Source organism: Aquimarina rhabdastrellae, from assembly GCA_947387485.1.
Taxonomy (GTDB): Bacteria; Bacteroidota; Bacteroidia; order Flavobacteriales; family Flavobacteriaceae; genus Aquimarina.
In genome coordinates, this window is record CANDNT010000001.1 from 346030 (window position 1) to 461372 (window position 115343).

Below are 115343 nucleotides of genomic sequence, written 5' to 3' on the forward strand. Positions count from 1 at the left end.
GCTGCTGATACGCAAATACAATTTAGATTAGCAACTATTGATCCAGATGGAAATGCAACTACTGGTGTTACAAGAAAACGAGTAACTAGAACTAACTGGATTGCTAGTTCTAGATATGACAGAATGAAAAAAGATACTGAAGGAGGAGTTAATCCATGGAATACATCTGAGTATTTAAATATGTGGATTGTTCCTAACTTAGTTAGAGAAAATGGTCAAGACGGTGTATTAGGTTATGCCCAATTTCCAGGTGAAAATGCAGACACGGACGGTTTAGTAATGGTTCATGAGTATTTTGGTACAACAGGTTCTGCTGTATCTCCATTTGATGGAGGTAGAACAACTACTCATGAGATTGGTCACTTCTTAAACTTACGCCACATGTGGGGGAATGTTCCTGTAGGAGCTGATGGTTGTACTTATGATGATTTAGTAAGTGATACTCCTAATTCTGATGGTCCAAATTATGGATGTACTCCTACTCATAGATCATGTGGTTCTACAGATATGGTACAAAACTATATGGATTATTCTGATGATTCTTGTATGAACTTATTTACTCAAGGTCAAAAAAATCGTATGCGTGCCGTTCTTGAAGCTGGAGGAGAAAGAAGAAGTTTAGCTCTTTCTAATAAATTTGGTACTGCTACAGATTCTCAAGCTCCTACTACTCCAACTAATTTGGCTACAACTACAATTACAGAAACTACTGTAGGTCTTTCTTGGACTGCATCTACTGATAATGTAGGTGTAACAGGTTATGATGTTTATCAAGGTGCTACATTAATAGGTACTGTTACTGGAACTAGTGCTAATGTTAATGAATTAGCAGAAAATACTTCTTACACTTTTAGAATTAAAGCTAAAGATGCTGCTGGAAATACTTCTGCTTTCAGTAATACTGTAAGCGCTACTACTCAGGGTGGTACAACTACTCCTCCTAATGATGCTTGTAATGGTGGTGTAACTTTAACTGCTAATACTGGTTCGTTTGATGATGGTAGTGGTTCTAGTAATTATACAAATAATCAAGATTGTAGCTGGTTAATTCAACCTGAAAATGGTGGAACGGTAACTTTAACTTTTGATAACTTTAATACTGAATCTGGATATGATAAAGTATTTGTTTATGATGGAACTAGTGCTTCTGCTTCTCTTCTAGGAGAGTTTTCTGGAGCTACTACGCCAGATGATATTACTTCTACTGGAAATGCATTATTTGTAAAATTTGAATCTGATGTTTCTATAACAGAAGCTGGATGGGATGCTAGTTATACTTCTAGTACTTCAACTACTACTCCTGTAGAAGATACTGTATTACATGAAGGTTCTTTCGAGTCAGGTTTAGATGGATGGATTGATGGTGGTGGAGATTGTGCCCGTTATTCTGGAAACTTCTCTTATCAAGGAAACTATTCTATCCGTTTAAGAGATAACTCTGGTACTGCTTCAGCAATGACTTCTAGCTCCTTTGATATTAGAGATTATAATCAAGTTGAAGTTAAATTCTTCTTCTATGCGAATAGTATGGAAACTGGTGAAGATTTCTGGTTACGTTACTATAATGGTTCTTCATGGAGTACTGTAGATTCATGGGCTAGTGGAACTAATTTTGATAATAATACATTCTACACAGCTACTGTAGTATTAGATGCTTCTGAAGTTACTTTTGCTAATAACAGTAGATTCAGATTCCAATGTGATGCTTCTACAAACTCTGACCAAGTATATATAGATCAAGTAACTATTACTGGACTTGCTGGTTCTTCAAACAGAGAATCTAATTTAAGATCTTTAGGAACTCCTAATGTAGATACTACTAGAGAAATTGAAGAGTTAGAAGAAGATTTATCTATTTATCCTAACCCTGTTAACGGTAACACATTATTTGTAAAATCATCTGCTAATGTTGAAGCTTCTTATAGAATTTTCAATGTTGTAGGACAAAATATCCAAAGTGGATCATTAACTAAAGAATTAAACGTTTCGGATTTAACATCAGGAATTTATTTCTTAGAAGTTAATGATGGTGATGAAATCATAACTAAGAAATTCATCAAAAAATAATTCTAAAAATTATTTCCACTTATAAGCTTATTGTTGTTTTAAAGCCCTTAGAAATTTCTAAGGGCTTTTTTATTTCTTTGTATTACTTAATTATTCAAAGTTTTCCTCATCCTAAAATTTAGGATTTGGTTTACCTTACATTTTATACATTTCTTAGCATATCCTTAACTATACTCTATTTGTTTACATATTATATAGAATAGTCATTCCTTAATAATTTTTCTATAGTATTTCTCATATATACTTATTTTTTTAACAAATACTTTTTATTCTTTATTTGTAACTTATTTAATTATCATGTGCTATTTTATAAAGTAATTATTGAAAGATCCGCTTTTTAAAAACCTTATATAACTTTTTAAAACAAGAAAGCAGATCATAATATGATCTGCTTTCTTATATATTCAATCCTTTTAATAGAACGTTATTTTTATACTTCAATCTTATAATTAATCATAAATCCCTTATCAATAAGCTATCTAATTTTATTGTTTAATTATTTTTTTATAAAAAGTTTTATTATTTGTTGTAATTGCTACATGATAAACTCCTGGAGAAAGATTTCCTGTAGCGATTTCTTTTGTATTATGGAACTCACTTATAGTTTTTCCGTGAATATCTAATAATTTTATATTCTCATAGGTATCTCCAGATTGTATTCTTAGTTTATCAGTAAAAGGATTAGGATATACTATAAAGGTATTGTTTATAGAGTTTTCTGTAATGGATAATGTATTCTCAAATTCATAAGCTTTGATAAATCCAAGTTGAAAACCTGTTCCAGAAGCTCCATTATAAAGAGGAGCTCCAACAGCTATTATATTACCATCATTACTCATTGACACACTTCTCCCAAATCCACTTTCTCTAACATTATCATTAAATGAAGAACCTCTTTGCTCCCATTGAGAATTATTATATTCGTAAGTTCCTATTTCTCCAGAATTAACACCATTTATATCTGAATCTCCTATTCCGAAAATTATATTATTTCCATCAGCACTAATATCTACTTTTTCGGCAAATCGTCTAACACCATTGTCATTACCTATTATATTTGGTCCTTTTTGATTCCAAGTTGATCCTGAAAGCTCAAACACTCGAACTCTTCTTAATTCGGGTTCTCCTACGATAACGGTATTTCCATTTTCGTCCAAACTAATTTCTTCTCCAAATAATCCTCTATCTGTTGTTCCATAAATAGTATCTCCTTTTTGTACCCAATTAGATCCGTCATAAGTATATAATTTTACAGCTCCAAAACCCGTACCGATATCGCTATTTCCAGGAATCCCTACTGCAATTGTAGTTCCATCACCACTAATACTTACAGCAGTTCCTAATCTATCAAAATCATCAACTCCTGTAAGAGTATTACCTACTTGTACCCAATTACCCGATACTAAATCATACACCTGAGCAGAACCAATAGTTCCTGCTAAATCTTCACTTCTAAATATAATTCGATCTCCTGCATCATTAATATCAACTGATAATCCATATTCATCAGCTGATTCAGAAAATCTATCCCCCAATAAATTCCAATCGCTACCGTCAAATCTATAAATGGAAACTCCCCTAGAATTTCCGATAACTACAGTATCTCCATCTTCATCACTATTCATATCAACCGAGAAAAAATCACCTACAAAAGGACCTTCAATCGTACTTCCGATTTTTTCCCAATTCGCCCCATTTAATTGATATGCTTCAACACTTCCTCTAATAGATCCTCCGGTAGCTTGAAATTTTCCTGAAAATATCCTATTACCATCACCACTTAAACTTAATGATTGTCCCTTTACATCTCCATCATTAACACCTACAATTGTATTTCCTTTTCCACTCCATTGTGAAAAAACACTTATTGAAATAAATAATAATCCGTAAAGTATTTTTTTTCCTTTCATATTTTTAATCTAAAAAAACTATTAAACTATAAATGCTTCTTTTAAAAATTAAGCCTTCAAAAATCTTACAATGTTATTTCAAAAGCAATAAAGCAGATCACATTGTGATCTGCTTTATTGCTTTTGAAATATTTTATTATATAGAAGCTTACTTTCTTTAATTACTAATAAAATAAACTCCAGAAGAAATATTTTCTTGAGTTATTTCTTTCGTGTTACAAAATTGATCATTCAAAAATTTATGTTAGCTACAGAAGCATAGTTCTTATAAGTTTAATACTGCTATCGTATTCATTATGAAATCTTATTTATTCTCCATAGTCTCCAGTTAAACATAAAACACTAAAAACAAGATTCTTAAAACGAATTTCATGCTTTTATTTTAACATGTAATGTAGTACGTCATACACGCTTTGGAGCTTCAGAAATTGTAGATATATCACAAAACACTTAGAATTCATGAATATAACAAAAAGTCAATTTTTGTTATATTCATAATAAAACAGTTATATATCTACTATAATTTACGAATATATCAACAAAAACATCTTTTAAGATAAAAATAAATCAATGTTTACCAATTAACGCATTACGGTTATCCCATAATGAAACCACCAAAACCATTGAATTAATAACAAAAAATTAACATATAATTAATATTTTATTAAATTCGGCGGCTCAAACTCAATTATTAATTCAATTTTATGAAAAAACAATTATCTACCATTGTTTGTTTAACAATGATGGGGTTAGGATTTTCTCAGAGCAATTATTGGAGCAAATCTAATGCTGAGCAAAAAAACGCTATACTACCGCATAGTATGGAATTACCCCAGTCAAACACATTTAATTTAAATCTTGAAGCATTTAAAAATGCTTTAGAAAAAGCTCCTCAAAGAGGCGATTTGAGCAAAACATCTTCTACTACTGTAGAATTTCCTAAAGCGGATGGTTCTATGGAGACTTTCGTTATTCAAGAGCTCGCTACTTTACATCCAGATTTAGCAGCTAGGTACCCTGAAATTAAATCTTATATCGGAAAAAGTGTTCAAGATCCTACAGCTACAATTCGTTTTAGTATTTCTCCTGAAAAAGGACTACAGACAATGCGATTATCTGGTAAGGACAAAGCCTTATTTATCGAGCCTTTAACAAGTGATCGTCAATCTTATACGCTTTATAGTAGAGATCAACGTTCTGCTTCTTCTGAGACTTTCCGTTGTTTAGTAGAAGATCAAAATCCTAGTATCTTAAATTCATCTTCTTCTCAAAAAAATGCGGATGATGGAACGTTAAGAAGATACCGTATTGCTGTTTCTACAACAGGAGAATATGCACAATATCACGGAGGTACTAAAACATCAGCTTTGGCTGCTATTAATGCTACCATGACACGTGTTAATGGTGTATTTGAAAATGATTTTGCGGTAACTATGCAAGTAATAGCAAATAACGATCGTGTTATTTATACTAATCCTAGCACTGATCCATATTCTAGAGAATACCAAAATAAATTACAATCTACGTTAACAAGTCGAATAGGAGAATCAAACTATGATATCGGCCATGTTTTTGTAAGAGAAAGAGATAATGGTAATGCTGGTTGTATCGGTTGTGTATGTGTTGATAACAGGAAAGGTAGAGGTTTTACTTCATCTCAAATTCCTGAAGGTGATCGCTTTGACATTGATTTTGTAGCTCATGAGATTGGACACCAATTTGGAGCCAACCATACTTATTCAACTGTTAATGAAGGTACTAATGCTCATTTTGAACCAGGAAGTGGTACTACAATCATGGGATATGCAGGTATTACTGATAATGATGTACAACAAGTTAGTGATCCTTATTTTCATGCATTCTCTATTGAGCAAGTTACAGATTATGTAAAAGGTACTTCTTGTCAAACAAATGTAACTACTAATAATACTACTCCAACTGTAGATGCAGGTAGTAATTATACTATCCCAAAAGGAACTCCTTTTGTATTAAACGGTACTGGTACTGATGCTAACAATGATTCTTTGACATACTGCTGGGAACAAATGGATGAAAATGATGCTAGACATATTGAACCTGGACCTAATAACACTTCTGGTGTTGCTTTTAGATCTTTCTCTCCTTCTTCGTCTTCTAAGCGTTATTTCCCTAGATTAGAAACTATTAAAGCAGGAGCTACTTCTTGGCGTTGGGAAGTTATTCCTCAAGTTGCTAGAACATTAAACTTTAGGTTAACGGTAAGAGATAATAGAGCTAGTGGTCCTGCTAATAATAGCGATGATATGCGGGTAACTGTAAGGTCTGCTGCTGGTCCTTTTGTTGTAAATTCTCCTAACACTAATGTTGAATGGAGTGTTGGAGATACAAAAGCAGTAACTTGGGATGTTGCTGGTACAACAGCTAATGGAATTAATGCTAGTGAGGTAGATATTTATTTATCTACAGATGGTGGAAATACATATCCTATCTTACTTGCTGATAATGCACCTAATGATGGTTCTCACGACATAACTGTTCCTGATAACGTTGGTGTTCAAAACCGTATTATGGTTAAAGCCGCAAATAATATCTTCTTTGATATTTCTAATGTTAACTTTAGCATTATTGAAGCTACCACAGGAAATGATACTGAAGCGCCATCTACTATAACTGATTTAGCTACAACTACTATTACAGAAACAACTGTAGGACTTTCTTGGACAGCTGCTACAGATAATGTTGGTGTAACTGGTTATGATATTTATCAAGGTAATACTTTAATAGGTACTGTTACTGGGACTGGTGTTACTGTCACAGATTTATCAGAAAATACATCTTACACTTTTAGAGTTAAAGCTAAAGATGCCGCTGAAAATACATCTGATTTTAGTAATACGGTAAGCGCTACTACCGAAGGTGGTGCTACAGTTTCTGATGCTTGTAATGGTGGTGCAACTTTAACTGCTAATACTGGTTCGTTTGATGATGGTAGTGGTTCTAGTAATTATACAAATAATCAAGATTGTAGCTGGTTAATTCAACCTGAAAATGGTGGAACGGTAACTTTAACTTTTGATAACTTTAATACTGAATCTGGATATGATAAAGTATTTGTTTATGATGGAACTAGTGCTTCTGCTTCTCTTCTAGGAGAGTTTTCTGGAGCTACTACACCTGATGATATTACTTCTACTGGAAATGCATTATTTGTAAAATTTGAATCTGATGTTTCTATAACAGAAGCTGGATGGGATGCTAGTTATACTTCTAGTACTGAACCTCAATGCTCTGATGTTACCATCTCTATTAAATTGGATGATTATCCAGAAGAAACTAGTTGGGATATTAAGGATTCATCTGATAATGTAGTTGCCTCTGGTGGTACTTATGGTGATAGAGCAGATGGTTCTACAGTAACTGTAACAGAATGTTTAGAAGTTGGTGATTATGTATTTACTATCTATGATAGCGCACGCGATGGACTTTGTTGTGACTTTGGAAATGGTTCTTACACTATTACTTTAGGAAATGACTCCGCTAGCGGTGCAAGTTTTGGAGCTTCAGAATCTGTTGATATATCTATTACTAGAAATAATTCTAGGTCTAATTCTGCACCTAATGGTGTAATAGGTAATATTGAAACTACTGAGCCTTTTATGATCAATATTTATCCTAACCCAACTCCAAATGGAAGTTTATTAAATGTTGCTGTTTCTAAGAAAAACACAACTTATAAAGTTTTAGATATGTTAGGTAAATCCATTTTAACTGGTTCTTTATCTAACCAATCTATTGATATTTCTGAATTAAAAGCTGGTATTTACATTTTACAATTAGATATTGATGGGAAACCTTATATCGAACGTATCGTAAAGCAGTAAAAATTATTTAGCTTATTGTTGTTTTAAAGCCCTTAGAAATTTCTAAGGGCTTTTTTATTTCATCTATATTTATTAATAACTACTCTATTGTATTTCTTTAACCTGACGAATCATCTGGTTTGTAAATCCCCATTCATTATCATACCAGATCATCACTTTTACTAAATCTCCATCTACTACTCTTGTCATTGCTGCATCTACAGTTGAAGCATACGGATTTTTAATAATATCTGAAGAAACTATCGGTTCGTATGTCAATTTAACCACATCTTTATAGCGATCAGTTTTTATTTCTTCTTCAAGAATATTGTGTATCTCTTCTACCGTGGTATTCCTTTCTGTAATAAAAGTAACATCACTTAATGACCCTACGGGTACAGGAGTTCGAACAGCTACTCCATCAAATTTACCCTCATATTGAGGTAAGACCTTTGTTGTTGCTTTTGCTGCTCCAGTAGACGTTGGTGTTAAATTCACAGCTCCTGCTCTACCCATTCTAGGATTCTTTTTGGAATATCCATCTATCAAACTTTGTGATGCTGTATAAGCATGTATTGTATTTAAAATTGCTTTTTTAATACCTATTCTTCTTCCTAATATTTCAACTATAGGGCTTATATTATTAGTAGTACAACTAGCGCAAGAAAAAATAGCAGTATCTCCATCTTTGGTATTTACTCCATGTACAATCATTGGAGTATCTTCACTTTTGGTAGGCCCAGAAATTACTACATTTTTTGCTCCTGCTACTATATGTCTTTTGGCATCTTCTGTTTTAGTAAAAAAACCTGTGCTTTCTATAACAATGTCAATTTCGTCTTCTTTCCATGGTAAATCTTCTGGGTTTCTTTCTGTATAATATGCTATTTCATTTCCGTCAACCACTAATTTATTATCCTTTATGACTACATCTTTTTCATAAATGCCATAGTTACTATCATATTGTAATAAATATTGTGCACTCTCTACAGGCATCAAATCATTAACTGCTACTATTTGTAAATTAGGTTCTTCGATAATCAATTTTAAAGAAGCTCTCCCTATCCTTCCAAAACCATTTATAGCTATTCTTTTCATATTTTTTTATGTGTTTTAATCTTCTAGTAAAGATTCTCCATTTAAATTGGTTGTTAATACATCACTCATATAATCAAAAAACGGTCTTAATAGTCGATAATGCTTCAAAACCTGTTCTGAAAAATCTTTTGCTTGTGTTTCTTTATCAGTAAAAGGATGCGTTACGAAGAAACTTTTATTCTTTATTAAGTCGATTGCAGGATGTTCTTTACTAAATCCTTTGGGTGCTGTTTTGACTTGATTACTTGTATTAAAACCTCCATACGCTTCTTTAAAATCTGGAGCATTTAATATTGTTCTAATCTCTTCGTCATCCATTTCAAACTCCTTACGAATACGTAATAAATCTGTTGCATTAGGACTAAAAAAACCTCCAGCTACATACGAATTACCGGGCTCTAATCTTAAATAATAGCCACCTCTTAACTTAGCCCCCAAACGGCTAAAACTAACACTTCTATGAATATTATATGGAGTTTTATCTTTACTAAAACGAACATCCTTGTAAATTCTAAAGATCTTCATTTTCTCTATTTCATCTTCTTGGTTTAATCCTTCTAGAATTTCGTTATACACATTTTTAAGGAGAGCTTCTTGCTCTTTAAATTTATCTTTTTGTTCTGTAAACCACTCTCTATCATTGTTTAATTTTAATTCATTGAGAAAGGAGAATACAGATTTTGGTATACCGCTCATATATAATTGTAATTTTCTTAAAATTACAAAAACTAAATACATTTTAAGCAAACATTTTCATTTTAAACAAAACACTAAAAATCAATCCATTAAAAAAACACAATCTTAAAAAAGTAAGTTATTTTGTTAAAATCTGACTATACTAGAATATTTATTCTATATATTTACTAGGGTTTTATAAAAAACTGTGATGAACACAAAGAAAGAAATCATTATTGCTAAAATCAAACAGCAAAAAAAACATCTTAATTTAAAATTAAGATTAAAAAAACATACTGAATATTTTACAGATTTGTTGTTTTATACCCTGTTTGATACTGAAACTGAGCTTACAGAAAATATAGAAAAGTTAGAAGCTACGTTTAAAGAACTTATCGAATTGTCATGCTGGAAACACGAAACTCCATGTGCTGAAATATGGGATGCTTATATAACTTCTTTACCAATAATTTTAGAAAAGTTAAATAAAGATGCTATTGCTTTTATAGAAAGTGATCCTGCAGCAAATTCTCTTGAAGAAATTTATCTAGCTTACCCTGGTTTTTATGCGATTACTATCTATAGGTTGAGTCACGAATTGTATAAATTTGGTTTCCCTTTGGTACCTAGATTAATGACGGAATATGCACATCGCCTTACCGGAACTGATATTAATCCAGCAGCTCAAATAGGAGAATCTTTCTTTATAGATCATGCTACAGGAATTGTTATTGGTGAAACTGTTATCATTAAAAACAATGTTAAAATATATCAAGGAGTCACACTAGGTGGTTTATATGTAAATCGTAAACTACGTAATGTAAAACGTCATCCTACTGTAGAAGATAATGTGACTATTTATGCTAATGCAACAATTCTAGGCGGAGAAACTGTCATTGGTGCAAATAGTATTATCGGAGGAAATGTTTGGGTGACCTCCTCTATTCCAGAAAACTCAGTAATCACACATACTGCTCAAAGTAAAATTAAAACACTAATATAAATGTCGTATAGTTTATTAGATCAAATAGGAAATACACCTCTAATTAAAGCTTCTACTTTAATTCAAAATCCTAATATTACATTATATCTAAAATTAGAAGGTAATAATCCTGGAGGTAGTGTTAAAGATCGTGCTGCTTATAATATGATTAAATCAGCTCTTGATCGTGGTGATATCACCCCTGATAGTAAACTTATAGAGGCTACTAGTGGTAATACAGGTATTGCACTGGCTATGATTGCTGGCTTTTTTAATTTGGACATTGAATTAGCTCTGCCTGCTACAGCTACAAAAGAGCGAGTACAAACTATGCGAGCATATGGTGCAAAAGTTACGCTTATAGAAGATGGTATTGAAGCTGCAAGAGATTATGCTGATAAAAAAGTAAATGACCATAATTATATTATGCTTAATCAATTTGCTAATAATGATAATTGGAAAGCTCATTATAAAACTACTGGTCCAGAAATATGGAGAGATACTCAAGGTAACATTACTCATTTTATTTCTGCTATGGGTACTACAGGAACTATTATGGGAACTTCGACATTTTTAAAAGAACAATCTCAAAATGTACAAATTGTAGGTGTTCAACCTACAGATGATTCAAAAATTCCTGGTATAAGAAAATGGCCAAAAGCTTATCTTCCTAAGATTTTTAATCCTGAAAAAGTAGATCAGGTAATAGAAGTTAGCCAAACTGAGGCTCAAGAAATGTCTAGACGTCTCGCAAAAGAAGAAGGAATTTTTGCAGGAATGAGTAGCGGTGGTGCTGTAGCTGCTGCATTAAAACTTGCAAAAACATTAGATCATGGCACTCTGGTTGCTATTATATGTGATAGAGGTGATCGTTATTTAAGTTCGGATTTATTTGATATTTGATTTCTATATAAGTTTAAGATTAGATTAAATTAACTTGGTTGAAGAAGTAAGGATTTGATTGCTCCTTACTTCTTCTTTTTATTTAAAAAGTAATTTCTGAAGTAGGTAATAACTTATCTTCAAAATTTTTCTCCCATGTATTATTTACTAATTTTTCTCCGTATTCATTGAAGAATCCTTCTTTTGTTCGCTGAAAAATTAATCTATACGAATCTCCAATCGTACAAATAAGTTTTCCGTCTACTATATTTCCTTTAAAAGGCCTCACTCCTTTTTCTGTAAATGGATAATAGTAATATACTTTCTCTTTTTTATTGTAATATATAATAGTGTGTAAACTCAATACAGGTTGCTCTTCTCTGGTGGATCTATGCTTAAGTACTAATAAAGTTCCATCTAGATCATATCGCACTTTACTTAAAACATCGTATTTTTTGTTTTCAGCTTTGGGATATGAAGTTCCTTCTCCTTTCCAATCACCAATCATAAATGATAATTTGGCCATAGCTAATTGTTCTTCACTTTGAGCATATACAGTATTTATAGATAAATATATTCCTATAAAAACCAATATCCATTTCAATTGTTTTTTCATCTTTTTTATTGGAAAGATACTATTATTCTTTATACTCCAAACTTCTTCTTTATATTTCAAGATATTTAATATCATTATAAAACACTATATATCGATAATTTGAATTAATTTTAACTTTTCTACTTTAAATTTTCATTTATGAAAGCTCAATATCATATTCTTAATGGTGATGCGTTAAAACATCAATTTCCTACTACCATAGATGGAACTTTGATTGTTGCACGAGAATGTATGGTTGATGGTAATGTTTCTGGTGATACAAGTGAAGCTATTTTTGAATCACGAATAGCTTTTATGAATGCTAATTACAGCTCAACTACACAGATGTATCATGAAAAAGTAGTGAGCGAATTTTTTAAACTTAAATCAATCCCTGTTGATGCCGAAATCAATTTATGGTTTGAAGATGATCTATTTTGTCAATGCAATTTCTGGTTTGTTCTTTTTTTAATTGAAGAATATCAACTTCAAAATCAATTATATCTTATACGTCCTCAAGTACATACTCGCTATGGCTTTGCTGGTCTAGATCAAGAAGCTTTATTGGGCATTTATGCAACTAGAATTAAACTACCACAAGCAACTCGCTTAACTCCTTTCTGGAAAGCTTACCAAAAGCAAGACAGTGCTTTCTTACTTACTTTGGCAAAACAGTTTTATGATACCTATCCATTCTTTTTACCTGCCATAGAAGCTTATTCAAGAAGTTTAGCTTCAAATGATTCACCTGGAGAACCTTTACAAGCTTTAATAACGATTAAAAAAGAATTAAACACTACAAATTTTGGTATTGTATTTAATGAATTTTCTAAACGTTTTCCTATTTATGGTTTTGGAGATTTACAGGTAAAACGATTATGGGATCAAATCAATTGATCATTATACGTATTAACCTCATTTTTTTGGCAATTTACCCTTCATTTTTATTCATCGATAAACATTAGGTTTGTGCTAGCCCTTTATAATACCCTATATCTTGTATCATTTTTGTAATAAACTATAGCTTCTTGTTCAAAAATGCTTTTAAAGTTTTTTTACTCATAAAACGAGGGTTTTTACCTATGTCATCTTAATTTTTTTACATGATTTTTGTAATAAACTCTCGGTATGATTCTAAGCACTACTACAATACTTGCTATGGGTATTAAGTAGGCTATATCATCAAGGTTAATATATCAGTGATATTTCTTTTTTGGGAAGGGAGAGATATCTTAATAATATATGGTTAAATCGTAATCTGGAATACACTATGTAAATGCGTTAATTTCAAATTGTATTCTTATTAATCCTCTAATAACTCTTTTGGTTATGACTACTATGATAAGTCTTTGCTGCTGTTGCAAACTATTGCTACAGAACAAAGTCTTGTCTAGAAAAAATAAAGAGTTAACTAGAAATATTGATCAAAAAAGGTTATTACTTTCCATTATTGCACATGATTTAAGATCTCCTGTCTATCAATTAGAACGTATGTGGCAACAAGCGCTATTTTATACTCAACAAAAACATTATGACAAACTTATAGATACTTTGCATAATGGAATTACAATGAGTAATTCTACTTATAATTTACTAAACAATCTATTAAATTGGGTAATGCTTCAAAGCAATCAATTATTGTACAAAAAAGAATCCCTACACCTCAACTCTATTATAGATCAAGTTGTTCATAATTTCCAAATTAAAGCTAAAACCAAACAAATCAATATTTCCAAAAACATCCCTAAAAATATCTACATCGACGGAGATTTACATACTTATAAAATCATTTTCCAAAATTTTATTGATAATGCCATCAAGTATTCTTTTCACAACGGTATTATTTCTCTTACAGCATCTTATATCAATACTATGGAATACTGTAAATTTACTATACGAGACTATGGAGAAGGTATAGCTCCACATATTATTCATCAATTACTACATACCAATGAAAGGACCCAAGAGTCTTCTTCAAAAAAAAATAGCATGGGAATTGGATTCCAATTATGTAAAGAATTAATACAAAAAAATGGAGCTACTCTTGCTATTGAAAGTAAAAAACAAAACGGAACAATTATTACATTAACGATACCTGTATCAAAAATCAATTAATCATGTCAAACATAAATATCCTTATCGTTGAAGACGATGCTTTTGAAGCTCAATTACTAACCTCATTTTTAGAACAATTTAATTACAATATCATTGCCATTGCATCTACTCTAGACGAAGCGCTAAAACATTATTCTACTTATGAAATAGACCTAGTAATTATTGATATTTTCCTCGATAATGAACCTCACGGAATCACATTTGCTGAGACTATTCTTAAAGACAAAGAACAATTAAAACCTTTTATGTTTCTAACTAGTTCGACTTCTCAAAATGTATTTAAAAATGCAAAAATCACTCATCCTTTTAGTTATTTATTAAAACCTTTTAATGAACTAGAACTGCAATATGCTTTAGAATTAGCGATAGAAAATTTTGCTCAAAGTCCTAATTCTTTTTCTATGCATAATCATCCTGCGGTTATGATTAATAAAGCCTTTTTTATAAAAAAGAATAATGCACTGGTAAAAGTATTGTTATCTGATATTTATTGTATTGAGGTTGAAGGTAGGTATAGTAATATCAAAACAGAAAAAGATCAATTTATAGTACAATTATCTTTAAAACAATTTTTAGAAAAAATTCAATCTCCAAATTTTATACGAGTTCATCGCAACTATATTATTAATACAGATAAGATAGATCGCGTTTTCTTATCTGATAATCTTATTATTTTACAAAACAATATCAATGTTACCTTAGGAAGGTTATATCGTTCAGATTTTATAAAACAATATGAAATATTAACTTAATTCATTTAATAAAGTATCGAGAATCATAATATGACTCTCGATACTTTTCATTCATCTTATATAAAAACTAACTATATATTTTCTCTTGAATCAACACTTTTATCTTTAAACTCGTACAATCCTCATTACTCATGATTTTGTTAAGCATAAAACTTAATCTATTAATATACTGAATCATAGAAACTGTACTTATATCCTTTTAAACTTACTCAACTCTGTCTTACTACTATTTCAATAAACTTAAAATTATTACAACTTAGTTGCATTAATAAAATTCTATACTATATTTGCAACTAAGTCGCGTTAATAAATAACTATTATGATTCAATTAAGAAACGTTGTCAAATCTTTTAAAGGTATAACAGCTGTACATAACTTAAATTTAGAAGTTAACGAAGGGGAAATTCTTGGACTTTTAGGTGCCAATGGAGCAGGAAAATCTACAACAATTAATATGTTATTAGGTTTCCTTTTACCAGATTCTGGAACAGTACAAATTAATGACTATGACACAGTAAAAAATACAGTAGCTGTACGTAAAATGATTGGTTACATTCCAGAAAATGTGAACCTATACTCCTATTTATCAGGTATTGAAAATTTGGACTATTTCTGTAAACTAGCAGGATTAAAATATACTAAAAAAGAGCTTGAAGATTTTCTTAACACTTGTGGATTACAACATGAAGCTCATCATAAAAAAATTGCTCATTATTCTAAGGGTATGCGACAAAAAGTTGGTATTGCTATAGCTTATGCAAAAAAAGCAAAAGTGTATCTCTTAGATGAACCTGCTAGTGGTTTAGATCCTTTGGCTAGCAATGAACTTTCAGATTTATTAAAGAAAATAGCTTCAGAAGGAGCTGCAGTTTTAATGGCATCGCACGATATTTTTAGGGTAAGAGAAGTTTGTCATCGAATTGGTATTTTAAAACAAGGTTCACTTATTAAAGAATTAAATAGTGAAGATGTAAGTCCCAACGAATTAGAAAAATTGTATTTAGAATATATGAAAAACTAGACAATCCAATGTGGCAAATTATTAAAAACGAATGGCATCTCTTAATCCGGAGTCGTGCTTTATTAACGGTTAGTTTAGGCTTCGTCTTAACATTTTTGGTTTCGGTATTTCTAGGTGACTTACAATCGCAAAAACAAAACAAAAAGTATAAAACTGCTAAAGAACATTTACGAGAAAAATGGGAAAGCATTGAAGAAATGAATCCTCATGGTGCAGCTCATTATGGAACATATGTATTTAAACCTTCAAATTTATTAAGCGGTTTAGACGAAGGTGTAAATAGTATTACAGGTAATGTGTTACGTGTTGAAGGTCATGTACAAAACGAAATTGTACATTCTGAAGCATCACAAATGCAATCAATTTCTAAATTTGGTAAACTTAAAAGCTCACTTTTATTGCAGTACATCGTTCCGCTTTTATTGATTTTTTTAGCATTTCAATCTATCAATAGTGAAAAACAAAGTGGACGATTAAAATTAATGCTTATGCAAGGACAAAATCCCGCTAACATTGTATTTGCCAAGACGCTTTCTATTTGGCTATACGGAATTGCATTATTAATACTAAGCATTTTAGTATATACGTTACTCAATCTTAATCATATATATAGTGATTTGATAAGCAGAATGTTATTCTTTTTTATCTCTTACGGTTTATATTACTATGCTTTATGCGGGTTAACAATATATTTTTCAATACGATGGAAACATACTAGTCTTGCATTAACATCAATGTTAGGTATCTGGATTATATGGACTATTTTTTTTCCAAATATATTAATGAGTAGCGTTGAAAAATGGCATAAATTACCCAGTAGAGCCACTTTTAATACAGCAATGAAAAATGATCGTTCAAAAGGACTAGATGGACACAATCCTGCAGACGAACGAAGAAAACACCTAGAAGAACAAGTTCTAAAACAATATAAAGTAGATAGTCTCTCACAATTGCCCATTAATTTCGATGGAATTTTAATGCAAGAAGATGAAACATATGGAAATAAAGTTTGGGATAAGCATTTTGGAGAATTGCGAAATGTTTTAAAACAACAGAAACAATCCTATCAATTAGGAGGTGTCTTAAATCCATTTATTTCACTTCAAAATGCAAGTATGGGGTTTGCTGGTAATGATAATTTACATCACCAAGAATTTTTGGTGCAAGTAGAAACCTTTCGTCGTGGATTTATCAAATCGCTAAACGATAAACATGCTTACGGCGGTTCCAAAACAGGTGATTGGGGTTGGAAAGCCAATAAATCGTTTTATAAATCTATTGAAGATTTTCAATATCAACCTACTGCAATTTCATCTGTATTTTCTCACTATATAGTTGATCTTGTATTCTTACTTTTTTGGGGATTCATAGTAAGTATTCTTCTGATTTTAGGAACTAAAAAAATGCAAATTCTATGAAAAATATAAACCTATTTTTATACGAATGGAAGCATTTTATTCGCAATCCATTCAAAGTAATAGCTGTATTACTTCTTACATTTGCTGCCATTTATGGATTACATAATGGTGCTAGTTTATACCATAAACAAAAACAAGAAATTGAACGAATACAAGAAAAGGTAAAAGAAGATCGAAAAGAATACCGTCTAAATTATACTAAAGAAGATCCTAAACCTAGTGCTCAAGAACCTATAATGGCAATTTGGTTTAATCATATTTACCAATTTAAAAAACCTGCTTCAGCGATAGTGTATAGCATAGGACAAGCCGAACAATATGGATTCTATAAATGGGTAAATGTACGTTCAAGTCCTTATGATAATGATATGACTCAGGAAATTGCCAATCCAGAACGTTTAAATGGAGGTACCATTGATTTTTCTTTTGCTTTGCTATTTTTATTACCTCTAGTATTACTTGTTTTACTTTATAATATTAGAAGTTTAGAAACCGAACAAGGTTTTATCACTCTTGTAGAAGTTCAGCATCCTAAAAATACTACATGGCTTTTATCAAGAATCACATTCTATCTGGTTCTCATGATTATAATTATTAGTGGTTTAATCTTTTATGGTGCATTACTTACTAATTTGTTCAAAACAATGAGTAGCGCCTTTTTTCTAATGTTGCTTTATAGTTTAAGTTATTTATTGTTTTGGTTTATTTTATACTATTATATTTTAAGGAAAGGAAAAAGCATTATACATAACTCTTTAGTAATGATAGGTGTTTATGTACTTATTGCATTTATTATTCCAGCTACCGTAAGTCAATATTTGAGTATAAAACACCCTGCTAATCTTATGACAGATTTAATAGATGTAAGAGATGACAGATGGGAACTTTATGAGCAGCCCGATAGTCTTATTTTAAAAAACCTCTATATTTTAATACCTAAAATAAAGGACATTTCTGTGTCAACTGATCGTGCAAAAACAATGGCCAAAAATATTGGTTATTATGCTTTGGCAAATGAATTTATGAAAAAAAGTGCTCTAGCTATTGAAGAAGATAGTAAAGCTAAAAATCAATTTATACGTGCTACATTTTGGTTTAACCCTATTTCATTTTATCAAAATAGATTAAATAAAATTGCAAAAACTCATTTCTTGGATTATAAAGCTTATCGAGATAAAATTCAGGAAACCATAGATAAACAAAATCATACAATGATTATAGACACTTGGAACGATGTTAAGGTTGATCAAAAGAAATACAATGAGTATTATACTATATTTTCAGAATGATGTTAATGAACAATATCACTTTAAATCCTGATACTTTTGGTCATTAGCAGATATTATGTCTATCATTAATTACTTGATTATACCACTACTCTTCCCTACACAGATTAGTATTATAAGATGGTGGTTATATTAATTATAAATAATTTTATTATGAGAAGAATATACTTCATACTTACAACTTTTTTAATTTCTTTTTCGGGCACATTGTTTGCCAATGAAGGAATGTGGTTTTTAATGCATATAGAGCGACTTAACCAGCGTGATATGGAAAAAATGGGACTACAGCTCACGGCAGAAGAAATTTATAGCATCAATAATCAAAGCTTAAAAGATGCCATTGTACAATTTGATGGCGGATGTACTGCAAGTATTATTTCTAATAGCGGATTGGTAATAACAAATCACCACTGTGGATATAATGCAATTGCAGAATTATCAACCGAAGAATCCAATTATTTAAAAAATGGTTTTTGGGCAAATTCAATAAACGACGAATTAAAACCTAAAAGCTTATCGGTAAGATTTTTTGTAAGAATGGACGATGTATCTGATCGCATTCTATCAAAAGTTAACGATACCATGTCTGAAAAAGAACGTGAAGCTTTTATCAACAAAGAAATCGCAAAAATCGAACAAGAAAATAATGAAGGAGGAAAATATACCGTTTCTGTTCGTTCGTTCTATCAGGGTAATGAATATTACTATTTTGTATATCAAGATTATAAAGATGTAAGATTAGTAGGAACACCACCAGAAAGCATCGGAAAATATGGAGGTGATACAGATAACTGGGAATGGCCACGACACACTGGTGATTTTTCGCTATTCAGAGTTTATGCAGATGCAGATGGTAATCCTGCACCCTATTCAAAAGAGAATGTACCTTTAAAAGCAAAATATCATTTGCCCGTAAACATAAATGGTGTAAAAGAAAATGATTTTGCAATGATTTTAGGGTATCCTGGAAGAACCAATCGCTGGATGCCTGCAGAAGGAATTGAACAAAATGTAAATTATGCTTACCCTGCTTGGGTCGAAGCTTCTAAATTAAGTATGGATGTGATGAAGAAGTATATGAACAAAGATGAGTCTGTAAATTTAATGTACGCTTCTAAGTATGCTGGAATAGCTAATTACTGGAAAAATCGTCAAGGAATGATTGATGCTTTGACCAAACATAAAACGGCTAAAACTAAACGTAAATTAGAAAAGAAGTTTAATAAATGGGCTAACAAAAAAGAGCATAAAGCAATTTATGGAAATGTAGTAACAAACATTAACAATTATTACAACTTAACAAATGAAAAGGCTAAGCATGATAATTATTTGATATCTCTTTTACGTTCCAGTAAGTTTTCTGTTTTACCATACAGTCTAGGGCGAATTTTAACAAATTATACCAATTCTAATGAAGCTAAGCGAAAAGAAATCTTACCACAACTAACTGCCTTTATTGAAAGTTCTTATAAAGAATATCACTTACCACTAGAAAAAGAGATATTAGCTACACAATTAAAACTATACAATTCAAAATCAAACTATAAATTACCTCGAGAAATTATTACAGTTCAAAAAATAGGCTTTAATACTTATGTAACCAACAGCTTTAAAAATAGTATTTTCAAATCCAAAGAGAGTTTAGAAACTTTTATAAAAAATCCAGATGTAGATCAATTAAAAAATGATCCTTTATATAAATTATCCTCAGATCTACTCGCTAAATATAGAGAACAACCAGAACAATTGGTTCAACCTATAAACGATTATCAAACTTCTTTTAGACTTTTAGTAGACGGTCTACGAAAATCTGGATTAAGCAGTATTTTATATCCTGATGCCAATTCCACACTTAGATTGACTTATGGTAAGGTTAGAGCATTACCCAAAGATGCTAGAAACGATGCTAATATAAACAATTACACTACACTTAAAGGAATGATTAAGAAGTATAAACCCAATGATGCTGAGTTTGATTTACCAAGTGATATGCTTAATATCTATGAGAAAAAAGATTATGGGCGATATGCAGATGACAAAGGGTATTTACCTGTAAACTTCTTAACAGACAATGATATAACTGGAGGAAATTCAGGTTCACCAGTTCTTAATGGTAAAGGCGAATTAATCGGTTTGGCTTTTGATGGAAATATTGAAGCCATTGCAGGTGATGTCATTTTTGATCACAACTTACAACGCACTATAAATGTAGATATTAGATATGTTCTTTGGCTTATTGACAAATACTCTAATGCAAAACATATTGTAGACGAATTAACCATAGTAAAAAAAGGAAATCCTTAGAAAAATCAACAAATTAGTACGGCTATTCAAATGAACAACAAAAAACTTCCAGTAACAGTATTAAGTGGTTTTCTTGGAGCAGGAAAAACAACTTTACTCAATCACATTTTGCATAACAAAGAAGGTTTAAAAGTTGCTGTAATTGTAAATGATATGAGCGAAGTTAATGTAGATGCTCAATTAGTTAAAAATGAAAATACTATTTCTCGTACCGAAGAAAAATTAGTTGAAATGAGTAATGGTTGTATTTGTTGTACACTTAGAGAGGATCTAATGATTGAAGTGGAGCGATTAGCAGAAGAAAATCGATTTGACTATCTACTCATAGAAAGCACAGGAATTAGTGAACCCATTCCCGTAGCGCAAACTTTCTCTTTTGTAGATGAAGAAAACGGGATTGATTTATCGCGTTTTAGCTATGTAGACACTATGGTTACTGTTGTAGATGCATTTAATTTCTATAAAGATTTTGGTAGTCATGAAACCTTAATGGATAGAGATTTAACTAACATAGACGGCGATTACCGTACTATTGTAAATCTATTAACCGATCAAATCGAGTTTGCCAATGTAATTATTTTGAATAAAACCGATTTGGTCTCAGAAGTAGCACTTAAAACGTTAAAAGCAACGATACAAAAACTCAATCCATCAGCAAAAATTATAGCGTCATCATTTAGTAAAATAAACCCTAAAGACATATTACATACTGGTTTATTCAACTTTGAAGAAGCAGAACAAAGTGCTGGTTGGATAGCTGAACTCAATAAAGAAGAGCACACACCTGAAACCGAAGAATATGGTATTTCATCCTTTGTATATCGTAGTAAAAAACCTTTTGATCCACAGCGTTTTTGGCAATATGTTCAACATAAATTCCCTAATACCATAATACGAAGTAAAGGTCTATTTTGGATAGCCTCGCGCCCAGAACAAGCACTGATTTGGGGACAAGCTGGTGGTTCTTTACGAGCAGATAACGCTGGTGTTTGGTGGGCGTCTATGCCATTTAAAGAACGTATTAAATATGCTGCTTTTATTAATAATCAAGAAGAAATTGAAAACGATTGGAACACTTTTTTTGGTGATCGAAAGAATGAAATTGTTTTTATAGGACAACATATGGATGAAATTCTTATTAAATCACAATTGGACAACTGTCTTGCTACAGATGTAGAGTTGACTACCGAAAAATGGAAAAAAGGTTATCACGATGATTGGCCCGTTCAACGTGCATAAACTCTCAACTAAGCTTTAATTAAAATAACCCGTAGTACGTTTATAAAAATTGTGCAACTTATAAGATGATTTTGAAAACATTAATCCTAGTTAGGATTAAAATCAATTAATTATAAATACGCTACGGGTTATAATTTTGTTATAGATCGTTTAGTTATGAATATTAAATACATAGTAGAAGCAATAACTATAGTATACGTTAGTCCTTCACTACCTATAAAATCCATACTTGTTCCTATAATACATAATCCTAAAAAACCTCCTAAAGCATCCATAAAAACAAAGGATGTATTTGCAGAAATCTGATCTTCTTTTCTAAAAACTCTACCTATATATCCTAATCCTGTAGCATATATTCCGCCCATACATCCTCCCCAAATCACCAACATAATCAAAGCGATACCTTGACTTGCATATACAGCCAGTGCCAAAAACACTGCACAAATAACCGAAATACATACACAAGCATAAATTATGCGAATATTGTCTACAAAAGCGGATAAAGAACTTACCAAAGTACCTATACTTACACTCCCCAACATAAACATTGTTACTAATAGTGAAGCTTGATAAGGTGATAAACCATTTGCTATACCATAGATAGTTAAAAAAGAGGGTAACCCAAAAAAACATATCCCTCCTACCAATGCAGAAAGCATTACAATCTTGGCTTGCTTAAAAACATATTTCAATCGTATTTCTGAGCTTGCCTGTATACTTGGTCGTTGTTTAATCCCTATAAAAAGAAGAGCTATAGGTATAACCGGGATTATTGTATTAGTAATAAATTGAAATTCTTTGGTTGTTATAAATTGCAGCATAATAGGTCCTGATGCAATTCCTAAAGATAAAGATGCCGAATATAACCCTAATAATAAACCTTTTATTTTTCCTTTAGCGATGAGATTTAGCCATGTTTGTATGACTACCAATAGCATACTTGTAGCCAAACCATAAATAAAAACACCGCTCAACCAACCATAAAAACTTTCGTTAAAACTTAAACTATAAATACAGATGCTACGAATCAAAGAAGCTCCTACAATCGTTTGTACTACACCTAGTTTCAATACTATCAAAGAAATATGTTTAAACAACATTATAGTAGCTAATATCTCAAACGACATAACTATACCGATCCACATTGTACTATACCCCTGCTCTTGCATCGTAAGTGGGAATATGATATAATTAATTCCAGAGCTCAGTTGTACACTAAATGTAACCACGATGATCAATAAGGGGATAATTTTCTTCAAAAGACTACTATTATTCATGTTATTTTATTCCTTATATTTTTCTAGATCCATTATCATATAAATTCCAGCAGTAGTCGATGACGTAAAACTATCAATAGTGATCTCATATCGTCTCAATTGATTAATACCTGTAACAAAATCAAATTCATGATAGTCCATTAGATTATTCTCTACTCTTGGGTTACTATGTTTATAAAACTGTCTTTCAAAATCATAGTTAAAACCTCCTTCTATAATGCATTTCAATTTAAAATGAGTTAACTGTTCTTCTTCCATTTTCACTGTCATTTTTACATTATCTACATTTGTTTTTTCTGCTACAAAAACAATCAATTTTGCGATCATTTCTTTATAAAAGACTATAGGTTTCCCATAAACTTTACTCGGTATTTTTGTTTCTTGATCAATAAATAACATTATTCGTGCTTCTTGAGCTTGTAAAATCAAACTATAAAACAAGTCATCTAGATCCCAATTTTGATACACTTTTACTATATTCTTCTCCTTATTTATACTTTCTCTGTAGTGTATAATATGAGTAATCCAGTCATATAATTGTTTATGACTATAATCTCTTACCTTTAGTTTATATAAGATAGCTCTGTTTATTTTCTCTAAAATGGCTATTCGCTCTATGTTGGTTTCTTCTATATGTTGTTTAAGTTTTATAACTTGTTCTACTCTTGTACTATTATTTTTAATTACACTTTGTGTATGTTTTCTTATATATAAAATCAATAAACCCATTACCAATCCTATAAATAGAATTATTACAGCTGTTTTTTCAAAAGCTATTTTAATAGGTGCTAATCGCGTATAAAAATTACTTAATTCTAGATCCATACCTAACACACCTACAAAATCTCCTTTATTGTCATAAAAGGGAGCATAACCACTAATAAAAACACCCCATTCATCTTGGTATGGGTTAGACACTATCGTTTCTTGTTTAGTTAATGCACTAAGTAACTCTGGAGCTGGATTATTATATTCATCCATCAAAGCAGGTGCTTCATCTGGAAATCCATCTTTGTCATTATCATTTTGTGGACTAGGGTTTAAAACGAAATAAACCTTCTCCTCTTTTAAAATTGTCGTATAGATATAACGTATATTTCTAGCTGCTTTTCTTATTCTTTCTAGAGGTTCGTTATGTGCTATAAATAAGCTATCACTTCTTTCTGTATTTCTTGTAAACTGTCTATGTATTCTTCCATCTATTGTAGTAGCTGCAGCTGCGACATTAGATTTTAGTCCTATTTTTATCTCTTCTTTTAATGCTTCTATTGATTTAAGGTACAATAGATATGTTGAAAAAAAGATCAATACAATAACGATAAAAGCTGTAGTTATAGCTTCTATTTTAGGTCTAATTTTTGTTATTGTTTTATGGGTACCCATTTGATGTTATTTTTAGTAGAGAAAAACTATAACTTGTATCGTGGTCAAAATCAGAAATGCCATAGGAAAGATATATCTACAATAGGTCATCAATCGTGTATATGTTTCTTTGGATTTTTTCTTTAATATAGCACTACCAAAAACTATAATCACCAAATTAATGAAGATACTCAAATACCCTACTGTAATCAGCGCTTCTATAAATGTTCTATAGGGTAAATTAGGTAGCATACTTGATGTATTAAAATTAAATGCTACCAGTGTAAGCATCAATGTAAAACTTGTTGTTAATTGATCAGAGATATTTTTTATCCAAAAAACCGACCAAGATATGCTTATAATTAAAAACAAAGGAACTATTAATTGCCAAAAATAATATGCCACAAGTCGCTCTGCCGTTACTTCAATATTATATCTAGAAAAAGTCGTTCCATTTTCGTCAAGATGAGAATATTCATACGAATTAATATATGCTCTCTTAGATGTGATTTCCCATTCTTCGGTAATTTCATTAGGATCAAATGGTAATGGCGAATTTACCTCATCAAAATATAATGTTCTTGTATCATATGAGAACCCTTCTAATTGTATTACAAATTTTTGTGTATCAAAAGGAAATTTCCTAAAATCCATCTCGGTAGTAAATAAGGCGTCAAATCGTTCATTATAAGTAACTTTCCCATTAGGTCTTATAATCACTTGTTTATTTTGTACATTTCTATTACCTATTATATTAATAAACTCAAAGGCTGGAATCCATATGGATTTTCCGATCATTTCATCTGCAATATCATTTTCGTAAATACGTACTTCTTCTACCGTATTGTCGTAGGTTTCATTATACCAAGTAGCAACAAAATACCCATCAACCCCATAAGTCTCATCCACTGTGTTGATTCCGTATATTTTATTAATATGAATCATCACATCCATGGCTATAGGCTTTTCTGGCAATACCATTTTCTCTTGAGTGCCACTATCTTCTACTATCAATGGTATAATATCCTGATTTATATCAATTGTATGACTCATAAAGAGCATATAAAATTGTATTATATAATTAGCCAGCATTATCATCTTTTAAAATTTTATAACATTCTACAATATCATTAATCAACTGTGTTATTTGTGTCAAGCTCATATCTTGACGTACAACTACTCTCATCACCGTTATTGCTTTTAGTTCTCCAGATAATTGGTACTGAGGTAACATCCATTCTCGTTCTCTAAGTAACTTTGTAAATGCTCTTATTTTAAAAGGAGGAGCTTCCTTAAACTTAAAAGCTACTACGGGTAGTGTATTCATCGATACTACATCTAGAAATCCTGTTTTTTGGAGTGCTTCAGATAAAATAGATGCATTCCACAAACAGTTTTCAACCATTTCTCCATACCCCTTTATTCCGTAATGCATAAAACAAAACTGTTGCGCTACAATTAAGGCTGATGATCTCGAAAAACTTACCGTAAATGATTCTGATTCTCCAGATAAATATGCTGATGTTACGTTTAGGCCTTTAGGAAAACTCTGCTTATCTCTAAATATCAGCCATCCTATACCTGGATATACCAATCCATATTTATGCCCTGAAAGATTAATTGATTTTACATTAGGTAATTTAAAATCCCACTCTATTTCTTTTAATTCTTGCGCAAATGGATAAATAAACCCTCCTATAGCTGCATCAACATGAATCCCTATATCCCATTTATTAACCTTATTTATGTTACTTAACATATTGTCGATTTCTACTATAGGATCACAATAACCTAGATAAGTACACCCTAATATCGCTACAACGCCAATAGTAGATTCATCAAGTGCATTTTCTACAGCTTTTATAGGATATGTGTTTATTGCGGTAAGTGCTATTTCTTTAATTTTTATATCGAGAAATCGAGCACATTTATACCAAGAAATATGAGCATTACTACAGAGTATAATATTAGGTTCTCCTTTTCTTCCCATAGCATTCCATCGCCATTTTGCTGCAAGTAACGCCATAAATATCGCCTCAGAAGATCCTGTTGTTGAACTCCCATACAACTCCTCTTGATTAGGGATATGTAATAGGTTTCCTATTATTTTTAATACCTGTTGATGTATTTTTGTTGTTTGTTGGTATTCATTTTGATTTATCAAGTTTTTACCTAAAGTCTCTTGTATCAATAGTTTTGCTTCCTTAGGCATTTCTATTGTGGTATAACTTCCTAAATCGTATTTAGGTAATCCATCTTTCTTTAATTCACCTGATATCAACTCAAAAGCTTGATAAGCTGGCATTCCATCAGGCAACATTTTTATCATTTCAAACAGTAGAGTATTTGTCTTTGCCATAGTCAAAAAAGTTAGATTAAACTATTAGATATTTATTCAAAAGCTATAGTCAATCCTATCTGATAGCTAGACACTTTCTCTCTAATTACATAAACTATACCTGCGGTTAATGAAGCTGATATACCTTGACTAATATTTTTACTCGTTGCTATACTTAGAACTGAATCTCTTAATCCATTAGCTTCATCTGCATTACTTCTATACGCTATGCTTCCGTTAATATCAATGGGATATCCTTTCCAATTAAAAATCGTTTCTCGTATGTTAAAGATGGTATATAATGCTTTATTATCGTTGATATAAATACTCAATCTAGGATTCCAAGGTTTTGAATATTGTATCGCTCCCATAACTTCATAAAAGTTTGTATTATCAAGCTTCTCTGCTATTGAAACTGGAGCGTAATAATAAATTCCGGCTATAGAAAACACAAAATCATCATTTAATGCATAATCATAATTTAAAGTAATTGAAGTTTCAAGATCATTTGTTTTGGGATCCACTCCTACACTATTCCAAACATTTAAGGATAATCCTATTCTTGTAAAAGTATAGGTTACACTAGGCTGTATGGCTTCATAATCTGATACTATATCTCTCCATATGTAATTCGTTGTAGTATATAACTGAAACTGTAACGCATTGGTAGGTTGAACTATTATTAATGCTTCTTCTTTGGTTTCTTTACGAAGCATTTTCAATTTTAATTCTTGAGCATTTAACGTCTTATTACATAGACATATCAAAAGCACATAAACCAGAGGGATTGATTTATTCATAGTAGGTTATGATTTAAAATATTGGTTAGAAAATTGGGGGCGTATTGTTCCATAAAGTAGTTTTATGGAAATCTTAAAAACATTCCTCCTACCTTGCTTGTAATCTATGCTATATGACTATCCTTGAAAATTTAATTAAGTAACACCACTTAATATAATACAAGGTAAAAGGAATAACTTTTGGTATCGTTTTTTTGATTTAATCTCTGTTATGATTGTGTATATTATCCTGGTATTTGAGCTCTTAAAGCTTTTTCATACCCTTCTATAAGCTTGTTTAATCCTTCTGTATTTTCTTGAGGTTTTACAATTAACTCTAATTTCGCAGATGGCTGCTTGGCTGTTGTATCCCATTCAGAATTTTCTGAAGATCTATTACTAAAACTTACTAATAATTCATTATTATCAATAGCTATATCTAAATTGGTTGTAAATCTTAATTCTTCTATTCGTGCTGAAGAAATAGGGACAACCGTTAATAATGGAACTTCAACTATATGCTCGGTTACTTTACCATCTGTAGTGGTCTTAGGATAATTGATATTTACTGTTTTTGCAGTATATCTTTCGGTTTCTTCATCTCTATCAAAATAATCATTAATCACTTGATCTTGAGAATCGGCTAGTGTAGCATTTGCTATTTCTGCAGCATCATTAATAGCTTCTACTAGTTTCTTTAATTTAATCATAACTAAGCTTTTAAAGAATTTCTTTTAATCTTATTAAACTCTTCCATTGAAGTAGCTACTGTATCTTTACTTTCTCTAGCTAACTTTATACTAGCATCACATCCACTACACGTAAATCCTTGTCCTTGTAATAGGATATTTACATCAAATGGGATCGATGTTCCGCAATTAGGGCAACTTATACTTTGTTCAAACATGTTTTATATTTTAAGATTTATGTTTTTCGGCTGGTTTTCTATCTAGTGATGTTGAATTAATATTCTTGGTATACAAATCTAAAAGTGCTGTAATACCTACAGGTAAAGGCAATTGTCCAGCATTCATTTCTACCGATAATTTGGATGCATTACGCCTTTGATATTGATTTTCTTGCTTAGCATTAGAGTCATAACTTACTGTACCTTTAAGTTGTACATCTTCATCTTTTTTACCGTTACTCTCCCTTGCACTTCGCTCATCACTTTGTGATACTATTTCTAAATCAAACTTTACATTTACTTCTTTTACTGATAAAGAATTAAACGGAATCAAGGTTAATAATGGAATTTGGAATGTTGAAGTCACTCTTTCCATTTTTGGTTTACCTTTCTCATCCTTATCTGGTAAGAGCATATTCTTAGTTATGGTCATTGTAATCATTTTTGGGTGATATACATCTTCTCCAAAACCATCATCATTATCCAGATCAAAGCAAGTATCCATCAAAAAAGATGTTTGTTTACGTGCCATAGCCGAATTTGCACTAGCTGCCGCCACAAATGGTGCTGCTAATAATTGCTCTATAGCAATTCCTTGACTATTGTTGGGTGTTTTACTCTTTGCCATTTTACCTTATTCTTTTGGTTAAAAGGAGGTTCGATAAGAATCGACCCCCTTTAATAGTTACTCTTGAATTAAGCTTTTGTAGCTGGTAACTCAATTGGTTCTATAGATTTAGAGAATGCATCTATAATAGTAGTCACCCCTTTTGGTAAAGGCAATTGACCTGCATGTACTCCTACTGTATATTTAGCAGAATTACTCTTCTCATAGTGCGAATTTCTAGATTTAGAATCTTCACTAGAATAACTAGCAGATCCTTGGATAGTAGCCGAAAAACATCCATATCCTACTTTTGCTTCAAAACTAACTTCTGCAGATTTCTTTTGTGTAGAAGATTCTGATTCTTCTTCACCAAAACTAGATTTTACTTCCATTTCAAAACCTATATCCACAGTCTCCACAGCTAATGAGTTTAAAGGAATAATAGTTAAAATTGGTAAGTTAAATTTAGTTACTACTGTATCTACTTTTGCTGGTGTATCAACAGTACCATCTTCTTTTAGTACGGCTGGAGTAAGTACCCCTCTTTCTAGCTCCATACTAATCATAATAGGCTTATAGTTTTCACTATCTTTCTCTTTAGAGAAACACGTATCTAGTAAAAACTTGGTTTGCGTTAATGCCATATTTGCATTTGCTTTTGCAGCGGCATTAAGAGGACCTCCGATCAAAGAGTCCATAGGTAGCCCAGAAAATTGCTGAGCCATTGACACTAAATTCTTAGACATGATTGTTTGTTTTAATTAATATTTAAATACTAGCTAACATTAATTCTACTATAGTGTCTTGTTTTAATTTTAAAATTATAGGCCTATAATGTTCCACCAACCCGTGATGGTTTTTACTACACATCAAAACAATACAGAGAATTATATTAAAATTCCAGGAAAGTTTATGTATTATCACATTTACTAATCTCTCAGGATGTCTATAAAAAAAGGAGTTGTTTTCACTTATTATCGGTTTGAATAACCTCATTTATTATCTTAGAAAACTTCTGTTAAGTTTAGGATATCACCCTAATAATAAGCCTCTTCACATTACATCTAAAAAATTATTGATATGATAAACTTACTTTCCTTATTTATTCAAAATCAGTTTCTTCTAATAAGGTATAGGTGAAGTTTTTGTGTACAGATTTTTTACATACTTCCATAAAAAAATTAAAATCTGCTACTCGTTTAAAAACCTGACAACCTGCAGACCATTTCTCTACGATTTGGGATTCAGTTTTTGCATTACTACGATGTATATTGATTCCAAAAACACCTTCATAAACCTTACTTCCTTTATCAATTTTGTTATCCTTGGTATTGTCTCGCCAAATTTTAATTGGTTTTTGCTGTTTTAGCGCTTCATACTTACCTTGATGTAATCCTACAGCATAACAGTTAATATATTGCCCAGGAACCAAGACTGCAGTTCCGTTAACATTTAATGGATTTTTAAGCCAATACGCTCCAGGATCTGTTGTAATTGCAAATTCAAATACTTGTTGATCTCCATCTTCATCATTGTAAATAAAATACAACCAATCATCAAAAGCATTTGCGATTACTTGATTACTACGAATCCCTATAATATTCACTGTAAAAGGATGTCCATCTTCAAAAAATTGATATCCTTTATTTGCCATTACTTCTTTTATTTGTTCTAGAGTAAATCTCATTTGTATACCATTTTGTTGTTTTACACTTACGAAAGTAGAGCGCTACAACAGCTCTTTTTATGGCAAATGGTACAAGCATGGTAAACGATGTAACAAGCAGTAATTTTTGTGTTATGAATAATTTTAAGGCGTAAAAAACGGATTCGTTTGAATCCGTTATATCTGATTTATCTCAAAAGTTGTGGGTGAATTAAAATATAATAATGAATGTCGAATAAAGAATAACGATTGCTGATTTTTTTATTCAAAAACTATACAACTTTTACATTTTAGAGTATTTAACTATTAATAAAAACCGTAATAATTGCTTTTGATTATAACATTCTTTGTAGAAAAATAAAAAAGTAGATCATAAGCCGGATTCTGTATCTTTAAAAAATCAAAGATTCCTTATCATTTATCTAGACTAACAATTACTCATTAGTTCAAACCGCCTACCCTCCAACATTGGGCGCACAACCCTCAAGCGTTGGTATACATGGCGTTGCACCGTATAGAGTTTACCTGATTTCACTACAGCATTACCTGTACATCCTTTCTGTTGCACTTGTCCTCATCTCACGACGGACGGGCGTTACCCGCTATACTGTGCTACGGTGTCCGGACTTTCCTCTTTATAAAATAAAGCGATAAGGTGATCTACTTTTTCGCAAAAGTATAAATAAATATGTATTATAAAATTTTATTTCGAGTTATTAATTTTTGTCCTCTAACATTGGTACAAATCTAAACTCTCCTAATTCGTGTTTTTCAAAATGAGTTGCACTCTTCCTGATAAACAATGTCATTATTTGTGGATCATCTCCTACAGGAATCACTAACCTTCCTCCTATTTCTAATTGAGACAATAAAGGTTTAGGTACATAAGGAGCTCCAGCAGTTACTATAATACCTTTATATGGAGCAAACTCTGGTAAGCCTTTATATCCATCACCAAACAAAAGATACTGTGTTCTATAACGTAATTTAGATAATAATCGTTTTGTTTTTGTAAAAAGTTCTCGTTGTCTCTCTATACTGTATACTTTTGCTCCCAACTCGCATAATACAGCAGATTGATAACCCGATCCTGTACCAATTTCTAAGATTTTATCTCCTCTTTTAACTTCTAGCAATTCACTTTGAAAAGCTACTGTATAAGGCTGTGATATCGTTTGTTCTGCACCAATAGGAAATGCTTTATCTTGATACGCATGTTCATCAAAACTCGAATCTATAAAAAGATGTCTAGGAATATTGCGAACTGCATTTAATACAGCTTCGTTCTTAATTCCTTTTCTCATTAAAAGATCGGCTAGTTGTTTGCGTTTACCAACATGTTTAAGCGTATCTCCCTCTCTCATTTTTTTGGTCTAGTTTTAGTATTGCAAAAATACTCACATTTCAGAGTTACTCAAATCCTTTTTCTTAATTCCTCATAATTTTATTAAAAATAGTCTAAAATTTTATGCTATTTTTTTCAATTTCAAGCTTATAAAAAACAACTTTTAACTCAAAAAAAACTACTAGGACTTATTCTTACAAATCTATATTTCCTTTGCTTTACAAAATTCATTTAATTTAAAATGCAAAACATATTTATAATTTATAAATAATACTATTTTTGTGTAAAAACATAGAATATGCTTAAAGCCGGAGTTATAGGTGCTGGACACCTAGGTAAAATTCATTTACGTCTTTTAAATCAATCTGATAACTATGACCTTGTTGGTTTTTATGATACCAACAAAGAACAAGCAAAAGCTATAGTTGAAGAGTTTGGTTATACCTTATTCGATTCTGTTGAATCACTTATAGCAGCTGTAGACGTTGTGGATATTGTAACTCCTACTTTTGCACATTTTGAAGTAGCCAAAAAAGCAATCGAAGCTGGTAAACATATCTTTATAGAAAAACCTATTACGAATACTGTAGATGAAGCTGATGAATTAATTCGTCTGGCAGAACAATATAACGTAAAAGGTCAAGTAGGTCATGTTGAACGTTTTAATCCTGCTTATACCGCAGTAGCTTCAAAAATTGAAAATCCTATGTTTATTGAAGCACATCGTTTATCCGAATTTAATCCTAGAGGTACAGATGTTCCTGTTGTTCTAGATTTAATGATTCACGATATTGATGCTATTTTAAGTGTTGTTGATTCTGAAGTAAAATCTATTAGTGCTAGTGGTGTTTCTGTTATAAGTGAAACTCCTGATATAGCTAATGCTAGAATCGAATTTGAAAATGGTTGTGTAGCCAACCTTACAGCAAGTAGAATTTCGCTTAAAAACATGCGTAAAGCAAGGTTCTTTCAGCGTGATGCTTATATCTCTGTAGATTTCTTTGAGAAAAAATGTGAAGTAGTTAAAATGAAGGAAGCTCCAGAGCAACCAGATGATTTTGCTATGATTTTACAAAATGCAGAAGGCGTAAAAAAACAAATCTACTTTGATAATCCAGATGTACCTTCAAACAATGCTATTCTAGACGAATTAGATACTTTTGCAAAAGCAATCGAAAATGATACTACTCCTATCGTGAGTTTAACACAAGGAACCAAAGCACTTAAAGTTGCTTTACAAATCATTGAATGCTTTTAATATAAACATCTCCTCACTTAGTGAGGTATTAAACAAAAACACTCTATAATGAAAAACATAGCTGTAATAGGTGCAGGAACAATGGGTAATGGTATTGCTCATACATTTGCACAAAGTGGTTTTAAAGTTCAACTTATTGATATCTCACAACAAGCATTGGACAAAGGTTTAGCTACGATCACTAAGAACTTGGATCGTATGGTAAGTAAAGAAAAAATTACCGAAGCTGATAAAGCCGAAACTTTGAGTAATATCACTTGTACTACAGATATTAAAGAAGGTGTAGAATATGCTGGATTAGTAGTTGAAGCTGCTACAGAAAACACAGAATTAAAGTTAAAGATTTTTAAGCAATTAGATGAAGTTTGTGCAGAAGGTACTATTCTTGCTACAAATACTTCTTCTATTTCAATTACACAAATTGCTGCCGTTACTAATCGTCCAGAAATGGTTATTGGAATGCATTTTATGAATCCAGTACCTATCATGAAGTTAGTAGAGATCATTCGTGGATACAATACTACAGACGAAGTTACACAAACTATCATGGATCTTTCTAAGCAATTAAATAAGATTCCTGTAGAGGTTAATGATTATCCTGGTTTTGTTGCCAATAGAATCTTAATGCCTATGATTAACGAGTCTATTGAAACTTTATACAACGGCGTTGCTGGAGTATCAGAAATTGACACTGTAATGAAATTAGGAATGGCTCATCCTATGGGACCTTTACAACTTGCAGATTTTATTGGTCTAGACGTATGTTTATCTATATTAGAAGTAATGTATAATGGGTTTAAAAATCCAAAATACGCTCCTTGTCCACTATTAGTTAATATGGTTCGTGCTGGTAAACTTGGAGTAAAGAGCGGTGAAGGTTTCTATGATTATTCTGAAAGTAGAAAAGCTGAAAAAGTAGCAAAGCAATTTGCTTAATTTAAACAGCTCAAAAAAATAAATTAAAGTCCAAAGTATCATTTTATGCTTTGGACTTTTTTTATATGATAAAAACACCTTAATCAAATTACGCCAAATACATATTCCTACAAGCTCAACTATAATTTTATCTATGGTATTTCGCTTTAGCCATAAATAATTCCTACCTTTACTTTAAAGGGAAATTTAAGAATATACTATATGGCAAACATTCGTCCGTTTAAAGCTGTAAGAGCTACTAGAGATAAAGTAAGCTTGGTTGCTTCTAGATCTTATCAAAGTTATACAGCAGCAGAACGAGAAGCTAGATTAGACTATAATCCATATTCATTTTTACACATTGTAAATCCCGGTTATAAATACCAAAAAGAAATTTCGGGTAAAGCAGCATATAAATTAGTACGTAATCGTTATTTAGAATTTAAAGAAGATAAAATCTTTATTCAAGATGAAACTCCTATTTTTTATATCTATAAAATTGTAAATAGAGAAGAACAATCCTTTTGTGGTATTGTTGCAGCTACTAGTGTAGAAGATTACTTTAATGATGTCATTAAAAAACATGAAGATACCCTACAAGACCGAGAAGAAGTCTTTAAAAATTACTTAGATACTGTAGGTTTTAATGCAGAGCCTGTATTACTTACTTATCCTGATAATGCTGTAATTTCTAATATCATTCAAGAAATTATACAAGAGCGAGCAGAATATGAATTCACTACCACATATAGAGACACACATTACCTCTGGAAAATAGAAGATCAAGATTTAATCGCTATAATTACAGCACAATTTAAACAAATGGATACCATCTATATTGCAGATGGACACCACCGTTCTTCTTCTTCTTGTCTTTTGGCATTAGATAAAAAAAACAAGTATGATAAGGATGATTATGATGATGTCTATAACTATTTTATGAGTTATTTGATTCCAGAGTCAGAGCTCAAGATCCATGAATTTAACCGTTTGATTAAAGGGCTTAACGGTTTAAATAAAGAAGAGTTTTTAATTCAACTAGATACTTGTTTTAGAATTGAAAATCGCGGTATTGAATTCTATAAACCTTCAAAACCACATCATTTTAGCATGTATCTAGATGGGGAATTTTATTCTCTTTATTTACGAAAAACACTATATGAATTTGATAACGCATTAGAAGAATTAGATGCACAATTATTATATAAAACAATATTACAACCTATTTTGGGTATTAATGATTTGCGTACAGATCAACGTATTGCTTATGCTCACGGAAAATTAGGTATGGTTTACCTTAAAAGTAAGGTAGATAGTGGTGATTATCAGATCGGTTTTGGTTTATTTCCAACATCTGTAAATCAAATGAAAAAAATTGCCGACGAAGGTTTGAAAATGCCACCAAAAAGTACTTATATTGAGCCCAAATTAAGAAGTGGTGTTACTATTTATGAATTAAAATAACACCTTTTTTTATGTAGATTTGAATACTTTTGCTTTTATGACTCCAATCAAAGAAAACTTAAATACTTTAAACTCATCTATACCCAACCATGTTACATTGGTTGCTGTTTCTAAAACTAAACCAGTTACTGCTATTCAAGAAGCATATAATGCTGGACATCGTGTTTTTGGTGAAAATAAAATTCAAGAAATGACTACAAAATGGGAAACGCTTCCTAAGGATATTTCTTGGCATATGATTGGTCATGTACAAACCAATAAAGTAAAGTATATGGCTCCTTATGTTGATTTAATTCATGCAGTAGATAGTTTAAAATTACTTAAAGAGATCCATAAACAAGGTCAAAAGCACGACCGTACTATATCATGTCTACTCCAACTTAAAATAGCTCAAGAAGATAGTAAACACGGATTAACCGAAAATCAAATAAACGATATTTTATCTAGTCCTGAAATACGTGAATTAAGTCATGTACGCATTGTAGGATTAATGGGAATGGCGAGTTTTACAGCGGATCAAGATCAAATAAAAAGTGAATTTGGTCGTCTAAAAACTTTTTATGATCAACTCGTTCCTGATTTTCCTCAATTACAAACCTTATCTATGGGTATGAGTGGTGACTATGCTTTGGCTATAGCTCAAGGTAGTACCATGGTACGTATAGGTAGTGCTATTTTTGGTGCACGCAATTACAATCATTAATCAATAAAAACGCATAAACTTGGTATAAATCATTCAATTTAAAATTAATAGATGTACGCAATACTTGACATAGAGACTACTGGAGGAAAATACAATGAAGAAGGTATTACAGAGATTGCTATCTATAAATTTGATGGTCATAATGTCGTAGATCAATTTATTTCGCTTATTAACCCAGAAAGACCTATACAACCTTTTGTAGTTAATTTAACTGGTATTAATAACGACATGCTACGTAATGCCCCTAAGTTTTATGAAGTTGCCAAACGCATTATAGAAATTACAACAGATTGTATTATAGTTGCGCATAATGCAAAGTTTGATTATCGCATTTTACGTACTGAATTTTCAAGATTAGGCTATGATTTTGAAAGACCATCTCTCTGTACTGTAGAATTATCAAAAACCTTAATTCCAGATCAACAATCCTATAGTTTAGGAAAATTAGTTCGTAGTTTAGGCATTCCACTATCTGATAGGCATCGTGCAGCTGGTGACGCTCAAGCTACTGTAAAACTTTTTAAATTATTACTTTCTAAAGATCTTGATAAAAAGATCATTGTAGAAACTGTACGTAAAGAGCCTAAACGTCAAGTTGATGATAAATTATTACGAATTATTGAAACTGTCCCTTCTGTAACTGGAGTGTATTATATGCATAACGAAGAAGGCACAATTATTTATATTGGTAAAAGTAAAAATGTAAAGAAAAGAGTCACTCAGCATTTTACTAGTGATAAGCGTAAAGCTAAGCGCATACAAAAAGAAGTTTCTAGTGTTACTTATGATGCTACTGGTAGCGAACTTCTAGCTTTGCTTAAAGAAAATGAAGAAATAAAACGTACAAAACCTAAATACAATAGAGCTTTACAAAAGACTGTTTTTAACCAAGCATTGTATCAATCTGTTGATAAAAATGGGTATATCAATCTATTTATAGAAAAGGCTGATGGACGCAAAAAAAACATCACCACTTTTACTAATAGACAACAAGCAAAACACCTGCTCTTTAATTGGATCGAAGCTTACGATTTATGCTTAAAACTTGTAGGTTTAGAAAACGGTAGTTCTAATTGTTTTAATTATACCATTAAACAATGCCATGGAGCTTGTCTACAAGAAGAAGATCCTAATGATTATAATAAAAGAGTACAACGTTTAATCGATACCTATTCTTTTGAGAACCAAAATATGGTTATTCTAGATAAAGGAAGAGAAATCGATGAGCAAAGTGCTATATTAATAGAAGACGGAAAGTTTAAAGGCTTTGGATTCTTCAATCTCAATCATCAAATCAATAACATCGAGATCCTTAGATCTCTTATTACTCCTATGAGTCACAATCGGGATGCACAACACATTATACAAAGCTATCTTAGGAAAAATAAGCGATTAAAGGTGATCAAATTACCTGTATTACATGAATAAACAACTCTCATCAATCATTTTTTTATTAGTAAACTTTATTGTTTTTGCTCAGCAAGGTTATAATACCAAAAATTTAATCGTAAGTAAATCTGATCTACAACTTAATACCTATAGTCAAGATTCTACTGCAAATGCTTTCTTTATTTATGAAAAAGGATATAGTAGGATTCAAAACAATGGTAGTTTTAACCTAATTACAGATTATCAGGCTAAAGTTAAAATCCTAAATCAAAAAGGTTTTGACAATGCTAATATTAGAGTAGTACTCTATAATAACGAGAGAAACGCTGAAAAAATCCATAACATCAAAGCTTTCACATACAATTATGTTAATGGAGTTATTGAAAAGAAAGCCGTCTCTCCTTCTGCTATTTACCGAGAAAAATATAGTGATAACCATACGTTAATCAAGTTTACCTTCCCTGATTTAAAACCTGGCTCTGTAATCACCTATTCTTATCAATTAGAAACTCCTTTTATCTTTAATTTTAATGGTTGGGAGTTTCAAGATGATATTCCTAAACGTCATAGCGAATATAGATGTGATATTCCTGGAAATTATATCTACAACATAAAACTAGTAGGTGGTTTAAAATTAACGCATCAAAATTCTGAAATTTTACGTAATTGTATTACTCTAGGAGCATCCTCTAGTGCAGATTGTGCCAAGCTCACTTATGTCATGAAGGATATTCCTGCTTTTATTTCGGAAAAATACATGACTGCAAAAAAGAATTATCTTTCACGCATTTCTTTTGAATTAAGTGAATTTAAAGGTTTTGACGGCACGATAAAAAAATATACAAAATCGTGGAAAGATGTAGATAAAGAATTAAAAAATGATCCTGACATAGGGTATCAATTAAGAAAATTACTCGCTACAAAGCATGTCTTACCTCAAAACATACAATCCAAAGCTAATTCGCTAGAGAAAGCTACCGAAATTTATAATTACCTTGTAGCTAATTACTCCTGGAATGAAGAAAATCGTATCTATAATGATATTAGTATTAAAGATATTCTAAAAGAGCGTACTGGTAATGTTGCAGAAATCAATATTCTTTTACACAATGTATTGAAGCAGCAAAAATTTGATGTTAAACCTATATTACTATCGACAAGAAAAAATGGATACCCTACTACTATTCATCCTGTAATCTCTGATTTTAATTATCTAATTGTTCAATTACAACTCAATGACAAAACATATTTGCTAGATGCTACCGAAAAAGATTTGGCTTTTGGTCAAATTCCTTTTAGAGCGCTCAATATTCACGGAAGATTATTAGATTTTAAAAACGGAAGTTCTTGGATAACGCTTTCGCCGCAGCAACGTTCTCAAATCTATTTTAAAGATGAATATGTTTTAACCGAAAATGGTGAATTCAAAGGTACATCAGAACAATTATATACAGGGTATCATGCTTCTTTTAAGAAGAATAATTTAAAAAACATCAGTGAAGATGATTATATACAAAAGATAAAAGATCAACTAGATCAAGAAGATATTGATTTAACATCCTTAATTTTTGAAAATAAAAAGAGTAAGATTAAACCTTATAAAGAAATCTACACCCATACAAAAACTTTTGAAGACACTCCTAATCTACTGTTTATAGAACCTTTTTTTGGTTCATTCTTTAGCGAAAACCCTTTTAAATTAAATCATCGTACCTATCCTGTAGATTTTGGGTTTAAAGATAATTACACTCATTTTGTAAAAATAACTATTCCCGAAGGTTATGTTTTTGAAGAAGTTCCGCAGAGTAAAAACTATAAACTTTCAGATGGTCAAGGAACAGTTACTTTCGCTGTAAAGCAACAAGATAATGCTCTTTATCTTAATCTTAGAATTAAATTCAATTCTCATATATATCCAGCAGAACATTATCAAGGATTAAAAACATTATTTTCGCATATTATCGATATTCAAAATAATACTACGCTATTAATCAAAAAGAAAGCATAATTTTTATAATTTTAGTTAAAATTTAAATCCTTTGAACACCAACCAACCATATAAAAAATGGCAATCAAAACTTCATGTAATTATATATGAAGCTGATACACCTGCAGGTAAACTATTTGATATTGCATTATTAATACTCATCTTAACAAGTATTGTCTTGGTTATGTTAGAGAGTGTTTCTTCTATCAATAATAGATTTGCTACTTTTTTTAATATCACAGAATGGGTCATTACAATTTTATTTTCTCTAGAATATATTTTGAGAATAGTTTCTATAAAAAAGCCAAAACATTACATCTTTAGTTTTTTTGGTATTGTAGACTTACTTTCTACTATTCCTAAGTATTTATCAGTATTTTTTGTAGGAACACATGCTCTAGTAGCTTTAAGAGCATTGCGCTTATTACGTGTTTTTAGGATACTTAAATTAGCTCGTTTTATAGGAGAATCAAATGATCTTGTACGTGCCTTAAAAGCAAGTCGTGCAAAGATTTCTGTGTTTTTATTTGCGGTGCTTATCATAGCTATCATTCTAGGTACTATTATGTATCTTGTAGAAGGAGAAGAAAACGGTTTTAAAAGTATTCCTATGAGTGTTTATTGGTGTATTGTAACGCTTACTACTGTAGGTTATGGTGATATTGCACCTGTTACTCCTCTAGGGCAATTTATAGCTTCTCTTATTATGGTTATAGGATATGGAATCATTGCTGTTCCTACAGGAATTGTTTCAGCAGAATATACTGCTCAAAAAGGAAAACCTGCTGTTCATATAAATACTCAAGTTTGTGAAAACTGTCATGAAGAAGAACATAAAGATCATTCAAAATTCTGTCATAAATGTGGTCACGAATTGTATTAACAAAAATTAATGGTTAACTACTAAGTTTTCTTTAGTTTTGTTATTCTATTTTCCTTGTACATGAAAAAAAATCTTATTGTTATTGTTGGACCAACAGCTATAGGTAAAACCAATCTAAGTATCCAGCTTGCAAAACATTTTGCTACAGAAATAGTATCTGCTGATAGCAGACAATTTTTTAAAGAAACTAATATTGGTACTGCTGTTCCTTCTGCCGAAGAGCTAGCTGCTGCGCCACATCATTTTATTCAACATAAAAGTATTACCGAATCTTATTCTGTAGGTGATTATGAAAAAGATGCACTACAATGTATTGAACAACTTTTTAAACATCACGATTATGTTATTCTTATAGGTGGTTCTGGCTTATATGTCGATGCTGTTACCAAAGGATTAGATTATTTTCCAGATACAGATCCTGCAGTAAGAATTCAATTGCAAAAAGACTTTGATACGCATGGAATTTCTTTTTTACAAGAACAATTACAAACCTTAGATCCTGTATACTATAGCAAAGTCGATATACAAAATCCACATCGTGTTATGCGTGCTCTAGAAGTATGTATAAGTAGTGGTAAACCTTATTCTTCTTTTTTGACACAACCTAAAAAAGAACGTCCTTTTAATTGTATTAAAATTGGTCTTACGGCAGAACGCCAAACCATTTATGATCGCATAAATCAACGTGTAGATATTATGATGAATATGGGATTACTTCAAGAAGCTAGAAAAGTTTATCCTCAAAAACATTTAAATGCTCTGAATACTGTAGGCTATAAAGAGTTGTTTAATCATTTTGACGGTACTTGGGAACTAGATTTTGCTATTTCAGAAATTAAAAAGAATACACGTCGTTTTGCAAAACGACAATTGACCTGGTTCAAAAAAGATGAAACTATAAAATGGTTTGATTATAAAGATCCTATCAATACTATAACTTCTTTTATAGAAAACATTTAAACATTCATTATAAATCATTCTACATCCCTTTTTATGGATAAAAAAAACCTAATCACAATCGCTGTCCTAGTTTTTGTTGTTTTTACTTTATATAATAATTTAAGTCCTGTATTTAAATCTTTATCAGACACAAATACTCAAATGGTTGAAGAAAAATACGAAGCGCAACGTGCTGTAGATTCTCTTAACCTTATCAAAAATAAAACCTCATATCAAAAAAGTCGTTTAAAATATTATAAAGATCATGTTGCTTTTTATAACCGTATGGATGCACAAACTAGTACGCATTCTTTTTCTATGCTGTCTATAATTTTTACTATTGTTGGTGGTTTAGGACTTTATTTTGTTGCTGAAAAAATTTCCAAAAAACAGCTTTTTAATAATAAATCAAAGGTTAGTATTAATGACTTTGATGATTATAGATATGATAATATTGGTGAATACCTTTCTTGGACTTCTCTTCAAACTGGAGCTTCTAATGCTACTTTTCAACAACTGGTTGAAGTAAACCCTAATTTGATCAAAATTAAAAATACGATTCTCTTAAAACTTATAATAGGGATTTCTGCATTAGTGGGATTAAGTCAAGCATTTTTTGCTTATTATAAACTATACAAAGAAGGAATTTTGTTTGATTTACCCATAACTGAATTATTAAGTAAATTTCCTATGTTCAGTATCATGTTTATGATGGTTCCTATCTTTATTTATTTTTTGATGTATGTTAACAGTTCTTTTGATAAACGAAGTCAAAATTTCACCAATGGTTCTAAGCAAATTCCTTTTTCTACCATTTATGCAGTACAATTTCTAACTGTTATAATGCGTAAAGGGCGAAGAAATTATGAAATTAATTTGGTACTTAATGATGGTAATAGAGTTCCTGTAATGATTAGTAATAATCATGATATAGCCGAATATGATGCTGTAACTCTTGCAAGGTTTCTTAATGTTCCAGCCTGGAAGATTTAATTTTACGATTCTCAAAATACGTTAACAATAGTAAATTGGTTAAAATCATTGTAAAAGCATATATGGAGTCTTCTATAGGTATTGTACCTAGGCGGACTCCTAAATTTTCGTTATCATTATACCATACCACTTCATCTACTATCCACGCACCTGTTAACACTCCATTTACTATAAAAAAAGGTACAAGCATAGCTATAAAGGTTACTAAAAATTGTTGTAATATTTCTTTTTGAAATCTAATTGCTATTTCTAAAAGTACAACGGCATAGCTAAAATTAACCACCGTATAACTTCTATCAAGAAATATTACACTAATTAAAAACAATAGTATTTGCAGGCTTCTCATTTTTATATTAATATACTGATCTGGGAATTTTAACTTAGGAAATAATTCTAATAATGCATAATGCATAAACACACATGCATATGGAATACATATGAAAAATAACCATTCTTCTATAGGTAATCCAGCTATTGTATACTTTAAATAATACGCAGGATTAAATCCCCAAACACCTCTTTGAGTAAAAATCACATCCCATGTGATATAAAAACTAGATGAAATTACTATAGCTAGAAATAGTGATTTCCATTTTTTATAGAATTTTAATCTAGGATGAAAACTAGCAAAAAACGGAATACTTATAGATCCTATATTTAATAATAGATAGAGATAGTCCATATGCAAGACTATTTTACATTTTTATAATATTTATACGGAAAAATCAACATTCCAAAGCATTCTCCACCATGTTTACCTATGTGTTTGTGATGCATTTTATGAGCTCTCCTCACTGCTTTGGCATATTTAGAATTTGCTTTCTTAAAGATTTTAAATCGCTGATGTATAAAAATATCATGTACTAAAAAATACGCTAGTCCGTATAAAAATATACCTATTCCTATTGCTAGTCCATATTGAAAAATATCATTTTTCCACAGTAAAAATAGTATAATACTTATCGTAGCGTAGAAGAGAAAAAATGCATCATTACGTTCAAACCAAGAATCGTGATCTTTTTTATGATGATCTTTGTGTAAACTCCATAAAAACCCGTGCATAACGTATTTATGCGTAAACCAAGCCATAAATTCCATTATAGCAAAAGTCAGTATACAAATTGCGATATGATATATAATCTCCATTACATCAAATTTAATTGATATTTGACATAACTTCTAGTTAAAATCTCAAACTTCTTATAATCAGGGATACGAATTCTTTTATTCTTTATTTCTGTTGCTGGTAGATGCTTTAACTTTTTTAGTAATTGTTTGTAATAGCGATATGCTGTAAATACACCAAATTTTGCTTCTATTGGTAATTTTATAATTCCTTTATAAGCTTCAGCAAAATCATGTTCTATATCTGTAATGATATTAAGCTTTTCATTTTCATCTAAGATTTGCAAATTGGTATTAGGAAAATAATTACGATTTAGTTCTTCTGTATCTGCTTTTAAATCCCTTAAAAAATTAACCTTTTGAAAAGCTGATCCTAATTTTGTAGCAGCATATTTCAGTGCTTCATATTTTTGTTGATCTCCTTTTACAAAAACCTTAAGACACATTAATCCTACTACATCTGCAGAACCGTGGATATAATTTTCATATTCTTCGGCAGAATGGTATTCTTTTTTGGATAAATCCAAACGCATACTATGCATAAAATCTTTAATCAAGTCTCTTCCTATATTGTATTTATGAACTGTATGCTGAAAAGCATTTAAAATAGGATTCAAACTTATTCTATCTACTAATGCTTTATTTAAATCTTTCTCAAAAGTATCTAACAATTCTTCTTTGTTATACGCATGAAAAGAATCCACAATTTCGTCTGCAAATCTTACAAAGCCATATATATTGTAGATATCCTGTCTAATGCCTTTTCCTAACATACGTGTCGCAAGAGAAAAAGAAGTACTATATGTAGTGGTAACTTGTTTACTACATAAATAAGAAACTTGGTCAAATAATGATTTCATAAGGTTTTAATTATATTTATAAACGAGTTCTGCACACAGTTTTCCAGAAATTAATGAGGGGGGAACTCCTGGCCCTGGAACTGTTAATTGTCCTGTAAAATATAAGTGATCGACTTTTTTACTTTTTATTTTTGGTCTTAAAAATGCTGTTTGTAATAAGGTATTAGCCATACCATAGGCATTACCTTTATATGAATTGTAATCTGCTATAAAATCATTAACACAAAATGATTTCTTTACTATTATTGAATCTTGAACTTCTTGATTAGTTATATGCTCAAATCGAGTGATTATTTTATTGAAATATTCTGTTCTCAATTCTGGAGTATCTTCTATTCCTGGTGCTAATGGAATTAAAAATATAGCCGCTTCTTTATCTTCTGGTGCACATGAAGCATCTGTAATACTAGGGAAACTTGCATAAAACAAAGGTGCTTCAGGCCAATGTGGATCGTCATAAATCGCATATGCATGTTGATCAAAATCTACATCAAAGAATAAGGTATGATGTGCTACATTCTTTATTTTTTTATCAAAGCCTACATAAAATAATAAAGAAGATGGAGCAAAAGTTTTTTTATCCCAATATCGCTCAGAATATTGTCTGTGTTTTATGTCTAATAAGGTTTCTGTATGATGATAATCTGCTCCAGATACAACAATATCTTTCCTAACGTGTTTTCCGTTAATTTTTATACCTGTTGCTTTAGTACCTTCTGTTAAAATTTCTTCTACATTACTATTGGTATTAATCTTAACTCCTAGTGATTTTGCTAATGCTGTAATTCCTTCAATGACTGTATACATTCCTCCTTTAGGGTGAAATGTTCCTAACCCAAAATCTGCAAAGTTCATAAAACTATAAAAAGATGGTGTATCACTAGGTTTCGCTCCCAAAAACAACACTGGAAATTCTAATATAGATATTAATTTAGGGTTTTTAAATGTCTTTCTTACCTCACTTGATATTGATCCGAAAAACTGTCCTAATCTTGCTATAGTTTTGGCATTAACTAGTTCTAAAGGAGATACTCCTGGTTTATATACCAAATCTTTAATAGCTACATTGTAATTATCCTCAGCTTTTTCTATAAACTTTTTTAAATATGTACCACTACCCTTTTCTATTGCTTCAAAGGTGTTGTATATTTTTTCTAAAGAATCTTCTATAGTGATCGTTTCCTCTTTATCAAAATAAACTGTATACGCTGGGTTTAATTTTTCTAAAGTGTAAAAATCTGAAGGCTTTACATTAAAATCTGAAAAGAAACGTTCAAAAACATCTGGCATCCAATACCAAGTAGGACCTATGTCAAAAGTGAAACCACTTTCTTTATATTGTCTGGCTCTTCCTCCTACGGTTTCATTCTTTTCAAATACCTCTACTTCATATCCCATCTTAGCCAAATAACATGATGCAGCTAAGGAGGAAAAACCAGATCCAATTATTCCTATTTTTTTCGTCACGTTATATTCCTTTCTTTTTTATCATCTAAAGCTTCAAGAAAATCTGAAATTGCTTTAAATACTTTTATTTGTTTGTGTTCTATCTCTGTATCTACTAAAGCATATTTTCTTCCTAAAACCCACAACTCTGCATCTGAATCAATTAACTTACTGTCAATCATATCATTAATATACGATTTAATCTTGTGATCTTTTGGTTCTACTGTAAAATATGTAACAAATTTTATGTTATTGAACTGTTCTTTAAGATAATACAAATCTTGTTTAGGTATATTTTGTCCTAAATAAATACTATAATTTCCTCTAGCTTGAATTAGATAGTTTGCATAAATTAAACCTAACTCATGAATCTCATTTTCTGGCAAAAACAATATGTATGCAGTATCACTAGATATATTATTTTCTGTGTTTAAACGATTCGCTTGTATGATAATTCTATCTCTAATTAATGAAGTTATAAAATGTTCATGTGCAGGCGTTAAAAAATCTGTTTGCCATAAACGTCCTATTTCATTGAGAAATGGAATACAAAATTGTTCAAACACTTCTTCAAAAGAATATTCTCTTAACAACTCTTCAAAAGCTTCAATAAATAATTGTTTGTTGAATTTAAACATTGCCATTTTAAAAATATTAACGGCATTGTGTGATTGTGCTTCTTTATGAGTGATCTTGTTGCATTCTTCTTTTATCTCTTTTTGATTGAGTTTAGCTATTTTAGAAATTTTATAACCACTGTTATATAATTGGGTAATATTCAATAGTTTTTGAAAACTTTCTAAAGAATAATATCTAATATTAGTATCTGTACGTTCAGGTTCGAGCAAACCGTATCTCTTTTCCCAAATACGAATTGTATGGGCTTTAATTCCAGATAAATTCTCTAAATCTTTAATACTAAAAGATGTACTTATTTTACTCATAATATTATTATCCTTTACAAATATAGTAAAAAAACTATTTTGTTTAACTTTTTATAATAAATATTAAACAAAAATAGTTTTATCATATTCAATTCTTCTTGTATTGCTAAATAAAACATTAGTCAATAAAGCATCAAAAAAGGCGAGCTTTTTATGGCTCACCTTACTTAAAAAAAATTATTATTAAAATATATTTAAACTCCTAATCTATCAAACACATTACTTTTATATGTTTCTCCAATTGGAATTCTAATATCATCTTTCAATACTATTTTTGTTTTCTGCAATGCTTTTATGTGTAAAATATTTACAATATATGACCTGTGTGTTCTTAAAAAGTCTGAATCTGGGAGTTTACTTAATATCTCTTTAAAATTGGATAGGGTCAAAATTGCTTTATCAGATTCTGAAGTATAGATTTTGATATAATCTTTTAACCCCTGTATATAAGTTATCTGTTCACAATTAATCTTTATATTTTCGTATTCGGACTTTACAAAAATAAATTTTTGTTCTTCACTTTTTTCATCATTCTGAATAATCACTGGCTCTACACGTTGCACACTATTACGTTCTAATTCGTACTTTTCTTTTGCTCTAGAAACAGCTTTTAAAAACCTATGAAAAGGAATAGGTTTTACTAAATAATCTGTAGCATTAAGGTTAAATCCATCCAAGGCATATTCTGGATATGCTGTTGTAAATATAAATTGAGGTAGGTTATCCAACGTTTTTACCAAATCAATCCCAGTAAGATTAGGCATTTCTATATCCAAAAAGACTAAATCAATTTGGTTTTTATTTAATAAAATAATAGCCTCTAGAGGATTATTACATTTGGCCACAACCTCAAGTCCCTCTATTTGTGAGACATATGATTCTATCACATCTACTGCCAATGGCTCATCATCAATTATTGCACACTTCATTCTTTCAAATTTAATACTAAATCAACAATATACTTATTTTCTTTTTCTTCTACACTAAGCTCGTGTTTTTCAGGATATAACAACTCTAATCGTTCTCTGGTATTTTGTAATCCTATACCAAAATCATTATTGATATGTTTTCGTACACCTATAAGATTAATACATTTAAAATACAACTTTGTCTCCTCTACATCAATACTTATTCTTACCTCTGTATTTCCTTTAAAATCTGTACCGTATTTAAATGCATTTTCAATAAATGAAATTAACAACAAAGGTTTTATCTTTTGGTTAGATACCGTTCCATGAATATTGATAGTTACCTTTTCGTTATTTGCTATTCTTAATCGTTGTAGCTTTAAATAATTCTGAATATAATTTAATTCATTTTGTAACAACACAAACTTGTTATTTGTTTGATACAGCATATATCGCATCATTTCTGATAATGTAATTACTGCTTCTGGTGCATCATTAGACTTTTTTGTAGTTAATGAATATATGCTATTAAGAGAGTTAAATAAGAAATGTGGATTCAACTGGTTTTTAAGAAACTGTAATTCTGTTGCTGTTTTATCTGCCTGAATTACGCGTCTATTATTTTCATTCCTTTTCCACTCTTCGTATAGTCGAATTGCTAAACTTAAAATTAAAAAAGTTGTATAGAATAATACTGAAAATCTTTTTCCTGAAAATCTGTTAAAGAAAAACCTTCGATCTATAAATTTTCCTGTAACATCTACAGCATTAATATATAATTCTACATCATTAATGACATGGTCTGTAATCAACTTTGATATATAAATAAGACTTATAGCTGAAAAGACGTAAATCAATGCTCTTTTTTTAAGCAATAATTGTGGGACCAAAAACAAATAATTCATATAAAAAATACCTAAATTAATTGTTAACCTGCTTAAAAAACCTCTAGGTATTCTCCCTAAATCCAAATAGAGTTGAATTCCTACAAAGCTCACAAACAACCCCCAACAGAGCGTATGAATTAAAAATTGCTTTCCATTTATAGTATATTTATACACTTTTACTTATTTAATTTGGTTACAGTTATAAGTAATCTTCATTTCTTTCAATTCTTCCATTTTAATACTCGGGTTTTCTCTTTTTATCAGTTTACTTTTAACCCGTTGAGCAACTTTGTAAGCTTCTTCTTCAGAAACAAATGAATAATTACATGGTATCGCTGGAATAAATTGTTGTTTAATCATAAGCTTATTATGATCAAGAATTTTATATCCATATCCTTGATCTTTTTTATAAACTTCTATTTGTAAAGAACTGTTGCAATTCCACAATAAAATACCCAATAAAAAATAGCTTATCTTTCTTTTCATCTTTTAATTTTATTACAAAAACACCCTAATCATAATTTTCCAAAACACACAAAAAATAATCATAGGGCGTTTTAAGAGGGGTATCAATTCAACTTCAATCTAATCTTCTTCATCGTATTCCTCTAACGGAAATACTTCATATGCATCATCCAAATATAAATTTCCTGATCTACCTAATACAACAACTGCTCTATTCTCATTTGTAAATACAAACGCATCTTGTCTATTAGTTCCTTCTATAGCAGTAATTTCTTCCCAACTATCATCATTAACATTATATTCCCATAAACTTCCTAATGCTCCAAAATTATATCCCGTAGCAATATATCCTCTTCCTCCTATAGCAAACCCTACTGCATTAGCTCTAAGTAATGCTGCTTCATCATCTTCTTCATCAAGATCATCCTTTTTTGTCCAAACTTCTGTAATAGGATCAAACTCCCAAAAATCCTCTTCATAAATTCCATTACTCACTCCAGTACCTAGATACACTTTTCCATTAAGAGTAAAAGTAGTTGCATCTCTACGTTTTGCTCCTCCAAAACCAACAAGTTCTGTCCATTGATCTGTAGTTGCATCATATTTCCAAAAATCTTTACGATCATTATCTCCATCATATCCTGTACCTATATACCCCGTACCGTTTACAGCAAATGATACTGCACCTCTACGTACTCCTCCTTCAAAACTTGCCTTTTGAGTCCACGTATTTGCACTAGGATTATACTCCCAGAAATCTCCTAATTCATTATCTCCATCATATCCTACTCCTAGATATCCCTTATTAGCTATAGCAAATCCAGAGGCAGAACTACGAGCTATTCCAGGAAAATCTGCTTTTTGTACCCAAAAATCTCCATCCATATCATACTCCCAAAAATCATTGAGATAATCATCTCCATCATATCCTGTACCTAAATAACCTTTATTATCTATCAAAAATCCCGCAGCACTACTTCTAGGTGTTCCGTCAAAAACAGAGCGTTCTACCCAGTTTCCTCTTTGAGTATCATCATCACTAGAACAACTACTCAATAAAAGCACTCCTACAAATGCTATCCATAAAAACTTAGTTCTATTCATCATTATTTAACTTCTTTTTATTTATTATTAATGTTAAATCTTATTCCAGTAGAAAAATATAATTGTGGTGCTATATCTAATTCATACTTAACCTCATCATCATCCACCAACTCGTATTGATTGTATAAAGAATGTCCTAATGTTCCATAAACAGTCCAATATTTGTCAAACTTATGTGCATATGTAAGTGATAACCCTACAGTACTTATTCTTGCATTAGTAACTGTATTTGTATTTAAATCAAGAGGTATTGTATTACTTAAGTTAGCTGTTAATCCATCTATATCTAGGTTAGCTTTTAACTCACTTTGAGTAGTGATATCATATTTTAAATAAGTTTCAGGAAATCCTAAACCAAAAGCAATTCGCTCATTAATCTTTTGTTTATAGCTTACTATAGGTAACAGTTGCTGCTTACCTAGTATTCCAGAATACATAATCCCGAAGGATAATCGAGCATCTTTTGTTGAAGCATTAAATTTCTTAGAAAACTTTAAAGTTCCGTTATAAAAAAGATCTTCACTCGATAGTTTATCTTCAAAATTAGAAGCTAAATCTAATCCTGCTCCTACAGTTACATTCCATGATTTTGAAATAGGATAAGCATAAAGCCACCCATATTTAATTTTATAAAAACTCTCAATTTCTTCTGTAGCAAATACAAAATTTTCATTATAGGTGAACTTATATTGCGCTATCCCCAAAACATTAATTAACTTTCCTTTATTAAGCTGAAACGGAATATTGCCATCTATTGCAATAGTTCCTATTTCTACATCACTATTAGCATTAGGAGCAATTTGGTATTCAAAATCAATCAAATTATACTCCTGTGCATATATATAGTGCCCACAAAAAATTAAACATATTAGTATTAAATATTTACTCATATACAGTATATCTATTTTCTGTTTCAAAACTATTTTTAGTCTGGCATTAATAAAAACTAAGTAGACCTATATCCCATATGTATCTACTAACTGTATTTTTTGTACTACAAATGATTTCTTACCCTATTCGTATAAAAAAAATGCCTGTTTGTAGTTTAAATACGGCTACATATCTAATTCATTTTTTATACGTCTGAGAGCCTTTTATGTTTATCAAAAATTTAGATTTTATGATGAGATATGCATTTTTAATGTTTTCTATATTATCCTTAATTGCTTGTAATCAAGACCAGGATATAACCTTAGAGATCGGAGAAGACTTTATTAGTAGTGAAACACAAGTCTTTCATATCGATACTATTTCTACAACTGTTTCAACTTTTAAGTTTGACTCTTTAGATGTTGCATCTGCTAATCGTTTACTAATAGGTAATTATGATGACCCCGTTTTTGGAAAAACAAAAAGTAAAAGCTTTATGCAGCTTGTTAACTTTTCTAGGTTGGATCTTATAAATAATGATGCTGTTTTTGATTCTATTGTTTTAATACTCAATTATGATCATTATTTTTATAATGATACAATTCCGTCACAACGATTTAATGTATATCAAGTAAATCAAACGATTAAACCTGATGAAATTAGTTATTATAATACTACCGATTTCGAAGTCTTTCCTACTCCTATAGGTAGTCATGATTTTCGTCCGCAACCACGAGATAATGATTCAATACGTATTAAACTCAATGACAATTTTGGTAGTGAGCTATTAACAAAAATTGTAGATAACGATATTACAACTACCGAAGAATTTCTTGATGACTATGAAGGTTTTATGGTTGAAGGTACAGACGAAAATACTTGTATTTTAGGATTTAACACTTCAAGTTTACTTAGACTATACTACACTATTCCTAATGAAGCTGATGATGATGAGTTTACTATTGATTTTACTATTAATACTGATAACACGTTTAATCAAACTACAAATGATCCAGAGAATACATATTTTGAATCCTTAACCGATGAAGAAATAAGTATTCCCAGTAGTCTCACTGATAATGCAGCTTATGCACAAGCCGGTAACGGTATTGCACTCAAAGTGGATATACCATATATAGAACGTATTGCTGATATCAATGGAGAAGGCTTAATTATTGATGCTGACCTCAAAATTACACTTAGAAAAAATAGTGATAGTGAGTTATTACACACTCGTGATTCACTACAGGTTTTTGTCATGAACCAAAACGGTGAAATTTTAAATCCCTTGTTTGATAGCTCAGGAACTGCTTTTGGAATATTAGAAGATAATAGCGAAACCAGTCCTGAATTTGGAGAAAAAATATATTCTATTTCTGTCAAAGAATTTTTGACTCAAAAACTAGAGGATATCACTTCTCAAGATTTGTTTTTGGCCATTTATCCTGCTCGATTTAATACTACTGTAGATCGTTACATCTTTAATGGAGAACTTGCTCCAGATGACGAAAAAATAAAACTAGAATTAACCTATTTGATTTATGACGATGAATAAGTATATTTTTTCATTATCCCTATTATTGGTATTTGCCGTTCATACTTATGCACAGAACTTAAACTCTTTATCTAGTTCTCCTTATTCTTTATATGGATTAGGATTAACTAATGAGTTAAATACAGGAAAAACTAATGCATTAGGTCATGCTGGTATTGCAATTCCGTCTAATGATGGAATCAACAGTCTTAACCCAGCTTCATATAGTTCTATTCCTAAATATTCTTTTTTCTTTGATGTAGGTGTAAAAATACAGAAAGAAACCCTAGTTGATAGTAATGGCGATGAACCTAGATTGAACGCCAATTTTTCTAATATTGCCATTGCGTTCCCTATCAACAAAAAATCAGGTCTAGGTGTATCCTTAATTCCGTATACCAATGTAGGATATACTATTTTGGATATTGAATCGAATATAGAGGGGTCAACAGATACCTTTACAACTAATGTATTTGGTTCTGGTGGGCTAAATGATTTTAAGGTTAGTTATGGTTATGCTTTATTTCCCAAGTTTAGACTAGGAATTAGTGGTTCAGTACTTTTTGGGGAAATTAAAGAAACTGAATCAAACATTATTGGTAGTGAACTTATCTCTCTTAATGAGAGTAATACTTATTCTGGTATTAAACTAAATGCTGGTTTTCAATATGACATTACAAAAAAACTATCTTTTGGGAGTACGGTTACATTACCTACAACCTTAAGTGGTTCTCAAAATACTACCATTTTCCAAAGTGATGGCTCTACCCTAGAAATCGAAGATGATTTGGATGACTTTAAACTTCCTTTAGAACTAGGTTTCGGGTTGTATTATAAGTTTAATGAGCAATACAGTTTTAATTTTGATTATAAATACAATTTCTGGGAAACTACAAATCAAAGTGATCGAGTAGGTACTTATGTTGATCAAGAGTTTTTTGGATTAGGATTAGAATATACTCCGCAAAAAGAAGGACTTAAATACTGGCAAAGAATACGTTACAGAGCAGGATTTAATTTTGATAATGGAAATTTATCCATTCATGATCAGCGCATTAAAAATTATGCTTTTAATGTTGGTCTAGGTTTACCTTTTCAGCGAAAGCGTAATTCTATGCTTAATATCTCTTATTCTTATGGTCAACAAGGTTTGGTTTCTAATGGACTGATACAAGAAAACTACCACCTACTTTCTTTAAATTTAAGTCTAGAAGGCTTATGGTTTATAAAACCTAAGTTTAATTAGACCTATTTATCTATATTTTCTTCTATTGCCGCATAATTATTGGGACATTATGCGGCATTTTTTTATTCTAAATATTAGGTTAAATCATAGTTTATTTTGATCCTAAGTCTAGTATTTTATGCATCTTTGCAGCTTTAATTCTACAATTACTTTTCTCTTATGAAAAATGATCCATATGCTGCGCTCCGTTATCGAGAATTCAATATATTTTTAGTAGTACGTTTTGCTATGGTTCTAGCTTGGACTATGCAATTTATTGTTATTGAATGGCAAGTATATAGTATTACCAAAGATCCACTATCTCTGGGATTAATTGGTTTAATGGAAGTCATTCCTGCCGTATCCTTGGCTTTATTTGCTGGACATATTGTAGATCAAAAAGAAAAGCGAAATTTATTAATCAAATGCATCTTAGGTTTTTCTGTAATTAGTTTTGGTTTATTCATTCTTACATGGCCTGAAGCTGTTGCTGACCTACCTTCTAAATTTATTCTATATAGCATTTATGCCTTAGTATTTATAGGTGGTATTGTTAGAGCTTTTACAGGTCCTACTATTTTTTCCTTACTGGCTCTTATCGTACCTAAAAAAACATATCCTAATGCTGCTACTTGGAGTAGTTCTACATGGCAAATGGCTGCTGTATTAGGCCCTGCATTAGGAGGTTTTTGTATTGGTTGGATTGGAGTGCATTGGTCTATGCTTTTTGTATTTGGTTGGGCTTTAATCGCTTTAATAGGAGTTTCTTTAATTGCCAAAAAGCCTATCTTAAATCCAAAGATTGGTGAACCTGTAATGAAAAGTTTAAAAGAAGGTTTACGCTTTGTTTTTAGTACCAAAGCAGTATTAGGAGCATTAACTCTTGATATGATTGCTGTTTTATTTGGTGGAGCTATTGCTTTACTTCCTGTTTTTGCGCAAGATATCTTAAAAGTGGGATCTCAAGGGTTTGGTATTCTTAGAGCAGCTCCTGCTGTGGGTGCTTTTATCATTATGTTTACTACAGCCTATTTTCCTGTAAGTAAAAATGCTGGTATGAAACTTTTAGCTACTATTTTCGGGTTTGGATTGTGTATCATAGGGTTTGGATTATCTAGTATTTTTTGGGTTTCTGTATTAATGCTTTTCCTAAGTGGTGTTACCGATGGGATTTCTATGGTAATTCGTCAAACTATTTTACAACTCAAAACTCCTGATCATATGCGTGGTCGTGTTGCCTCAGTTAACTCTATGTTTGTAGGTTCTTCAAATGAGTTAGGTGCTTTTGAAAGTGGTATTACTGCAAAATACATGGGTACAGTAACTGCTGTTGTTTTTGGAGGTAGTATGACTTTAATTACAGTTTTAATTACAGGTATTTTATCTCCTGCATTTAGAAAACTAGACTTAAGCAAAGATTTAAAAGAAGCTACTCAAGAAGATACTGAATAATTATAGTAATCAATTATTTTCATCTAGATAATCATATATAGCATATTGTGATCTAATTTTACCTTCTTCATTAAGTACATATTCATTACTAGCTGAGGCATCTATATATCGTGCTTTAACATTGTCATTAAACTGAATTTGAAGAATAGCTTTGAGTTCACTAAATATCTCTTTATCCACAATTGGTGTAAGTACTTCTATTCGTTTATCTAGATTACGTGTCATCCAATCTGCGCTTCCTATATACATTTTCTCATTTCCATTATTGTGGAATATATAGATTCTACCGTGCTCTAAATATCGGTCTACTACGCTTGTTACTACAATATTTTCACTTAATCCTTTTACCTGTGTCACCAAACAACAAAACCCTCTTACTAATAGTCGTATCTCTACCCCTTTTTGACTAGCTTCATAGAGTAATTGAATCATCTTTTTATCTTCGAGACTATTCATTTTTGCCATGATTTTTGCTGGCAATCCTTGTTCTGCATTTTTAATCTCTTTCCTGATCAAGTTTTCAAACACACTACGTGTTGAAAAAGGCGAAACCAGAAGGTGTTTTAATTTAGGTATGATCAGTTTTCGTTCTATTACTTTAAAGACTTGTGATAGATCCTTTGTAATCTCCTTATGAGCTGTAAACAGCCCATGATCACAATATAATTTTGCTGTTTTTGCATTAAAATTCCCTGTTCCTATATAGGCATACCTCTTGATTTCGTTTGCTACTTTTCTGTTAATCAAAAGTATCTTTGAATGTACTTTGATATGACGAATACTGTATAAAACCTTAGCTCCTTTTTCTTCAAATATTTTACCCCATTTTAAATTATTGGCTTCATCAAAACGCGCCTGAGCTTCAATAAAAATAGTCACTTTCTTTCCTTGTTCAATAGCTTTAAGAAGTGCATTGGTTAATTTTGATTCTTTGGCAGTACGATATAATGATATTTTAATTCTGGTTACTTGAGGATCTACAGCAGCTTCTTCTACAAAACGTTCTACACTATCAAAAGATTGATATGGGAAATGTACGATCTGATCTTTTTCTTCTATACAATCAAATATATTTTTTGCTTCACTAAGTACATGATGCTTTAATTGTATTTTTGTCTCATTAACAAGATGCTTTTTCTTTTCTGGAATCGGAAAAGAAAAAAAATCACTAAAATTATGTCTTTTCCCTCCAGGAAACATATCAACTTTTCCTAAACCTAAACACTTTCTTAATTCTCTCTGTAAAGCTTTAGGCATATGTTGATCGAATAGTAAACGTGTAGGTTGTCCTTTCATTCGTTGCGAAAGTGATTCATAAATCAAGTCTACCCAATTCCCCTCATATTCATCGTCTAAGTACAATTCTGCATCTCTAGATAATTTTATTTGATAACATCCTTGTATTATTTTATCCTTAAAAAGTGCCGAAACATTACGATTAATAATATCTTCTATAAAAACAATTACAGTCTCGTTTTTTATATTAAACTCTATAAATCTCCCCTGTTCACTAACGGGTATTGTTATCACAACAAATTCATCTGAATTTTCAAATGTTATTACAGTATAAATCTGATTGCCTTGAAAAAAACTTGTAGTAAGTTCGTCTCTTGTTTTAGCTATTATGCTTGTATTTAGATACGTATCATAATGCGCCTTCATTTCTTTTAATACCTCATCTGTAAACTCATTGTCTTCTATAAGTTTTACTCCCTCACTCGCTAATGCTTTAATAATATCACTATAAACCTCACCAAACTCTTGTTGTTGTTTATTAACGATTTCTAAAATCTGTTTTAGAATTTTATTAGGTTTTAAGGCTAGCTTTTTATGTAATTCTTTTTCTACTTTTTTTACCTGCCTTAATTGAGATACTCTCACTTTAAAAAACTCATCCAAGTTTGAAGAAAAAATTGCTAAGAACTTTAAGCGCTCAAGCAATGGATTATTAGAATCTTTTGCTTCTTGAAGAACTCTTGCGTTAAAACTTAACCAATCGATATCTCTATGAACAAATGGATTTTTATTCGGGGTTTGAAGTAGTGTATTCATAATTTTCTAAACTAACACAAAAACTAAAGGTTTTGATTAATTATTCGTTAATTCTTTCTTTTCAAAGGCTTAATTATGATTTGCTATCCAATCTGTTGCCAATTTCCATAATTTGTCATTTTTACGGCTAAAGAATTTCATATGACCTATCTCTTTCACTTGTTCCTCTTTAGGATCAAGTGTTAGCATCTTTCCTTTAGCCTTGGTAAATACAGCCAACATATCTTCTACATTTTTATTAACTGCTATATCATCATCTGTAGCATTAACGCATAACATAGGCTTATCAAAAACATCATATTGATGTTTGGTCACTGTTTTATTAAAGGCTGTTTTCACATAGCCTTGTCCATTACACCATAAGCTCCATTGTTTTGCTACATTTTTAGGCAAAGGTTCTCCCATTCCTACCCATTGATTATTTGCATAACCAAACAAAGCATTACTAAAAGGGATAAAAACATCCATAAAAAAATACGCTTGAAGCTTAAATGGCATATTCATATTAGCTAATCTTCCCGAAGAAAACGCTACATTAAAAGCAGAACTCAACTCATTAGCATTATGCATTAAACCTATCAATTGTCCTCCAGCACTATGACCTATTAGATGATATTTTTGATTAGGAAATCTTAGTTTTAATTCCTCTAAAACTGCAGGCATATCCTGCTCTCCCCATTCTTGAAGAGAAGCCTTACATTTTTTTAGTGCTTTATATAGTGATTCTCCTATACCTCTATTATCATAAGTAATAACGCCATACCCTAAGGTTGCTAAATGTTGTACAAATGGAATATAAAAGTTACGTTTAATACCTGTAGCAGGAGCCAACATTATCGCTCCTATTATTTCTTTTTCTGGTGTAAATATACTTGCGGCTAATTGATATCCATCTGCGCATTTTATCTGAAGCTGTTCTTCTTTTATTCCTTTCATTAAACTATAATTCTACTATCATTTTTCACTACTAAATTACATTTATTTATCATATAGTTTTACTTTGTTTTTACAGCAAATCATGCATTTTATCGATAATTATTACTTTTTATCTTTTTTTGATTAAAACATTGATAATAAATACAACTCATTTTAGTAATAAAAAACTTAAATTTAGACTATAAATAAACCTTAAAAAACAAAAACATGTCAGGAATATTAGAACTTTTAAATAGTGATTTAGGAAAACAAGTAATCAGTGGAATCAGTAATCAAACTGGACAATCTACTGAAAAAACCGGTAATTTATTAAATATGGCATTACCTGTATTAATGGGTGCTATGCAACGTAATGCTTCTACTCCAGAAGGAGCAAATGGTTTATTAGGTGCTTTATCTGGTGGGAAACACAACGGTGGTATTCTTGACAACTTAGGAGGTTTATTTGAAGGTGGTGTAGAAGAAAGTGTAACTAATGATGGTGCTGGTATTTTAGGTCATATATTAGGAAATAAACAATCATCTGTAGAAAATGCATTAAGCCAAAAGTCTGGAATTGATGCGGCTTCTGTAGGTCAAATTTTAAAAGTTGCTGCTCCTATTGTCATGGGATTATTAGGAAAACAAGCACAACAAAACAATGTAAGTGATTCTTCTGGCTTATCTAATATGTTAGGCGGAATGCTAGGTGGTGGAACTGGTTCAAAAAATCAGTCTTTGATTGAATCATTCTTAGATGCAGATGGTGACGGAAGCATTCTTGATGATGTTGCTGGAATGGTACTTAATAGCGGAAACAAAAAAAGCGGAGGCCTAGGTGGTTTATTAGGTGGGCTTTTTAAGAATTAATATCTCTTTATAATTTCACATTATTTTATTATTTAAGCTAAGGATATTTCCTTAGCTTTTTGTATTTTAAGGACTTATTTCACAGGCACATGAAACATCTTTTATACATAGTACTCTTAGGGCTTTCTATTTACAGTTGTTCTTCTACAAAAACACTCACCTCTACTACAGAAAATCAGCAAGCCACAACAACAGATACATTACGTATTGCTAATGATAGTCTAGAATACGAAGTCATCATTATTGAACCTGGTTTTCAAGCTTGGTTAGCAACACAACCCCCACGTGGATATTATGGATTGTCTTACTTAGAAATAAGAAATCGCATTTATACTACAAACTACAATCAACGTGTATTACAACCACAACGTTATGATCCTAATTTATATATACAGCAAATTAACTATAACTCTAATATAAGCTATGGGTATGAGGTTAATTATCTTTTGTATAATTACTTTATATATTTTGAACAACGTTACCGTCAAAGGCTTAGATAAGTTTCTTATTGTTCACTTATATTAATTAAATACATTATTCATTTAATAATCATTGTCTCTTTAATTTTTTCAAGCTTAAAGGTACTTTTTCAATCAAAAAATACATTTTAATTAGAATCATCCTAAATAACATGACAAATAACATGTAAAAATCCTAGCTGTTTTGTATTTTTATAGTAAAATTAAACACTATGAAAAAGTTTAAAGAGCAATGGCAAATTACTTCTAATTGGCAACTCATTTTTCCTATACTGGGGATACTCTCATTACTCTTGTCAGGTTATTTATTAAGCGCTCCGATTTTAAAACTTTTTCATTTTGAAAATACTACTCCTTTAATCATTCTTGTTTCTTTAATACTAGCATATGCCTTTTTATTAATTACATTGTGGCTCTTTAAAAAACTTGAGAATAAATGGCAAGTAACTTACAGATGGGAACTCATTGCGATCTTTATTGTTTTTGCTATTACTGGATCTACTGCTGCTAGACTTTCTGATCCAATTATGAATTTTGTACATATGGAAAAAGCCACTACAAATGGCTTTCTCTATTGGTTTTTAAGAATTGTAATCGTACTTCCTGTATATCAGATTGTATTATTAATAGTTGGATGGTTATTTGGTCAATTCAATTTTTTCTGGGCTTTTGAGAAACGTATGTTAAGTAGAATGGGATTTGCTCGTTTTTTTAAAGATTCTTAAGCTATAGCTTTTTAAAATATAGATTTCTAACACGTCCATTAGTGATTTGTAATCCCTTAACCTTATTTTTCTTACTTCTTATTATTTCGATAGTATTCACAGGCCATTCCCCAATTAAAATATCTTTATGAAGTTGTTTTAATTTAATTTTTCCATGTCGTATATGATAGCAATATATACCTGAATTTTCTTTGGCAATTGTATAACTGTTTTCTACCTCATCACTATAATATCTTCCTGTATAATCAATTACATTTTCTTTATCTGTTTGCGTTATACTTTCATGATAAACAAACTCAATTAAAGGTTCATTAGGTAACGCTACAATCATGTTATACACTTCGTTTATAAGTTTAAATCGAACAATTACTTTCTCCTTTACTCCCATCATTTTAAAACTATCATTAGAAATGGGTAATAGTGAGCTTTCATTATTCTTATTTCTTCCATATATTAAAGTGTCATTTTTTATATAAATTTTACGACCATATTTCTCTTTAGGATTCCAATAAATCCCTTCAAACTTATTTAAGTCATTATATGTTAATTTGATATTTTCTTTTATTTCTTTTGCTGAAGTTTTATTTTTCTTCACAGTAGTTTTTGTTTCTCCTAAGACTAACTTTGATATCACATTCGTTTTAGAAACAATATCGCTTTTTGTAAAATTGGTTAGTATTACGATACTCAACTCTTCTTCTGGATATGCTCTAACAATAGCTCTAAATCCTCCTATAGCTCCTCCATGCTGAATCATTGTTCTTCCTAAGTGCTCTTCTTTAAGCATACCTAACGTATAATTACTCCCTGTTCCATCATTAAGTTTTGTTGCTTTTAAAAGTGTTTTAAATCTAGTACTCCAAGGCTTTTCTGAGGTATTAAAACCAGCTAACCATTTTAATAAATCTCCAGTCGTGCTATACAAATTTCCCGAACCCACATAACCCCAATACGGAATTACAGTTTTAAAGGCTTCTTCACCCTCATAAGACGTGGCTTTATTATAAACTATATTAGCATATTGATCTTCTACATAAGTTTGTTCCATTCCTAATGGATCTAATACTTGATCTTTTATCCAAAGTTTAAATTTTGTTCCTGTAATATTCTCTATTATGGTAGTCAAAAGCATATAGCCAGTATTGCTGTATAAAAACTCACTTCCAGGTTTAAAATTGAGTGTCTTTTGTTTATAGAGAATAGTGTTGAGATCTTTATTAGCTATTGCATCTTCTCTTCTCCACCCAGCAAGTGCCAATAATCCATGTACATCTCTTAAACCACTTGTGTGATAAAGTAAATGATGTATTCTTATGGTATCTTTAAAATCAGGGAATTCTGGAATGTATTTTTGAACAGGGTCATCAAAAGATAATTTACCTTGTTCTTGCAATAATACAATTCCCATAGCAGTAACTTGCTTTGCTATAGAACCTGTATTAAAAATTGTTGTTGTAGTATTAGGAATTTTGTATTCTAAATTAGCTAGCCCATAAGCCTTAGAATACATAAGTTTTCCGCTCTCCATTATTGCGATTGTTCCTCCTGGGTGATTAGGAACATTCCACTCTTTAAATAAATTATTAATTGTATTTACTTGTTTGGTATCAAGTTGTCCAAACATCGAAATGGTGAAAAGGAATACACTAAGTAAGCTATATTTTATCATCGTATTATTTTTACGACAAATGTCTACTTAGTCTTAAAAAGTACATCAAAATCAACCCGCCAATCTTCTGTCAAGTTTATGTCATTTTTATATTAAACTAAAATTCAGTCTAATATGCAATCTATTTTTTTGACTAAGCGCTATAGCATTTCTTAAAACCATAAAGACATTAAACACGATTAATGTTCCTATAATTTGTAATCCATATTCATTACCAATAGTATTAAACATCATACTTGCAAAAAACATAATAACAAAAAATACCGTCCATAAAATCTGGATAGATATTAATTGCTTTGTTAAAGGATTAAACTGTTTTTTAAAAAACATTATACTTAGAGGGATGACAATATTAAACGGTGGAAAAAGAATCCCTAATAAGGTAGTTGTATTAACCAATTTTACAATTGAATATTCAATTTCTTGATTTTTTTGTGCTTCCTTCTTCTCAAAGAACTCTTCTTCTTTTATATCCAAAGCTTCAAGCAAAGCTATTAACGTATGCCCTTTAGGTATTGTTCCAGATTCAATTCGTTGAATGGTTCTTATGGAAATACCTGATTTATTAGCTAGTTCTTGCTGAGTTAAATGCAATTTTTGCCTATAGTAAGCTAGTTTTGACATTGGTATCTATAAGTTATCTATCGTATTGAAAGTTTATTCTATATCTATGATTTTCTTATCCTTTTCTTGCTGAAAAACATAGGTATACAACCACATAATTGTAAAGGAAGGTATGATATCTAAGCCCGGAATAGCTTCTTCTATTAAAGTAAATACACCTGCTGCTTTACCTACATTTCCCTTATACAATCTAGTCATAAGAAATCCTGCTATAGGAGCCCAAACGATATCGGTTAATTCACCTATACCTGGGATCAAATACGATAGCATACCTATACCATCAAATAATATACTTAATCCCAGTTTTTGATATTTTTTTTTACTCATTAATGTTGTTTTATTTTTTTGTATTTGTTAGATAATTTACAATAAATAAAACAAATAGTATTCCAAAATTTGTTATGACAAATCAGATGTAATTAATCTAAGGAATTCTGTACGTGTTTCAATCTTCTCAAATTGACCTCTAAAACCTGAAGTTGTCGTTACCGAGTTTTGCTTTTGTACACCTCTCATCATCATACACATATGAGATGCTTCTATCACAACAGCTACTCCTTTAGGCTTTAATGTCGAGTTAATACACTCTAGAATATCATGAGTCAATCGTTCTTGTACCTGCAATCTTCTTGCAAAAACATCTACTATTCTAGGCAGTTTACTCAATCCTACTATATGTCCGTTAGGAATATATGCGATATGGGCTTTCCCAAAAAAAGGTAACATATGATGTTCACATAAAGAATATAACTCAATATCTTTTACAATAACCATATCGTCATAATCTTCTTTAAACATAGCACCTTTTAAAATCTCCGCTGGATCCATATCATATCCCTGAGTAAGAAATTGCATTGCCTTTGCTGCTCTCTCTGGTGTCTTTACAATTCCTTCTCTAGCAGTATCTTCTCCTAGATCATCTATAATTGATTTGAATTTATTTTTAATTGCATCGGTTACATCGATACTATATTCATCAAAATGCTTATAAGCCATTAGATAGGTTTAGTTTTTAAGTTGTTCTGCAAAAATAGTGCGTAATTTATTCAATTTTGGATTAATTACAAATTGACAATACCCTTGTTCTGCATTTTGATTGTAATATTCTTGATGATAATCTTCTGCTACATAAAAAGGTCCTAATGGCGTCACTTCTGTCACTATTGGGTTTTCATATATTTTTGCTGCAGTAAATTCCTCTATAACCTGATGTGCAATATCTTTTTGTTCATCATTTGTATAAAAAATGGCACTTCTATAATGAGTTCCTTTATCTGCACCTTGTTGGTTAAGTGTTGTAGGATCATGAGTTGTAAAAAATATTGCCAATAATTCTTTATAACTAATAATAGTAGGATCAAATGTAATCTTAATTGATTCTGCATGTCCTGTACGTTGAGTTGTAACCTCTCTATAGGCTGGATTCTTAATATTTCCACCTGTATATCCTGATACAACTTCTTCAACTCCTTTTACTCTTTGAAAAACAGCTTCTGTACACCAGAAGCAACCTCCCGCCACAACGGCTATCTCTTTTTTAGCATCCATAATTATGTTAAAATTATCATATTTTTATCAGATAAGCCCTATTTGACACTTATAAGCCATCTGTTTTTAACTTTTAATTAATATCATGATATAAATCACAATCCTAGTTTTGTAAGTGAAAACAAAATTAAAAGTAACCGTGTCACATTTTAAACTCCTAAAGCAATTAACCTATTGCATTGCTATTCTTAGCCCTTTACTCGTTACTGCTCAATCTAAAAAAGAAATCAGAGCAGAACGTATTGAAACACCCCCAAAAATTGATGGTAAATTAGACGATACTATTTGGCAAACTTTACCCGCCTATGGTGATTTTTTTATGTGGCGTCCTGGTAATGATCAAGAAGTTCCTTCTACACATCAAACCGAAGTAAAACTAGCCTATGATGACAAAGCTATCTATGTAGCTGCATATCTTTATGATGATAAACCACTTGAAATGGCTAGGCAGTTCACCCAAAGGGATAATATATTTGCGCAAACAGATTTCTTTTCTATCTCTATAAATACGTATAACGATGGTGTTAATGAAACTCGTTTTTTTGTTACTAGCGCTGGTACTATTGGTGATGCTAGAGCAGATCAATTTAACGAAGACTTTAATTATAATGTGGTTTTTGATGCCAAAGTTTCTACAGATGATAAGGGATGGTATGCAGAATTTAGAATTCCGTATAACGCTTTACGTTTTCCTGAAGTCGAAGAACAAAACTGGGGAATCAATTTCTTCAGACGAGTTTTAAAACTTAATCAAACCTATTCATGGAATTTTATTGATCGTTCTGTAGGTCAAATGACACAATATAACGGTCAAGTTACTAATCTTAAAAATATAAACCCTCCTATTCGACTTACCTTTTTCCCCTATGCTCAAGGACTTGCTACTCATGAAGAAGGCGAAACAGATACCGAATTCAGTGCAGGTCTAGATGTAAAATATGGTTTAAGTGATAGTTTTACATTAGATGCTACATTAATTCCAGATTTTGGACAAACTGCTTTTGATGAAGTTCGTCTTAATTTAGGCCCTTTTGAACAAACTTTTGGTGAAAACCGTCAATTCTTTACAGAAGGAACAGAACTTTTTAATAAGGGGAGATTATTTTTCTCTAGACGTATTGGTAATTCACCAACTCAACGTGCAAATGATGATGATTTAGTTGAAAATGAAGAAATCATTGATAATCCTGATAAGGTTAATTTACTTAATGCTTTAAAAATTTCAGGTAGAACTAATGGTAATTTAGGAATTGGTTTTTTTAATGCTATTACAGAACAAACCGAAGCGACCATAAGAGATACTATTACAGGAACTGAAAGAAAAATCGTTACTGAACCATTAGCAAATTATAACATTTTTGTTGTAGATCAACAATTTAATAAAAACTCTTCTGTATCTGTTATTAACACCAATGTTACTAGAGAAGGTAATTTTAGAGATGCAAATGCTACAGCTCTAGTTTGGAACTTAGCCAATAAAGCTAATTCTTTTCGTTTTTCTGGTCGTACTATTATGAGTCATGTTAATACTGTTGATGATAATAGTAATGGTTTTGCTTCAGAAATAGATTTTGATCGTATTAAAGGAAACTTTAGATATGGTTTTGGTCATGATTTATCCAATAAGACCTATAATATTAATGATTTAGGTGTGAACTTTAGAAATAACTTTAATAATTTCAGAATTAGTGGCTCTTACCAAATTTTTGAACCTACAAAATGGTTTAACACCTATAGAATTGGTCTTACTTTAAGGCATCGTAGATTGTATTCTCCTAGTGTACAAACCGATAATTCTATTCGTTTAGAATCATTCTTTATGACTCCTAGTCGTTTTTCATTTGGTTTAAATACACAATATAATGCAGATAGTGATAACTATTTTGAACCTAGAGTAGCTGGTAGGTTTGTAACATATAGTAGTAATTATGGTGGTAATGTTTTTGTGTCTTCAGACTATAGAAGAAAATTTGCCTATGATGCTAGAATAGGTTATAGAACTTGGTTTGACGATCCACAAGAGAATTATTTTGTTCGTCTTTCTCCACGTTATCGCTTCTCTGATAATTTCTTATTGATTTGGAATACTGAATTTTCACAACGAAAACGCAATTTTGGATATATAGATAATGATGATACCGATGTTTTCTTAGGTCAACGTGATGTTACCACTGTAGAAAATTCTCTTAATGCTAATTATAACTTTGATCCTTATAAAGCCATCAATTTACGTTTTAGAAATTTCTGGAGTACCGCAGATTATACAGATAACGTTTTCTTTGTACTTAATGACGATGGTACAAGAAGTCCGATTAATTATGATACCACAGATAATGATCCTAACCGTAATTTTAATATTTGGAATCTGGATTTAAGTTTTAGTTGGAGGTTTGCCCCTGGTAGTACTGCCACATTATTGTATCGCAATCAAATCTTTAATGAAGATGAGCTATCTACTGCCGATTATCAAGAAAGTTTGGATACTTTATTTGATCAATCTATACGCCATAGTTTATCGTTAAGAGTTGTTTATTTCTTTGATATTAATACCATATAATTTATAGTTTTGATCACACTACTTGGGCGTTAATAATTTATTAATTATTTTCACTGCCTTTAAGTTAGTCATTATGATAAAAGCACAGCAAATCCATAAAAGTTACGGAGATTTACACGTTTTAAAAGGTGTTGACCTACACATAAAAAAAGGTGAAATCGTTTCTATTGTTGGAGCTTCTGGTGCTGGTAAGACTACTTTATTGCAAATCCTAGGTACACTTGATCTTATAGATGAGTCTAGTGATAGTATGTTATCAATTAATGATACTACTATCACTACACTTAATCAAAAACAATTGGCTAAGTTTAGAAATGAAGAACTTGGTTTTATTTTTCAATTTCATCAACTACTACCCGAGTTTACTGCATTAGAAAATGTTTGTCTTCCTGCTTTTATAAAAAAGACCTCTAAAAATGCTGCAGAAAAAAGAGCAAAAGAATTATTGGACTTTCTTGGGCTTTCTCATAGGTATCACCATAAACCTAATGCATTATCTGGTGGAGAGCAGCAACGTGTTGCTGTTGCTAGGGCTTTAATTAATAATCCTAAGGTTATTTTTGCAGACGAACCTTCTGGTAATTTAGATAGTGAGGCTGCTAGTAATTTACATAAACTCTTTTTTGATTTAAGAGACCAATTTGGTCAGACTTTTGTCATTGTTACTCATAATAATGAATTAGCTAATATGGCCGACCGAAAACTAGTCATGGTTGATGGTACAATAATCTCTTAAGTTTATTCTCATGGCAAAAAAATTGACAAAGAAGGAACTTAAAATCTTTCTCGATGAAAAAGCTCTGTTATACGAATCTCCTAATTTTATAGAGACAGATCCTATACAAATTCCACATCTCTTTACTCATAAACAAGACATTGAAATTGCTGGTTTTTTAACTGCAACTATCGCTTGGGGAAACAGAAAGAGTATTCTTAAAAATGCACATAAGTTAATGGATCTAATGGGGCAAACACCTCATGATTTTGTTATGGAGCATACGCCAGAACAATTAGATGAATTACAAAGTTTTGTTCATCGCACATTTAATGGTATTGATCTCTCCTATTTTATTACTGCATTACGATATCTTTATACGTTACACACAGATTTAGAGTCTTTTTTTACCCCTTATGCAAGCGAAGCTTTTTTACAAAATGCTATTCATGATTTTAAACAAGCGTTCTTTTCTTTACCTCATCCTGATCGCACAACAAAACATATAAGTGATCCTCATAAAAACTCAGCTGCAAAACGCATTAATATGTTCTTTAGATGGATGATTAGAGATGCAAATGCAGGTGTTGATTTAGGGATTTGGAAAACGCTTTCTCCCGCACAATTATCATGTCCGCTTGACGTACATTCTGGTAATGTTGCTCGTAAGTTAGGCATTTTAAAACGTAAACAAAACGATGCCAAAGCTTTACTCGAATTAGATACTCAGTTACGTAAATTTGATGCATCTGATCCTGTTAAATATGATTTTGCCTTATTTGGATTGGGTGTTTTTGAAAAATTTTAATCCATTTTACGGAAAACCGTAAAATCATATAGGTATTCCTTAATATTTTTAAGGTAAATAAATACCTCATGATCTACAAAGTAATCCCATTTATTGCTACGCTCCATCAAAAAAGTGGAAATACCAACTATATCGCTCAACAATTAGAAAACTTAATTAATCAATATGCCGATGATGGTTGGAGTTATGACCGTATCGAACATATTACATTACAAATAAAAGAACAAAAAGGTTTTTTAGGCATTAATCATACTACTACTCAAACCCAGACCAAACAAATGGTCGTTTTTAAGAAATAATGATTTTTATATACGATCAAATTATTCTAATACTCTTGTTAATCAAACTTTACTGTGCTACGTTTAGTTCAAGAGAGGATATCTACCTGGTAAGTGCTATCTTGATGATCGTGATATGATAGCTTTATTTCTAAAAAAAGAGAGGTCTTTATAACCTCTCTTTTAAATACTTTTTATCAGGATAAAATTACCTTCGTGAATAACAAATATCGATTTTTAAATGTGATTTTTTACTCAAACACTTATTTATTGCCATATACAGCAATTAATTCTCATTTAGCTTTTTTTATTATTTAGGTCTATTCTTTTTTGCATCGCCCAAAAAAGAATCAAAAAAGTCTAGGCTTACGAAACCATAGCTAAATTTATTATTCGGAAGCTAAACTTAAGACAAACTCGCTATCGCTCAAACAGTCCAAAGTTTTCTACGCTTCTCTCATTGCAAATTTTACGCTATACTTCCGATAGGCCCATCTGTAAATGTTGAAGAATGAATAACAATTTTTAAATGCAGATTTGTTTATTCAAAACTCATCATTTATTACTCTTCATATATAAAAAACAATAGTTTCTCTTGATCTTATACACTGCATTCTTAAAAGTAAACTAAACTGTTTGTTCTTGATTTTTTTTAGTAAATAAGTACATCCATATTAATCTAGAGTATTGATAATTAATCGAGCTCAATAGAATTGCAGATAGTATCAGGATTCCTATAAGATATGGTATACTGCTAACAAAAAATTGTACTATCAAAAAGATTCCAATTGATTCTGCAACAGTTAATCCATAACTCACATACATAGCGCCAATAAAATACCCTGGTTCTCTTTCAAAAGAATGTCCACAATTTTTACATTTACTATGCATCTTGGGAGTCTGAAGTTTAAATATATTTCCTCCTTTAATAAATACTTTTTCTTTTTCACAATTTGGACATTTTCCACTCAACAGGCTCAACAATCTAGAAATCATATCTTATTATTTTGGTGCAAATTTACGTCAATAACGTACCTTTTCTATTGAATTAAGCAAGCAATCATTTGGAGAAATCAAACATTTTAATATCTTACACATTCCTAATCTAATAATCAATGAATACATTTCCTATACTCAATATCAATCAGTTTAAAGGATTTACTAATAGTGCTCATTTTTATGCAAATGATTTTAAAAGTCATTATCTAAAAAATCAAAAAAAAATATGTGTTCCTCATAAACATGACTTTTTCTTAACAGTGATTTTTACACAAGGATCTGGTATACACGAAATTGACTTTAACCGCTATGAGATTAAACCCGGAACTGTTTTTATGCTTAAACCTGGTCAAATGCACAATTGGGAATTATCTGAGGACATTGATGGTTATATTTTTTTTCATACACAATCATTTTATGATCTAACTTATACACAACGCAGTGTAACCAACTATCCTTTTTACTATTCTTCTCAAAATGCACCATTGATTCATTTTTCATCTGAAGTTTTTGAAGGCATTATTCCTTTCTTTAAATGTATACTTAATGAATATCGTACAGATCAACTATTAAAGCAGAATAAAATCTGTAGTTTAATTGATTTGATTTACATCGAAATATCTAGACACTATTTACAACAGGAACAAAATCAAACTTCGACATCTAGTCATTATGCACTAAAAGTACAAGAGTTAGAGCTATTAATAGATACTCATTTTATCCAAGAAAAATCACCTCATCAATATGCAGAATGGATGCATATGAGCACCAATCACCTTAACCGAATTACTAAAGCTGTTCTTAATAAAACTACTACTGAGTTAATTACCGATAGGGTTATTCTTGAAGCCAAACGCTTATTAATTCACTCTAAAGAATCCTTTGCTATCATCGCCTCAAAATTAGGATATGATGATTATGCTTATTTTTCTAGAATTTTTAAAAATAAGTGTAATGAAACTCCTTCTCAGTTTTTACGTAAATATCAATAGCTTATTTTACCTAATACTATTTATGCCTTTCTTCTAATACTTTAATAACATCATTAAAACGATATCCTTTTGCTTGTAATAAAATCAAATAATGAAATAGTAAATCTGCACTTTCATTTAAAAATAATTCTTCATTATCATCTTTAGCCTCAATAACAACTTCTACAGCCTCTTCTCCTACTTTTTGAGCTATTTTATTTATTCCTTTATTAAAAAGAGAAGCTACATAACTAGTCGTCTCTTCTTTATTTTCAAATTGTGCTTTTCTATCTGCTATAACTGTTTCAAGTTGAGAAACAAATCCATATTCCTTTGTATTCTGTTTTCCCCAACAGGTATCTGTTCCTGTATGACATGTAGGTCCTACTGGATTTACTTTGATTAGTAAGGTATCTTGATCACAATCATTTTCTATTGTCACCAAGTTCAAATAATTACCACTTTCTTCTCCTTTGGTCCATAATCGCTGCTTACTGCGACTATAGAATGTTACTTTTTTAGTCGCTAGTGTTTTCTCATATGCCTCAAGATTCATATATCCCAACATTAATACATTTAAGGTTCGTGCATCTTGAATAATAGCGGGTACTAATCCATCACTATTTTTATTAAAGTCAATGTTCATTTGTTTTCTTTTTAAACTAATCGCATTGCGATTCCTTGTTTTTGCAATTCATTTTTTAAAACTGGTATTTCAATCTCTTTAAAGTGAAATACGCTGGCCGCTAGTGCGGCATCGGCGTTACCTTCTTTGAAGGTATCGGCGAAATGTGTAATGTTTCCTGCTCCTCCAGAGGCTATGATTGGTATATTTACTGTTCTGGTTAATTGTGCTAAAGCTTTGTTTGCAAAACCATTCTTGGTTCCATCATGATCCATTGATGTAAATAAAATTTCGCCTGCACCTCTTTCTTCAACCTCTTTTGCCCAATCAAATAAATCCAAATCGGTAGCTACTTTACCTCCTACTAGATGAACTTTCCATTGACCATCAATTTGTTTTGCATCTATAGCTACTGTAATACATTGACTCCCGAACTTTGCTACCAATTCATTTATTAGTACTGGTCTTTTTACTGCAGAGGAGTTAATAGATACCTTATCTGCACCATTTTGCAGTAATATCGCTACATCTTCTATAGAAGAAATACCTCCTCCTACCGTAAATGGTATATTTACTTTTTCTGCAACTCTCAATACCAAATCGGCTAACGTCTTTCTTCGCTCTTCGGTTGCTGATATATCTAAAAAAACTAATTCGTCTGCTCCTGTCTTTGCATATAATGCTGCCAATTCTACAGGATCTCCAGCATCTCTTAGCGCAACAAAGTTGACTCCTTTAACTGTTCTTCCGTTTTTGATATCTAGGCAAGGGATTATTCGTTTTGTAATCATCTTTTAATTGATTTCTAGGATAAATTGCTCTAATTGTTTTAATGAAATACGGTTTTCATAAATTGCCTTTCCTATAATAACTCCTTCACATCCTATTTCTGCTAAACGAGGTAATTCATCAAAACTTGAAATTCCGCCCGAAGCGATTAACTTTAGGTCTGCTATACTTGCTAAAATTCTTTTATATAAATCAAAAGCTGGTCCTTGTAACATACCATCCTTACTTATATCTGTACAAATCACGTATGCAATTCCTTTTGTTTTGTATTCTTGTATAAATGGGATTAATTCATGATCAGACGCTTCTTGCCAACCATTTATCGCAATTTTTTCTTTATCAGCATCTGCTCCCAGAATAATCTTTGCTGCTCCGTATTTATGAATCCAACTTTGAAATACTTCTGGATTTTTAACTGCTATGCTTCCTCCTGTAATTTGTTTTGCTCCACTTTCAAAAGCTATATAGAGATCTTCATCTGTTTTTAATCCTCCTCCAAAATCTATACTCAAATTAGTTTTGGTAGCTATCTGCTCTAGTATTTTATAATTGACTATATGACTCGATTTTGCTCCATCTAAATCAACCAAGTGTAGGTTTTCTATACCGTGTGCTTCAAATGCTTTGGCTACTTCTAGAGGGTTTTCGTTATATACTTTTTTAGTATTGTAATCTCCTTTAGAAAGACGTACACATTTTCCGTCGATAATATCTATTGCTGGTATTATTCTCATGTTTTGTAATCTTTGTGACTAAACTGAATATTGTTTTAATCTATTTAAAGTGATAAAAAATTATTTAGAATTTGAGCTCCTACAGTACTACTTTTCTCTGGATGAAATTGAGTTCCATAAAAATTATCTTTTTGTAGTGCTGTAGAATATTCTAATTCATAATAACTTCTTGCTACAGTGGTTTCATGTATAGGTGCATAATAACTGTGTACTAAATAAACATATTCTTGTTCTTTAATATCTTTAAACAATACTGAGTCTAACTTTTCTATCGTATTCCATCCAATTTGAGGTACTTTAACTGTATTTGTAAATCGTTTTACAGATACATCAAATATTCCTAATCCATCGGTATCACCTTCGGCTGTATAATTACACATTAATTGCATACCTAGACAAATCCCTAATACCGGTTGTTTAAGCTCTGGTACTATTTTATGTAATCCTGTTGCTTTTAGTTTTTGCATAGCACTACTAGCTTCGCCTACTCCTGGAAATATAACTTTATCTGCTGCTTTTATTACTTCTGGATCATTACTAAGCTCTGCTGTAAATCCTAATCGTTTGATTGCAAATTTTATACTTTGGATATTCCCAGCTCCATAATCTATAATAACTATTTTCATTATAAAACTCCTTTGGTTGATGGTAAGATCATTTTATCAGTATCTCGTTTTACAGCAGCTTTGATAGCTTTGGCGAAAGCCTTAAAAATAGCTTCTATCTTATGGTGTTCATTTATACCTTCTGCCTTGATATTTAAATTAGCTTTAGCCCCATCTGTAAAGGATTTAAAGAAGTGGTAAAACATTTCTGTAGGCATTTTTCCTATCATCTCTCTTTTAAAATCTGCATCCCATACCAACCAGTTTCTTCCTCCAAAATCTATAGCTACTTGTGCTAAACAATCATCCATTGGTAAACAAAATCCATAACGCTCTATGCCTAATTTATTACCTAAAGCATTTGCAAATACTTCACCCAGAGCGATTGCAGTATCTTCTATGGTATGGTGTTCATCTACTTCTAGATCTCCTTTTACGATAATATCAAGATCCATTTGTCCGTGTCTTGCAATTTGATCTAGCATATGATCAAAAAAAGCAATTCCTGTTTCTATCTTACTTTTACCTACACCATCTAAGTTTAATCGTATATAGATATCTGTCTCGTTTGTAGTTCTTACTGTTTCTGCTACTCTATCATTTAATTTTAAGTACTCATATATTTTTTGCCAATCGTTACTTTCTAACCCTATATAATCATCTAATGCAGCTCTCGTTGTTGTAATCTCATTTGTTCCTAGATTGGTATTATCATTTATAAAAACACCTTTGGCGCCTAGATTTTTTGCCAATTCTATATCGGTTAATCGATCTCCTATCACAAAAGATTTTGATAAGTCATAAGCCTCAGAAAAATACTCGGTAAGTAAGCCTGTTCCAGGTTTTCTAGTATTTGCATTTTGATGTGGATAAGTGCGATCAATAAAAACTTTGTCAAAAACTACGCCTTCATTTTCAAATGATTTCATGATAAAATTATGTACTGGCCAAAAAGTATCTTCTGGAAATCCTGCCGTTCCTAAACCGTCTTGATTAGTAATCATAACCAATTCATAATCTAATTCTTTGGCTATTTTTCCTAAATACGTAAATGCTTTAGGATAAAAAATCATTTTTTCGAATGCATCAATTTGCTCATCTGCAGTCTCTTTAATGATTGTTCCATCTCTGTCTATAAATAATACTTTTTTCTTTTTCATAACTAAGCTATTGCTTTTAATGCTTTAATAAGTTTTGTGTTCTCTGTTGTGGTTCCTATAGTTAACCTCAATGTATTTTTACATAAGGGCTGGTTTGTTCTATTTCTTATTACAATTCCTTTTGCTATTAATTCTTGATAACGCTGTGTTGCATTATCTACTTCTATCAAAATAAAATTAGCCTCGGTAGGGTAAATTGTTTTAATATAAGGTATTGTCTCTAACGCTTTTGTTAATACTGTTCTTTCTTCTATAATATTCTTAATTTCTCGCTTTACACTATCGATAGCTTCTAATCGCTGCTTTGCTTTTATCTGCGTTAATTCATTTACATTATAGGGTGGTTTTATTTTTTGTAACACTGCTATAATCTGAGCACTTGCATAACAACATCCTAAACGTATTCCCGCCATTCCGTATGCTTTTGAAAATGTTTGCGTAATCACCAAATTAGGATAGTTTTCTAATTGTGTTATCCAACTTTCTTGTGCTGCAAAATCTATATAAGCTTCGTCTATTACTACTAAACCATTAAATCCTTCTAAAAGTTGTATCACCTGCTCTTTTTTAAAGCTATTTCCTGTAGGATTATTAGGGGAACATAAAAACAGTATTTTACTCTTATTGTCTGCTGTTTCCAGAATTTGAGCTACATCTGGTTGAAATGACCTTGTCAAGAGTACTTTTTTATTTTCTACGGCATTTATAGTTGCTAATACGTTATACATTCCGTAAGTAGGTGGTAATGTGATTATATTATCTTCTTTAGGTTCACAGAAGGCTCTAAATAACAAATCCAAAATTTCGTCACTACCATTTCCTAATAGTATTTGAGCTTTATCAACTCCCTTTTGTTTAGCCAAAAGTTCTTTTAGTTCATTTTGATGTGGATCAGGGTATCTATTAATTTGTGTTTCAAAAGGGTTTTCGTTAGCATCCAGAAAAGTCATTGGACTTCCTGTTGATATATATTCATCTCTAGCCGATGAGTATGGTTGCAATACTTTTACATTTTCTCTTATCAAAGTATCTATATCAAAATTTACAGTTTGCATTGATTTAAGATTTTAAAGCGTTTAAACGTAAGCTCACAGCATTTTTATGCGCTTGAAGTCCTTCTGCTTCCGCCATTAACTCTATCGTTCGTCCTATGTTTTGAATTCCTTCTGAAGTGATTTTTTGAAAAGTCATCGACTTCATAAAACTGTCTAGATTTACTCCACTATATTGTTTTGCATAACCATTGGTAGGTAATGTATGATTTGTACCCGAAGCATAATCTCCAGCACTCTCGGGAGTATAATTTCCTATAAAGACAGAACCTGCATTACGTATATTATTTACATAGTAATCTTCATTTTCTACACATACAATAAAGTGCTCTGGTCCATAGTCATTAATTAACTCCATGGCTTTTTCATCATTCTCTACATAAATCAATTTTGAATTTTGGATAGCCGCTGTTGCTATTTCTTTACGTGGTAATAAAGACAATTGTTTATATACTTCGTCTTCTACTGCATTAATCATATCTTGTGATGTACTCACTAAGATAACCTGACTATCTACACCATGTTCTGCTTGACTCAATAAATCTGAAGCTACAAAAGAAGCCTCTGCACTGTCATCTGCTACCACTAATAACTCACTTGGTCCTGCTGGCATGTCTATCGCTACACCATATTGTGTTGCTACCTGTTTTGCTATAGTTACATATTGATTTCCTGGACCAAAAATCTTATATACTTGCGGTATACTTGCTGTACCAAAAGTCATTGCCGCTATAGCTTGTATTCCGCCTACTTTAAAGATTTTATCGATTCCGCATAAAGCTGCTGTATATAAAATTGCTGGATTGATTTCTCCTTTTTCATTAGGAGGTGTACATAATATAATTTCTTTACATCCTGCTAATTTTGCCGGTATAGCCAACATTAGTATAGTAGAAAATAGCGGAGCTGTTCCTCCTGGTATATACAAACCTACTTTTTCTATCGCTCGTTTTTCTTGCCAACAGGTTACTCCTTGAGTAGTTTCTATAATAACCTTTTCTGTTTGTTGTGCTGCATGAAAAGCTTCTATATTATTTTTTGCTACTTGTATAGCTTCTTTTAATGATGAAGATACAGCTTGGTCTGCTGCTGCTATTTCTTTATCACTAACTAATGGCGTTGCTAATGTTACTTTGTCAAATTGAGTAGTATAAGCTTTGATAGCTTCATCTTTGTCTTTGATTACAGCTTCAAATACAGTTTTAACAATAGTTTCAATGTCTGCAACAGTTTGTGTTGGTCTTTTTAATATTGTTTCCCAGTTTTTCTTTTCCGGATTTATGATCGTCTTCATGAATTCTTTTTTTGCTTATAGTACCATTTTTTCTATCGGACAAACTAATATACCTTCTGCTCCTGCAGCTTTGAGTTCATCTATTACCTCCCAAAATTCATTCTTTTGAATTACGGTATGTATAGAACTCCATCCTTCTTCTGCCAATGGCAATACGGTAGGGCTTCTCATTCCTGGTAAAAGTTTAACTATGGCATCAATTTTATGATTAGGCGCATTTAATAATATATACTTTGATTTACGTGCTTTGAGTACAGATTGAATTCTAAATTCTAACTTCTTTAAAATCTTTGATGCTTCATCACTTATCTGTGGAGAGACCGCCAATACTGCTTCAGAAGTAAGCATTACCTCCACTTCTTTAAGGTTATTTTTAAACAACGTACTTCCGCTAGAAACAATATCACAAATCGCATCTGCTAATCCTATATTAGGAGCTATTTCTACAGAACCTGATATCTGGTGTAATTCTGCAGTTATTCCTTTTTTTTCTAAATACTGGCGTACCGTATTAGGATATGAAGTTGCTATTTTTTTTCCGTTTAAGTCTGTAATAGCGGTATAGGCTACATCTTTTGGAACTGCTAGAGAAACTCTGCATTTTGAAAAATCAAGCCTTTGACTTATACTGATATCTTCTCCTTTCTCTACTAATACGTTTTCTCCTATAATGGCTATATCCACCACTCCATCTCTAAGGTACTGTGGAATATCACCATTGCGTAAAAACATTACTTCAAGCGGAAAATTTCTAGCTAGCGCTTTTAATTGATCTTTTCCATTATCAATAGAAATACCACAATCTTTTAAGATTTTGATAGAATCTTCATTAAGACGTCCAGATTTTTGAATAGCAATTTTAATTTTGGTCATGTCGTTTTTAGTTAAGTTTGAACAGTTCTAAAAACGAAAAAACCCGTTTGAACTGCTCAAACGGGTTTTCTTTATATGATTCATTTACACATACCAGACTTACCTCGCGAGAGCGATGAAGTAAGAATGATGATGATGTAAAAATATGTTTGTCATGTCTTTGTTTGTTGCCACAAATCTATATCATTTTTATCTATTTTTTATGGTGTTTTTATTTTTTTAACGTTAATTTATCATTACTCAAACATATAACCATCTTTATTTTAAATAATTACAAAAAAAATATAAAACATTTTCGTTAACTTTAAAAAACTAATTTTAACAATTGATATATGAAAAACTTTCTACTTGCCTTTTTTGTTTTCTTACTTTGGGCTTTGTTTGGCATGTGGTATCATGCTTGTCATATCAAAGGTCTCTGCGGAAATACTACTACCGAGCAAACAATAGATCTTGAAGCTCAAAAACAAAAAGAAGCGCTTGCCAAAAAAGCTTATGAAGATAGCATTGCTGCCATGCGTTTAAAACGAGGATTACTTGCCAAAAATCCCGAAGGAAATACCATTTTTAATTACCCTTCTAATTTTTGTATTCATGTGCAAGATAGTAGCGTATACATACCAGAAGATTTAATAGATTTTAGCTCAAAAATTGCGTCTTACATGGGAACTCATCAAAATGAAGAGCTCATTATTGAAGGTTTACAAACAGAAAGTGAAAGTAAAAAAACACCATCTTATGGTCAATATAGAGCTCAAATTATAAAAAAATTACTTGTTGACGCTGGTATTAATGGGGATAAAATCATTACTAAAGCAAAAACTGCAACATACACTTATGAGGATGATGGTAAATATCATGGTGGAATTGTATTAAACTTTAATACACTAGATACTAATCGCCTTGCCGAGGTAGAAAAAGGTATTGCAAATAAAACACTCTATTGTGATTTTGGTCAAAGCGAATTTAAACCTGATGCTACCTTAACCAATTATACTTTAGAACTTAAGAATTATTTGATCAAATATCCCAACAAAAAAGTTACTATTATAGGTCATACAGATGATGTTGGTGATCCAGAAGATAATTTGTGGATAGGACAACAACGTGCAAAATACGTTTTAAAATATTTGGCTTCTCAAGGAATTGTTACAGAAAAACTAACTGCTAATTCAAAAGGAGAAACCTCACCTATCCTTCCTAATACGTCTAAGGAAAATAGAGCCAAAAATAGACGAATCGAAATTATTGTAAACTAAATAACCCGCCATACTATGTTTGAAAATATGAACCCTCTTGATAAATCTACTGCTTGGTTTGAAATCTTCCTGTTAATGCTTGGTGCATTTTTAATAGGCTACTTTTTTGCTCGATATTATTTTAAATCAAAATACAAAGGGTTATTAGATTTATGTCATGAGGAAAAAGAAAAATTAAAAAAGATAGGATATACCAAAGCTAATACTACTTTTCATAAAGAAACAAAAGAAGACGATACAACTGCCGAAGAAACCGCTATTAAAGCCGTTAAAACTCGTGAACGTGATGGCTCTTCTACTTCTTCTAATAATCCTCCTCCTGTATTAAATTTTGAGAGTTTTGGTAAAGCAGAAGCTTCAGAAAAGGATGATTTAAAATTAATAAGTGGTATTGGCCCGTTTATTGAAGAAAAACTGAATAGTATAGGTATTTATACCTTTGATCAAATAAGTCGTTTTAATACAGAAGATATACAAACGGTAACAGAGCTTATACAGTTCTTTCCTGGTAGAATTGAAAGAGACGACTGGAAAGGTCAAGCTCATTTACTCAAAAACAGAAAGGAATAGTTATTTCTTTCTCTAGATATTATTACTAAAAAAAGGCGCTCAATGAGCGCCTTTCAATAATATATAACAACTAAATGTATTATGCTTCTTTTTGAGCAACTACATCAAATGATGCTGTAGCAATCACTTCTCTGTGGAAACGAACTGCTGCTTCGTATTGCCCAAGACGTTTAATAGTACCTCCAGGTACGTTAATAAACTTCTTCTCGATTTGGATTCCTTCTTTTCCTAAAGCTTCAGCTAAATCGATGTTTGAAACAGATCCAAATAATTTATCTCCAGCTCCTGCTTTTGCAGCAATTTTAATTTCTAAACTAGCTAATTTAGAAGCTAATGCTTGAGCATCTTCGATCTCTTTCTTTTCTTTGAATGCACGTTGCTTTAAATTCTCTGCTAAAACTTTTTTTGCAGAAGGAGTCGCTAATACAGCAAATCCTTGAGGAATTAAATAGTTACGTCCATAACCGTTTTTCACTTCTACTACATCGTCTGCGAATCCTAGATTCTCAACGTCTCTTTTTAATATAACTTCCATAGTATATATAAACGGTTTTATTATTTTAATAAATCACTTACATAAGGTAATAAAGCCAAGTGACGTGCTCTTTTTACAGCAACACTTACCTTACGTTGGTATTTTAATGAAGTACCTGTTAATCTACGTGGTAATAACTTACCTTGCTCATTGATAAACGACATTAAGAAATCTGGATCTTTGTAATCGATATATTTAATACCTGATTTCTTAAAACGACAATACTTCTTGTTTTTTGTAGTATCAATGTTTAATGGAGTAAGATATCTGATCTCTCCATCTTTTTTACCTTTAGCTTGTTGCTCTATAGATGCCATAGATTACGCTTTTTGTTTGTTTCTGTTTCTTCTTTTCTCTGCCCAAGCGATTGCATGCTTATCTAAACGTACAGTTAAATAACGCATAACACGCTCGTCTCTTCTAAACTCAACTTCTAAAGAGTTGATCGCCTCACCAGGAACGGTGTACTCGAATAAATGATAAAAACCACTTTTCTTGTGTTGGATTGGATAAGCTAATTTTTTTAGTCCCCAATCTTCTTTTGATATCATCTTAGCACCGTTAGAAACAAGAATATCTTCGTATTTCTTTACTGTTTCCTTTATCTGATCTTCAGATAAAACGGGATTTAAGATGAAAACAGTTTCATAATGATTCATATAAAAATCTATTTTAATTTAAATTGAGTGCAAAAGTAATATTATTTTTTATATTTTCAAACTCTATTTCACATTCGATAAACAACAATAATTCTCGACGAAATAAGTTTTTTTTTGTAGAAACCATATATATTAACTAATATTGTATTATTAATATACTTATATGCAAGTGGAACAATTTCAATTAAAATGTGCTGTGGTAGATGATTCTCGTTTACAACGACTGGCTATTGTTAAGCTAATAGATGAACATCCTTCTCTAGAATTAGTTGCCGAATGGAATAATGCAATTGAAACAAAAAATGGCTTATTAGATACAACAGTTGACCTTCTTTTTCTTGACATTGAGATGCCTATCCTTACTGGTTTTGATTTACTTGACGATTTAGAAAATAAACCTCATATTATTTTTGTTACTGGTAAAACTAAATATGCATTTAAAGCTTTTGACTACGATGCTGTAGATTACCTAAGAAAACCTTTAAAAAGAGAACGCTTTAACTCTGCTGTAGAAAAAGCATTAAGTATGTCTCGCCTAAGTATGGGTGGTGGTATGGCAGAAGATGATGATTACATCTTTGTAAAAAGTAATCTCAAAAAACGAAAAGTATTTCTAAATAATTTAAAATATGTCGAAGCTTTAGGTGATTATGTAAAGCTTATCATGGCAGATGGTGATCCTATTGTTGTTTTGGCTACAATGAAATCTTTTGAAGCCGAACTCCCTAGTGATCGTTTTTTAAGAATTCACAAATCTTATATTGTTAATCTAGATAAAGTAGAGCGTTACAATAGCCGCAATATTGAGATCGATGATGAAAAAATACCTTTGAGTCGTCATAAAAAGAATTCTCTTATAGAAGCATTGAGTAACTAAATTTATTCCATTATATTTTTATTAAGGCTATCACATTTGATAGCTTTTTTTTATGCTTACACCTCTCCTATTTTATTATGAATTAAGAGCAATTGTTGTTTTTATTTCTAATTAATATTCTTAAAAGTAAAAGCATTTTAGTCTTTAAAGCTTTTAAACATAAAGCTACATTCATAAATCAGCAACTGTTATTATTCATTCGTTATCCATAAAGATCATTCACATATATCTTTTGAGATTGATTCTTACCTAGACTAAATTTCATTCATCGACATTAAACCTCATTTTATCGACAATCAACTACTTTCTGATCGAATTACATAAGAATAATCCTATAAAACATAGCAATTTTACACTATAATCAAATGATAAAACACCTAATAATCAAAAAATTAAGTCCCAATGGAAAGTTTAACCTTTTTAATTATCGAGAAAAATCAAAACGAACTAGACAAGCTTAAACATATGTTTAATGCTTTTGAAAACCTACACAAAGTATTGACATCTACAAATAGTGAAGATGCTTTACATATTCTTAAAAACAGAAATGGTAAAGTTGATGTAATACTATTAAGTATGAATACTACAGAAACTATTGAAGATGGCTTATCTTTTTTAAAAACCTTAAAAACTACAGAACAGTACATGCATCTTCCTGTTACTGTTATTTCTGGTAATAGTAATCCAGATGTAATGTATACCTGTTATCAATCTGGTGTATCTGGATATATAGAAAAACCCGAAGAGTCAACCATTTATGTCGAAAAGATAAAACATTTAATCACGTATTGGGGACTTAATGAGTTTTATAAAAATTAATCTCCTCAAAAAAATGCTATATGAAAATATTTAATCCATTTAAATTCATTAAAACACGTATTCAAAACATGCTTCTCAAACTGTTTTTAAAATATGTATCTAAAAGATCTGGAGCTGTTGTTATAAAATTAAAACGATAACATTATCCATCTATCATTAATTAAACCTCAATGCTATTATGAACCGTATTCTACCCAAGCCATCAGAGCTGTCATCGACAAAAGAAAAAGAAGTTAGAAATGCCTTCATAAAAAACGAGGTTATTCCTAATGATATTCTTGAACATATTTCTGAAGCTTATCTGGTATTAGACCTTACCGGAAATATTATTCAGATCAATGAAAAAGCTTCAAACTTATTTAAACATGCTATAAAAGATTCTAAATTATTCATCAAAAAATGTATTTGTGATAACACTTTTCCTGACTTTATAAAATTGTATAGAGCCTTACTTAGAAATGGTCATCTTTTAGGTCAAAAAATATGCATTCAGTCTTATAACCAACCTAAACTTGAGATCTTAATTAGAGCTACTGTATTATATGATGCTAATCAAAAACCCATTGCTTTTCAGTGCTTGTTTAATGATCAGGTTGATCGTGAATCATTTTTACAAAACTATCACGAACAAAAAGAACAATTAGTAACAGTATTAGAAAATTCTTCTTTAGGAATTGTCTTTATCAAAAACGGAAAGATCTTAAAAACAAATACGACCTTTTGTTCTTTATTGGGCTATGATGAACATGAACTTAGTACGCTTACTATAAATGATATTTCTTTTCCAGAAGATGTCGAAAACTCTCAAAAAATCATTCAGAAAATGAATTTGGGTAAGATTAATCATTTTCATTTCACTCAAAAATATAAAAAGAAAGATCAATCTTTACTTATTGCAAGAGTACGTATCAATATTATAAAAGATGAAATAGGAAATTATCTCTACCACGTAGCTATGCTCGAAGATATCACCAAAGAAGTTCAAGAATCTTCTATGCTTAAAGCATTAAACACACTAATGTCTTCGATTATAGGAAAATCAAATATTTATGAAATAGCTTGGGAAATTACACAAAAAGTCATCTCCCTTTTTGGCTTAGAAGATTGTGTCATCTATATGTTCAATCACGATAGAACCTTATTAGAACAAATAGCAGCTTATGGAGATAAAAACCCAAAAGGTCGTGAGATCATTAATAAAATAACCATCCCTCTAGGTGAAGGAATCGTAGGTACAGTTGCTCAAACAGGAATCTCAGAAATTGTAAACGATACTGCTCTAGATTCTAGATATATTGTAGATGATAAATACAGAGCTTCAGAAATTACAGTTCCTATCATTGCAGATGGTATGGTTATAGGAATTATAGATTCTGAACATTCGACCAAAAATTATTTTACAAATACACATTTAGAAACCTTAACTAATATAGCTAACCTTGCAGCTTCTCAATTAAAAAGTGCGATGAATCTTCAACGCTTTTTAGATACCGAAAAACAGAAGAGTCTATTATTAAACAACCTTCAAGCAAGAAATCAAGAGCTTCAAGAATATGCTCATATAGTTTCTCACGATCTCAAATCTCCTTTACGTAGTATCAATGCACTTATTAGTTGGTTAAAAGAAGATTATACAGATGTATTTGAACAGCAAAAAACGAATCACATACCGCTTATAGAGAATACTCTTGATAGAATGGAGAAGTTAATCAATGGTGTTTTAGATTATTCAAAAATTGATCTGGAGAATAACGAATATAAATCTATTGATTTAAATCAAGTAATACATAACATTAAAAAGACCACTTATATTCCTAAACATATCAATATTTTAATTAAAAAGCCATTACCTATTTTAAAAATAGATCATACTAAGGCTACTCAATTGTTTCAAAACCTAATAAGTAATGCTATTAAGTTTATTGATAAAAACATAGGTATCATACAAATAGATTATGAGGATCACGGTACATACCATACTTTTAGTGTAAAAGATAATGGTATAGGTATCGACAAAAAATACCACCAAAAGATCTTTAAAATGTTTCAATCATTACAAACTAATGCTGAATCTACTGGGATAGGTTTAGCTATCGTAAAAAAGATTGTACAATATTATAACGGAGATATATGGTTAGAAAGTACTGTAGGTAAGGGAACCACTTTCTTTTTTAATTTAAAGAAAGTATCGTAAAAAACGACTCATCTACAGTAAACTACTATTCATCGATACTCAAACCAGTTTAAACGAAACTAATTTATTATTTCTTAAATAAATACCAATTTTATAATTGGATAACACAGATATTTAATTTAACTTAACAACACAAAATGAGCACATTATCATTTTTATTGATAGAGGATGATGAAATTGAAAGAATGAAATTTCAGCGAGTTGTCAGCAAGTATGAACCTAATCATATTATTGTTGAAGCCACAAATGGTGAAGAAGCTTTAGAAATTTTGAACGATGATAATCAACCTCTACCCGACATTATTCTTTTGGACTTAAACATGCCCAAAATGAATGGAATAGAGTTTTTAACCCTATTAAAAAACCATGATAGATTTAAATATTTACCTACTATAGTTCTTTCAACATCTAATAATCATCAGGATTTGTTAGAATGCTATAAAACAGGTATTGCAGGGTATATTGTCAAACCTTTAAAATATGAAGACTATGCCTTAAAGATTCAATCTATGGTTTCTTATTGGGAAAGTAATGAACTAATAAAGGGATAATTATATCCCTACTCATACTAATACCTATAAATTACATGAAAGGAATCATTTTTACAGAATTTTTAGAATTAGTTGAAGACAAATTTGGATTAGAAATGGTAGATACTATCATTCAAGAATCAAATCTTACGTCCCAAGGAGTTTACACCGCTGTAGGCACTTATGATTTTGCAGAAATGCTTAGTTTACTCAAAAATTTAAGTAAACACTCAAATCTTAGCATTGATGACCTATTATTAGTCTATGCAGAGCACTTTTTTCATGTACTCGCTTCAAATTATCCTTCCCTTATAGCACAATATGAGGATCCTTTTACCCTACTTTCTTCTATAGAAAATCATATCCATGTAGAAGTCCGTAAAATATACCCCGATGCCGAACTGCCTACATTTCATGTTTTAGAAAAATCAAATGACTCATTAGTGATGCTTTATAAATCTAGTAGAGCACTTCACAGTTTTGGATTAGGCTTAATGAACAAAACTTTCGAACACTTTAATACCAAAGCTAGTATTCTAGTTGAAAAAATTAAGCAAGACGGAACTGAAGTTAAATTTATCATCACAAAAATAAATGAGCAGTGAAAAAATAGAAATATTACAACGAGCTTTAAAACGTGAAAAAGCAGCTAGAAAACAAGCTGAAAATATCTTAGAAGAAAAATCACTAGAGCTCTATTATACCAATCAAAAACTAAAAAATTTAATCAGCGAAAAAACATCTGAATTAAGTGTTATCGTTGAAAATTCTTCTTTGGGTATCGTTCTTACTCAATACGATACCATTATACAAACCAACAAAGCATTTCAAAATTTACTTGGTTATTCTCAAGATGAACTTATATCAAAAAAAGTTCGTGACATTTCTGTTAAAGAAGAATATAGTAAATCTCAAGATTTTCTCGATAAACTCGATAGAGGTGAAATCAATACCTTTTCTGTAAATAAACGTTATCGCTGTAAAGATGGTTCGCTTATCTGGGCAAAAACCAATGTTGCTGCGGTAAGAGATCAAGGAAATAAAATTAAATATCAAGTTGCTTTAATCGAAGATATTACAGATCATCTAGTATTAGAAGAACAACGCAATCAATTGCTTTCTGATCTTGAACGAAATAATCAAGAACTTAAAGAGTATGCTTACATCGTTTCTCATGATCTTAAATCTCCTCTACGCAGTATTAATGCTCTTATAAGCTGGATTAAAGAGGATTATGAAACTGTATTTGATAAAAGTGGAAATAGAAATATTGCGCTAATTGAAAAGACCCTAGAGAAAATGGAACAGCTTATCAATGGTATTCTTGATTACTCTAGTATTGATAGAAAACAAAATCAAGATACTATTATTGATTTTAATTGTATCGTTTCTGATATTATTAATACTATTTATGTACCTAAGCATATTAATATAGTTATTAAAAAGACTTTACCACATATAAAAGCTGATAAAATACGAATACAGCAATTATTTCAAAATTTAATCAGTAATGCCATCTCTTATATAGACAAAGAAGAAGGCTTAGTCGAAATTGATTATGAAGATCGCAATGCTTATCATGTATTTTCTGTAAAAGATAATGGTATTGGTATCGAAAAGAAACACTTCAAGAAAATATTTAAAATTTTTCAATCACTTAATGCTCATAAAGATTCTACGGGAATAGGTTTATCGATTGTTAAAAAAATCATCGATTTATATCAAGGTGATATCTGGCTTGATAGTTCTCCTGGAAAAGGCACTACCTTTTTCTTTAGTCTCAAAAAACAACTCTAATAATGTATACAATCACTACTGATATATCGACACTCATTACCGAGATTACTTCTTATAGTAATCAACATATGGTCATGCTCTCTATTGCCGAAGCTACCTCTATTGATATTACAGAACTTATCAATGTATTAAATCAAAAAGGTATCGCTTTTATCGGTGGTATTTTTCCGCGAATTATTCATCAAAATACTTTGTATGATACCGGTATTGTGATTACTCAATTACATCACGCAATCGAAAGTCATATCATTAAAAACTTGCATCAGAACGATTTTGTTATTCCTAATATAGAGCTCAAAAAAGAAGAATCCTATTGTATGCTTACCTTTGTTGATGGTTTAACTTCTAATATTTCTCTCTATTTATCAGAATTATATCGCCATTTTGGAAATCAGACTTCTTATTTTGGTGGTGGAGCTGGTAGTTTAAGTTTACAGCAACAACCTTGTGTTTTTAATCATGAAGGTATTTTTATGGATGCTGCTGTATTATGTGTTATAAAAAATCAAATAGAAATTGGAGTCAAACACGGATGGCAAAAAATTGACGGACCAATTGTAGCTACAAAGACTCATAAAAATATTATTCAGGAAATCAACTGGATGAACGCATTTGAAGTATATCAAGAGTTACTCAAAAAGGATACTGATAAGCAAATTAATGAGCAAAACTTTTTTGATATCGCAAAAGGTTATCCCTTTGGTATTGTTAAGCAAAATTCTGAATGTGTCGTTCGTGATCCTATCGCTACAAACGAAAAAGGTGAACTCATTTGTGTGGGAGAAGTACCCGAAAACACGATTCTTGATGTTTTAAAAGGAGAAAATGATTCTCTTATTAAATCCGCCAAAGAAGCAACTCAACTAGCCCTTAATGCATCTCATAATCCATCACATGCGTTTATTATCGATTGTATTTCTAGAGTACTTTTTTTAGAAGATGATTTTGATACAGAACTCAATGCAATTCATCAAGCGCTTGTAAAAACACCTTCAATTACTCAAATTAATGGTGCTTTAACTTTGGGTGAAATTTCGTCATATAATGGGTATCTAGAATTCTTCAATAAAACTATAGTTATCGGGTTACTAAAATAAATTATGAATTTAAATTCACATACTGCTGATATAAATTATTTGTATGAACTTTCTATGGCTATTGGTAACTCCTTAGATTATCAAGGCAATTGTAATCATTTTCTACAACTTTTACTTGCAAGAAAAAGTCTAAGTTCTTGTTGGATCTATAGAAAGGATAAAGAACATTATACTCTATCCTACTCTTATCCTAACCCAAATAAAATCAAATATTCAAAATCTATTACTAAGATTCTAGATCAACTCCTTTATGGTGTTAATGCTGTAATTCTAGAAATCACTACAGATATCATTCAAATAGCTCCTATCCCTATCCAACAGGGATCCGTTTTGATCTTTGACTTACAATCGCAAGGGATACTGTTTTTACACAGTACGCAAAAAGATGCTTTTTTACCAAAAGATATTAGTCAATTAAAACCTATAATGAATAAATTCATACTCTCTCTAGAAGCCTGTGAATCATTTACTCGCAATGAAAATTTACTCAATAAGCTTGCCATGCAAAATAGAGAGTTAAACGATTATGCGCATATCGTATCACACGATCTTAAGTCTCCATTACGTAATATTTATACGTTATTGCACTGGATTAGTGAAGATACATCTCAACCTCTGGATAAATTAACTAAACAATACTTTGATCGCATAGGTAAAAATGTTGAAAAAATGGATACTTTAATTAGTGGAATTCTAGAGTATTCAACGCTGGATAAACGTAAAAAAGACAAACGTATCATTGACCTTTATCAATTGCTTAATGAAGTTATTTTACTATTAACGATTCCATCTCATATAAGTATTAAAATTCCTCCTACACTCCCCAAAATCATTGCAGATCCAATCGATATCAAACAAATCTTTTATAATTTACTTATGAATGCTATAAAAAGTATTGATAAACCTCTAGGAACTATCAAAATTGAAGCTGTTGATACTACAGAGTGTTGGCAATTTAAAATTATTGATAACGGAAAAGGAATTGAAGAAAAATATTTTCAAAAAATATTTCAGGTATTCCAAAAACTTGAAGATAATAGTATGAGTAATGGAATGGGATTAGCTATGACGCAAAAAATAGTTGCGCATTATGGAGGTACAATAACTGTAGCTTCAAAAAAAGACGAAGGCAGTATTTTTAGTTTTAATTTAAAAAAATAATCTATGACCTTACAACCTAATTTAAACTATATAAACGAATTATCTGGTGATGATGAATTATTCAAAAAGAAATTAATTTCGATTTTCAAAAAAGAATTTCCTGAAGAGAAAACAGTTTTTTTACAAAACTATACTACACAAAAATGGAAAGACGCTGCTGAAAATGTACACAAACTCAAACACAAAATAGGGATGCTTGGTCTAGAAGAAGCTTATCAAGTTGCTATTGATTTTGAAAACGAATTATTAGCTCATAAAAACACTTTATTTCCAAAATTTATGTTAATTTTAGATAACATAGAGGATTTTATACTTCCGCTATAACTTTCCCCCAAAGTCTATATTGTTTGTTAACCTAAAAAAATGTTATATGAATTCTATCATTATTGATGATGAGGCTACTGCTAGAGCAATTTTAAAAAAACTTTGTAAATCAAATCAAGAAGTTACACTCATAGAAGAGTTTCCAAATGCCATTCAAGCAATAAAATATTTAAATCAAAATGCTGTCGATTTAATTTTTTTAGATATTCATATGCCCGATTTTACAGGTTTTGATTTTATACAAACTATAAAAAATCCACCAAAAATTGTTTTAACAACTTCAGACAAAAATTTTGCTCTTGAAGCTTTTGAATATGACTGTATTGTAGATTATATAGTAAAACCTATAACTCAAGATCGTTTCGATAAAGCTATTCAGAAAGCTAAAAACTTTAGTACTCCTACAACTGAGTTATCTATTTCTAAAAACGAAGAGACCTCAACAAATAATGAAGAAAATGATTTGTATGTTAATATCGATCGTAGGTTAATAAAAATAGATATCCCTAGTATTTATTTGGTTGAAGCAAAAGGAGATTATATCACTGTAAAAACAGAAAAAAAGAATTATGTAGTTCATTCTACATTGAAGAAAATTGAAGAAAAACTTCCTAACGAATTATTCTTAAAAATACATCGCTCATATATTATAAACATTAAAAGAATTATTGATATTGAAGATAATAGTGTCTTAATTGCCAAAGATGTTATTCCAGTAAGTCGATCAAATAGACCCGAGCTTATGAAACGATTGAATCTTTTATAATCGTTAATTTTTATTCTTACCCCTACCTTGGTTAATATTATAGTATACAATTATTAGCCTGTCTCTTCTTTTTTTATTTTTAAGAATTAATTCTTCTTGTCCATTCTTACAAAAAAGTCATTTGTTTCAAAATTCCTACAATTTTAACATTTACAAAAAACTGTAGGAAAAAACATTTCATCTTCACTAATTATCAATTCATCGAAAACATCTCAAAAAAAGCTTCAATCCCTTTAAATTAAAGCAAAAATTAAATATCCCCATGGTCATTTAAAATCAAAAGGTTAGTTAATTTCAACATAATTACAATTATTTAACATTTTTTTATGAGGAAAACCTTAGAAAGTCTACGGAATTCACATAGGCAATTTTCGACAAGAGTAATTAACTTTACGATGAATTGAAAAACAGACACTTAACCCCTACAAATTGTATTTTTAATCAAAATCAACATTAAAACTATTTAATACTGTTTACATTAATTAAACCCAAATTAACCATGAGAAAAATTTTACTCTTTGCTGGTTTACTTGTAGCTCTCACAACGCAGGCGCAATCACCTGCCGCATTCGATTGTAACGAAGGTTCGTTTTATCAAGTAATTTCTGGCCAACTCAAAGCATACGATCCTATTACAGGAATGTATTCTGATCCACTACATACCCATATCAATGCATATAATGCTGGTGGGTATAATAGCGTTGATAATTATTTATATGCTGTTAATAAAGGTGATTCTCATCTATTAAGAATCGGTACAGATTTTATTCAAAATCTAGGTCAAGTAACACAAAATAATGGTGTAAACTTTGGCGGTGGTTATTGTGCTGATGTCGATTTGGATGGTAATTTATGGGCTTTCCAAAATGGCGATAGACAAACTTTTCACAAAGTTGTTAACCTACAAACTTATGATGAGGAAACACAACCAATATTTGAAATAGTAACAGCAGATAGAGCTATTCCTACTACATGTGCAGATATTGCCCTGATCGACGATGCCTTTTATGGTGGTGGTAGAGGAAATCTATACAAATGGGATATTTCTAGCGGTACTCCTGTAGTAACAGTTATCGAGAATGTTCCTGGTTTACCTAATAGCACATTCGGTGCAGCATATACAGATACAGCAAAACGTCTGTATTTATCTGATAACAAAGGAAAATTATATTTAATTGAAGGATACGATACAGCCACTCCACAAGCTGTATTTTTAAACAATACGGAGCCTACAAACTCCAATGATGGTTTTAAGTGTGCTATAGGAATGTCTCCATTAGACAGGGATGAAGATGCAGTACTTGATTCAATGGATATGGATGCTGATAATGACGGAATCACTGATATAGTAGAGTGTAATGGAGTCAATCCCTATGGCGATGATGACAATGATAGCATTTTTAACTACTTAGATAATGACGTGAGTGGTAATGGAGATAGTGTAGTACAAGATGCCTTTGACAGTGATCGTGATAAAATCCCTAATTTTCTTGATCTAGATAGTGATAATGATGGGATATATGATATCAAAGAAGCAGGTCAAGGTCATAAAGATGTTAATGGTGATGGTCGCTACAATCTTAATGATGTAGGGTATAATGATTCTGATCTTGATGGTATAGCCGATGATTTTGATCCAGATCAAGGAGGTACTCCATTGATTCCTATAGATACCGATAATGATAATCGTTATGATTGTCTTGATATAGATTCTGATAATGATGGTATTATTGATCTAATCGAAGGACAAGACAGTAATTCTTTCTTACCATTATCTGGAATAGACCAAGATCATGATGGATTAGACGATAATTTTGATCCTGATTACGGTGGTTCTGCCAAAGGTAATACCAATACAGATGGTGATGCAGAAGAAGATTACCTAGATTTAGATTCAGATGATGATGGAATTGATGATACTATAGAAGCTTATGATACAGATGGTGATGGAATTGCTAACACATTAGCGACAGGACAAGATAATGATGGTGATGGTCTTGATGATGGTTATGATAGACAAGTAACAAATTTTGTTAGTGATAATGGAGGCCAAAGTCCTGAAGATTTTCCGTTACCTCCTATTTGTGAACGCTATAATACATTAGGTTCATATACAGCAGACGGAACACCAGAATACCTTGATGGAAGAGATACTGTTACTCAAGAGACTTTAGATTTAATCAATAATGCTTTACCAGAACAATATCCTGTTCCAGAGTATAATGCACATTATATTACTTCTGGTTATGATACAGATCTTATGTTAAGTGAACCATCTGATGTATGGGTGACATTTGTTGCCGAAGGTGCTGGGTATCGAAACACTTTGGGTTATTATACCTATGATTTAACCTTACCTAGAACAACAATACCTCAACCAGAAGATATTACTATTATTTTTCCTAATGTCTCTGCCGAAGGTAGTGGTGGTAGCTTAGTTGCAGGTGATAAAGTAAATATTGGTAATTTCCCTGCTAATACAGGTATTGGTTGGGTTTTATTAGCCGATGCATGGGATGGTAGTTGTATCGATCATGGTAATTGGCAATTACACTCTAATTCTAATTTTAATCCTGAAAAAGTCGAATCACTTAGAAATCACAATGTTTTAATTGCTGATCCAGAAAACGAGCGTATTATACTTGGTTTTGAAGACATTAGAAGAGACTATAGCTACTGTGATCATGACTTTAATGATGCTTTATTTTATATTACAACCACATCTTATGAAAATATGATGACTTCTAATCTTGTTGATATTAGTACAGCAACTGATGTAAGTTCTGGTAATGATGGTGGATTAGAAAGTAATGGTAAACTAGCAGAGCTTATTGCTAAACGTAATTTCTTACGCGTTAAAAATAATACTGCTCGTAATACGATAAAGAAACAACAAATGATCTTGCCTAATCAAGTAGCTAAATCGGCACGAAATAATAATGATTTAGGATATTATTTCCCTAATAAAGGTTTAAATGATGATGAAAATAGCTATGTGTCTACTCCTACAGATCTATTAGATATTACAAATGCTACAGATATTCTTGCTATTGATTACTATGCGCCTAACGATGATCGTATTGCTGCAGGATTAGTGACTACAACTTCGGGAACTATTTATGATCATTCTAAAACTATTTGTGATCGATTAAATGGTTCTAGTTTAGAAGATGTACGTACTATGATAGTAAAAGATCATTCTGTAATACATTCTGTTATCAAACGCTCTAATGGTGATATTGAACATGCTATTAGTTTCTCTATTAAACTACATGGGGCTGCAACTACAGATGATGAGGATTTTGATGCCAATACTTTATATAGTTTATGGAATATAGCTCAATACCCAGAAGGAGAATATTTAAACTTCCAGGTATGGGGTGCTTCTATGGCGCAATTATCACATATCGTAAATCATATCATTGATAAATTAGAAGAAGAAAAACCTTTACATAAATACAAAATGGAAAATAAAGTTCCAGAAGTATTTGTTCGTCAAGGTACTTATAGAGATGGTCATTTAATGTTAAGTTTAGTCAATAAAAATCAATCTAGTAGTGTCATTTTTGAAGGAAACTTGAGAAGAACAGAACAAATGAGTGAGATGTCTTATACAGAAACCTTACCTCTTACTGGAGAATATCATCAAACCATTGAAGTTCATGCTGGGTTTATCTTTGATATAGGATTCTCTATATCAGGAAGTACCTCTCCTACTCATGATTCGTTATATCTAGCCGATGGTCCTTGGGGAATAGACTATCAAAATAATGAGGCTACAGTAGATACGTTTGATATCATATTGAATACAAATCACGATACAGAAGAAGGTGTTTATCATATAGAAAGAGATGCTCTTGTAAGTGGGGAAATTACAGGAACAGTCAATGTCTTTAGAAACATCTTAGCAGGAGATTTAACTTTTGGAATAGAAGATTATAAAGGAATACAATTTAATCTTATCAATGACAAAGAAGTTGAAGTTGTCTTGGTAAAAAATAATTTAGAAAACTGGGATGATCGTTTACGATTAACTATTCCTCCTAATGCTACAGAAACACATTATAAAATTCCATTAACCGCTTTCAAAGACGGATCTGGTAATCATGTTCCTATTCAGGACATTAAAAACATCGTGTTTTCTACGCATGGGAATTACAATACATCAGAAGCTTTTATGACTAGTGTATCCGAATTAGCATTAATAGATGCTCAAGTGTTAAGTGTTGGGGAAGAACAATTAACAGACATACGTAAAAAAGTAGTAAACGCACCTAATCCTTTTAATCATTCTACAATGATTTATTTACCAGAAGCTACAGCTCAATTTGACATTAAAGTTTATGACATACTAGGTAGACTAATACGTCAAGAAACTTTAGTTACAGATAGTAGCCAAAAAGCAGCACAATTTGATACCAATATACTAAAACAAGGGGTTTATAAATATGTTATTATCGCTAATGAAGGAACAAAACATACAGGAACGTTCCTAATTAAATAAGGCAATATTACCTCATATAAGAACGCTATCAAACACAAATAAGGGTTGACAGAAATAATCTGTCAACCCTTTTAATACTAGTATAAGTAAATCATAACAATTATCACATTATACTTTATATGTTAAATATTTATCAATTTTTATTTTACATATAATACTATTTTTTCTACCGTAAACATTGGCATAACTAGCCTAACATAATATATAAGAATAATGATTTTCTGCTATAGTATTAATTAAATTTATAATCATTTTGTCATTTCATCCGTAAAATAGTATATTTAAAGTGAATAACACATCCCAACCAAAAAATGTTAAAAAAACCTGCTACTCTTTTTTTATTGTTATTCTCTTGTGTTTTATTTTTTAATTGTTCTAATGAAAAAGAATTAACCTCGTATGAAAAAGAATGGCTTAAAAATAATCCTGATCTTAATGTAGGTGTTTTTTCGTATTACCCTCCCTATTTATTTACTAATGACAAAGGTAATATCGATGGTGTCTTAATAGATTATTTAGATATCATTGAACAAAAGCTATCTTATACTTTTAAAAAAACATATTATACCAATTGGCAAAAACTACTAGATGATGCCAAAGCGGGAAAAGTTGATATCATTCTAGAAATCACAGATACAGAAAACCGAAGACAATTCTTAAATTTTACTCCTGCAGTTTTTGTGACTCCATATTCTATTATAGCAAATAAAAAAGTCCCATGGGGTACTCCTCTTAAGAAATTTAAAGACAAAAAAATTGTTGTTGTAGAAGGATACTCTGTTCATGAATATCTAGATCGTAATTATAAAGATTATAACATTTTTACAGCACCTAATGACAGTACTGCACTAGCTCAGGTTTATAATGGTACTTATGATGCTTATATAGGTCTTAAAACAAGTACAAAATACTTGTTAAAGATGAACGAATGGAATTCGAGATTAAAAGTTATTCACGATATAGATTATGATTTTAGACAAAGTATAGCCACTCGCAAAGATATTCCTATACTTAATGATATCATTACAAAAACAATTCAGCTTACTCCTATAGAAGAAAAAGAAATCATAGATGCCTGGTTTTATACTATGATTACTCCATTTTATATGGAACCAGCTTTTTGGATTTTTGTTTCTTTATTTATCGCTATCTCATTAATCGTAATTTTATTCTTAAACTCTTTATTAAAATATAGAGTTAATCAAAAAACCAAAGAATTAGTTGATGCAAAAGATAAAGCTGAAGAAAGCGATCGTTTAAAAACTCAATTTTTACAAAATATTTCGCATGAAATCAGGACTCCTATGAACGGAATCATAGGGTTCACTGATATCATAAACAATTATGATATATCTGAAAATGAACGAAAAAAATATATCAATTTAATAGCAGACAGCAGTAAATTACTTATTAAAATCATTGATGACATTTTAGAAATATCAGAGCTTAAAACCAAACAAGCCAATATTAACATTTCTAGAATTAACTTAAATCAACTTCTTGATTTCTTGTTTTCTATTTATGAAACTAAAGCAAGTCAAAATAACATCCCATTATATTTAGAAAAAGCTTTGGAAGATGATGCTTGTTATATTTTTTCTGATGAAAAAAAACTTAAGTCCATTCTAAGTAATATGATTGAAAATGCTATTAAGTTTACAAAAAAAGGTTTTATTAAAATCTCTTATACTATAGAAAATAATCAACTATTAATTAGTGTTCAAGATACGGGAATTGGTATTCGAGATAAGAATCAACAAAAAATATTTAATAGCTTCACTCAAGAAGAAAAAGAATTAAATAAAAGTTATGGTGGTTTAGGAATAGGGCTTTCTATTGCCAAAGAGAATGTAGAACTTCTCAATGGTACTATTTCTTTTACATCACAAGAAGGTATTGGTTCAACATTTTTAATTTCATTGCCTTATCCTTCTACTCTTCAACGAGTAAATACAGCTCCTATAGTTATAGAAAAATATAACCCAAATCTAGAGCATTTTAAAACTAAGAATAAGCGTATTATCTTAATTGCCGAAGATGGTGAGGTTAATTTCTTATACCTCAAAACTATTCTTAATAAAATGACTGGATATGATTTTACAATACATAGAGCAAAAAATGGTAAAGATGCTGTAGAGTTATGTAAAACCGAACAGAATATCGATCTAGTACTTATGGATATTAAAATGCCTATTATGGATGGTTATGATGCTACAAAATATATCAAAAAATTACGTCCTGATTTACCTATTATAGCTCAAACTGCTTATACAACAAAGGATGATATAGACAAAGCTTTATCTGCTGGATGTGATGATTTTGTAGCCAAACCTGTGGATCGAAATATATTAAAACCTATGATTCAAAAGCATATTCTATAATGTTTTCTATTTTTGGCATCTATGCTTTTTGATCAAAAACAATACCTCTACGGACTTTTACACAGTCATCCTTTATGGCTTGACAAAAAACTATTTGATTTACAACAATTCGATTTTTCGTCTATACAAAACAGTACCATTCTTCAAGAATCTATAGCTATCATTCGCATCAATCCTAATGAAGTTTTAGGGAAACGCATTGAACATTATTTTGAAACTCTAATTCGTTTTAATAAACGTTATAGCATTATATTAAAGAACCAACAGATATTTAAGCAAAAAATCACATTAGGTGAATTAGATTATATCATTCAAGATACATATAAAGATCTTCTAATTCATTTAGAATTGGTATACAAATTTTATCTATATGATCCTGATATTACATCAGAATTATCTAGGTGGATTGGTCCTAATAGAAAAGATAGTTTTCTTGAAAAAATAGATAAATTAACATTCAAACAATTTCCTTTACTTTATAAAGAAGAAACACAATCTTTATTATTAGATCATGAAATTGAGCCTCAGGATTGTTTACAGCAAGTTTGTTTTTTAGGCAATCTTTTTATTCCTTATTATTTAAAAACAAAGAAATACAACAGTATAAATCCTAAAGCTATTGCCGGGTATTGGATTTCTTTTAACGATTTTCTGACAAATGATTTTAAAAATCTAGCATATTATATTCCACAAAAAAAAGATTGGATTATAGCACCTAAGTTTTCTAAAACATGGAAATCTTATAACGAAATATTACCTGAAGTTAGCACATCTATAAAAGCAGAAAAATCTCCATTGTTATGGGTTAAATACAATGAAGATTCTTTTGCTAAAATTTTTGTCGTATGGTGGTAAACTTATTTATAATCCTTTTATAAAATTACCATACAAATCATTAAATCGATATCCTTCTGTAAATCTAGATTTACTTAGTTTTTTATGAATAACCAATCCCCATAAAATAAATTCTTTGACAAAATACTGATCCTTAGCCGTAATTTCTGGTTGATATTTATCAATAAGATCTTGCAATGGTGTTATTGAATCCAAGATATCGTTGTAATCCTTTTCAACATAGTCATCTAATAATTCAAAATTACCATGTTCAAAAAACCAATCAATTACTTTTTGATAATGATCAACATCTTCTTCTTTTTGCAATTTTTCTATCTTAGGAAAAAGTGTTTCAAATAAGGTTTTTATAGCATCATCAATTAAATGTTGTGCTACTACAGCCGCTCCTTCTTGTTCTCCTTCATATACTAATTCTACCTTACCTGTAATTGCAGGAACTACGCCCATAAAATCACTTAATCTTATTGTAGTTTTTTCTTCATTATTCTGCAATAGACGATATTCTGCTGTACTCAATAAATTTTCAAAAGCAGTAATACTCATCCTAGCACTAACTCCACTCTTTACATCAATAAATTCACTATTACGCGCTTCAAAACTTATTTGTTCTAATAAATCTTTTGCTAATTCTGGTACATATATAGTTTCTTTTTGTCGTACATCTAGCCCTGCTTCTTGTTCTGTAATAACTTTTGCTATCTCAATCGATTCTGGATAATGTGTTAAAATTTGAGATCCTATTCTATCTTTAAGAGGTGTTACTATACTTCCACGGTTTGTATAATCTTCTGGATTGGCTGTAAATACAAAATGCACATCTATAGGTAATCGTACTTTAAACCCTCTAATTTGAATATCTCCTTCTTGTAATATATTGAATAATGCAACTTGAATTCTAGCTTGTAAATCTGGTAATTCATTAATTACAAAAATACATCTATTTGCCCTTGGGATCATACCAAAATGTATCACTCGATCATCTGCATAGCTCAATTTTAAATTAGCTGCTTTAATAGGATCTACATCACCTATCAAATCTGCAACAGTCACATCTGGAGTGGCTAATTTTTCGGCAAAACGTTCATCTCTATGAATCCAAGTTATTGGTGTCTCATCGCCTTTTTCTGCGATTAATTCTTTGGCATATCTAGATAATGGTGCATATGGATCGTCATTAATTTCTGATCCTGCAACTATAGGAATCCACTCATCAAGCAATTGTATCATTTGCCTTGCTAATCGAGTTTTGGCTTGCCCTCTTAATCCTAATAAATTGATATTATGTTTAGAGAGAATTGCTCTTTCTAACTCAGGAATCACTGTATGTTCATAACCATGAATTCCTTTAAAAACAGTTTCTTTTTGTTGTAACTTTTGTATTAAATTTAATCTTAATTCTTCTTTGATGCTTTTACTTTGATAAGAAGATTTCTTTAATTCTCCTAAAGTGGATATCTCTTTTATAGCTATCATTTTTATTTTTTACAATCTTAGTTTATCTAATTCTTTTTTTTCGGTTATTCTCATAATCTTCAAAGATGAGTTCACCTAACCCTCTTAATCCTGTATAAAATGCTTTACCTTGATTAGCTTCTGTAAAAGCCTTTACAAATTGCATTAAATAAGGGTCTTGAGCAATCATAAATGTAGTAATCGGTATATGCAATCGCCTTGCTTGTTGTGCTGCAGCATAACATTTATTTACGATGTGATGGTCTAATCCCATACTATTCTTATAATATTGTCCATCTGCTAATCTCAAACAGCTAGGTTTTCCATCAGTAATCATAAAAATTTGCTTATTAGTATTACGCTTTCGTCTAAGCATATCCATAGCCAATTGTAATCCTGCTACTGTATTAGTATGATATGGTCCTACCTGTAAGTATGGTAAATCTTTAATTGCTATAGGCCATGCGTCATTCCCAAAAACTAATACATCTAAGGTATCTTTAGGGTATCTAGTAGTAATTAATTCTGCCAAAGCCATTGCTACTTTTTTTGCTGGAGTAATTCGATCTTCTCCATACAAAATCATACTATGGCTAATATCAATCATTAATACCGTACTCATCTGTGCTTTATACTGTGTTTCTTCAACTACCAAATCATCTTCTGTAAGATTAAAAGAACTTATACCGTGATTGATCTGGGCATTTTTAAGGCTTTCGGTCATTGAGATACGTTCCAAAGCATCTCCGTATTGATAATTTCTAAACTCACCTGCATGTTCATCTCCTCTACCTGTAAATTTCGTTTTATGGTTTCCCGAACCACTTCGTTTAAGTTTTCCAAAAATCTGATCCAAAGCACGCTGTCTTAGTGCCCTTTCTGTTTTTGATGTGATGGCTATTCCGCCTCCATTTCCATTAGGTGTTATTTCTTCTTTAATGTATCCTTTCTTTTTTAAGTCTTCAATAAAGTCATCTAATGTATATTCTGGTGTTGTAAGTTTATATTCTTGATCTAATTGCCGCATCCAATCCATCGCTTCATCAAAATCTCCAGAGGTATGTACTATAATTTCCTTAAAAACATCAAATAGTTTATCAAATGGAGACTGATATGGGGCTTCATACATTTTAAACCGAAACCCTTTTTTATAATATTGTTCTTCCTTTTTCATAATTCTAAAAATACTACATTTTATCTCTTATTTAAAATATAGATTCTAAGAAGTTTGATGAATTAACAAAACTTTGTCGTTTAAATGATTGCTATTTTTAACTTTTTTAAAATAACTAAAAAAGCACTCTTAACTTGTATATTTAAACAATATAGAATCAGTTTATAAATGATATAGCATTAACTTTTTACTAACTCAATACTTTATCACTTAAAAAAACACTAATTAACAGCTTTTTAGCTTCAATATCGAAGTACTATTATTATGTTATTACCTTTAATTTTAGTATCTTTAGTACAATTCATTTACATAGAGAACTAGCCCCCAGAGAAAGGTATTTTATTAAATTAAAAAATTACCCTAATGAAGGCTTACATTCTATTATTAACAGCATCCTTATGGCTAGGACATCCTGTCCTTAATGCGCATAATTCCCCTTTACAACGAATAAAGAAAGAACGAAAACTATCAAACGAAGAAATCAAACAAAGAGGTATCGACGTGAGAGTAAAAAAAGTCATCAAGTATTTAAATAATGGTGATTCACGCTCGTATGCTAGATCACCTATATACGAAACCCCAAAAGGCTATAAATGGAAAATCATTAATGTAAAAACAGGAAAGTTTATTGCAGTAGAAGTAGATAAAAATTTTAAAATCATTCGTAAATCAAAATAATTCATTTATTGATTAACACGGTTTTAAGATATCACTACCCGCTTTTTATTTATTTTTAAAATCTCAAAAAAAACGAAGCTAAAAAAGTGATTATACATATCTATTACATTCTTCTTCTATTTACGTTATTATATACATTAAAAAAGAGATTTCTTACTCTTCTATCCAGAAAGAATAAACATCACTTTGATGCCCACCCGTTTATTCTGCTCTTTTATGTAACCCTTTTAATACGTAAGCAAAAAAACGAAAACATTGTAAACTTTAATTTTACTCAAACTTTAACACTTTTAATGGTAACTTAGAAACTACTAGCAAAAAACACTTAGTTTTTTATATATTATTTTCAATATTTCCATTATTATTGAATTCAAAAACTTAAATTCATCTTTCGAAATTAAAAATCAAAATAAATCGATAAACAATTAATACCAATACGAATGAAAAAAGTATGTTATATACTATTAATATGTTGTCTTTCATTAACTATTTCTGCGCAAAAAGCCCCCATGGAGTTCTTAAAAAACATGTCTCCCAGAAATATAGGTCCGGGTGGTATGAGTGGAAGAATCACAGCTATTGATGTTGTCAATGATCAACCTGAAGTAATGTACGTAGGAACAGCCTCTGGTGGTGTATGGAAATCTACATCTGGTGGCATTAAATGGACACCTATTTTTAATAAAGAAGTAACAGCTTCAGTTGGAGCTATTGCTATACAACAATCAAACCCTTCTGTCATTTGGGTTGGTACAGGTGAAGGAAATCCTAGAAATAGTTTAAATGGTGGTTATGGTATTTATAAATCTCTAGATGGTGGAAAATCATGGATTGCCATGGGATTAGAAAAAACGCGACATATCCATCGTATCATCATCGATCCAACTAATCCCAATATTGTATATGCTGGTGCTATAGGGTCTCCTTGGGGAGAACATAAAGAACGTGGTGTTTACAAAACTACTGATGGAGGAAAAACATGGAAAAAAATCCTTTTTGCAAACAATAAAACTGGAGTAGCAGATTTAGTAATGGATCCTACAAATCCTAACAAACTTGTTGCTGCTTTATGGGAACATAAGCGTGATCCTTGGTTCTTTAATTCTGGCGGAAAAGGTTCTGGTTTATACATTACTCATGATGGAGGTACAACATGGAAAAAACGCACAGATAAAGATGGATTACCCAAAGGTAATTTAGGGCGAATAGGTCTTGCTATAGCACCTAATAACCCTGACGTAATTTATGCTTTAGTAGAATCTAAAAAAAATGCATTATATAAATCAATAGATGGTGGATTTAAATGGTCTAAAGTAAATGAGAATACAAAACAGATTGGTGGTCGTCCATTCTATTACTCAGATATCTTTGTAGCTCCAGATAACGAAAACAGAGTCTACTCTATATTTACTTATGTAAATGTCTCTCAAGATGGCGGAAAAAGTTTTACAGAATTAATGCCTGCCTATGGTGTGAGCAATGGTGTTCACCCTGATCATCATGCATGGTGGATCCACCCTAATAATGGTAACTTTATGATTGATGGAAATGATGGTGGTTTAAATATTACCAAAGATGGCGGAAAAACTTGGCGTTTTATTGGTAATATTCCTGTAGCTCAATTCTATCATATCAATGTAGACAACGAATATCCATATAATGTTTATGGAGGTATGCAAGATAACGGAAGCTGGAGAGGGCCTGCTTATGTATGGAAATCACAAGGTATACGTAACTCTTATTGGCAAGAGATTTCTTTTGGTGATGGATTCGATGTTATTCCTGATAGAGATGATTCTAGATACGGATGGACTATGAGTCAGCAAGGTTTTGTAAGTCGTTACGATTGGATGACTGGAAACAACTATCTTGTAAAACCTACACATTCTGATGCTAATATTAAATTACGCTTTAACTGGAATGCTGCTATCAATATAGATCCTTTTGATAATAACACTATTTATTTTGGAAGTCAATTTGTACATAAAACTACGGATAAAGGTCTAACATGGACTGTTATCTCTCCTGACTTAACAACTAATGATCCAGAAAAACTTAAACAAAGTGAAAGTGGTGGTCTAACTATGGATGCTACTGGTGCAGAAAACCACTGTACAGTTCTAGTTGTAGAACCATCTCCTCTAGAAAAAAATATGCTTTGGGTAGGTACAGATGATGGTCGTGTACATATTACCAAAGATGGTGGTGCTAATTGGTCTGATGTTTCAAAAAACATCAAAGATCTACCTACTGGTAGCTGGATTGTACAAATCAAAGCTTCTAATAAAAATAAAGGTGAAGCTTTACTTGTTGCTAATGATTATAGAAGGTTTAATTATACTCCATATGCATATCGTACAAAAGATTACGGAAAAACGTGGACTCGTATTGTATCTTCAAAAGACGTTAAAAGTTATGCTTTAAGTATCGTTGAAGATCCAATTACTCCTAATTTATTATTCCTAGGAACAGATGACGGTTTATATATTTCTATTGATGCAGGTAGACAATGGACAAAATGGACTCAAGGATTCCCTACTGTTTCTGTAAAAGATTTAGTTATTCATCCTAGAGAACACGATTTAGTTATCGGTACTTTTGGTAGAGCTGCATGGGTACTAGATGATATTAGACCACTTAGAGCTATTGCAAAAGATAATTCATTATTACAGCAACAATTGCAATTATTTGACGCCCCTACTGCTTATTTAGCAGCATATCAACAGCCTACTGGAAGTCGTTTTGGTGCAGATGCTATTTTTAACGGAGAAAATAGACCTTATGGTGCTCACATTTCTTATTTTCTAACCAAGAAAGAATTGCCTAAAAAAACTGAGGACAATAAAAAAGAAGATGCTGATGAATCTGAAAAAGATGAAAACAAACCTTCATGGGATTCTATTCAATTGAAAATATATGATGGTGCTCGTTTAATTAGAACATTAAAACAAAAAGCTCCAGATTCTACAGGTATTCATAAACTTACATGGTATATGGATGAAAAGGGAGTAACTCGTCCTTCAAGAACTCTTTCTAAAAGGAAAAATACTGCAGAACCTAGTGGTGTTTCTGTTAAACCTGGTACATATCAGCTAGAATTAACATATGGAGATCAAAGCTCAAAAAGTGCAATTACAGTAATGAGTGACCCTAGATTCCAAACTACTCAAAAGAACATTGATGAGGTTTACGAAACTTCAAAAAAGATCGAAGGTATACAAAAAACTATTAGTGATGTTCTTAAACAATTAGTAGAAAGCAAAGACATTGCAAAAAAATATCAAAAGCAATTAACTGATCTAGATAAAAAGACTTATAAAGATCAAATTAAGTCCTCTAAGGATATTATTAAAAAAATTGACACATTAATTACTGTATATTTAGGTAAAGAAGATAAACGACAAGGTATTACACGTAATCCAGAGGTTAATGTAATGCAACGTTTAGATCTAGCTTCATGGTATAGTGAATCAAGAAAAAGTGGAATTACCTCTACAGAGAAAACATTGATTAAACATGCTGAAGATGCTTTAAATGAAGCTTTAAAATCAACAAATACATTCTTTACAGAAGATTGGTCAGCTTATAGAAAAACAATAGAAGCTCTTACTCTTTCTTCATTTAAGAAAACATCACAATTTAAATTAAATTAATACTAAAAGGAATATCCATAAGGCAATTAGTCTTATGGATATTCTTTATATTCTCTATATAAAAATGAGTACTCCTTTTAAATCTCGTCCTGCACTATTATTAATTGACATTCAAGAAGGTTTTAATGATCATGAATATTGGGGTGGTGATCGCAATAATCTTGATGCAGAATCTAATATGCAATTGTTATTAGATACATGGAGAGCAAAACAACTTCCTTTGTTTCATATTAAACATTGCTCTCTTGAAGAAGGTTCACCTCTAGCAAAAACTCATCAAGGCAATCAATTTAAACCTTTTATTAGCCCTAAAACAAGTGAACCTATTATAGAAAAGCATGCAAATAGTGCATTTATAGGTACAGATCTTTATGATCAACTAAAAAATAATGCTATTGAAACTGTTGTCATCATAGGATTAACTACAGATCATTGTGTATCTACTACTACACGTATGGCTGGTAATTATGGTTTTGAAACAATTTTAATAGAAGATGCCGTTGCCACTTTTCCTAAAAAAGGTGTTGATGGTACTTTATACAGTGCTCAATTGATTCACGATACAGCAATTGCTAGTTTAAAAGATGAATTTGCAACCATCTTATCAACTTCTCAGGTAATAAAACAACTGAATTAATTATTTTATAAAATACAATTAGCTTTTTATATCCTATTATTAATCAATCATATCTCATTTGAATTAAATGAATAAAGAAACATTTAAAGATAAGCTTACTGCCATGCGTACAGCATTAGACGAAGCAAAAAAACTTCTGGCAGAAAAACAGATTGACTTATATGATTATAAAAAGCTGATTACTATTTTACTATTAGAAGTTAATGAGCTTGACGAAACTTTGAAAAAGAAAGAAATTGAAAACATTTTATTTAAAGTCGTCAATCAAGATACCTAATTTTTTAATTGCTCTTTTCTTATTTCCAAATTAACCTTTCTTAACTCCTCTGTTAATTCTTCTTTCAGATCTTTTATTTCAAGCTTTATAAGTACTTTATTTAATATATCTTCAAAAGGTTTTAGTTTTTGGGTAATACTTTTATTAATCAATTCTTGTATTGAAGTTGTATGTGCATTTTCTTGAGTCTCTCTCTCATTTTTATCCTTAAAATCTTTAAAAAAATCATTTTTAATCAGGTCATCAATAGATACGTCAAATATTGTTGACATGTCTACCATTCCTTTTAAAGGAATAGTTACACGTCCACTTTCATAATTAGCTACTTGTTGCCTTGTAATTCCTAACTTTTCAGCTAGTTCGCTTTGTGTAATGTTTCCCTCATTACGCAAAACCTTAATGTTTTTCCCTATTTTTTTAAACATGATATTTGTAATCTATCATTTGCTTAACAGAATACTATTTGCTAAATTCGCAAAGTATTCTTTTACAAATGTACATAAATTTCTGATATCTACAGATAGTTACTAAAATTAATACACTTGACACACAAACAGTTATCTTAATTTAAACAGGGAATGCTTGCTATGGACTATAAAAATAAAGCATTAAATAAAGAAGATTTTACTAGAGAGATCATAGAATCTTTAAACATAGATTTTCAAACATTTATAGAAGGAGTTATTGATAATAAGCCTTATGATGCTTTACTTTTCTATTGGATAGATAAGTTATATCAAAAAGGTACTTCCATCGAGCGATCATTAAAAATTATTTATAGAGTTAGACGCTTTTATTATTTACAACCATATCGTATTAAATTCAAAAACTCTGTTAAGCTTGATGATTTCTTAACTGGATTTAAGAAACGTAAAGAATCCAAAGAAAAAGTATTGATTCCTTCATAAATATATTTCATATCATTTGTAAGGTTTTAAGCTTATATCTCACTAAATTGTAGTTACTATCTTCTTATTAATTAATAGTCATGCTACAATAGATTATGAGTTTAAATAAAGTTACTTTCACTAATAATAATGGTCAAGTTCTATCAGGTAGATTAGAATTACCTACAGATCAACATCCACATAATTTTGCATTATTTGCACACTGTTTTACTTGCAATAAAAATCTAGGTGCCGTTCGTAATATTAGCAAAGCGCTAACTTCAAAAGGAATTGGTGTTTTACGCTTTGATTTTACAGGACTAGGAGAAAGCGAAGGTGATTTTGAGGACACAAACTTCTCTGGAAACGTCGAAGATTTAGTTGCTGCGGCTATTTTTCTATCTGATAATTACCAAGCTCCTACTTTATTGATAGGTCATTCTCTAGGTGGTGCTGCATCGATTTTTGCTGCTAGTGAAATTTCTTCGATAAAAGCAGTTGCTACTATAGGTGCTCCGTCTAATCCCGTACATGTACAGCATTTATTTAAAAGTAGTTTAGACGAAATCCAAAAAGAAGGAAAAGCTGTTCTAAATTTAAGTGGTCGTGATTTTACTATAAAAAAACAATTTATAGATGATTTAAAAACAAAGTCTCTTCCAGAAGTTGCCAAAAATCTAAATAAAGCATTACTAGTATTACATTCTCCTCAAGATGCTACAGTAGGCATAAAAAATGCTGAAGAAATATATCTTGCTGCAAAACATCCTAAGAGTTTTATTACTCTTGACGGTGCAGATCACTTATTAATGCGCAAACAAGATTCGATATATGCAGGTAATGTTATTGCTGAATGGGCTTCTCGATATATCAATATTCCAGAAAGGCCTTTATTAAAAAGTAAACATCAGGTTTTGGCTAGTTTAGGTAATGCCGACGGTTTTACTACTTATATGAAAGTAGGGAACCACCAACTTATAGCAGATGAACCTGAAAGTGTAGGTGGTTATGATTTTGGCCCTAGTCCATTTGAATATGTTGCAGCGGGATTGTCTGCATGTACTGCTATGACTGTTAAAATGTATGTTGCTAGAAAAAATTGGGATTTAACACATATAGAAGTGCATACAAGCTATACAAAAGCTCCTAAAATAACAGGAGAAGGTATTGTTGATCAAACTACACTAATTGACACCTTTAACAAAGAGGTCAAATTAGAAGGAAATCTAGATGAAAAGCAAATACAACGTATATTACAAATTGCCGATAAATGTCCTGTTCATAAAATGCTTCATTCAGAAAATCAAATTATCACAAAACTTATTTAAAAAAGATGAGCCTTCTTATATAGAAGGCTCATTTTATATATTATACTAAGTAATATTATTTTTTAATTAAACGTTTAGTATACATAATCTTTCCTCTATGATCTTTTATACTTAATAAATATATTCCTTTATTGCTTAAATTAGGTTGTAATTCAAATATTCCACCCACTTTAACTACTTTCTTAAAGACTTCTTGTCCGTTGATATTTACAATCGAAATTGTTGTATCATTATACTCTTTAGGTAAACTTATAGTAAACTGCGTTTTGAACGGATTAGGATATATAGTTATTTTTTCTTCTCCTAAAAGTACTTCTGGGTATTGAATAGCGTTAACTTTATTTAAAGTATTACAAGCCCCTAAATGATTCCATCCAGAAGCTGTTCTTTCAAATAAATTACCTAGATATACTACTTTATCTCCTATAGCATAAGAGACACCACTACTCCACTCATTTATTCCTGCACATATGCTAGTATCTGTAGCTTCGCTATATGTGATAATAAGCTTTGCTGCTTTACTTGCTCCTCCTTCATAAGAGTCTGCTACTCTTTTTGCATCTTTATTTGTCAAACTATTTCCTTTTCCTCTTATAATAAAACTCATATTATTCCCAGATTTCCATCCAGACTTGTTAATGATCGTTTGTATCATAGTTTTTAATTCTGGCGAACGTTGTTTACTTCCACTATGATTCGCACTCCATCCATCAGGTTGCCAAGTCACTTTATTACCTACAACTGCTCTACTAGAAACATTTGCATTTGAAGAAAAAGCAGGTGAATTCTCGTGATTATGAAGTGATATCTCTAATTCTGCTCTAATATCATCTGCCTCATCTGCTGTAAATTGAATATACGCTTGATCAATTTTTGATCCTTGTGGTATACGTATTCCTTGAAATCTCAATCCTACAACTTGAAAGCTATTTTCATTATAAGAATCATATACTAATTCTAGGTCACTACTATCTGTATATAAATCACCGTTTTTATCTTCTTCTACATCATCATTCCCACTAGAGATAGCAACCTCAACAGTACCATTATCTGGAGTTGTTGTTGTACTTTTAGTAATCGTTACTACGCTTCCGTTAGACGGGTTCCATACATCTAGGTTATTAGGTAATTGAAACACGTTGTTATTAGATACTTCTCCTACTTGGTTAGCATTATCTACTTTAATAGTTCTTGTTTCTATTTTATTTTCATCAACAAAAATCAATTTAAATTGATTAAAACGTCCAGAGTTTCTAGTCCAATCTTTATTATCATCATTAGAACGTAAAGGAGCTCCCCAGCAACCTTCACCTACATATACGGTTCCGTTTTTATCATCTCTTACAAAACCTTCGTCGGTTCCAGATCCAGAAGCTGGTCTTACTGGCCAAGTTGTTTTAACCGTATGAGCATCACATTCTACAACTAATTGCACTCCTCTATTATAAAATAAAGACGCCCAATTATTATACTGTGAATTTCCTTCTGACTTAAAACGAACGTGCGGACGCATAGGTTTATGGTATTGAGCCATTTTCCAGATTACATCTTGATTAGCACTTAAATCATTATCTAGCCAACTGGTTTGATTACCAGAAATAGAAATCTCTGTATTTAAGGTATAAGTACGTACTAGATCGTTACCAAAAGTGATCCCGTAATAAACACTAGATGACGGAGTATCAAAAAGGTTATAAATACTATTATTACTTCCTTCATGGTTACCTCTGGCTGCTATAATAGGAAACATTCTTCCGTCATTAGCTTTTGTCAATTGCCAATCGTTGAACCATGTTTGCCATTGACTATTGGTATCATCATCTGTCATATCTCCTCCAAAAAGCACTGCATGTGGTTTTAGTTTTGCTACTAAACGATTTGCATTCTGTCTTGGTGTTCTATTATTTCTTGAATCTCCTCCTGCTATAAAAGATAATCTGCTATTATCTGCTGGTGCTGTTTTAAACCAAAAACGACTACTCGTTCCTTGACTATCTCTAATTACAAAATAGTAAGCAGTATTAGGTTGTAAATTAGTTAACCGAGCAAAGGTATTATTCATTCCTTTATATGACACTGTACGATCAGGGGTTTTACTATTGGTATAACTTGTATAATCTGTACCATGATCTACTGTATCATAATATACTATGGGATTTGATCCCGAAATTTGATTCCATCCTACAACAATTGACGTAGCAGGGTTTCCTCTTAATGTAAGCCTATATTTATCGTTTGATGCTTGACAGTAAAGCCCAATAAATACTAAGATTAATAGTGTGATTTTTTTCATGTGTTTTACATAGTTTAATTAGTCGATGCATAAAACTACAGCAAAACATTTTTTGAAAATCGCATTTCAAAAAGCTTAATTCAGTTTTAAATTCCTTAACCTTAATTTTTAATTTTCATCATTTTATGATAAATATCAGTTAACGTTTAAGTTCGTTATTTACCGAATGAAAAAACACCAATCATCTCTAAGTCTTATATTTACTTTATTATTACTAAGCGTATTCTTTATCTTTATAGGTAGAGCTTGGCAGCATTTATTTTGGGATGCGCCATATCGTTCTTTCTTTTGGAATGAAAATGCATTAAAACCTGTTGTAGAATTTGTTTTCCAAATAACTTGGCAAGAATATGCGACTAGCACAATTACAGATAATTTTATTCAATTATTAATACAAGCTAATGGTTTTTTATTCTTAATAGCTGCTCTTGTCACGTTTCTATTTACTAAAACCAAAACTATAGCGCGTCCTATAATTTTTCTGGGAGGAATATCATTAACCATTCTTGCCATTTTACTTACAAAAGAAAAGTTTTATCATTTAGCACAATTTTTTGAACATAGCATTCAATTTGGCTTACCATTTGTATTCCTATATTATTACAAGTCTTCATTCAACCCTAATACATTTATCTTTACCTTAAAGATTTTAATCGCTATTACTTTCTTTTCTCATGGATTATACGCTTTTGGTTTTTATCCAGTTCCAGGAAAGTTTATAGATATGACCATAAACACATTACATTGTTCTGAACAAACTGCTTATACCTTACTTTATATAGCAGGAATATTAGATTTTATTCTAGCTATTTTAATCTTTATCCCTCAAACTTCAATAGCAGCATTATGGTATGCTGTATTTTGGGGATCAATCACTGCTTTTGCAAGAATCTTAGCGAATTTTGATATTACTTTTCTTTGGGATTCTCTACATCAATATTTATATCAAGTAATCTATAGATTACCACATGGTTTGGTACCTTTGTTAACCCTATTATTAATAAAAAAATATCCTGTTAAAACAGAGAAACCTAATGCCTTCGCAAAAATTTAGTGCAAATTATTAATTTATAATTTGATCTAGATGATATGATAAATGTGATACATAATCTTCTATTAAAAATCTAAGGTCTTTTATTTCTCCATTAGAGATTTCTATTTCATAGTTTAAAGTTTCTTGGGTCTGTATGTTTATGATATTGATGATTCGTGTATTAATAGATAACCAAAAGCTTAATAATTCTTTTGGATCAGATTCTTGATAAGCATTCACTTTTACCAATTCGTCTTGATTATAACCTATAACCTTATAAGGTTTAGGTTCAAATTGAATTTCGGTAAATCGTTTTAGGTTATTTATTGCAGAATCTATTAAATGACCTAAAATTTCTTTTTTTGACCATTTTTCTGGAGTTGACTTAAGACTTAGCTCTTCATCAGAAAATTGAGAAATTTGCTGAAATCCTATCGTTAATAATCTTTCTAATTCACTAATTATTTTTTCCATATCTATTCTTTCAAAAGAGTTCTCAATGTAAGTATTTACAACATTTATTCAATACCGATAAAAGTTAAATTCTAGTTGTTTTCTAATCGTTCGATTCCTCAATCAAAACAACTTATTGATTTCCAAATCATTTACATAACATAAATTTTACATACAGTCACGCAACCATTTTAGTTATTTAAAATCCTTATAAATAAGAAGTATAAATTAAACTGATAAGGTAAGGTCGACATTACATACTTCATTTTGATTTATTGCTTTAACATAGAACACTCATCAAAAAAATATTTATGAAAACAATAAGATTATTACTCTTTTTAAGCATAATTACGCTATTACAAAGCTGTTGCTTTTTATGTTATGATGACGATGATCCAATCACAATTCGCGATAAATATACTCCTGTTATCATGCAACGTGAAGATTTTGAGTCTGCTGTATCTTTACTACCACTACGAGCTATAGAAAATTCAGGAAAAATTTACATCAAAGACAATTTATTATTTATCAACGAAGTCAATAAGGGATTTCATGTCTATGATAATGCTAACCCAGAAGCTCCTCAAGCATTAAGATTTATAAAAGCACCAGGAGCAACAGATATAGCAATAAGAGATCAAATATTGTATATTAATCAAGCTGTAGATCTCATTGCCATACAGTTTAACGTTGATACAGATCAATTTGAAGTCACAAAACGTATTCGCGATATATTTCCTTCAAAACTAGCTCCTAATGGTCATTATTATTACTCAAATGATGATGAAATTGTCATAGATTGGATTCCATCTAATAATTAATTTAACCTCGCTTTTAATTATGAAACATATATTTTATTCTATATTATTGTTGTTAGTAGTAGCTTGTTCTAATGACGATAATGCTGATATTATCACTAATAGTAATACTGATGGTACAGGAGGTTCCTTAGCAAGTTTTACTTTAAAAAATGATTATTTATATACTGTAGATCATTCAAATCTTATTGTTTTTAATGTCTCAACACCATCAAATCCTTCTCAGGTCAACACTATCAATGTAGGTTTTGATATAGAGACCTTATTTAGCTATCAAAATTATCTTTATATAGGCTCCCAAACGGGTATGTTTATCTATAGTATTGAAAATCCAGAAATACCTATTCTCAAATCAAGAGTTGAACATTTTACCGCTTGTGATCCAGTAATTGCCAATGCCACTACTGCTTATGTGACATTGCATTCTAATACATTTTGTGGTAATAATATAAATTTGCTCGAAATCTATGATGTAACAAATGTGCTTGAACCTGTTTTAATTAATTCAAGAAATCTTGTAGCTCCAAAAGGTTTAGGTTTATACGGCGATTATCTCTTTGTATGCGATGATGATATTAAAATCTTTGATGTCTCTGATCCACAACAAATAGAACTGGTACATGCTATTAATCGTTTAGCCTTTGATGTTATCATAAAAGATGATTTACTTATAGCTATAGGTGACGATGGTTTATATCAATATCAATTAGATCCTCAATCTATAAGAAATATCGTTTCTCTAAGTACGATTGCTATTTAACACTATTTATCAAAGCCTTATAGCTATTTCAACTATATTTTATATTTCTAATCTTTAGATAAACTTTAATTCAAAAGTTGTTCTTTATGAAGAAAACCAAAATATCCTTGGCTTTGCACAGAAACAATAGTATTTTTATGTTTCAAAAAAATTGAATTATAATACTAATTAACATGAAAAAAATAGTTTTAGTAGCAGCAGTACTTTTGGCTACCATCAGTTGTAAAAAAGAAGCTAAAAAAGAAACTGTTGAAACTACACAGGATACTCAAAAAGAAGTAGTAGCAAAAGAAACTTATCTTGTAACTGAAGAAGGGTCTTCTATTTACTGGACAGCTTATAAAACTACCGCAAAAACTCCTGTTAAAGGACAGTTTACAAAAGTTACTATAAAAAATGCTAAAGCTGCCGAGAATCCAGTTGAAGCGTTTAATAATCTTGATTTTTCAATTCCTGTAAGTAGCATTTTTAGTAAAAACGAAGATAGAGATACAAAACTTCAGAAGTTTTTCTTTGGCGTAATGGATAATACTGAATTTTTATCTGGATCATTTATCGTATCTGGAGACAAAAAAATCAGTTTAAATTTGACGATGAATGGTGCTACTTATGAATTGCCTTTAACTTATGAGATAACAGATCGTACGGTTAATTTTAAAGGAGTAATGAAACTTGAAAACTGGAATGCTCTTGAGGCCGTAGCTTCTATAAATAAAGCTTGTTTTGACTTACATAAAGGAGAAGATGGTGTAAGTAAAACATGGGATGAGGTTGCTATCGAGGCTTCTGTTTATCTTAAAAAATAAAATCATTATTTATTAATAAAAAAACCGATTTCTAATTAAGAAATCGGTTTTTTTATTTTGTATTCAATGCTATAGCTTAAGCAACAAAAAGTGGTTTATCTTCCATCATTTTGTTTACTTCTTCTGCTATACGTTCTAATTCTTCTTCATTTTCTATATTAGCGATTACCCTATCAATAAACGCTACAATAGTATTCATATCTTCTTCTTTAAGACCACGTGTAGTTACTGCTGCCACACCTATACGAATACCAGATGTTACAAATGGTGATTTATCATCAAATGGTACCATATTTTTATTTACGGTAATATCTGCTACACCCAAAGCTTCTTCTGCTTGTTTTCCTGTAACATTCTTATTACGTAAATCAATCAACATCATATGGTTATCTGTACCATTAGAAATCACCTTATATCCTTTTTGTACAAAAGCTTCAGCCATTACAGCTGCATTCTTTTTTACCTGTACCATGTATGATAAAAACTCATCTGATAATGCCTCTCCAAAAGCAACTGCTTTTGCTGCAATAATATGCTCTAATGGTCCTCCTTGATTTCCTGGAAAAACTGCACTATCAAATAATGAAGACATCTTACGTAAATTTCCAT

107 protein-coding genes and 1 other RNA gene (2 of these 108 only partly in view) are annotated in these 115343 nt (G+C 30.9%); 57 read left to right on the plus strand and 51 right to left on the minus strand.

Annotation, left to right across the window (positions count from 1 at the left end):
* Window positions 1–2067, plus strand: the 3' portion of a protein-coding gene (locus tag ACYEKI_RS01555) for a CUB domain-containing protein (RefSeq protein ID WP_459209391.1). 375 nt of this gene lie to the left of the window's left edge; only the last 2067 of its 2442 coding nucleotides appear in the window; its start codon lies off the left edge, out of view; its stop codon occupies window positions 2065–2067.
* A 485-nt stretch (window positions 2068–2552) separates the two neighbouring features.
* Here ACYEKI_RS01555 and ACYEKI_RS01560 read toward each other — a convergent pair whose 3' ends face one another.
* A complete protein-coding gene (locus ACYEKI_RS01560) occupies window positions 2553–3977 on the minus strand; it encodes a T9SS type A sorting domain-containing protein (protein WP_459209392.1) in 1425 nt (474 codons plus the stop codon).
* A gap of 704 nt (window positions 3978–4681) precedes the next feature.
* On the opposite strand from ACYEKI_RS01560, the gene ACYEKI_RS01565 reads away from it, so the two are divergent.
* Window positions 4682–7837 (plus strand): reprolysin-like metallopeptidase, encoded by a 3156-nt coding sequence (locus ACYEKI_RS01565; protein ID WP_459209393.1) that lies wholly within the window; start codon window positions 4682–4684, stop codon window positions 7835–7837.
* Window positions 7838–7921: 84 nt separating this feature from the next.
* Here ACYEKI_RS01565 and gap read toward each other — a convergent pair whose 3' ends face one another.
* Together gap and ACYEKI_RS01575 are read right to left on the minus strand one after the other, a co-directional pair.
* On the minus strand, window positions 7922–8914 hold the full coding sequence (gene gap / locus ACYEKI_RS01570; RefSeq protein WP_459209394.1) for a type I glyceraldehyde-3-phosphate dehydrogenase: 993 nt from the start codon (window positions 8912–8914) through the stop codon (window positions 7922–7924).
* 15 nt (window positions 8915–8929) lie between these two features.
* The gene (locus ACYEKI_RS01575; protein ID WP_459209395.1) at window positions 8930–9610 is read right to left on the minus strand and encodes a DUF2461 domain-containing protein; all 681 of its coding nucleotides are present in this window, start codon (window positions 9608–9610) and stop codon (window positions 8930–8932) included.
* A 190-nt stretch (window positions 9611–9800) separates the two neighbouring features.
* Here ACYEKI_RS01575 and epsC point away from each other — a divergent pair, with 190 nt between their 5' ends.
* Both epsC and cysM read left to right on the plus strand, forming a co-directional pair.
* On the plus strand, window positions 9801–10592 hold the full coding sequence (epsC, locus tag ACYEKI_RS01580) for a serine O-acetyltransferase EpsC (protein WP_459209396.1): 792 nt from the start codon (window positions 9801–9803) through the stop codon (window positions 10590–10592).
* Entirely contained in the window at window positions 10593–11474 is an 882-nt protein-coding gene (gene cysM, locus ACYEKI_RS01585; protein WP_459209397.1) for a cysteine synthase CysM, read from the plus strand.
* Window positions 11475–11556: 82 nt separating this feature from the next.
* Here cysM and ACYEKI_RS01590 read toward each other — a convergent pair whose 3' ends face one another.
* Window positions 11557–12069 carry a hypothetical protein gene (locus tag ACYEKI_RS01590; RefSeq protein ID WP_459209398.1) on the minus strand — a complete coding sequence of 171 codons (513 nt, stop codon included), beginning with the start codon at window positions 12067–12069 and terminating at the stop codon, window positions 11557–11559.
* Window positions 12070–12207: 138 nt separating this feature from the next.
* On the opposite strand from ACYEKI_RS01590, the gene ACYEKI_RS01595 reads away from it, so the two are divergent.
* From ACYEKI_RS01595 to ACYEKI_RS01630, 8 genes are all read left to right on the plus strand, one after another.
* On the plus strand, window positions 12208–12945 hold the full coding sequence (locus ACYEKI_RS01595; RefSeq protein ID WP_459209399.1) for a DUF1835 domain-containing protein: 738 nt from the start codon (window positions 12208–12210) through the stop codon (window positions 12943–12945).
* A 489-nt stretch (window positions 12946–13434) separates the two neighbouring features.
* Entirely contained in the window at window positions 13435–14163 is a 729-nt protein-coding gene (locus tag ACYEKI_RS01600) for a sensor histidine kinase (protein WP_459209400.1), read from the plus strand.
* Window positions 14164–14165: 2 nt separating this feature from the next.
* Complete coding sequence (locus tag ACYEKI_RS01605) at window positions 14166–14915, plus strand: LytR/AlgR family response regulator transcription factor (RefSeq protein ID WP_459209401.1); 750 nt, start codon at window positions 14166–14168, stop codon at window positions 14913–14915.
* Between the two features lie 319 nt (window positions 14916–15234).
* Window positions 15235–15936 carry an ABC transporter ATP-binding protein gene (locus ACYEKI_RS01610; protein ID WP_459209402.1) on the plus strand — a complete coding sequence of 234 codons (702 nt, stop codon included), beginning with the start codon at window positions 15235–15237 and terminating at the stop codon, window positions 15934–15936.
* Window positions 15937–15944: 8 nt separating this feature from the next.
* The gene (locus ACYEKI_RS01615; RefSeq protein ID WP_459209403.1) at window positions 15945–17354 is read left to right on the plus strand and encodes an ABC transporter permease; all 1410 of its coding nucleotides are present in this window, start codon (window positions 15945–15947) and stop codon (window positions 17352–17354) included.
* Window positions 17351–18643, plus strand: coding sequence for a hypothetical protein (locus ACYEKI_RS01620; RefSeq protein ID WP_459209404.1), 1293 nt, complete (start codon window positions 17351–17353; stop codon window positions 18641–18643). The genes ACYEKI_RS01615 and ACYEKI_RS01620 overlap by 4 nt, the downstream gene beginning before the upstream one ends.
* A gap of 150 nt (window positions 18644–18793) precedes the next feature.
* On the plus strand, window positions 18794–20944 hold the full coding sequence (locus tag ACYEKI_RS01625) for a S46 family peptidase (RefSeq protein ID WP_459209405.1): 2151 nt from the start codon (window positions 18794–18796) through the stop codon (window positions 20942–20944).
* Window positions 20945–20974: 30 nt separating this feature from the next.
* Entirely contained in the window at window positions 20975–22183 is a 1209-nt protein-coding gene (locus tag ACYEKI_RS01630; RefSeq protein ID WP_459209406.1) for a GTP-binding protein, read from the plus strand.
* Window positions 22184–22311: 128 nt separating this feature from the next.
* On the opposite strand, the gene ACYEKI_RS01635 is transcribed toward ACYEKI_RS01630, so the two are convergent.
* The 12 genes from ACYEKI_RS01635 to ACYEKI_RS01690 form a co-directional block, all read right to left on the minus strand.
* Window positions 22312–23442 carry an MFS transporter gene (locus ACYEKI_RS01635; RefSeq protein ID WP_459209407.1) on the minus strand — a complete coding sequence of 377 codons (1131 nt, stop codon included), beginning with the start codon at window positions 23440–23442 and terminating at the stop codon, window positions 22312–22314.
* A 24-nt stretch (window positions 23443–23466) separates the two neighbouring features.
* Entirely contained in the window at window positions 23467–24843 is a 1377-nt protein-coding gene (locus ACYEKI_RS01640; RefSeq protein WP_459209408.1) for a PDC sensor domain-containing protein, read from the minus strand.
* 12 nt (window positions 24844–24855) lie between these two features.
* Window positions 24856–25875 (minus strand): hypothetical protein, encoded by a 1020-nt coding sequence (locus ACYEKI_RS01645; protein WP_459209409.1) that lies wholly within the window; start codon window positions 25873–25875, stop codon window positions 24856–24858.
* 28 nt (window positions 25876–25903) lie between these two features.
* Window positions 25904–27181 (minus strand): glutamate decarboxylase, encoded by a 1278-nt coding sequence (locus ACYEKI_RS01650; RefSeq protein WP_459209410.1) that lies wholly within the window; start codon window positions 27179–27181, stop codon window positions 25904–25906.
* Between the two features lie 32 nt (window positions 27182–27213).
* Entirely contained in the window at window positions 27214–27960 is a 747-nt protein-coding gene (locus ACYEKI_RS01655; RefSeq protein ID WP_459209411.1) for a TorF family putative porin, read from the minus strand.
* A gap of 224 nt (window positions 27961–28184) precedes the next feature.
* Window positions 28185–28649 carry a DUF2589 domain-containing protein gene (locus ACYEKI_RS01660; protein WP_459209412.1) on the minus strand — a complete coding sequence of 155 codons (465 nt, stop codon included), beginning with the start codon at window positions 28647–28649 and terminating at the stop codon, window positions 28185–28187.
* Window positions 28650–28651: 2 nt separating this feature from the next.
* Window positions 28652–28846 carry a hypothetical protein gene (locus ACYEKI_RS01665; RefSeq protein WP_459209413.1) on the minus strand — a complete coding sequence of 65 codons (195 nt, stop codon included), beginning with the start codon at window positions 28844–28846 and terminating at the stop codon, window positions 28652–28654.
* 10 nt (window positions 28847–28856) lie between these two features.
* Window positions 28857–29474 carry a DUF2589 domain-containing protein gene (locus ACYEKI_RS01670; protein ID WP_459209414.1) on the minus strand — a complete coding sequence of 206 codons (618 nt, stop codon included), beginning with the start codon at window positions 29472–29474 and terminating at the stop codon, window positions 28857–28859.
* Window positions 29475–29542: 68 nt separating this feature from the next.
* On the minus strand, window positions 29543–30199 hold the full coding sequence (locus ACYEKI_RS01675) for a DUF2589 domain-containing protein (RefSeq protein ID WP_459209415.1): 657 nt from the start codon (window positions 30197–30199) through the stop codon (window positions 29543–29545).
* A 356-nt stretch (window positions 30200–30555) separates the two neighbouring features.
* Window positions 30556–31140, minus strand: a complete 585-nt coding sequence (locus tag ACYEKI_RS01680) for a hypothetical protein (protein WP_459209416.1) — start codon at window positions 31138–31140, stop codon at window positions 30556–30558.
* A gap of 337 nt (window positions 31141–31477) precedes the next feature.
* An RNA gene (gene rnpB / locus ACYEKI_RS01685) (RNase P RNA component class A) lies at window positions 31478–31786 on the minus strand.
* Between the two features lie 49 nt (window positions 31787–31835).
* Window positions 31836–32483: a protein-L-isoaspartate(D-aspartate) O-methyltransferase gene (locus ACYEKI_RS01690; protein ID WP_459209417.1), complete on the minus strand. Its 648-nt coding sequence runs from the start codon at window positions 32481–32483 to the stop codon at window positions 31836–31838.
* A gap of 279 nt (window positions 32484–32762) precedes the next feature.
* On the opposite strand from ACYEKI_RS01690, the gene ACYEKI_RS01695 reads away from it, so the two are divergent.
* The 9 genes from ACYEKI_RS01695 (at window position 32763) to ACYEKI_RS01735 (ending at window position 42995) form a co-directional block, all read left to right on the plus strand.
* Entirely contained in the window at window positions 32763–33722 is a 960-nt protein-coding gene (locus tag ACYEKI_RS01695; RefSeq protein ID WP_459209418.1) for a Gfo/Idh/MocA family oxidoreductase, read from the plus strand.
* A gap of 48 nt (window positions 33723–33770) precedes the next feature.
* Window positions 33771–34658 carry a 3-hydroxybutyryl-CoA dehydrogenase gene (locus ACYEKI_RS01700; RefSeq protein WP_459209419.1) on the plus strand — a complete coding sequence of 296 codons (888 nt, stop codon included), beginning with the start codon at window positions 33771–33773 and terminating at the stop codon, window positions 34656–34658.
* Window positions 34659–34859: 201 nt separating this feature from the next.
* Complete coding sequence (locus ACYEKI_RS01705; protein WP_459209420.1) at window positions 34860–36101, plus strand: DUF1015 domain-containing protein; 1242 nt, start codon at window positions 34860–34862, stop codon at window positions 36099–36101.
* A gap of 37 nt (window positions 36102–36138) precedes the next feature.
* Window positions 36139–36804, plus strand: a complete 666-nt coding sequence (locus ACYEKI_RS01710) for a YggS family pyridoxal phosphate-dependent enzyme (protein WP_459209421.1) — start codon at window positions 36139–36141, stop codon at window positions 36802–36804.
* Window positions 36805–36855: 51 nt separating this feature from the next.
* Window positions 36856–38232 (plus strand): exonuclease domain-containing protein, encoded by a 1377-nt coding sequence (locus tag ACYEKI_RS01715; protein WP_459209422.1) that lies wholly within the window; start codon window positions 36856–36858, stop codon window positions 38230–38232.
* Window positions 38225–40201 (plus strand): DUF3857 domain-containing protein, encoded by a 1977-nt coding sequence (locus ACYEKI_RS01720; RefSeq protein ID WP_459209423.1) that lies wholly within the window; start codon window positions 38225–38227, stop codon window positions 40199–40201. Before ACYEKI_RS01715 ends, ACYEKI_RS01720 begins: the two co-directional genes overlap by 8 nt.
* A gap of 31 nt (window positions 40202–40232) precedes the next feature.
* Complete coding sequence (locus tag ACYEKI_RS01725; RefSeq protein WP_459209424.1) at window positions 40233–41063, plus strand: ion transporter; 831 nt, start codon at window positions 40233–40235, stop codon at window positions 41061–41063.
* Window positions 41064–41123: 60 nt separating this feature from the next.
* Entirely contained in the window at window positions 41124–42023 is a 900-nt protein-coding gene (miaA, locus tag ACYEKI_RS01730; protein ID WP_459209425.1) for a tRNA (adenosine(37)-N6)-dimethylallyltransferase MiaA, read from the plus strand.
* Window positions 42024–42056: 33 nt separating this feature from the next.
* Window positions 42057–42995, plus strand: a complete 939-nt coding sequence (locus ACYEKI_RS01735; RefSeq protein ID WP_459209426.1) for a hypothetical protein — start codon at window positions 42057–42059, stop codon at window positions 42993–42995.
* Here the strand turns inward: ACYEKI_RS01735 and ACYEKI_RS01740 are convergent.
* The 10 genes from ACYEKI_RS01740 to ACYEKI_RS01785 all read right to left on the minus strand — a co-directional run bounded on the left by ACYEKI_RS01740 (window position 42970) and on the right by ACYEKI_RS01785 (window position 51624).
* The gene (locus tag ACYEKI_RS01740; protein ID WP_459209427.1) at window positions 42970–43677 is read right to left on the minus strand and encodes a lycopene cyclase domain-containing protein; all 708 of its coding nucleotides are present in this window, start codon (window positions 43675–43677) and stop codon (window positions 42970–42972) included. The genes ACYEKI_RS01735 and ACYEKI_RS01740 overlap by 26 nt on opposite strands.
* An 8-nt stretch (window positions 43678–43685) precedes the next feature.
* The gene (locus tag ACYEKI_RS01745; RefSeq protein WP_459209428.1) at window positions 43686–44141 is read right to left on the minus strand and encodes a sterol desaturase family protein; all 456 of its coding nucleotides are present in this window, start codon (window positions 44139–44141) and stop codon (window positions 43686–43688) included.
* Window positions 44141–44980 carry a phytoene/squalene synthase family protein gene (locus ACYEKI_RS01750; RefSeq protein ID WP_459209429.1) on the minus strand — a complete coding sequence of 280 codons (840 nt, stop codon included), beginning with the start codon at window positions 44978–44980 and terminating at the stop codon, window positions 44141–44143. The genes ACYEKI_RS01745 and ACYEKI_RS01750 overlap by 1 nt, the downstream gene beginning before the upstream one ends.
* Before the next feature lie 6 nt (window positions 44981–44986).
* Window positions 44987–46447 (minus strand): phytoene desaturase family protein, encoded by a 1461-nt coding sequence (locus ACYEKI_RS01755; RefSeq protein ID WP_459209430.1) that lies wholly within the window; start codon window positions 46445–46447, stop codon window positions 44987–44989.
* Window positions 46444–47370, minus strand: coding sequence for a MerR family transcriptional regulator (locus ACYEKI_RS01760; protein ID WP_459209431.1), 927 nt, complete (start codon window positions 47368–47370; stop codon window positions 46444–46446). The genes ACYEKI_RS01755 and ACYEKI_RS01760 overlap by 4 nt, the downstream gene beginning before the upstream one ends.
* A gap of 194 nt (window positions 47371–47564) precedes the next feature.
* Window positions 47565–48299 carry a LytR/AlgR family response regulator transcription factor gene (locus ACYEKI_RS01765; protein ID WP_459209432.1) on the minus strand — a complete coding sequence of 245 codons (735 nt, stop codon included), beginning with the start codon at window positions 48297–48299 and terminating at the stop codon, window positions 47565–47567.
* Window positions 48296–49339, minus strand: a complete 1044-nt coding sequence (locus ACYEKI_RS01770) for a sensor histidine kinase (RefSeq protein ID WP_459209433.1) — start codon at window positions 49337–49339, stop codon at window positions 48296–48298. Before ACYEKI_RS01770 ends, ACYEKI_RS01765 begins: the two co-directional genes overlap by 4 nt.
* A 6-nt stretch (window positions 49340–49345) precedes the next feature.
* On the minus strand, window positions 49346–49651 hold the full coding sequence (locus ACYEKI_RS01775) for a DUF4907 domain-containing protein (protein WP_459209434.1): 306 nt from the start codon (window positions 49649–49651) through the stop codon (window positions 49346–49348).
* 99 nt (window positions 49652–49750) lie between these two features.
* The gene (locus tag ACYEKI_RS01780) at window positions 49751–50737 is read right to left on the minus strand and encodes a Kelch repeat-containing protein (protein ID WP_459209435.1); all 987 of its coding nucleotides are present in this window, start codon (window positions 50735–50737) and stop codon (window positions 49751–49753) included.
* A gap of 14 nt (window positions 50738–50751) precedes the next feature.
* On the minus strand, window positions 50752–51624 hold the full coding sequence (locus tag ACYEKI_RS01785) for a DUF6268 family outer membrane beta-barrel protein (protein WP_459209436.1): 873 nt from the start codon (window positions 51622–51624) through the stop codon (window positions 50752–50754).
* Window positions 51625–51854: 230 nt separating this feature from the next.
* Between ACYEKI_RS01785 and ACYEKI_RS01790 the strand changes: the two genes are divergently transcribed.
* The 3 genes from ACYEKI_RS01790 to ACYEKI_RS01800 all read left to right on the plus strand — a co-directional run bounded on the left by ACYEKI_RS01790 (window position 51855) and on the right by ACYEKI_RS01800 (window position 55815).
* On the plus strand, window positions 51855–53159 hold the full coding sequence (locus tag ACYEKI_RS01790) for a DUF4270 family protein (protein WP_459209437.1): 1305 nt from the start codon (window positions 51855–51857) through the stop codon (window positions 53157–53159).
* Window positions 53152–54384, plus strand: coding sequence for an OmpP1/FadL family transporter (locus ACYEKI_RS01795; RefSeq protein ID WP_459209438.1), 1233 nt, complete (start codon window positions 53152–53154; stop codon window positions 54382–54384). Before ACYEKI_RS01790 ends, ACYEKI_RS01795 begins: the two co-directional genes overlap by 8 nt.
* A gap of 159 nt (window positions 54385–54543) precedes the next feature.
* On the plus strand, window positions 54544–55815 hold the full coding sequence (locus ACYEKI_RS01800; protein ID WP_459209439.1) for an MFS transporter: 1272 nt from the start codon (window positions 54544–54546) through the stop codon (window positions 55813–55815).
* A 9-nt stretch (window positions 55816–55824) separates the two neighbouring features.
* Here ACYEKI_RS01800 and ppk1 read toward each other — a convergent pair whose 3' ends face one another.
* Window positions 55825–57867, minus strand: a complete 2043-nt coding sequence (gene ppk1, locus ACYEKI_RS01805; protein ID WP_459209440.1) for a polyphosphate kinase 1 — start codon at window positions 57865–57867, stop codon at window positions 55825–55827.
* 69 nt (window positions 57868–57936) lie between these two features.
* Entirely contained in the window at window positions 57937–58803 is an 867-nt protein-coding gene (locus ACYEKI_RS01810; RefSeq protein WP_459209441.1) for an alpha/beta hydrolase family protein, read from the minus strand.
* A gap of 207 nt (window positions 58804–59010) precedes the next feature.
* On the opposite strand from ACYEKI_RS01810, the gene ACYEKI_RS01815 reads away from it, so the two are divergent.
* From ACYEKI_RS01815 to ACYEKI_RS01825, 3 genes are all read left to right on the plus strand, one after another.
* Window positions 59011–59652 carry a DUF937 domain-containing protein gene (locus ACYEKI_RS01815; RefSeq protein WP_459209442.1) on the plus strand — a complete coding sequence of 214 codons (642 nt, stop codon included), beginning with the start codon at window positions 59011–59013 and terminating at the stop codon, window positions 59650–59652.
* 89 nt (window positions 59653–59741) lie between these two features.
* Entirely contained in the window at window positions 59742–60152 is a 411-nt protein-coding gene (locus tag ACYEKI_RS01820) for a DUF6146 family protein (RefSeq protein ID WP_459209443.1), read from the plus strand.
* A 191-nt stretch (window positions 60153–60343) separates the two neighbouring features.
* Entirely contained in the window at window positions 60344–60856 is a 513-nt protein-coding gene (locus ACYEKI_RS01825) for a DUF6787 family protein (RefSeq protein ID WP_459209444.1), read from the plus strand.
* Window position 60857: 1 nt separating this feature from the next.
* On the opposite strand, the gene ACYEKI_RS01830 is transcribed toward ACYEKI_RS01825, so the two are convergent.
* From ACYEKI_RS01830 to msrA, 5 genes are all read right to left on the minus strand, one after another.
* Window positions 60858–62525: a serine hydrolase domain-containing protein gene (locus ACYEKI_RS01830; protein WP_459209445.1), complete on the minus strand. Its 1668-nt coding sequence runs from the start codon at window positions 62523–62525 to the stop codon at window positions 60858–60860.
* 87 nt (window positions 62526–62612) lie between these two features.
* Window positions 62613–63149 carry a helix-turn-helix domain-containing protein gene (locus ACYEKI_RS01835; RefSeq protein ID WP_459209446.1) on the minus strand — a complete coding sequence of 179 codons (537 nt, stop codon included), beginning with the start codon at window positions 63147–63149 and terminating at the stop codon, window positions 62613–62615.
* 33 nt (window positions 63150–63182) lie between these two features.
* Window positions 63183–63476 (minus strand): hypothetical protein, encoded by a 294-nt coding sequence (locus ACYEKI_RS01840; RefSeq protein WP_459209447.1) that lies wholly within the window; start codon window positions 63474–63476, stop codon window positions 63183–63185.
* Between the two features lie 72 nt (window positions 63477–63548).
* Window positions 63549–64145, minus strand: coding sequence for a GTP cyclohydrolase I FolE (gene folE / locus ACYEKI_RS01845; protein WP_459209448.1), 597 nt, complete (start codon window positions 64143–64145; stop codon window positions 63549–63551).
* A gap of 9 nt (window positions 64146–64154) precedes the next feature.
* Entirely contained in the window at window positions 64155–64697 is a 543-nt protein-coding gene (msrA, locus tag ACYEKI_RS01850; RefSeq protein ID WP_459209449.1) for a peptide-methionine (S)-S-oxide reductase MsrA, read from the minus strand.
* Between the two features lie 115 nt (window positions 64698–64812).
* On the opposite strand from msrA, the gene ACYEKI_RS01855 reads away from it, so the two are divergent.
* The 4 genes from ACYEKI_RS01855 to ACYEKI_RS01870 all read left to right on the plus strand — a co-directional run bounded on the left by ACYEKI_RS01855 (window position 64813) and on the right by ACYEKI_RS01870 (window position 69076).
* Window positions 64813–67254: a DUF5916 domain-containing protein gene (locus ACYEKI_RS01855; RefSeq protein WP_459209450.1), complete on the plus strand. Its 2442-nt coding sequence runs from the start codon at window positions 64813–64815 to the stop codon at window positions 67252–67254.
* 73 nt (window positions 67255–67327) lie between these two features.
* Window positions 67328–67990 (plus strand): ABC transporter ATP-binding protein, encoded by a 663-nt coding sequence (locus tag ACYEKI_RS01860; RefSeq protein WP_459209451.1) that lies wholly within the window; start codon window positions 67328–67330, stop codon window positions 67988–67990.
* 22 nt (window positions 67991–68012) lie between these two features.
* Complete coding sequence (locus ACYEKI_RS01865; protein WP_459209982.1) at window positions 68013–68777, plus strand: TIGR02757 family protein; 765 nt, start codon at window positions 68013–68015, stop codon at window positions 68775–68777.
* Window positions 68778–68845: 68 nt separating this feature from the next.
* The gene (locus tag ACYEKI_RS01870) at window positions 68846–69076 is read left to right on the plus strand and encodes a hypothetical protein (protein WP_459209452.1); all 231 of its coding nucleotides are present in this window, start codon (window positions 68846–68848) and stop codon (window positions 69074–69076) included.
* 606 nt (window positions 69077–69682) lie between these two features.
* Here ACYEKI_RS01870 and ACYEKI_RS01875 read toward each other — a convergent pair.
* Entirely contained in the window at window positions 69683–70051 is a 369-nt protein-coding gene (locus ACYEKI_RS01875; RefSeq protein ID WP_459209453.1) for a DUF983 domain-containing protein, read from the minus strand.
* A gap of 119 nt (window positions 70052–70170) precedes the next feature.
* Between ACYEKI_RS01875 and ACYEKI_RS01880 the strand changes: the two genes are divergently transcribed.
* Entirely contained in the window at window positions 70171–71046 is an 876-nt protein-coding gene (locus ACYEKI_RS01880) for a helix-turn-helix domain-containing protein (RefSeq protein WP_459209454.1), read from the plus strand.
* A gap of 16 nt (window positions 71047–71062) precedes the next feature.
* Here ACYEKI_RS01880 and hisIE read toward each other — a convergent pair whose 3' ends face one another.
* From hisIE to hisG, 8 genes are read right to left on the minus strand one after another with little or no spacing between them, the layout of a single operon-like run.
* A complete protein-coding gene (gene hisIE, locus ACYEKI_RS01885) occupies window positions 71063–71671 on the minus strand; it encodes a bifunctional phosphoribosyl-AMP cyclohydrolase/phosphoribosyl-ATP diphosphatase HisIE (protein ID WP_459209455.1) in 609 nt (202 codons plus the stop codon).
* An 11-nt stretch (window positions 71672–71682) separates the two neighbouring features.
* Window positions 71683–72441 carry an imidazole glycerol phosphate synthase subunit HisF gene (gene hisF / locus ACYEKI_RS01890; protein WP_459209456.1) on the minus strand — a complete coding sequence of 253 codons (759 nt, stop codon included), beginning with the start codon at window positions 72439–72441 and terminating at the stop codon, window positions 71683–71685.
* A gap of 3 nt (window positions 72442–72444) precedes the next feature.
* Window positions 72445–73173: a 1-(5-phosphoribosyl)-5-[(5-phosphoribosylamino)methylideneamino]imidazole-4-carboxamide isomerase gene (gene hisA / locus ACYEKI_RS01895; RefSeq protein ID WP_459209457.1), complete on the minus strand. Its 729-nt coding sequence runs from the start codon at window positions 73171–73173 to the stop codon at window positions 72445–72447.
* Between the two features lie 44 nt (window positions 73174–73217).
* Window positions 73218–73799 carry an imidazole glycerol phosphate synthase subunit HisH gene (gene hisH / locus ACYEKI_RS01900; protein ID WP_459209458.1) on the minus strand — a complete coding sequence of 194 codons (582 nt, stop codon included), beginning with the start codon at window positions 73797–73799 and terminating at the stop codon, window positions 73218–73220.
* The gene (hisB, locus tag ACYEKI_RS01905; RefSeq protein WP_459209459.1) at window positions 73799–74938 is read right to left on the minus strand and encodes a bifunctional histidinol-phosphatase/imidazoleglycerol-phosphate dehydratase HisB; all 1140 of its coding nucleotides are present in this window, start codon (window positions 74936–74938) and stop codon (window positions 73799–73801) included. Before hisB ends, hisH begins: the two co-directional genes overlap by 1 nt.
* A 2-nt stretch (window positions 74939–74940) precedes the next feature.
* A complete protein-coding gene (hisC, locus tag ACYEKI_RS01910) occupies window positions 74941–75993 on the minus strand; it encodes a histidinol-phosphate transaminase (RefSeq protein ID WP_459209460.1) in 1053 nt (350 codons plus the stop codon).
* Between the two features lie 4 nt (window positions 75994–75997).
* The gene (hisD, locus tag ACYEKI_RS01915) at window positions 75998–77284 is read right to left on the minus strand and encodes a histidinol dehydrogenase (RefSeq protein WP_459209461.1); all 1287 of its coding nucleotides are present in this window, start codon (window positions 77282–77284) and stop codon (window positions 75998–76000) included.
* 15 nt (window positions 77285–77299) lie between these two features.
* Complete coding sequence (gene hisG, locus ACYEKI_RS01920; RefSeq protein WP_459209462.1) at window positions 77300–78157, minus strand: ATP phosphoribosyltransferase; 858 nt, start codon at window positions 78155–78157, stop codon at window positions 77300–77302.
* A 332-nt stretch (window positions 78158–78489) separates the two neighbouring features.
* Between hisG and ACYEKI_RS01925 the strand changes: the two genes are divergently transcribed.
* Both ACYEKI_RS01925 and ACYEKI_RS01930 read left to right on the plus strand, forming a co-directional pair.
* Window positions 78490–79416 carry an OmpA family protein gene (locus ACYEKI_RS01925; protein WP_459209463.1) on the plus strand — a complete coding sequence of 309 codons (927 nt, stop codon included), beginning with the start codon at window positions 78490–78492 and terminating at the stop codon, window positions 79414–79416.
* A gap of 15 nt (window positions 79417–79431) precedes the next feature.
* On the plus strand, window positions 79432–79986 hold the full coding sequence (locus ACYEKI_RS01930; RefSeq protein ID WP_459209464.1) for a hypothetical protein: 555 nt from the start codon (window positions 79432–79434) through the stop codon (window positions 79984–79986).
* A gap of 79 nt (window positions 79987–80065) precedes the next feature.
* Here the strand turns inward: ACYEKI_RS01930 and rplI are convergent, their stop codons facing one another.
* From rplI to rpsF, 3 genes are read right to left on the minus strand one after another with little or no spacing between them, the layout of a single operon-like run.
* A complete protein-coding gene (rplI, locus tag ACYEKI_RS01935; RefSeq protein ID WP_459209465.1) occupies window positions 80066–80521 on the minus strand; it encodes a 50S ribosomal protein L9 in 456 nt (151 codons plus the stop codon).
* A 20-nt stretch (window positions 80522–80541) separates the two neighbouring features.
* A complete protein-coding gene (gene rpsR, locus ACYEKI_RS01940) occupies window positions 80542–80838 on the minus strand; it encodes a 30S ribosomal protein S18 (RefSeq protein WP_459209466.1) in 297 nt (98 codons plus the stop codon).
* A gap of 3 nt (window positions 80839–80841) precedes the next feature.
* Window positions 80842–81180 (minus strand): 30S ribosomal protein S6, encoded by a 339-nt coding sequence (gene rpsF / locus ACYEKI_RS01945; protein WP_459209467.1) that lies wholly within the window; start codon window positions 81178–81180, stop codon window positions 80842–80844.
* A 163-nt stretch (window positions 81181–81343) separates the two neighbouring features.
* Here rpsF and ACYEKI_RS01950 point away from each other — a divergent pair, with 163 nt between their 5' ends.
* From ACYEKI_RS01950 to ACYEKI_RS02010, 13 genes are all read left to right on the plus strand, one after another.
* Complete coding sequence (locus ACYEKI_RS01950; protein WP_459209468.1) at window positions 81344–82057, plus strand: LytR/AlgR family response regulator transcription factor; 714 nt, start codon at window positions 81344–81346, stop codon at window positions 82055–82057.
* Window positions 82058–82459: 402 nt separating this feature from the next.
* Window positions 82460–82876: a response regulator gene (locus ACYEKI_RS01955; RefSeq protein WP_459209469.1), complete on the plus strand. Its 417-nt coding sequence runs from the start codon at window positions 82460–82462 to the stop codon at window positions 82874–82876.
* A gap of 178 nt (window positions 82877–83054) precedes the next feature.
* A complete protein-coding gene (locus tag ACYEKI_RS01960; RefSeq protein ID WP_459209470.1) occupies window positions 83055–85070 on the plus strand; it encodes a PAS domain-containing sensor histidine kinase in 2016 nt (671 codons plus the stop codon).
* Window positions 85071–85207: 137 nt separating this feature from the next.
* On the plus strand, window positions 85208–85621 hold the full coding sequence (locus tag ACYEKI_RS01965) for a response regulator (RefSeq protein WP_459209471.1): 414 nt from the start codon (window positions 85208–85210) through the stop codon (window positions 85619–85621).
* Between the two features lie 35 nt (window positions 85622–85656).
* A complete protein-coding gene (locus ACYEKI_RS01970) occupies window positions 85657–86205 on the plus strand; it encodes a heme NO-binding domain-containing protein (protein ID WP_459209472.1) in 549 nt (182 codons plus the stop codon).
* A complete protein-coding gene (locus ACYEKI_RS01975; protein ID WP_459209473.1) occupies window positions 86195–87397 on the plus strand; it encodes a sensor histidine kinase in 1203 nt (400 codons plus the stop codon). The genes ACYEKI_RS01970 and ACYEKI_RS01975 overlap by 11 nt, the downstream gene beginning before the upstream one ends.
* A gap of 2 nt (window positions 87398–87399) precedes the next feature.
* Window positions 87400–88494: an FIST signal transduction protein gene (locus ACYEKI_RS01980; RefSeq protein ID WP_459209474.1), complete on the plus strand. Its 1095-nt coding sequence runs from the start codon at window positions 87400–87402 to the stop codon at window positions 88492–88494.
* Window positions 88495–88497: 3 nt separating this feature from the next.
* Window positions 88498–89655 (plus strand): sensor histidine kinase, encoded by a 1158-nt coding sequence (locus tag ACYEKI_RS01985; RefSeq protein WP_459209475.1) that lies wholly within the window; start codon window positions 88498–88500, stop codon window positions 89653–89655.
* Between the two features lie 3 nt (window positions 89656–89658).
* Window positions 89659–89979, plus strand: a complete 321-nt coding sequence (locus tag ACYEKI_RS01990) for an Hpt domain-containing protein (protein ID WP_459209476.1) — start codon at window positions 89659–89661, stop codon at window positions 89977–89979.
* 46 nt (window positions 89980–90025) lie between these two features.
* Window positions 90026–90745, plus strand: coding sequence for a LytR/AlgR family response regulator transcription factor (locus ACYEKI_RS01995; protein WP_459209477.1), 720 nt, complete (start codon window positions 90026–90028; stop codon window positions 90743–90745).
* 499 nt (window positions 90746–91244) lie between these two features.
* On the plus strand, window positions 91245–95249 hold the full coding sequence (locus tag ACYEKI_RS02000) for a DUF6923 family protein (RefSeq protein WP_459209478.1): 4005 nt from the start codon (window positions 91245–91247) through the stop codon (window positions 95247–95249).
* A gap of 311 nt (window positions 95250–95560) precedes the next feature.
* Window positions 95561–97630: a response regulator gene (locus tag ACYEKI_RS02005; protein ID WP_459209479.1), complete on the plus strand. Its 2070-nt coding sequence runs from the start codon at window positions 95561–95563 to the stop codon at window positions 97628–97630.
* Window positions 97631–97651: 21 nt separating this feature from the next.
* Window positions 97652–98485, plus strand: coding sequence for a DUF1853 family protein (locus ACYEKI_RS02010; protein ID WP_459209480.1), 834 nt, complete (start codon window positions 97652–97654; stop codon window positions 98483–98485).
* 6 nt (window positions 98486–98491) lie between these two features.
* Here ACYEKI_RS02010 and ACYEKI_RS02015 read toward each other — a convergent pair whose 3' ends face one another.
* Complete coding sequence (locus ACYEKI_RS02015; protein ID WP_459209481.1) at window positions 98492–99958, minus strand: sigma 54-interacting transcriptional regulator; 1467 nt, start codon at window positions 99956–99958, stop codon at window positions 98492–98494.
* Between the two features lie 22 nt (window positions 99959–99980).
* On the minus strand, window positions 99981–101111 hold the full coding sequence (locus ACYEKI_RS02020; protein WP_459209482.1) for a vWA domain-containing protein: 1131 nt from the start codon (window positions 101109–101111) through the stop codon (window positions 99981–99983).
* Window positions 101112–101474: 363 nt separating this feature from the next.
* On the opposite strand from ACYEKI_RS02020, the gene ACYEKI_RS02025 reads away from it, so the two are divergent.
* The 4 genes from ACYEKI_RS02025 to ACYEKI_RS02040 all read left to right on the plus strand — a co-directional run bounded on the left by ACYEKI_RS02025 (window position 101475) and on the right by ACYEKI_RS02040 (window position 106356).
* A complete protein-coding gene (locus ACYEKI_RS02025) occupies window positions 101475–101789 on the plus strand; it encodes a hypothetical protein (protein ID WP_459209483.1) in 315 nt (104 codons plus the stop codon).
* 440 nt (window positions 101790–102229) lie between these two features.
* Window positions 102230–105442, plus strand: coding sequence for a WD40/YVTN/BNR-like repeat-containing protein (locus tag ACYEKI_RS02030; RefSeq protein ID WP_459209484.1), 3213 nt, complete (start codon window positions 102230–102232; stop codon window positions 105440–105442).
* A 64-nt stretch (window positions 105443–105506) separates the two neighbouring features.
* Window positions 105507–106079 carry a cysteine hydrolase family protein gene (locus ACYEKI_RS02035; RefSeq protein WP_459209485.1) on the plus strand — a complete coding sequence of 191 codons (573 nt, stop codon included), beginning with the start codon at window positions 105507–105509 and terminating at the stop codon, window positions 106077–106079.
* A 67-nt stretch (window positions 106080–106146) separates the two neighbouring features.
* Window positions 106147–106356 (plus strand): hypothetical protein, encoded by a 210-nt coding sequence (locus ACYEKI_RS02040; protein ID WP_459209486.1) that lies wholly within the window; start codon window positions 106147–106149, stop codon window positions 106354–106356.
* Here ACYEKI_RS02040 and ACYEKI_RS02045 read toward each other — a convergent pair.
* Window positions 106353–106781, minus strand: a complete 429-nt coding sequence (locus tag ACYEKI_RS02045; protein WP_459209487.1) for a helix-turn-helix transcriptional regulator — start codon at window positions 106779–106781, stop codon at window positions 106353–106355. The genes ACYEKI_RS02040 and ACYEKI_RS02045 overlap by 4 nt on opposite strands.
* A gap of 162 nt (window positions 106782–106943) precedes the next feature.
* Between ACYEKI_RS02045 and ACYEKI_RS02050 the strand changes: the two genes are divergently transcribed.
* Together ACYEKI_RS02050 and ACYEKI_RS02055 are read left to right on the plus strand one after the other, a co-directional pair.
* Window positions 106944–107264, plus strand: a complete 321-nt coding sequence (locus tag ACYEKI_RS02050) for a hypothetical protein (protein ID WP_459209488.1) — start codon at window positions 106944–106946, stop codon at window positions 107262–107264.
* A 95-nt stretch (window positions 107265–107359) separates the two neighbouring features.
* Window positions 107360–108571: a bifunctional alpha/beta hydrolase/OsmC family protein gene (locus ACYEKI_RS02055; RefSeq protein WP_459209489.1), complete on the plus strand. Its 1212-nt coding sequence runs from the start codon at window positions 107360–107362 to the stop codon at window positions 108569–108571.
* A 55-nt stretch (window positions 108572–108626) separates the two neighbouring features.
* Here the strand turns inward: ACYEKI_RS02055 and ACYEKI_RS02060 are convergent, their stop codons facing one another.
* Window positions 108627–110864 (minus strand): fibronectin type III domain-containing protein, encoded by a 2238-nt coding sequence (locus ACYEKI_RS02060; protein ID WP_459209490.1) that lies wholly within the window; start codon window positions 110862–110864, stop codon window positions 108627–108629.
* A gap of 166 nt (window positions 110865–111030) precedes the next feature.
* Here ACYEKI_RS02060 and ACYEKI_RS02065 point away from each other — a divergent pair, with 166 nt between their 5' ends.
* Window positions 111031–111918 (plus strand): hypothetical protein, encoded by an 888-nt coding sequence (locus tag ACYEKI_RS02065; protein ID WP_459209491.1) that lies wholly within the window; start codon window positions 111031–111033, stop codon window positions 111916–111918.
* 9 nt (window positions 111919–111927) lie between these two features.
* On the opposite strand, the gene ACYEKI_RS02070 is transcribed toward ACYEKI_RS02065, so the two are convergent.
* The gene (locus ACYEKI_RS02070; RefSeq protein WP_459209492.1) at window positions 111928–112371 is read right to left on the minus strand and encodes a DinB family protein; all 444 of its coding nucleotides are present in this window, start codon (window positions 112369–112371) and stop codon (window positions 111928–111930) included.
* A 290-nt stretch (window positions 112372–112661) separates the two neighbouring features.
* On the opposite strand from ACYEKI_RS02070, the gene ACYEKI_RS02075 reads away from it, so the two are divergent.
* The 3 genes from ACYEKI_RS02075 to ACYEKI_RS02085 all read left to right on the plus strand — a co-directional run bounded on the left by ACYEKI_RS02075 (window position 112662) and on the right by ACYEKI_RS02085 (window position 114734).
* On the plus strand, window positions 112662–113171 hold the full coding sequence (locus tag ACYEKI_RS02075; RefSeq protein WP_459209493.1) for a hypothetical protein: 510 nt from the start codon (window positions 112662–112664) through the stop codon (window positions 113169–113171).
* 19 nt (window positions 113172–113190) lie between these two features.
* Entirely contained in the window at window positions 113191–113928 is a 738-nt protein-coding gene (locus ACYEKI_RS02080; RefSeq protein WP_459209494.1) for an LVIVD repeat-containing protein, read from the plus strand.
* 173 nt (window positions 113929–114101) lie between these two features.
* On the plus strand, window positions 114102–114734 hold the full coding sequence (locus ACYEKI_RS02085) for a YceI family protein (RefSeq protein ID WP_459209495.1): 633 nt from the start codon (window positions 114102–114104) through the stop codon (window positions 114732–114734).
* Between the two features lie 76 nt (window positions 114735–114810).
* Here ACYEKI_RS02085 and glyA read toward each other — a convergent pair whose 3' ends face one another.
* Window positions 114811–115343, minus strand: partial view of a serine hydroxymethyltransferase gene (glyA, locus tag ACYEKI_RS02090; protein ID WP_459209496.1) — the 3' end only. It continues 742 nt past the right edge of the window; the window shows 533 of its 1275 coding nt (coding positions 743–1275); the start codon falls outside the window, past its right edge — the gene reads right to left on this strand; the stop codon is at window positions 114811–114813.

What these genes read in the sequence shown, in the direction of transcription:
- ACYEKI_RS01560 (WP_459209392.1), bottom strand. Translation starts at nt 3,977, where the DNA reads ATGAAAGGAAAAAAAATACTTTACGGATTATTATTTATTTCAATAAGT.
- ACYEKI_RS01565 (WP_459209393.1), top strand. Translation starts at nt 4,682, where the DNA reads ATGAAAAAACAATTATCTACCATTGTTTGTTTAACAATGATGGGGTTA.
- gap (WP_459209394.1), bottom strand. Translation starts at nt 8,914, where the DNA reads ATGAAAAGAATAGCTATAAATGGTTTTGGAAGGATAGGGAGAGCTTCT.
- ACYEKI_RS01575 (WP_459209395.1), bottom strand. Translation starts at nt 9,610, where the DNA reads ATGAGCGGTATACCAAAATCTGTATTCTCCTTTCTCAATGAATTAAAA.
- epsC (WP_459209396.1), top strand. Translation starts at nt 9,801, where the DNA reads ATGAACACAAAGAAAGAAATCATTATTGCTAAAATCAAACAGCAAAAA.
- cysM (WP_459209397.1), top strand. Translation starts at nt 10,593, where the DNA reads ATGTCGTATAGTTTATTAGATCAAATAGGAAATACACCTCTAATTAAA.
- ACYEKI_RS01590 (WP_459209398.1), bottom strand. Translation starts at nt 12,069, where the DNA reads ATGAAAAAACAATTGAAATGGATATTGGTTTTTATAGGAATATATTTA.
- ACYEKI_RS01595 (WP_459209399.1), top strand. Translation starts at nt 12,208, where the DNA reads ATGAAAGCTCAATATCATATTCTTAATGGTGATGCGTTAAAACATCAA.
- ACYEKI_RS01605 (WP_459209401.1), top strand. Translation starts at nt 14,166, where the DNA reads ATGTCAAACATAAATATCCTTATCGTTGAAGACGATGCTTTTGAAGCT.
- ACYEKI_RS01610 (WP_459209402.1), top strand. Translation starts at nt 15,235, where the DNA reads ATGATTCAATTAAGAAACGTTGTCAAATCTTTTAAAGGTATAACAGCT.
- ACYEKI_RS01615 (WP_459209403.1), top strand. Translation starts at nt 15,945, where the DNA reads ATGTGGCAAATTATTAAAAACGAATGGCATCTCTTAATCCGGAGTCGT.
- ACYEKI_RS01620 (WP_459209404.1), top strand. Translation starts at nt 17,351, where the DNA reads ATGAAAAATATAAACCTATTTTTATACGAATGGAAGCATTTTATTCGC.
- ACYEKI_RS01625 (WP_459209405.1), top strand. Translation starts at nt 18,794, where the DNA reads ATGAGAAGAATATACTTCATACTTACAACTTTTTTAATTTCTTTTTCG.
- ACYEKI_RS01630 (WP_459209406.1), top strand. Translation starts at nt 20,975, where the DNA reads ATGAACAACAAAAAACTTCCAGTAACAGTATTAAGTGGTTTTCTTGGA.
- ACYEKI_RS01640 (WP_459209408.1), bottom strand. Translation starts at nt 24,843, where the DNA reads ATGGGTACCCATAAAACAATAACAAAAATTAGACCTAAAATAGAAGCT.
- ACYEKI_RS01645 (WP_459209409.1), bottom strand. Translation starts at nt 25,875, where the DNA reads ATGAGTCATACAATTGATATAAATCAGGATATTATACCATTGATAGTA.
- ACYEKI_RS01650 (WP_459209410.1), bottom strand. Translation starts at nt 27,181, where the DNA reads ATGGCAAAGACAAATACTCTACTGTTTGAAATGATAAAAATGTTGCCT.
- ACYEKI_RS01655 (WP_459209411.1), bottom strand. Translation starts at nt 27,960, where the DNA reads ATGAATAAATCAATCCCTCTGGTTTATGTGCTTTTGATATGTCTATGT.
- ACYEKI_RS01660 (WP_459209412.1), bottom strand. Translation starts at nt 28,649, where the DNA reads ATGATTAAATTAAAGAAACTAGTAGAAGCTATTAATGATGCTGCAGAA.
- ACYEKI_RS01665 (WP_459209413.1), bottom strand. Translation starts at nt 28,846, where the DNA reads ATGTTTGAACAAAGTATAAGTTGCCCTAATTGCGGAACATCGATCCCA.
- ACYEKI_RS01670 (WP_459209414.1), bottom strand. Translation starts at nt 29,474, where the DNA reads ATGGCAAAGAGTAAAACACCCAACAATAGTCAAGGAATTGCTATAGAG.
- ACYEKI_RS01675 (WP_459209415.1), bottom strand. Translation starts at nt 30,199, where the DNA reads ATGTCTAAGAATTTAGTGTCAATGGCTCAGCAATTTTCTGGGCTACCT.
- ACYEKI_RS01680 (WP_459209416.1), bottom strand. Translation starts at nt 31,140, where the DNA reads ATGAGATTTACTCTAGAACAAATAAAAGAAGTAATGGCAAATAAAGGA.
- ACYEKI_RS01690 (WP_459209417.1), bottom strand. Translation starts at nt 32,483, where the DNA reads ATGAGAGAGGGAGATACGCTTAAACATGTTGGTAAACGCAAACAACTA.
- ACYEKI_RS01695 (WP_459209418.1), top strand. Translation starts at nt 32,763, where the DNA reads ATGCTTAAAGCCGGAGTTATAGGTGCTGGACACCTAGGTAAAATTCAT.
- ACYEKI_RS01700 (WP_459209419.1), top strand. Translation starts at nt 33,771, where the DNA reads ATGAAAAACATAGCTGTAATAGGTGCAGGAACAATGGGTAATGGTATT.
- ACYEKI_RS01705 (WP_459209420.1), top strand. Translation starts at nt 34,860, where the DNA reads ATGGCAAACATTCGTCCGTTTAAAGCTGTAAGAGCTACTAGAGATAAA.
- ACYEKI_RS01710 (WP_459209421.1), top strand. Translation starts at nt 36,139, where the DNA reads ATGACTCCAATCAAAGAAAACTTAAATACTTTAAACTCATCTATACCC.
- ACYEKI_RS01715 (WP_459209422.1), top strand. Translation starts at nt 36,856, where the DNA reads ATGTACGCAATACTTGACATAGAGACTACTGGAGGAAAATACAATGAA.
- ACYEKI_RS01720 (WP_459209423.1), top strand. Translation starts at nt 38,225, where the DNA reads ATGAATAAACAACTCTCATCAATCATTTTTTTATTAGTAAACTTTATT.
- miaA (WP_459209425.1), top strand. Translation starts at nt 41,124, where the DNA reads ATGAAAAAAAATCTTATTGTTATTGTTGGACCAACAGCTATAGGTAAA.
- ACYEKI_RS01735 (WP_459209426.1), top strand. Translation starts at nt 42,057, where the DNA reads ATGGATAAAAAAAACCTAATCACAATCGCTGTCCTAGTTTTTGTTGTT.
- ACYEKI_RS01740 (WP_459209427.1), bottom strand. Translation starts at nt 43,677, where the DNA reads ATGGACTATCTCTATCTATTATTAAATATAGGATCTATAAGTATTCCG.
- ACYEKI_RS01745 (WP_459209428.1), bottom strand. Translation starts at nt 44,141, where the DNA reads ATGGAGATTATATATCATATCGCAATTTGTATACTGACTTTTGCTATA.
- ACYEKI_RS01750 (WP_459209429.1), bottom strand. Translation starts at nt 44,980, where the DNA reads ATGAAATCATTATTTGACCAAGTTTCTTATTTATGTAGTAAACAAGTT.
- ACYEKI_RS01760 (WP_459209431.1), bottom strand. Translation starts at nt 47,370, where the DNA reads ATGAGTAAAATAAGTACATCTTTTAGTATTAAAGATTTAGAGAATTTA.
- ACYEKI_RS01765 (WP_459209432.1), bottom strand. Translation starts at nt 48,299, where the DNA reads ATGAAGTGTGCAATAATTGATGATGAGCCATTGGCAGTAGATGTGATA.
- ACYEKI_RS01775 (WP_459209434.1), bottom strand. Translation starts at nt 49,651, where the DNA reads ATGAAAAGAAAGATAAGCTATTTTTTATTGGGTATTTTATTGTGGAAT.
- ACYEKI_RS01780 (WP_459209435.1), bottom strand. Translation starts at nt 50,737, where the DNA reads ATGATGAATAGAACTAAGTTTTTATGGATAGCATTTGTAGGAGTGCTT.
- ACYEKI_RS01785 (WP_459209436.1), bottom strand. Translation starts at nt 51,624, where the DNA reads ATGAGTAAATATTTAATACTAATATGTTTAATTTTTTGTGGGCACTAT.
- ACYEKI_RS01790 (WP_459209437.1), top strand. Translation starts at nt 51,855, where the DNA reads ATGATGAGATATGCATTTTTAATGTTTTCTATATTATCCTTAATTGCT.
- ACYEKI_RS01795 (WP_459209438.1), top strand. Translation starts at nt 53,152, where the DNA reads ATGAATAAGTATATTTTTTCATTATCCCTATTATTGGTATTTGCCGTT.
- ACYEKI_RS01800 (WP_459209439.1), top strand. Translation starts at nt 54,544, where the DNA reads ATGAAAAATGATCCATATGCTGCGCTCCGTTATCGAGAATTCAATATA.
- ppk1 (WP_459209440.1), bottom strand. Translation starts at nt 57,867, where the DNA reads ATGAATACACTACTTCAAACCCCGAATAAAAATCCATTTGTTCATAGA.
- ACYEKI_RS01810 (WP_459209441.1), bottom strand. Translation starts at nt 58,803, where the DNA reads ATGAAAGGAATAAAAGAAGAACAGCTTCAGATAAAATGCGCAGATGGA.
- ACYEKI_RS01815 (WP_459209442.1), top strand. Translation starts at nt 59,011, where the DNA reads ATGTCAGGAATATTAGAACTTTTAAATAGTGATTTAGGAAAACAAGTA.
- ACYEKI_RS01820 (WP_459209443.1), top strand. Translation starts at nt 59,742, where the DNA reads ATGAAACATCTTTTATACATAGTACTCTTAGGGCTTTCTATTTACAGT.
- ACYEKI_RS01825 (WP_459209444.1), top strand. Translation starts at nt 60,344, where the DNA reads ATGAAAAAGTTTAAAGAGCAATGGCAAATTACTTCTAATTGGCAACTC.
- ACYEKI_RS01830 (WP_459209445.1), bottom strand. Translation starts at nt 62,525, where the DNA reads ATGATAAAATATAGCTTACTTAGTGTATTCCTTTTCACCATTTCGATG.
- ACYEKI_RS01835 (WP_459209446.1), bottom strand. Translation starts at nt 63,149, where the DNA reads ATGTCAAAACTAGCTTACTATAGGCAAAAATTGCATTTAACTCAGCAA.
- ACYEKI_RS01840 (WP_459209447.1), bottom strand. Translation starts at nt 63,476, where the DNA reads ATGAGTAAAAAAAAATATCAAAAACTGGGATTAAGTATATTATTTGAT.
- folE (WP_459209448.1), bottom strand. Translation starts at nt 64,145, where the DNA reads ATGGCTTATAAGCATTTTGATGAATATAGTATCGATGTAACCGATGCA.
- msrA (WP_459209449.1), bottom strand. Translation starts at nt 64,697, where the DNA reads ATGGATGCTAAAAAAGAGATAGCCGTTGTGGCGGGAGGTTGCTTCTGG.
- ACYEKI_RS01860 (WP_459209451.1), top strand. Translation starts at nt 67,328, where the DNA reads ATGATAAAAGCACAGCAAATCCATAAAAGTTACGGAGATTTACACGTT.
- ACYEKI_RS01870 (WP_459209452.1), top strand. Translation starts at nt 68,846, where the DNA reads ATGATCTACAAAGTAATCCCATTTATTGCTACGCTCCATCAAAAAAGT.
- ACYEKI_RS01875 (WP_459209453.1), bottom strand. Translation starts at nt 70,051, where the DNA reads ATGATTTCTAGATTGTTGAGCCTGTTGAGTGGAAAATGTCCAAATTGT.
- ACYEKI_RS01880 (WP_459209454.1), top strand. Translation starts at nt 70,171, where the DNA reads ATGAATACATTTCCTATACTCAATATCAATCAGTTTAAAGGATTTACT.
- hisIE (WP_459209455.1), bottom strand. Translation starts at nt 71,671, where the DNA reads ATGAACATTGACTTTAATAAAAATAGTGATGGATTAGTACCCGCTATT.
- hisF (WP_459209456.1), bottom strand. Translation starts at nt 72,441, where the DNA reads ATGATTACAAAACGAATAATCCCTTGCCTAGATATCAAAAACGGAAGA.
- hisA (WP_459209457.1), bottom strand. Translation starts at nt 73,173, where the DNA reads ATGAGAATAATACCAGCAATAGATATTATCGACGGAAAATGTGTACGT.
- hisH (WP_459209458.1), bottom strand. Translation starts at nt 73,799, where the DNA reads ATGAAAATAGTTATTATAGATTATGGAGCTGGGAATATCCAAAGTATA.
- hisB (WP_459209459.1), bottom strand. Translation starts at nt 74,938, where the DNA reads ATGAAAAAGAAAAAAGTATTATTTATAGACAGAGATGGAACAATCATT.
- hisC (WP_459209460.1), bottom strand. Translation starts at nt 75,993, where the DNA reads ATGCAAACTGTAAATTTTGATATAGATACTTTGATAAGAGAAAATGTA.
- hisD (WP_459209461.1), bottom strand. Translation starts at nt 77,284, where the DNA reads ATGAAGACGATCATAAATCCGGAAAAGAAAAACTGGGAAACAATATTA.
- hisG (WP_459209462.1), bottom strand. Translation starts at nt 78,157, where the DNA reads ATGACCAAAATTAAAATTGCTATTCAAAAATCTGGACGTCTTAATGAA.
- ACYEKI_RS01925 (WP_459209463.1), top strand. Translation starts at nt 78,490, where the DNA reads ATGAAAAACTTTCTACTTGCCTTTTTTGTTTTCTTACTTTGGGCTTTG.
- ACYEKI_RS01930 (WP_459209464.1), top strand. Translation starts at nt 79,432, where the DNA reads ATGTTTGAAAATATGAACCCTCTTGATAAATCTACTGCTTGGTTTGAA.
- rplI (WP_459209465.1), bottom strand. Translation starts at nt 80,521, where the DNA reads ATGGAAGTTATATTAAAAAGAGACGTTGAGAATCTAGGATTCGCAGAC.
- rpsR (WP_459209466.1), bottom strand. Translation starts at nt 80,838, where the DNA reads ATGGCATCTATAGAGCAACAAGCTAAAGGTAAAAAAGATGGAGAGATC.
- rpsF (WP_459209467.1), bottom strand. Translation starts at nt 81,180, where the DNA reads ATGAATCATTATGAAACTGTTTTCATCTTAAATCCCGTTTTATCTGAA.
- ACYEKI_RS01950 (WP_459209468.1), top strand. Translation starts at nt 81,344, where the DNA reads ATGCAAGTGGAACAATTTCAATTAAAATGTGCTGTGGTAGATGATTCT.
- ACYEKI_RS01955 (WP_459209469.1), top strand. Translation starts at nt 82,460, where the DNA reads ATGGAAAGTTTAACCTTTTTAATTATCGAGAAAAATCAAAACGAACTA.
- ACYEKI_RS01960 (WP_459209470.1), top strand. Translation starts at nt 83,055, where the DNA reads ATGAACCGTATTCTACCCAAGCCATCAGAGCTGTCATCGACAAAAGAA.
- ACYEKI_RS01965 (WP_459209471.1), top strand. Translation starts at nt 85,208, where the DNA reads ATGAGCACATTATCATTTTTATTGATAGAGGATGATGAAATTGAAAGA.
- ACYEKI_RS01970 (WP_459209472.1), top strand. Translation starts at nt 85,657, where the DNA reads ATGAAAGGAATCATTTTTACAGAATTTTTAGAATTAGTTGAAGACAAA.
- ACYEKI_RS01975 (WP_459209473.1), top strand. Translation starts at nt 86,195, where the DNA reads ATGAGCAGTGAAAAAATAGAAATATTACAACGAGCTTTAAAACGTGAA.
- ACYEKI_RS01980 (WP_459209474.1), top strand. Translation starts at nt 87,400, where the DNA reads ATGTATACAATCACTACTGATATATCGACACTCATTACCGAGATTACT.
- ACYEKI_RS01985 (WP_459209475.1), top strand. Translation starts at nt 88,498, where the DNA reads ATGAATTTAAATTCACATACTGCTGATATAAATTATTTGTATGAACTT.
- ACYEKI_RS01990 (WP_459209476.1), top strand. Translation starts at nt 89,659, where the DNA reads ATGACCTTACAACCTAATTTAAACTATATAAACGAATTATCTGGTGAT.
- ACYEKI_RS01995 (WP_459209477.1), top strand. Translation starts at nt 90,026, where the DNA reads ATGAATTCTATCATTATTGATGATGAGGCTACTGCTAGAGCAATTTTA.
- ACYEKI_RS02000 (WP_459209478.1), top strand. Translation starts at nt 91,245, where the DNA reads ATGAGAAAAATTTTACTCTTTGCTGGTTTACTTGTAGCTCTCACAACG.
- ACYEKI_RS02005 (WP_459209479.1), top strand. Translation starts at nt 95,561, where the DNA reads ATGTTAAAAAAACCTGCTACTCTTTTTTTATTGTTATTCTCTTGTGTT.
- ACYEKI_RS02010 (WP_459209480.1), top strand. Translation starts at nt 97,652, where the DNA reads ATGCTTTTTGATCAAAAACAATACCTCTACGGACTTTTACACAGTCAT.
- ACYEKI_RS02015 (WP_459209481.1), bottom strand. Translation starts at nt 99,958, where the DNA reads ATGATAGCTATAAAAGAGATATCCACTTTAGGAGAATTAAAGAAATCT.
- ACYEKI_RS02020 (WP_459209482.1), bottom strand. Translation starts at nt 101,111, where the DNA reads ATGAAAAAGGAAGAACAATATTATAAAAAAGGGTTTCGGTTTAAAATG.
- ACYEKI_RS02025 (WP_459209483.1), top strand. Translation starts at nt 101,475, where the DNA reads ATGAAGGCTTACATTCTATTATTAACAGCATCCTTATGGCTAGGACAT.
- ACYEKI_RS02030 (WP_459209484.1), top strand. Translation starts at nt 102,230, where the DNA reads ATGAAAAAAGTATGTTATATACTATTAATATGTTGTCTTTCATTAACT.
- ACYEKI_RS02035 (WP_459209485.1), top strand. Translation starts at nt 105,507, where the DNA reads ATGAGTACTCCTTTTAAATCTCGTCCTGCACTATTATTAATTGACATT.
- ACYEKI_RS02040 (WP_459209486.1), top strand. Translation starts at nt 106,147, where the DNA reads ATGAATAAAGAAACATTTAAAGATAAGCTTACTGCCATGCGTACAGCA.
- ACYEKI_RS02045 (WP_459209487.1), bottom strand. Translation starts at nt 106,781, where the DNA reads ATGTTTAAAAAAATAGGGAAAAACATTAAGGTTTTGCGTAATGAGGGA.
- ACYEKI_RS02050 (WP_459209488.1), top strand. Translation starts at nt 106,944, where the DNA reads ATGGACTATAAAAATAAAGCATTAAATAAAGAAGATTTTACTAGAGAG.
- ACYEKI_RS02055 (WP_459209489.1), top strand. Translation starts at nt 107,360, where the DNA reads ATGAGTTTAAATAAAGTTACTTTCACTAATAATAATGGTCAAGTTCTA.
- ACYEKI_RS02060 (WP_459209490.1), bottom strand. Translation starts at nt 110,864, where the DNA reads ATGAAAAAAATCACACTATTAATCTTAGTATTTATTGGGCTTTACTGT.
- ACYEKI_RS02065 (WP_459209491.1), top strand. Translation starts at nt 111,031, where the DNA reads ATGAAAAAACACCAATCATCTCTAAGTCTTATATTTACTTTATTATTA.
- ACYEKI_RS02070 (WP_459209492.1), bottom strand. Translation starts at nt 112,371, where the DNA reads ATGGAAAAAATAATTAGTGAATTAGAAAGATTATTAACGATAGGATTT.
- ACYEKI_RS02075 (WP_459209493.1), top strand. Translation starts at nt 112,662, where the DNA reads ATGAAAACAATAAGATTATTACTCTTTTTAAGCATAATTACGCTATTA.
- ACYEKI_RS02080 (WP_459209494.1), top strand. Translation starts at nt 113,191, where the DNA reads ATGAAACATATATTTTATTCTATATTATTGTTGTTAGTAGTAGCTTGT.
- ACYEKI_RS02085 (WP_459209495.1), top strand. Translation starts at nt 114,102, where the DNA reads ATGAAAAAAATAGTTTTAGTAGCAGCAGTACTTTTGGCTACCATCAGT.